The organism is Janthinobacterium leeuwenhoeki, from assembly GCF_051380795.1.
Lineage (GTDB): Bacteria > Pseudomonadota > Gammaproteobacteria > Burkholderiales > Burkholderiaceae_D > Janthinobacterium.
Genome location: NZ_JBNYXT010000008.1, coordinates 115,344 through 197,492 on the forward strand (window position 1 = coordinate 115,344; position 82,149 = coordinate 197,492).

The 82,149-nt window shown below is 59.7% G+C and carries 49 protein-coding genes, 2 tRNA genes and 2 pseudogenes (1 of these 53 cut by a window edge); 34 read left to right on the forward strand and 19 right to left on the reverse strand.

The window, feature by feature from the left end; translation table 11 throughout:
* Positions 1–53, forward strand: partial view of a TonB-dependent receptor gene (locus ACQ4WS_RS09825; RefSeq protein ID WP_436475773.1) — the final stretch only. 2,641 nt of this gene lie to the left of the window's left edge; only the last 53 of its 2,694 coding nucleotides appear in the window; the start codon falls outside the window, past its left edge; the stop codon is at positions 51–53.
* 95 nt (positions 54–148) lie between these two features.
* Here the strand turns inward: ACQ4WS_RS09825 and ACQ4WS_RS09830 are convergent, their stop codons facing one another.
* Positions 149–1,783 carry an NAD(P)/FAD-dependent oxidoreductase gene (locus ACQ4WS_RS09830; RefSeq protein WP_436475775.1) on the reverse strand — a complete coding sequence of 545 codons (1,635 nt, stop codon included), beginning with the start codon at positions 1,781–1,783 and terminating at the stop codon, positions 149–151.
* Positions 1,784–2,923: 1,140 nt separating this feature from the next.
* Between ACQ4WS_RS09830 and ACQ4WS_RS09835 the strand changes: the two genes are divergently transcribed.
* Positions 2,924–5,833, forward strand: coding sequence for a TonB-dependent receptor domain-containing protein (locus tag ACQ4WS_RS09835; protein ID WP_436475777.1), 2,910 nt, complete (start codon positions 2,924–2,926; stop codon positions 5,831–5,833).
* A 137-nt stretch (positions 5,834–5,970) separates the two neighbouring features.
* Positions 5,971–6,996, forward strand: a pseudogene (locus tag ACQ4WS_RS09840) (IS110 family RNA-guided transposase).
* A 395-nt stretch (positions 6,997–7,391) separates the two neighbouring features.
* Here the strand turns inward: ACQ4WS_RS09840 and ACQ4WS_RS09845 are convergent.
* The gene (locus ACQ4WS_RS09845; RefSeq protein ID WP_436475779.1) at positions 7,392–8,129 is read right to left on the reverse strand and encodes a 16S rRNA (uracil(1498)-N(3))-methyltransferase; all 738 of its coding nucleotides are present in this window, start codon (positions 8,127–8,129) and stop codon (positions 7,392–7,394) included.
* Between the two features lie 195 nt (positions 8,130–8,324).
* On the opposite strand from ACQ4WS_RS09845, the gene tkt reads away from it, so the two are divergent.
* Positions 8,325–10,322: a transketolase gene (tkt, locus tag ACQ4WS_RS09850; RefSeq protein ID WP_436475781.1), complete on the forward strand. Its 1,998-nt coding sequence runs from the start codon at positions 8,325–8,327 to the stop codon at positions 10,320–10,322.
* 76 nt (positions 10,323–10,398) lie between these two features.
* Positions 10,399–11,409 carry a type I glyceraldehyde-3-phosphate dehydrogenase gene (gene gap, locus ACQ4WS_RS09855; protein ID WP_436475782.1) on the forward strand — a complete coding sequence of 337 codons (1,011 nt, stop codon included), beginning with the start codon at positions 10,399–10,401 and terminating at the stop codon, positions 11,407–11,409.
* A gap of 55 nt (positions 11,410–11,464) precedes the next feature.
* Here the strand turns inward: gap and ACQ4WS_RS09860 are convergent, their stop codons facing one another.
* The 4 genes from ACQ4WS_RS09860 to glnE form a co-directional block, all read right to left on the reverse strand.
* Positions 11,465–12,229 (reverse strand): YoaK family protein, encoded by a 765-nt coding sequence (locus ACQ4WS_RS09860; protein ID WP_436475784.1) that lies wholly within the window; start codon positions 12,227–12,229, stop codon positions 11,465–11,467.
* A 108-nt stretch (positions 12,230–12,337) separates the two neighbouring features.
* On the reverse strand, positions 12,338–12,793 hold the full coding sequence (locus ACQ4WS_RS09865; RefSeq protein ID WP_436475786.1) for a hypothetical protein: 456 nt from the start codon (positions 12,791–12,793) through the stop codon (positions 12,338–12,340).
* A 104-nt stretch (positions 12,794–12,897) separates the two neighbouring features.
* On the reverse strand, positions 12,898–15,741 hold the full coding sequence (locus ACQ4WS_RS09870) for a TonB-dependent receptor domain-containing protein (RefSeq protein WP_436475788.1): 2,844 nt from the start codon (positions 15,739–15,741) through the stop codon (positions 12,898–12,900).
* 1,010 nt (positions 15,742–16,751) lie between these two features.
* Positions 16,752–19,505 (reverse strand): bifunctional [glutamate--ammonia ligase]-adenylyl-L-tyrosine phosphorylase/[glutamate--ammonia-ligase] adenylyltransferase, encoded by a 2,754-nt coding sequence (gene glnE, locus ACQ4WS_RS09875; RefSeq protein WP_436475790.1) that lies wholly within the window; start codon positions 19,503–19,505, stop codon positions 16,752–16,754.
* A gap of 258 nt (positions 19,506–19,763) precedes the next feature.
* On the opposite strand from glnE, the gene ACQ4WS_RS09880 reads away from it, so the two are divergent.
* From ACQ4WS_RS09880 to aroG, 4 genes and pseudogenes are all read left to right on the forward strand, one after another.
* Positions 19,764–23,924: a YhdP family protein gene (locus tag ACQ4WS_RS09880; protein ID WP_436475792.1), complete on the forward strand. Its 4,161-nt coding sequence runs from the start codon at positions 19,764–19,766 to the stop codon at positions 23,922–23,924.
* Positions 23,925–23,954: 30 nt separating this feature from the next.
* Positions 23,955–24,736, forward strand: a pseudogene (locus tag ACQ4WS_RS09885) (carbon-nitrogen hydrolase family protein).
* Positions 24,737–24,755: 19 nt separating this feature from the next.
* Positions 24,756–26,216 carry a metalloprotease TldD gene (gene tldD / locus ACQ4WS_RS09890; protein ID WP_436475794.1) on the forward strand — a complete coding sequence of 487 codons (1,461 nt, stop codon included), beginning with the start codon at positions 24,756–24,758 and terminating at the stop codon, positions 26,214–26,216.
* Positions 26,217–26,705: 489 nt separating this feature from the next.
* Entirely contained in the window at positions 26,706–27,770 is a 1,065-nt protein-coding gene (gene aroG / locus ACQ4WS_RS09895) for a 3-deoxy-7-phosphoheptulonate synthase AroG (protein WP_086146852.1), read from the forward strand.
* A gap of 136 nt (positions 27,771–27,906) precedes the next feature.
* Here the strand turns inward: aroG and ACQ4WS_RS09900 are convergent, their stop codons facing one another.
* The 3 genes from ACQ4WS_RS09900 to ACQ4WS_RS09910 all read right to left on the reverse strand — a co-directional run bounded on the left by ACQ4WS_RS09900 (position 27,907) and on the right by ACQ4WS_RS09910 (position 36,752).
* A complete protein-coding gene (locus tag ACQ4WS_RS09900) occupies positions 27,907–30,558 on the reverse strand; it encodes a TonB-dependent receptor (RefSeq protein WP_436475796.1) in 2,652 nt (883 codons plus the stop codon).
* Between the two features lie 356 nt (positions 30,559–30,914).
* Entirely contained in the window at positions 30,915–33,584 is a 2,670-nt protein-coding gene (locus tag ACQ4WS_RS09905) for a TonB-dependent receptor (protein ID WP_436475798.1), read from the reverse strand.
* Positions 33,585–33,947: 363 nt separating this feature from the next.
* Entirely contained in the window at positions 33,948–36,752 is a 2,805-nt protein-coding gene (locus ACQ4WS_RS09910; protein WP_436475799.1) for a TonB-dependent receptor, read from the reverse strand.
* A gap of 603 nt (positions 36,753–37,355) precedes the next feature.
* Here ACQ4WS_RS09910 and ACQ4WS_RS09915 point away from each other — a divergent pair.
* The 20 genes from ACQ4WS_RS09915 (at position 37,356) to ACQ4WS_RS10010 (ending at position 62,996) form a co-directional block, all read left to right on the forward strand.
* The gene (locus tag ACQ4WS_RS09915) at positions 37,356–39,188 is read left to right on the forward strand and encodes an ABC transporter substrate-binding protein (RefSeq protein ID WP_436475801.1); all 1,833 of its coding nucleotides are present in this window, start codon (positions 37,356–37,358) and stop codon (positions 39,186–39,188) included.
* A gap of 28 nt (positions 39,189–39,216) precedes the next feature.
* The gene (locus tag ACQ4WS_RS09920; RefSeq protein ID WP_034782513.1) at positions 39,217–40,155 is read left to right on the forward strand and encodes an ABC transporter permease; all 939 of its coding nucleotides are present in this window, start codon (positions 39,217–39,219) and stop codon (positions 40,153–40,155) included.
* Between the two features lie 9 nt (positions 40,156–40,164).
* A complete protein-coding gene (locus ACQ4WS_RS09925; protein WP_436475804.1) occupies positions 40,165–41,274 on the forward strand; it encodes an ABC transporter permease in 1,110 nt (369 codons plus the stop codon).
* 9 nt (positions 41,275–41,283) lie between these two features.
* Positions 41,284–42,975, forward strand: a complete 1,692-nt coding sequence (locus tag ACQ4WS_RS09930) for an ABC transporter ATP-binding protein (RefSeq protein ID WP_436475805.1) — start codon at positions 41,284–41,286, stop codon at positions 42,973–42,975.
* Positions 42,976–43,002: 27 nt separating this feature from the next.
* Positions 43,003–43,965 carry a VTT domain-containing protein gene (locus ACQ4WS_RS09935; protein WP_436475807.1) on the forward strand — a complete coding sequence of 321 codons (963 nt, stop codon included), beginning with the start codon at positions 43,003–43,005 and terminating at the stop codon, positions 43,963–43,965.
* A gap of 389 nt (positions 43,966–44,354) precedes the next feature.
* Entirely contained in the window at positions 44,355–45,374 is a 1,020-nt protein-coding gene (locus tag ACQ4WS_RS09940) for a glucokinase (RefSeq protein ID WP_436475809.1), read from the forward strand.
* A 398-nt stretch (positions 45,375–45,772) separates the two neighbouring features.
* The gene (gene scpB, locus ACQ4WS_RS09945; RefSeq protein ID WP_436475811.1) at positions 45,773–46,561 is read left to right on the forward strand and encodes an SMC-Scp complex subunit ScpB; all 789 of its coding nucleotides are present in this window, start codon (positions 45,773–45,775) and stop codon (positions 46,559–46,561) included.
* Complete coding sequence (gene rluB / locus ACQ4WS_RS09950; protein ID WP_436475813.1) at positions 46,554–48,647, forward strand: 23S rRNA pseudouridine(2605) synthase RluB; 2,094 nt, start codon at positions 46,554–46,556, stop codon at positions 48,645–48,647. Before scpB ends, rluB begins: the two co-directional genes overlap by 8 nt.
* A 341-nt stretch (positions 48,648–48,988) precedes the next feature.
* Positions 48,989–49,477, forward strand: a complete 489-nt coding sequence (rimP, locus tag ACQ4WS_RS09955; RefSeq protein WP_029496192.1) for a ribosome maturation factor RimP — start codon at positions 48,989–48,991, stop codon at positions 49,475–49,477.
* Positions 49,474–51,039 (forward strand): transcription termination factor NusA, encoded by a 1,566-nt coding sequence (gene nusA / locus ACQ4WS_RS09960; protein ID WP_034782529.1) that lies wholly within the window; start codon positions 49,474–49,476, stop codon positions 51,037–51,039. The genes rimP and nusA overlap by 4 nt, the downstream gene beginning before the upstream one ends.
* Before the next feature lie 46 nt (positions 51,040–51,085).
* Positions 51,086–53,944, forward strand: coding sequence for a translation initiation factor IF-2 (gene infB / locus ACQ4WS_RS09965; protein WP_436475816.1), 2,859 nt, complete (start codon positions 51,086–51,088; stop codon positions 53,942–53,944).
* 115 nt (positions 53,945–54,059) lie between these two features.
* Positions 54,060–54,482 (forward strand): 30S ribosome-binding factor RbfA, encoded by a 423-nt coding sequence (gene rbfA / locus ACQ4WS_RS09970; protein WP_034782531.1) that lies wholly within the window; start codon positions 54,060–54,062, stop codon positions 54,480–54,482.
* 2 nt (positions 54,483–54,484) lie between these two features.
* On the forward strand, positions 54,485–55,420 hold the full coding sequence (truB, locus tag ACQ4WS_RS09975; protein ID WP_425252439.1) for a tRNA pseudouridine(55) synthase TruB: 936 nt from the start codon (positions 54,485–54,487) through the stop codon (positions 55,418–55,420).
* Between the two features lie 207 nt (positions 55,421–55,627).
* Positions 55,628–57,460, forward strand: a complete 1,833-nt coding sequence (gene typA / locus ACQ4WS_RS09980) for a translational GTPase TypA (RefSeq protein WP_100875795.1) — start codon at positions 55,628–55,630, stop codon at positions 57,458–57,460.
* Between the two features lie 118 nt (positions 57,461–57,578).
* Positions 57,579–58,574, forward strand: a complete 996-nt coding sequence (gene dusA, locus ACQ4WS_RS09985) for a tRNA dihydrouridine(20/20a) synthase DusA (RefSeq protein WP_436475819.1) — start codon at positions 57,579–57,581, stop codon at positions 58,572–58,574.
* Positions 58,574–59,038 (forward strand): hypothetical protein, encoded by a 465-nt coding sequence (locus tag ACQ4WS_RS09990; protein WP_436475821.1) that lies wholly within the window; start codon positions 58,574–58,576, stop codon positions 59,036–59,038. Before dusA ends, ACQ4WS_RS09990 begins: the two co-directional genes overlap by 1 nt.
* Positions 59,039–59,572: 534 nt before the next feature.
* On the forward strand, positions 59,573–61,312 hold the full coding sequence (locus tag ACQ4WS_RS09995) for a methyl-accepting chemotaxis protein (RefSeq protein ID WP_436475852.1): 1,740 nt from the start codon (positions 59,573–59,575) through the stop codon (positions 61,310–61,312).
* Positions 61,313–61,372: 60 nt separating this feature from the next.
* Positions 61,373–61,720 (forward strand): energy transducer TonB, encoded by a 348-nt coding sequence (locus tag ACQ4WS_RS10000; protein ID WP_436475823.1) that lies wholly within the window; start codon positions 61,373–61,375, stop codon positions 61,718–61,720.
* A gap of 167 nt (positions 61,721–61,887) precedes the next feature.
* Complete coding sequence (locus ACQ4WS_RS10005; RefSeq protein ID WP_436475825.1) at positions 61,888–62,460, forward strand: hypothetical protein; 573 nt, start codon at positions 61,888–61,890, stop codon at positions 62,458–62,460.
* A gap of 149 nt (positions 62,461–62,609) precedes the next feature.
* Positions 62,610–62,996 (forward strand): hypothetical protein, encoded by a 387-nt coding sequence (locus ACQ4WS_RS10010; protein WP_436475827.1) that lies wholly within the window; start codon positions 62,610–62,612, stop codon positions 62,994–62,996.
* A gap of 476 nt (positions 62,997–63,472) precedes the next feature.
* On the opposite strand, the gene ACQ4WS_RS10015 is transcribed toward ACQ4WS_RS10010, so the two are convergent.
* The 3 genes from ACQ4WS_RS10015 to ACQ4WS_RS10025 form a co-directional block, all read right to left on the reverse strand.
* The gene (locus tag ACQ4WS_RS10015; RefSeq protein WP_436475829.1) at positions 63,473–63,922 is read right to left on the reverse strand and encodes a hypothetical protein; all 450 of its coding nucleotides are present in this window, start codon (positions 63,920–63,922) and stop codon (positions 63,473–63,475) included.
* Positions 63,923–64,177: 255 nt separating this feature from the next.
* Positions 64,178–64,837 carry an FxDxF family PEP-CTERM protein gene (locus tag ACQ4WS_RS10020; RefSeq protein ID WP_436475831.1) on the reverse strand — a complete coding sequence of 220 codons (660 nt, stop codon included), beginning with the start codon at positions 64,835–64,837 and terminating at the stop codon, positions 64,178–64,180.
* 330 nt (positions 64,838–65,167) lie between these two features.
* Positions 65,168–67,273, reverse strand: a complete 2,106-nt coding sequence (locus tag ACQ4WS_RS10025) for a TonB-dependent receptor family protein (protein WP_436475833.1) — start codon at positions 67,271–67,273, stop codon at positions 65,168–65,170.
* 288 nt (positions 67,274–67,561) lie between these two features.
* On the opposite strand from ACQ4WS_RS10025, the gene ACQ4WS_RS10030 reads away from it, so the two are divergent.
* Both ACQ4WS_RS10030 and ACQ4WS_RS10035 read left to right on the forward strand, forming a co-directional pair.
* Complete coding sequence (locus ACQ4WS_RS10030; protein ID WP_436475834.1) at positions 67,562–68,008, forward strand: response regulator; 447 nt, start codon at positions 67,562–67,564, stop codon at positions 68,006–68,008.
* A 5-nt stretch (positions 68,009–68,013) separates the two neighbouring features.
* Positions 68,014–68,820 (forward strand): hypothetical protein, encoded by an 807-nt coding sequence (locus tag ACQ4WS_RS10035; protein ID WP_436475836.1) that lies wholly within the window; start codon positions 68,014–68,016, stop codon positions 68,818–68,820.
* A 743-nt stretch (positions 68,821–69,563) separates the two neighbouring features.
* Here the strand turns inward: ACQ4WS_RS10035 and ACQ4WS_RS10040 are convergent.
* From ACQ4WS_RS10040 to ACQ4WS_RS10065, 6 genes are all read right to left on the reverse strand, one after another.
* Positions 69,564–73,679 (reverse strand): HigA family addiction module antitoxin, encoded by a 4,116-nt coding sequence (locus tag ACQ4WS_RS10040; protein WP_436475837.1) that lies wholly within the window; start codon positions 73,677–73,679, stop codon positions 69,564–69,566.
* A 426-nt stretch (positions 73,680–74,105) separates the two neighbouring features.
* Complete coding sequence (locus ACQ4WS_RS10045; RefSeq protein ID WP_436475854.1) at positions 74,106–74,300, reverse strand: hypothetical protein; 195 nt, start codon at positions 74,298–74,300, stop codon at positions 74,106–74,108.
* 229 nt (positions 74,301–74,529) lie between these two features.
* A tRNA-His gene (locus ACQ4WS_RS10050) sits at positions 74,530–74,605 on the reverse strand.
* Positions 74,606–74,747: 142 nt separating this feature from the next.
* The gene (murI, locus tag ACQ4WS_RS10055) at positions 74,748–75,593 is read right to left on the reverse strand and encodes a glutamate racemase (RefSeq protein WP_436475839.1); all 846 of its coding nucleotides are present in this window, start codon (positions 75,591–75,593) and stop codon (positions 74,748–74,750) included.
* 68 nt (positions 75,594–75,661) lie between these two features.
* Positions 75,662–77,203 carry a fumarate hydratase gene (locus tag ACQ4WS_RS10060; protein ID WP_070218188.1) on the reverse strand — a complete coding sequence of 514 codons (1,542 nt, stop codon included), beginning with the start codon at positions 77,201–77,203 and terminating at the stop codon, positions 75,662–75,664.
* A gap of 167 nt (positions 77,204–77,370) precedes the next feature.
* Entirely contained in the window at positions 77,371–77,985 is a 615-nt protein-coding gene (locus ACQ4WS_RS10065; RefSeq protein ID WP_436475841.1) for a YqhA family protein, read from the reverse strand.
* A 306-nt stretch (positions 77,986–78,291) separates the two neighbouring features.
* Here ACQ4WS_RS10065 and acs point away from each other — a divergent pair, with 306 nt between their 5' ends.
* The 3 genes from acs (at position 78,292) to ACQ4WS_RS10080 (ending at position 81,391) form a co-directional block, all read left to right on the forward strand.
* On the forward strand, positions 78,292–80,298 hold the full coding sequence (gene acs / locus ACQ4WS_RS10070; protein ID WP_436475843.1) for an acetate--CoA ligase: 2,007 nt from the start codon (positions 78,292–78,294) through the stop codon (positions 80,296–80,298).
* Between the two features lie 210 nt (positions 80,299–80,508).
* Positions 80,509–80,599: transfer RNA gene (locus tag ACQ4WS_RS10075), tRNA-Ser, on the forward strand.
* 246 nt (positions 80,600–80,845) lie between these two features.
* Positions 80,846–81,391 carry a hypothetical protein gene (locus ACQ4WS_RS10080; RefSeq protein WP_436475845.1) on the forward strand — a complete coding sequence of 182 codons (546 nt, stop codon included), beginning with the start codon at positions 80,846–80,848 and terminating at the stop codon, positions 81,389–81,391.
* Between the two features lie 170 nt (positions 81,392–81,561).
* Here the strand turns inward: ACQ4WS_RS10080 and ACQ4WS_RS10085 are convergent, their stop codons facing one another.
* Complete coding sequence (locus ACQ4WS_RS10085) at positions 81,562–81,837, reverse strand: hypothetical protein (RefSeq protein ID WP_436475847.1); 276 nt, start codon at positions 81,835–81,837, stop codon at positions 81,562–81,564.
* Positions 81,838–82,149 lie beyond the last annotated feature (312 nt).

The window sequence follows — 82,149 nt, forward strand, 5'->3', positions numbered from 1 at the left end:
ACGCCGACGCCATTGGCCGTACCGTGTATCTGCGCGGCAGCTATACGTTCTAAGCTTGTTGCAAGCTGAAAGCTGAAAGCTGAAACGCCCGGGTGAAAACCCGGGCGTTTTTTTTTGGTGGCTGGCCGTGCGGCACGGCCGTCGTTGCTTATTTTCCGCGCGCCGCCATCGACAGTGCCACCGCTTCGGCCACCTTGATGCCGTCGACGGCCGCCGACAGGATGCCGCCCGCATAGCCGGCGCCTTCGCCGGCAGGGAACAGGCCCCGTGTATTCAGGCTTTGCAGGTCATCGTCGCGGCGCTTGATGCGGATCGGCGACGAGGTGCGCGTTTCCACGCCCGTCAGCACGGCGTCGGCCTTGTAATAGCCCTTGATCTGCTTGTTGAACGCTGGAAACGCTTCACGCAGGGCCGTGATGGCGTATTCGGGCAGCGACGGCGCCAGGTCTGTCAAGTGCACGGCCGGCTTGTACGAGGGCACCACGCTGCCAAATTCCGTCGAGGCTCGGCCGGCGACGAAATCGCCCACCAGTTGGCCCGGGGCATCGTAGTTGCCGCCGCCCAGGGCAAACGCGCGCTCTTCCAGGTCGCGCTGCAGGGCGATGCCGGCGAGAGGGTCGCCCGGGTAGTCGGCCGGCGTGATGCCGACGACGATGGCGCTGTTGGCGTTGCGTTCATTGCGCGAGTACTGGCTCATGCCGTTCGTCACCAGGCGGCCCGGTTCCGAGGCGGCCGCCACCACCGTGCCACCCGGGCACATGCAGAAGCTGTAGACGGAACGGCCATTGCTGGCGTGGTGCACCAGCTTGTAGTCGGCCGCACCCAGGATCGGGTGGCCGGCGCTGGGGCCGAAGCGGCAGCTGTCGATCAAGGATTGCGGGTGCTCCACGCGGAAACCAATCGAAAACGGTTTCGCTTCGATGTACACGCCGCGGCGGTGCAGCATTTCGAAGGTGTCGCGCGCGCTGTGGCCGATGGCCAGCACCACGTGGTTGCTGGCGATGGTTTCGCCATTGTCCAGCACCACGCCACGCACCTGGCCGCCGTCGGCACCTGGCACGATGTCGAGATCGACCACTTTGCTGCTGAAGCGGTATTCGCCGCCCAGTTGCTCGATATTGGCGCGCATTTCTTCCACCATCTTGACCAGGCGGAAGGTGCCGATGTGCGGCTTGCTCACATACATGATTTCTTCGGGCGCGCCCGCCTTGACGAATTCCGTCAAGACCTTGCGGCCGTAGTGCTTGGGATCCTTGATCTGGCTGTACAGCTTGCCGTCCGAAAAGGTGCCGGCGCCGCCTTCGCCGAACTGCACGTTCGACTCGGGATTGAGCTCGCGCTTGCGCCAGAAGCCGAAGGTGTCGACCGTGCGTTCGCGCACCTGCTTGCCGCGTTCCAGGATGAGGGGGCGCAAGCCCATCTGCGCCAGGATCAGCGCCACGAACAGGCCGCAGGGGCCCGTGCCGATGACGATGGGACGCGCTTCGTTCGTGTGGCCGGCCAGCTGTTCGCCGCCGGCGACGAATTTGTAGTCGGTATCGGGCGCGGACATCAGGTGGATATCGTGGCCCAGGCGCGCCAGCACGGCCGCTTCATTTTTGACGTCCACATGCAGCGAGTAAATCAACACCACGGCGCTGCGCTTGCGCGCGTCATAGCTGCGCTTGAAGACGGTAAAGCCGAGCAGGTCGGCGGCGGCGATGCCCAGGCGCGCCAGGATGGCGGCGGGCAGGGCCGCTTCGTCGTGTTCGAGGGGGAGTTTTACTTCGTTGAGTCGCAACATGGTGTGTAGTCTTAAAAATTGCTGGGCTCCGTATCTAGCGGAGAGTCTGTGAGGCGGCGCGTGCGGCGGCATCAAGACGCTATTTTACCTGCTGTACGGCTTGTCGTTGGGCGGGAGCAGTTGCTTACGCCACAGTTCGCAGGAAAAGTGGCCGCTGCGGCAAGAGCAGAATGGACGCTGCGTGCTGTTGCCGTACGGTATGCGATGGCGGCACAATCGGGAAGAAATGGCAGTGTAATAAAAACAGGATGTTTTTATCTATTTGGGTGCATGGCGTATTATCGGCCAATTCAAATGAAATTAAATGGCACGAACATGCAATTCTGTAATGGTGGAGCTAAATGAAGTTAGCAACTGGAGCGGGTGGTGACAGGGCATAGGAAAAACTTTTCGCGAATATCCGAAGATGCGTTTGCGGGAAATGAAAATTTTTTATATTTACTAAAAATTAACTTTTGTGTGCATCAATAACTACATCTAATAAATACACATGCTGCATTGCAGCGTCGCTATTTCTTTGAAAGCAGGCTAGTAATGTAGAGCAAAATATGGGCTTTTGATAGTACTAGTTCATTGTTGTTGTGATTTTACAACGACTCGTTTGCTGTTGCTGGCGCCAGCGGATCTGGCCATGCCTGGCCACGCTGGAGACGCACAGGAGCGGCGTTGCTGCAGTGTGCCAGTTTGGTGCGCAAGAGAAGTGGTCGCTGCGCGAGCGCCGGTTTTGCGCCAGCGCCGGAGGTTTTTTTGGTGGGGGCACCCAGCGCTGTGGCGCGCTTTCCGCATGCAATAGCGGCGCACTAGGAAATGGCGGATAAAGCACGGCGAAGGCCAAGGTGCACTACGCTGGCGCACATTTATTTTAAAATTAGTGTAGCAATATATTTTTCGGGGAAGCAAATTAAAACGCTGGCATCGAAAAAGTGTTGTTTCTTGGATGAATTAGTTTTTGAGTATTATTGACAGTGCTGCTTTGAAAATGGTTTGATGGCGAGATGTCAGAGTGACGACGCAAGCTCGCTCATAAAGCGATAAACGGCTGGATACACGGCCGACGGCGCCGGAAGAAAGACATTAAACATAATTTTATGTTTACAAGAGCCTGACTAGATCAGCAGGTATAATTTTATCGGAGAACTTATGCACCAACGTACCAAGATTGCCGTTGCAGTCGCAATGGCATTGAACTCGCTGACGGCTTTTGCCCAAGCGCAAGCTGCAGCTGAGGCGCCAACGCGCGTGGAAATTACCGGATCGCGGATCCGCCAGGTAGACCTGGAAACAGCGCAGCCTGTTCAAAAAATTACCGCTCAGCAAATTCAGGCGACAGGTCTTATCACCGTTGGCGATATTCTGAATCAAATGACTTCGGCGGGTACGCCAGCCTTCAGCAAGGGCGCCGTCCTGACCTCGAACCGCGAACAAGGCGGTCAATACATCGACATGCGCAACTTGGGCGCCAACCGCCTGTTGGTGCTGGTCAATGGCAAGCGCTGGACGCAATCGGTTGACGGCTACACCGACATGTCGACCGTACCGTCCTCCATGATCGAACGCATTGACATTTTGAAAGACGGCGCATCGTCGATCTACGGTTCCGATGCAATCGCCGGCGTGGTCAACATCATTCTGAAAAAACGCCTTGAAGGCGCCCAGATCAGCGTCTACAAGGGCATCAACGAAAAAGGCGACGGCAAGACCGAAGACTACTCGCTGTCGTATGGCGCGAATGCCGAAAAAGCCTCAATGATGTTTGGTATTTCGCATAGCAAGACTGAGCCAGTATGGGCCAAGACGCGCGACATCACCTCGCAAAGCTACGGTACGGGCGACTTCTTCGGTCAGGGCTTTGGCGCCGCGCCATGGGGCCGCATCACGCCAGTTACTGCTGCCGGCACCAGCAATACCGTTGCTGCAAATGGCGGTTTCAATAAGATATTGAACCATACCGGCGGCTTTGATGGTAATGGCGTTGGCGCGGACTCGCGCAACCCGGCGAACTATCATAATTTCGCCAACTCGAACGATGACAAGTACAACTCGTCGCAGCAGATGATGTTCCAGTCGCCGACCAAGCTGACCTCGATCTTTACCAAGGGTACGATCGAACTGCCAGGCGACTTGCGTTTCACGACGACGGCCATGTACGCCGAGCGCAGCTCGACGCGCCAGGTCGCTGGCTATCCGCTGAACAGCCTGTCGCAGCCTAATTATGGCGTGTATATCGACAAAGATAGCTATTTCAACCCATACGGCAACCAAGTCGCCGGTGCTGGCAAGGGCCAGGACCTGTTCTTCGCCCGCCGCACGACCGAGCAGCCGCGTATCACCGAAAATAACAACCAGACCTTGCACATCGATGCAACGCTGGAAGGTCAATTCACGCTGCGCGGCCTGCCATGGAACTGGAGCGCTGGCTACAACCACAATTCGCTCAAAGGCGAAAACCTGAGTACCGGCAACCTGAATCTGTTGAACCTTAAGAAAGCCCTGGGGCCATCGTTCATGAATGGTGCTGGCCAGGTACAGTGCGGTACGGCAGCGAGCCCGATTCCACTTTCGCAATGTACGCCTTTCAACATTCTGGGTGGCCCATCCGTGTCGAACCCGGAAGCCTGGAAATATGTTTCGGCTAACGGCCAAGGCACCTACGGCAGCACAGTCAACAGCATCACGGCGGATGTCTCCGGTGAACTGTTCACCTTGCCAGCTGGCGCGGTTGGCTTCGCTGGCGGTATCGAGAAGCGCGACGTGCGCGGCTACGACCGTCCGGGCCAATTCGATCAGTCTGGTTATTCGACCGATCTGGCTGCAAACACGACCCTGGGTCGCTATTCGGTGAAAGAAGTTTACCTGGAAGCGAACATCCCTCTGCTGAAAGGTCAAAGCTTCGCCAAGCTGCTGTCGCTGGATCTGGCTTCGCGCTACTCCGACTATGATAACTTTGGTTCGACGACCAACAGCAAAGCCAGCGTCATGTGGAAACCAGTTGACGACTTGCTGGTCCGTGGTACTTGGGCTGAAGGCTTCCGCGCACCTGCACTGGGCGATACCTTCGGTGGCGGTGGTCAAAGCTTCGACTCCTACCTCGACCCATGCGACAGCCGTTGGGGCTTGGCCGCACGCAACCCAGCCGTTGCTAAGAATTGCGCCGCCACCGGCGTCCCGGCAGGCTACCGTCAGTTGGCACAATCCGGCGCTGCAGTACCAGCCGGTGGCGCACAATCGACCGTGCCTTTCCAAACCGGCGTGGGTAACGATACGCTGACGCCAGAAACGGCAAAAACCAAGACCTTGGGATTCGTTTACAACCCATCGTTCGTGCCAGGCCTGTCGGCTAGCCTTGACTGGTTCAAGATTAGCGTGAAAGACCAGATCTCCGGTTGGACCGCTGCTGAAGTCATCAACAACTGCGTCGTCGAAGGCCTGCAAAAGTACTGCGGCGATATTGTGCGTAACTCGACTGGTGCCATCACCGGCCTGTCGCGCGGTACGATCAACAAGGGCGAACTGTCGACCGAAGGTTTCGACATTGGCCTGGGCTACCGCCTGCCACGTACCGCATACGGTAACTTCGCTATTCGTACGGAATCGACCGTCCTGCGTTCGTTCAAGCAAAAAGCTAGCGCTACTACCGACTGGCAAGAGTACGCAGGCGAGTTTACCTATGCCCGTCTGAAGTCGAACGTCAGCCTGGATTGGATGATGGGTAACTGGAGCTCGACCCTGACCGCGCGTTACACCAGCGGCGTCAAGGATGTGTGCCTGGACTCCGAACTCCAATGCTCTAATCCTGATGATCAAGGCGTCAGCTATGACGGCGGCGGCTATAACAAGCGTGGTTCGACCACCTACATTGATCTGAACGTGGCGTATAAAACGCCTTGGAAAGGTCAGATCTCGGTCGGCGCGAACAACCTGTTTGACCGTGCTCCACGCCTGATGTACGCAGCAACCAGCGCTGGCGTAAATATTTCGTCCGCGTCGGCCGTCGATCCTAACGCGCCTATCGACCGTTTCGTCTACGTGCGCTACAACCAGTCCTTCTAATTCCGCGCTCCGCAAGGAGCATGGGATGAATGTCTGAAATAACCCACCAGGTTCGCCTGGCGGGTAATGATATGGTCACCCTCCACCCTATAAGTTACTAAACTTATAGGGTGTTTTCATTTCTGAAGGAGGCCATCATGGAAAACGTCATGCTAATTGGCATCGATCTCGGCAAACACAGCTTTCATGTCCACGGACAGGATCGCCAAGGTAAAACACTGCTGCGCAAGAAGTTCAGCCGCCCACAACTGATCGCGTTTCTCGCCACTTTTCATCCCTGCACCATCGTCATGGAGGCCTGCGCTGAAGCGCACTTCATAGCCCGGCAACTGGCCGGCGTTGGTCATGAGGCCAAGCTGATCTCGCCGCAGTTCGTGCGCCCCTTCGTCAAGAGCAATAAGAACGACTTCATCGATGCCGAAGCCATTTGCGAGGCGGCCAGCCGTCCCGCCATGCGTTTTTTTACATACAAGAACGAGGCTCAACAGACGCTTTCGGTGCTGCACCGCGCGCGCGAATCGCTGGTACGCGAGCGTGTCAAGGCGAGCAAGAAAATCCACGGCTTTCTGCTGGAGTTCGGTATCAGCTTGCCTGTCGGCCACGCGGCGATCAAACGCTTGCCTTCCGTGCTGGCAGAACAGCGCCTGCCAGCACGGCTGGTACAAGTGCTGGAGCGACTGCATGCCCATTTCAAGTACCTCGACCAGTAGATCGCCGAGATCGAGAAGGACCTGACCCGACAAGTAACTGAAGATGATCTTGGCCAGCGGCTCATGACGATACCGGGTATCGGACCGATCGCCGTCAGCGTGCTGGTCGCCGAAGTCGGTGACGGCAAGCACTACCGCTGCGGGCGTGACTTAGCCGCTGCCGTCGGGCTAGTGCCACGCCAGTACAGCACCGGTGGTAAAAACAAGTTGCTGGGCATCAGCAGGCGCGGCGACAAGAATCTGCGGCACCTGCTGGTGCCGTGCGCGCGGGCCTACATGCAGAAACTGGAGCGCCAACGCGGACAGCTGGCGCAATGGATCCGCTCCATGCTCACGCGTCGCCACTCAAATGTGGTGGCGTGCGCCCTGGCCAACAAACTGGCGCGCATGGCATGGGGCATCGCGGCCCACCATACCGAATTTGAAATAAAAGAGGCCCCCATGACAACATGAGGGCCTCCCAGACTCACCGTTTTACAGCACACCTGCCTGGTTTTGCGAATGCTGACATTGGATGACGTGAACGGCACACCGGCCTGCCGGATACCCTGGCTAAAAAATCGGCTGTGAAAGCCGAGCGGGTTTTCGGGACCGACAGGCGCGACTCTCATCGGGGCGCGGAGAACTTTTTCCAATCAGACGCCGGATAGATTTAAGCAAGCCTACTCACATCATACAAAATCAGCTTGCAAAAAGGAGGGCGACCATAGATTTTTTTATGTGTGTAAGGGGTATCGACTTACGGAACTGCTGGAAGAGCGCGGCGGCGCAGGGGAATCCAACCTGCGGGTTGAGGGGAATGCGATGCGGGCAGCCTTGCTGCAAGCACGCCGGCATCTGGCTTGTGCCTACATGCCGCCCCACAACGCCGCAAGCGTGGCCAGCGCCGTCAGGCCTGCCGTTTCCGTGCGCAGGATGCGCGGCCCCATAGCCAAGCCGATGGCGCCAGCCGCGATGGCGGCTTTTTCTTCCGCCTCGGTAAACCCGCCTTCCGGCCCCACCATCACGGTGATCGCCTGTGGCGGCTGGTGACGCGCCCAGTCGGTCAGCGACTGTTCCGCGCGCGGCGTCAGGATGATGCGCTTATTGTTGTCATTCGGTAAATCTTGCTGGCTGCTCCAGCTATTAAAATCCTGCAATGGCGCCAGCTGCGCCAGGCGGTTGCGCCCGCATTGTTCCGAAGCGGAAACGATAATGCCTTGCCAATGCGCGAGTTTTTTCTCGGCCCGTTCGGCGGACAGGCGCACGACGCAACGCTGCGCCGACAGCGGCACGATGCCTGCCGCGCCCAGTTCGATGGCTTTTTCGATGATCCAGTCCATTTTCGATGCTTCCGGCAGCGCTTGCGCCAGGGTCACGGCGTAGGGCAGTTCCGCTTCGCGCGCCACGTGGGCTTGTACCTCGGCCGTCACGCTGCGCTTGGCCACCGTCACCAGGCTCGCTTGCACTTCGCCGCCTTCGCCATTGAACAGGGTAATGAGGTCGCCCGGCGCCAGGCGCACGACCTGGATATGGTGTGCGACAGCCTCCGGCAGGGAGACGGTGGCACCGGCGACGAGCGGCTGGGGGCAGAAAAAACGCGGCATGCAAATCCTCAACGGGGGGTAAGTGGGGTGGAAAGACGTCAAAGTATAGCCATTTGGCGGGCCAGTACGCCGCAATTCTAATTTGCAGCCCCCCAGTCTGGTAAAATAGTTGACTACATAAAGCAGCCGGCCTGGGTTCTTTCTTGTCCGTGCTGTTGCAAACGAATCCCAAACTCGCGACTGACCCACACCATCATGACAACTACGCTCCCGACTACCAAAATGGCCAATGCGATCCGCGCACTGGCAATGGACGCTGTACAAAAGGCCAACTCCGGCCATCCAGGCATGCCGATGGGCATGGCCGAGATCGCAGTTGCCCTGTGGAGTGGTCACTATCGCCACAATCCCGCCAATCCAAAATGGCAGAACCGCGACCGTTTCCTGTTGTCGAACGGCCACGGCTCCATGCTGCACTACGCGCTGCTGCACCTGACGGGCTACGACCTGTCGATGGATGACATCAAGGCCTTCCGCCAGATGCATTCGAAAACCCCGGGCCACCCGGAAGTCGATGTCACGCCAGGCGTGGAAACGACCACTGGTCCGCTGGGCCAGGGCATCGCCAACGCCGTCGGCATGGCCCTGTCGGAGCAATTGCTGGCCGCTGAATTCAACAAGCCTGGCCACGATATCGTCGATCACTACACCTATGCTTTCCTAGGCGATGGTTGCCTGATGGAGGGTATTTCGCACGAAGTGTGCGCGCTGGCCGGCACCCTGGGCTTGAACAAACTGATCGCCCTGTACGATGACAACGGCATTTCTATCGATGGCAAAGTCGAAGGCTGGTTCACGGACGACACCCCGGCCCGCTTCGAAGCGTACGGCTGGAATGTCATCCGCGCCGTCGATGGCCACGATGTTGCCGCCGTGGCTGCCGCCATCGCCGCCGCCAAGACCGCATCGAAGCCAACCCTGATCTGCTGCAAGACCATCATCGGCAAGGGTTCGCCGAACCTGCAAGGCGGCGACAAGGTCCACGGCGCTGCGCTGGGCGACAAGGAAATCGCTGCCGTACGCGAATACATCGGCTGGGATGCCGCACCGTTCGAGATGCCAGCCGACGTGTACGCAGCCTGGGATGCCAAGAAACAAGGCGCCCTGCTGGAAGCGGACTGGAACGAGCGCTTCGCCGCCTACACCCGCGAATTCCCGCAGCAAGCCGCTGAGCTGACCCGCCGCATGCAGGGCGAGTTGCCACAGGCATTCGAAGCGGCCCTGAGCGCCGCCATCGCTTCCTGCGTCGAGAAGAAAGAAAACATCGCCACCCGCAAGGCCAGCCAGAACGCCATCCAGGCACTGGCTTCGTCCTTGCCGGAATTCCTGGGCGGCTCGGCCGACCTGACCGGTTCGAACCTGACCAACTGGAAAGAATGCGTGGCCGTGCGTTCGGGCCAGCCTGGCAACCATATCAATTACGGCGTGCGCGAATTCGGCATGAGCGCCATCATGAACGGTATCACCTTGCACGGCGGCTACATCCCGTTCGGTGCCACGTTCCTGACGTTCTCTGACTACAGCCGCAATGCGCTGCGCATGGCTGCCCTGATGAAGCTGCGTTCGATCTTCGTGTTCACCCACGATTCGATCGGCCTGGGCGAAGACGGCCCGACGCACCAATCGGTCGAGCACGTCTCGTCGATGCGTCTGATCCCGAACCTGGACAACTGGCGTCCGTGCGATACCGTCGAGTCGGCTGCTGCCTGGGGCGCCGCCGTGCGCCGCAAGGATGGCCCGTCGACGCTGATCTTCTCGCGCCAGAACCTGCCATATCAGGAGCGCAGTGCCGAACAGATCGACAACATCTATCGCGGCGGCTATGTGCTGAACGACGTGGCGGACGCCAAAGCGATCCTGATCGCTACCGGTTCCGAAGTGGAACTGGCTGTTGCCGCCGCCAGCGCGCTGGCGGCCGAAGGCATCGCTGTGCGCGTGGTGTCGATGCCATCGACCGACGTGTATGACCGCCAGGACGCCGCCTACAAGGCCAGCGTGCTGACCAAAGGCGTGCCGCGCGTGGCCATCGAAGCGGGTGTGACGAGCTTCTGGTACAAATACGTGGGCCTGGAAGGCGCCGTGGTCGGTATCGACACGTTCGGCGAATCGGCGCCGGCCGGCGTGCTGTTCAAGCACTTCGGCTTCACGGTCGACAATGTCGTCGCCAAGGTCAAAGCGGTTATCGCCGGCTAATATTGATTTTTAACGGTCCTGGCGAGGTACTCGCCGGGGGCGTGCATGTACCTTCTTTTTTAATCAGGAGCAGAGTATGACGATCAAAGTTGCAATCAATGGCTACGGCCGCATCGGCCGTAATGTCTTGCGTGCTTTCTATGAAGGCGGCAAGAAACAGGATATCCAGATCGTTGCCATCAACGACCTGGGCGATGCCAAATCGAACGCCCACCTGACCCGCTACGACACCGCGCACGGCAAGTTCCCGGGCACGGTCACTGTCGAAGGCGACAACATGATCGTCAATGGCGATCCGATCCGCGTATTCGCACAGCGCAATCCTGCTGAAATCCCATGGGGCGAGCTGGGCGTGGATGTCGTGCTGGAATGCACGGGCTTCTTCACCACCAAAGAGAAAGCTTCGGCTCACTTGAAGGGCGGCGCGAAAAAAGTCATCATTTCGGCACCAGGCGGCAAGGACGTCGATGCGACCGTCGTGTTCGGCGTGAACCATCAAGTGCTGAAAGCAACGGACACCGTCATCTCCAATGCGTCTTGCACCACCAACTGCCTGGCACCGCTGGTCAAGCCGCTCAACGATGCCATCGGCATCGAAACGGGCCTGATGACCACCGTGCACGCCTACACCAACGACCAGGTGCTGTCCGACGTGATGCATGAAGACCTGCGCCGCGCCCGTTCGGCCACCATGAGCATGATCCCGACCAAGACGGGTGCCGCTGCCGCCGTGGGCCTGGTCCTGCCTGAGCTGAATGGCAAGCTGGACGGTTTCGCCATTCGCGTGCCGACCATCAACGTCTCGCTGGTCGACCTGTCCTTCATCGCCAAGCGCGACACCACCGTGGAAGAAGTCAACGCCCTGATGAAGTCTGCTTCGGAAGGCGCCCTGGAAGGCATCCTGACGTACCAGACCGAACCGCTGGTGTCGATCGACTTCAACCACAACCCGGCCTCGTCGAATTTCGATTCGACCCTGACCAAAGTGTCGGGCCGTTTGGTGAAAGTATCGTCGTGGTACGACAATGAGTGGGGTTTCTCGAACCGCATGCTCGACACCACCGTCGCACTGATGTCGGCCAAGTAATTTTTTGACCGCCTGAGAAAAAACGCCCTTCGGGGCGTTTTTTTCGTCCGTATGATTAAAAACGGCGCCGATAGAAGCGCCATAGCACGCGCAAGTCGCGCAGCACGGGCACGCCGGACAGCAGGGTCAGCACGCCGGCCAGGATGATGGTGGCGGCAGGAAAGCCGATGTGCTTGAAGGCCAGGGCACCGCTGACGCCGCCGATGAAGAAGCAGGCGATCAGCAGGCTGTGCGTTCTCAGCTTGCCGCGGTTGACCTTCACCATCCGGTCCGGCAGGTGGCGCCGGTTGTAATACGCCATCTTGCCCAGTTCGATGCCGATATCGGTGGACAGGCCAGTCACATGCGTGGTGCGGATGACGGCGCCCGAAATCTTGGTGATGATGGCGTTTTGCAAGCCCATGACAAAGCACAGCAGCAAGATGGTGACGGGGCCCAGCACGTCGGGCATGGCAGCCAGGTAATTGCCCGTCAGGCCGAATAGCAATAACAGGGCCGCTTCCAGCAGCAGGCTGGCGGCGAACTGGCTGTGCAGCCGGCGCCGCTTGCCCCAGTTCACCATGATGGCGGTCACGGCCGCGCCGCTGACAAAGGCCAGCCACGCGCCCAGGGCGGCCAGGGCCAGCGTGATATTGCCCAGCGCCAAGTCGTCCGCCATACCCGAAACGATGCCCGTCATGTGCGAGGTATAGCCGCCGATGGCGAGAAAGCCGCCCGCATTCACGGCGCCGGCCACAAGCGCCAGCACGCAGCCCAGCTGCAGATTGGCGCGCTGGTCGCGCCTGGCGCCGCTCAGGCGTGACAGGTAGTGCAAGGGCATGGAAGACTGTTTCGTTTGACGGGGCTGTAGTTGTCACCATCATACGCCCTGCCGCTGTCGTGGGCTATTTCCGTATGACACTTTTCAAAAGGACGCGGCGCACTTCTCCTACTGGATACGCACCACCTTGGGCGAGCGCGAGGCGCCGTCGATATCGAGGTAGATGGCGCCCAGCATGCCGCGCACCAGGGTCGCTTTCAAATCCTTGCCGACCACCACGCCATCGCTGCCGTCAACCACCTTCCAGCGCTGGCCATTGGCCAGGGTAATGGTCTGGCCCGGCTGCCAGCCATCGAACTTGCCCGGGATATGGCTGCTGAGGCTGGCAAGCTGCGGCGTCGGCATGGCATCGACGGCACGCTTTTGCCTGCCTTCGATGCCAAACGCCTGTTTTTGTTGTTCCACGGTGAGAGGCATGGTCGCCACTGCCGGGCCGCCGACGGGCATGGCGTCATAGCAGGCCAGTCGTGCCGCACCGTCGCTCAGCGTGCGGCAGCGCAAGGTCGCCGCATCGTCTGCCAAGACAGGACCACAGACTGCCAGCAAAAGTAATAATTTCTTCATGTCCAATTCCTATATTTTCTTCATCGGAAAAGAAAACGGCGCACCGTAGCGCGCCGTTGTTGCGAGAGGATGGAGAGCGCTGGCGCTCTCCATCCGTAGCAGGATTACAGCGTCACGCGCATGCCGACATAGTAGCGGCGGCCGATCGGGTCATACGTACCTCCATCGGTGTTGGTGCCGGTGGAGTTGTCTGGCAAGCCACTGTAAATCGGAGGTGCCGATGTGTCGAAGGCGTTGTCGATACCCAGGTACAGCTGAACCTGTTTCTTCACGTCGAAGGTGAGCTGGAAGTCCTGGTAAGTGCGCGAACCGACTTTTACCGAGTTCGCTGGCAGGTCGAACTGTGCCAAGAACTGGTCATCCAGCGCCGAACGGCCGATGTAGGTCGTGGTGCTGCTGATGCCGAGGCTGCCCCATTTGTAGGCCAGGTTCAGGTTAGCCTTGTTCTTGGCTGCACCGACTTCACCGGCAAACGGATCCTTGTCTTCGCCTTTCAGCGGGATGACATAACCTTCCTTGACGTGCGTATATTGCACTTTGGCGCTCAGCCGGCCTGGGCCAACCATATCTGCCCACGAAGCGGTCAAGTCGACGCCTTCGGTACCCAGACCACCGCTATTCGATGCTGCCGAATCAATGTAGCTGAGCGTACCGATATTGTTGCCGCCACTGGTCGCCGTACGGCGCGTTATGAAGCTGCAGAATGCTGGATTGCCGCCGCCGTAGCATTGGCTCAGGGCGTACTGGCGCGGGGTATCGACGATGGCGTCCGAGATCTTGATGTCGAAGTAGTCCGCCGTGAAGGTGAACTTGCTCAGCGCTGGGATCGAACGCGGGGTCACGACGACGCCGATGGTGGTCGAGCGGCCTTGTTCGGCTTTCAGATCAGGATTGCCGCGATCATAGCCGCTGATGCCTTGCAGGTCAGACTGCGTTTGCGTGAAGACGCCGTTCGCCTGGATATTGGCCAGCACGGAAGGAGTCGCGCGGCAGCCTGCCGAGAACTCGGTGTTGGACGTCAAGGTGACGCCTTTGCACGGATCGGAGATGCCCGGTGGGAATGTTTGCTTCGCTGGCGAATACAGTTCGTTGATATTCGGTGCGCGCGTCGAAATCGAACGCGTGGCGCGGAATTTTACATCCGACGTTGGCGCCCATTCCAGGCCCGTGTTCCAGCTGTTGGTGTGGCCGACCGTCGAGTAGTCACCCACGCGGTAGGCGGCGCGCAAGTCCAGCTGTTTGGCAAGGAACTTGTCTTTCAGCAACGGCACCAGTGTTTCCAGGTAGGCTTCCTTGACATTGAATTTGCCGTAGGTCGGTGGCGCGGCATTGCCGGCGTTCAGACCTGCCTGCGTCAGCGCATCAGCGACGCTGCTCGATTCTTCCTGACGCCATTCGAAACCGCCGGACAGGCCGACTTTACCCGCTGGCAACTGGAACAATTCGCCACTCAAGTTACCGCCAGCAATTTTTTGCGTGGTCGAGGTGATCAGCGAACCTGGCGCAGCCACATACTTCGCGGCCTCAGGCGAAATCGAGTTGTAGCCAAAGATATTGATCGGTACGCAACCTTGCGCACGTGCAATCGGATCTGCGCACTGTACGCCGCCTTTGCCGTCAGGGATTGCCAGCAGCGCATTGCGGAAGCTCATGACATTGACTTGGCCGGTGGAATTCTGTGCTTCCTTGGTCTTGCCGTACGACACGAAGGCTTCATAGTTCCAGTCCTTGATCGTGCCTTTCAAGCCGGTCGCCAGACGGAAGGTATCGCGTTCCGCCGTGCTGCCACGCGTGCCCACTTCGGACAGGCGGCGCGAGAACGAGTAATCGCGGATGCCATCGCCGTCGGTATCGGTGGCGCGGTCGTACAGGTATTGCGGCACCAGTGGATTACGCTGGAAAGCGCCATTCACCATGGAGCCCGTTGGTACGGAGCCGCCTGGGAAAATGTTGACTGCTTGCAGGCCGAAAGGCTCGGTACGCGATGTTACTTTGGTCGAGGAATACGTACCTTCGAAGAAGGCGCTGTGGTCTTCATTGAAGGCATGATTGCCATTCAAGGCAAGCAGGAAGCGCTCGGTTGGCACGGCGATCGTACGGAATTCATTGCGGTTGAAACCAGTGGCTGCCTGGGTGGCCGAGCCGTTGGTATTCCAAGGAATGACCTTGCCAGCCTTGTCATAGGTAAAGTTGCCGGCCGTGGGGCCCGAGCCGTACAGGAAGCGGCCCTGCGGTGCAATACCCGAATAGAATGGTGTTTGCAAGTTGAAGATGTCGCTTGCCTCGCCGGTGACCAACGCTCTCGACTGGTTGTCGACGGCGGTGCCAGGACGGTTGCGCGAGTAAACGGCGCCTTGCTTCGAGTAACCGAAGTGACCCATGATATTGCTGGCGCCATCGGCGCTGTTGGTGCCGAAGGTCACTGCCAGTTTTTTCTTCGAGTCATCGTGGTAGTCGCTTTGGCCCAGCGATGCGTCTACCAGTACGCCATTGAAGTTACGCTTCAGGATGATGTTGACCACACCGGCAACGGCGTCCGAACCGTAGGCGGCGGAGGCGCCACCGGTCAGCAACTCGACACGTTCGATGAAGTCGGTCGGGATGGTGTTCATGTCGACGGCGGATTCACCTGGCACGCCGGAGACAAAACGGCGACCGTTGACCAGCACCAGGGTGCGCGACGTGCCGAGGTTGCGCAGGTCAACCGTGGCGACGCCGACGCTGGCGGTCTGGAAATTGGAGTTGGTGCGGCTGATGCTCGGCGCGCCCAAGGTTGGGTTTTTCAGCAACAGTTCCTGCAGGTTGGTGGCGCCCGATGCGGCGATATCGGCCGACGTCAGAATTTGCAGAGGGGATGGTGATACGGCATTTGGCGAGGCCAGACGCGAACCGGTGACTTGCACCTTGGTGACGTTTTCCTCTTGTGTCTGAGCAAATGCGGAGTGCATGGTGAGCGCAATACTGCCTGCGCATATGAGCCTGACTGAACGCGCTAGAACTGTTTCATTCAACATTGTCGATTCCCTTGTGCTGTAAGTTAATAGTTATGTTTTGAAAACTTTACGACGATTGACTGTACCTAGGCACAAGTTGCAAGTCAATTTAATACTTGCAATATTTGAAAATAACAACAAGTTGCATTTTAATTATTTTTTTGTGCGGCCGCACATATTTTCATGATGAGCAACATGAATCTTCATGCCGCGGTAACTGCAATGAAAGCGCAGGTAATATTTTCGTTCACTAAAAACTCTGCCGCGCCCAATCCCTGAATTTTTGCCTTGCCTGTCTAGACAATATGCGGTGAAGAGGGTGAAATGCCGTCTTCTTTTTTTCCCGGAAGGATTAAATCGGCCTTGCTTAGGAATATTTTTTTAAATTAACTTTAATTTATTGATATTTTTATTGTGGTGATTAATTTCGGATTAATGGACATTAATTAGTATATTTTATTTTTTATTTAATATATTGCAATTTTGAAACTTTTAATATTCTTTTGTAATCCTCGTATATAGAGAGCATAGGTAGTTTGATGACATTTTTACTCCTTCATGCCAGTGGGCGGTGATGTGGTGGAAGCTGGAAATGGATGGCGCCTTTCGCATGCGGGTATCGCTCGTTCACGGCCGTGATCGCCGATATACAGGAAGGGGCTGATTTGATTATTTTTGGGTATGAATAAAATGTGGGCCGCGTCCAGGGTTTTTATTGAGAAAAACAAGGTGAGACGGGAATCTACGGATTTTTATTGGGTGTGGACGAGGATAATGAGCGCTACCAGAAATGCAGTGGCTTGGCGTGCTTGATTCGTTTTGCGTGGGTGGCCGATGTTGTGTTGATGGCCAGCAGGCGCGGCAAGGGAGGCATGTTGCACCTGACCCAGAGGCAAGCGATTCTTCCGTTCGCTGTGGTAATTTTGCTACAACAGCGAACGGGTGGGCAGCTTACGCCAGGCGTATCAGCGCGCATCCTGGAAGATGGCTTGCCACAGGCGCATGACGTTGTCCGCATGCACGCGCACGCGCTCCGGTTCCACGCGGGCCAGGTCTTGCCCCTGCAGGCGCAACTGGTGCTGCAGCTTGCGCAGCGTGCGGTAGGCGTCGGCGACCTGTGCGGCCAGTTGGGCGTCGATCAGCCCCAGTTCGCCGCACAGGCGCAGCAGGGCGATATTGCCCGAGTTGGCCGTCAGCTGCGGGTACTGCGCCGCATGCTGCAGCACCAGGTATTGCACCATGAATTCGATGTCGATCATGCCGCCCGGATCCTGCTTCAAATCAACACTGCCGGGGCGGGGCGGATGCGCGTCCAGCATCTTCTTGCGCATGGCCACCACTTCGCCCTTGAGCGGGCCGTTTTCCGGGCGCTCCTTGCGCAAGATCGTGTCGCGGATGCGCTCGAAATGCTTGCCGATGGCGACGTCGCCAGCGCAGAAGCGCGCGCGCGTGAGCGCCTGGTGTTCCCACACCCAGGCTGCGCTGCCCTGGTAGCGCTCGAACGCCTGCACGCTGGAGACCAGCATGCCCGAGGCGCCGTCGGGGCGCAGGGCGATGTCGATATCGAACAGGATGCCGGCCGAAGTGTGCGAAGTCATCCAGGTAATGAAGCGCTGCGCCAGCTTGGCGTACAGGCCGGGCGCTTCCTGGTCGTCGTCGTCGAAGAGGAAGATGACGTCGAGGTCCGAGACGTAACCCAGTTCCTTACCGCCCAGCTTGCCGTACGCGATGACGGCGAATTTCGGCACTTCGCGGTGGCGCGCCGGTAACGTTTGCCAGACGGCTTGCACGGTGGCCGCGACGATGATGTCGGCCAGCTGTGACAGGTAATCGGCCAGCTTTTCCACGCTCAGGTCGCCAGCCAGGTCTTGCGCCAGGCATTGGAACAGCTGCGCGTGGTGTGTTTCGCGCAGGATATCCATCTGCCGCTCCGTGTCGCCGGGCGCGTCGTCGAGCTGGCGCTGCAGGTCCAGTGCCAGCGCGGCCGGGTCCGGCACCGTATTGCGGATGCGTTCATCCAATAATTCGTCGAGCAGAATGGGGTGCTGCGTGAGGAAGGTGGCGGCCCAGCCGCTGGCGCACACCATGCGCACGACGCGCTCGAGCGTGTGCGGGTATTCCGTCAGCAGCGACAGATAGGCCGAGCGGCGCGCAATCGCTTCCAGGAAATCGAGCAGGCGGCCCAGGGTGGCCAGCTGGCTGGCGTTACCGTTGGAAACGGAGCAATCGGTGATCAGGGGCAGGGCGGAATTGACGAGGGCCACCAGGCGCGTGCGGCTCGCCTCGGGCAATGACTGCAAACGGGGCGCCTGCCACGTGGCCAGCAAACGGCATGCGCAGGCGGCCGGCTCGTGGAAACCCAGGGCGGCAAAGCGCGCTTCGATGGCTTCCTGCTGGTCGGAGGCGGCGCAGTCGTTCGACGTTTGCGGGTCGATGCCCGTGTCGGCCGGCGGCGTGCCGCTGCTCTTATCGCTGAACATCTCGTCAAATTGCCCCGCGACAAATACGCGGTGCGCTTCCAGCTGGGCCAGCAGGGTGGGCGTGTCGGGCAAACCCATCATCTGCGCCACGGTCAGGCGGTCGGCGTCATTCGCGGGCAGGGTATGGGTTTGCGCATCGTCCAGGTATTGCAGCCGGTGTTCGAGGTTGCGCAGGAAAGTGTAAGAAGCAAGTAATTGTTCCACGATGGCCGGCTCCAGCAAGCCCTTGTCCGCCACCGTGCGCAGGGTGGCGCGCGTGGAACGTTCGCGCAGCTCGGCGTCGCGCCCGCCGCGTATCAATTGAAACACTTGCGCGAGGAATTCGATTTCGCGGATGCCGCCCCGGCCCAGCTTGACGTTGTTGCTGCGGTCCGGGTGCAGCCGCTCCTGGCGGTTGACTTCGGCGCGGATCTGGCCATGCATGGTGCGGATGGCGTCGATGACGCCGAAATCGAGGTAGCGGCGGAAGACGAAGGGGCGCACGATGGCGTCGAGCGAGGCGATGTCTTCCGGTTTGCCCGTCACGGCGCGCGCCTTGACCCAGGCGTAGCGCTCCCATTCGCGACCCTGCACGATCAGGTACTGTTCCACCATGCCCAGGCTGGCGGCCAGCGGACCCGAGTTGCCGTTCGGGCGCAGCGCCATGTCGACGCGGAAAGTAAAACCATCTTGCGTGATCTCGGCGAGGGCGGCGATCAGTTTTTTGCCCATGCGAATGAAAAACTCGTGATTGGACAGGCTGCGCTGGCCTGGCACGGTGACTTGCGTGTCGCCATCTTCCGGGTACACAAAGATCAGGTCGATATCCGACGAGACATTCAGTTCGCCGCCGCCCTGCTTGCCCATCGCCAGCACCATCAAGGCCTGTTCCTCGCCCGACTCCTCGCCGACTGGCATGCCGTGCAGGGCCACCATCTCGGTCATGATGGCGTCCACATGCGTGCGGATGGCGAAATCGGCAAAACCCGTCATGGCTGTGACGACTTCGTTCAAGTCGGCCTGGCCGTCCAGATCGCGCGCGATCAGGCCGCAGACGAGCAGGTTGCGCAGACGGCGCATGGCCCGTTCGGGCGGCAGCGGTGGCGTGGCAGCGCTCGCCTGCTCAAGCAGCGCGGCAGCAAAATCGAGCCCGTCCAGCGGCGCGCGTACCAGTTGCGCTACCTGCGCGGCGCGCTCGGGGGCGGCGTCCAGCCAGCGCTGGTAGAAACGGGAGGCGGAGATCAAAGGCTGTGTGCTCATGGTGTCGGTAAGGGTCTCATGGATGCTGCGTGCATGTTCTTGTTTAACTTGGCTGCGAACGGCGGGGGATGCGGTAAAATTGCGCCGCCGGCCTATACCGTCGGCAGTGCGTGCTCTTCCGGACGATGGTAAGGGAGGCTTTGCTCAGACGCAAGCGCAAGGATGCAGGCGCGCACCACGAATGCAGACGATTTTTGCCATTATTTGACGCCGGGCCAGTTTATTAGCTTATTGATGCAAAAACCGCCAGAAGCAAGCGTGACAGAACATGTGCCATTGGCCCTGCGCTGGCAGCGGCTGCGTGCCGCCTATCGCATGGCCAATCTGGCCACCCACCATGTGTTGGGTTTTACCATCAAACTGGTGCTGCTCGCGTATTTCGCCTTCGCCGTGCTGTTTTTATTCCTGCGCTACGCCATCTTGCCGAATATCGATTACTACAAGGGTGATATCGAGCGGGCGGCCAGCCGCGCGCTGGGCAACCCTGTCAGTATCGCGCGTATTTATGCCTCCTGGCATGGCGTGCGGCCGAATCTCTTCCTTGGTGACGTGACCCTGCGCGACCAGGCAGGCCGCCAGGCGCTGAGCCTGCCGAGCATATCGGCCACCGTGTCGTGGTGGAGCGTGCTCGGTGCCGTGCGCTTCGACACCCTGGAAATCACGCGCCCCGACCTGGACGTGCGGCGCAGCAAGGATGGCAAGCTGTATGTGGCCGGGGTATTGATCGACAGTACGCAAGGCAGCGATGGCAAGGGCGCCGACTGGATGTTGTCGCAGCATGACATCATCATTCGCGACGGCAAGGTACGCTGGACGGACGAGGCGCGCGGCACCCCCGAGCTGGCTTTATCGCAGGTCAACTTGCTGCTGCGCAACCGCTGGCGCAGCCACCGGCTTGGCTTGCAGGCCACGCCGCCAGCCAGCCTGGCCGCACCCATCGATGTACGCGCTCACTTCACGCATCCGCCTTTCAGTACGCGCATCTCGGATGTGTCGATGTGGAAGGGCGAGCTGTATGCCGACCTGAAAAACGCCGACCTGGCCGCCTGGCGCCGCTACCTCGATTACCCGTTTGAACTGAGCCAGGGCAAGGGTGCCCTGCGCGCCTGGTTGAGCCTGGATCACGCGCGCCTGGCCGGCTTCACGGCCGACGTGGGCTTGACGGATGTGCAGGCGCAACTGGGCGAGCATATCGCGCCGCTCGACCTGCTGTCGGTCAGCGGGCGCATTTCGGCAAAAGAAGAGTTGTCGGCGCAGGTGCCGGACGGCAAGCCAACCTTTGGCGCGAACGGGCACCAGGTGGAGCTGACGAATTTCGCTGTGGAAACCCGCGATGGTCTCAGCCTGCCGCCCACGACCCTGTCCGAACGCTTTGTTGCTGCGACGAAGCGCAAGCCGGCGCGTACGGAAATCACGGCCAAGTCGCTCGATTTGCAGACCCTGGCCGCATTGGCCGACAAGCTGCCGCTGGGCGAACAGCAGCGCCAGCGTCTCGACGCCCTGGCGCCGCGCGGGCGTTTGCAGGACTTCTCTGCGCAATGGGAAGGCGACATGGCCACGCCCGCCAGCTACCGTTTGCGCGGCAAGCTCATCGATCTGGGCCTGAATGCGCAGCCGGCGCGCCTGGCCGTGGCGAAGACGGCGACCAACCCTGCGCAAGCGGCCGCACCGGCTATCCCCGGTTTCGATCATTTGACTGGCAGTATCGACGCCAGCGAGAAGGGCGGCAAGATCGATATCGATGCACAGGGATTGGTATTGCAACTGGCCTCTTACTTGCGTGAGCCGGCTTTGCCGTTCGAACAATTCGAAATGCAGGCGCGCTGGGCTTTTCAAGCAGACAATATGCTGCAAGTCGACCTGGACAGGCTTGATTTTGATCAACAAGGCATGCGGGTCGCCTTGCATGGTTCGCAGCGTTTGCCGCTCGACGGCAGCAAATTGGGTCAGGTGGATGTGACGGGTACGATCGACAATGTTCAGATCAACACCATCGGCCGCTATCTGCCGCTGCAAACGCCCGAGCACCTGCGCCACTGGCTGACGGGCGCATTGGAGGGCGGCGTGGCGCGCGATGTCAGCCTGCGCCTGCGTGGCGAACTCGAGCATTTCCCCTTCAAGGCCGATACGCCTGCCCAGCGCAATCGCGGCGACTTCCGCGTGGCCGGCAAGATCGAGAATGGCACCCTGAATTACGCGCCCGGCGAATTTGCGGAAAGCGGCCCCCTGGCGGGCAAGGCGCCCCTGTGGCCGCAGGCGGAAAAGATCAAGGGCAGCTTTGTCTTCGAGCGGGCGCGCATGGAAATTCGCGCCGACACGGCCACCACGGGCGGCGTGGCCTTGACGAATGTCAAAGCCGTGATCCCCGACCTGACCGTCTTCGACACCTTGCTCGATATCGAGGGCAACGCGGCCGGCCCGATGCAGGAATTCCTCAAGTACGTGACGGCCAGCCCCGTGCTGGGCTGGATCGAGCATTTCACGGATGAAACGACGGCGACGGGCAACGCCAAGCTGGCATTGAAGCTGCACTTGCCGATCGAACGCATGCTCGAGTCGACCGTGCAGGGCAGTTTGCAGCTGGCGGGCAACGACGTGGTGCTGTTCCACGACATGCCGCCCGTGCTGGGCACGCAGGGCAAGATCGAATTCAACGAAAAGGGCGTTAACCTGAATGGCTTGAACGGCAGCCTGCTGGGCGGGCCGCTGGCCATCTCGGGCGGCACGCAGCCGGACAGTTCCATCCAGGTGAAACTGGCCGGCAACATGACCATCGATGGCTTGCGCAAGACCTATCCGGCGCCCGTGCTGCAGCGCCTGGCGAAACATTTGCATGGCGGCGCCCGTTACAGCGGCCTGATCACGGCGCGCGACCATCAGGTGGTGGTCAATGTCGAGTCGCCGCTGACGGGCCTGGGCCTGGATTTCCCCGCCCCCCTGAAAAAGCCGGCCGGCGACAGCCTGCCCGTGAAGTTCACCTTGACGGGCAATGCGGCGAACGGGGCCGGTCTGCGCACGGACGATATCCGTATCGCGTTGGGTTCCGGCATCGCCGCCCGCTACCAGCGCCAGAAGCAGGGCAAGGACGCATGGCGCCTGGTGCGCGGCGGCATCGGCGTGAACGTGCCGGCGCCGGAACCGGACAGCGGCATGATGTTCAACGTCAACATGAAAACCCTGGACGTGGACAGCTGGATTGCCGCCGGCAGTGAAATCGCCGGCAGCGGCACGGCCCCCACCGACAGCGGCGCCGCCGACGATGCGCCCGATATTGCGCAATACGTGGTGCCAGACATGATGGCGGCCCGTGCCAGCGAACTGATGCTGGGCGAGCGCAAGCTGGAAAACGTGGTCGTGGGCGCCACGCATCAGAAGGATGTGTGGCAAGCCAATATTGATGCGAAACAAGTCTCCGGCTATGTGACGTGGCTGGAAACGCCGTCCGGCCTGGGCAAGATGACGGCGCGCCTGTCGTCCCTGATCATTCCCGAGTCGGCCGCCAACGACGTGAAAAATTTGTTGGAAGGAAAAAGCGGCGCCCAATCGATTCCTTCGCTAGATATCGTCGCGGAGCAATTTGAACTGTTCAACAAGAAGATCGGCCGGTTGGAATTGCAGGCCTATAACACCATGGCGGCGGGCGGGCGCGAATGGCGCGTGGGTAAGTTGCAACTGTCGAACGCCGACGGCGCCCTAAGCGGCAATGGCAAATGGGTCATCAAGGATGGGCAAAGCACGACCAGCCTGCGTTTCGGCCTCGATATCGTCGATGCGGGCAAGTTGCTCGACCGCTTCGGCTTTGCCGATACGGTGCGCCGCGGCAAGGGCCGCCTGAGCGGCGACATCGCCTGGAATGGCTTGCCGTATTCGCTCGACATCCCCACCCTGTCGGGGCAGATCGAGATGAACGTGGAATCGGGCCAGTTCCTCAAGCAGGACCCGGGCGCTGCCAAGCTGTTGGGCGTGCTCAGCCTGCAAGCCTTGCCCCGCTTGCTGAAACTCGATTTCCACGACGTGTTTTCCGAAGGCCTGGCCTTCGACGGCATCACGGCCAACGCCAGCATCAAGCGCGGCGTGGTGAGCACCGATAACCTCAAGATGCATGGCGTGGCCGCTACCGTACTGATGGATGGCACGGCCGATATCGCCAATGAAACGACGAATTTGCACGTGGTGGTGATACCGGAATTCAACCTGGGCACGGGGCCGCTCGTGTACGCGCTGGCCGTCAATCCCGTCATTGGCCTGGGCAGTTTCCTGGCGCAATTGTTCCTGCGCGCCCCCGTGATGAAGGCCCTCACTTACCACATGCAGATCGCCGGCCCGTGGAAATCGCCCGTCGTGACCAAGCTCGATGGTGGTAAATTGGAACCTGTCGCCGTACCTGCCGCTGCAGCGGTGGAGGCAGTGGCGAAATAGGCGAGGCGTTCGAATGGATAAGAGGTGCTAATGATGCATACAGTGGCAGCAGTACAAATGATTTCCTCGCCTTCCGTGGAAGACAACCTGGCCACGGCGCGCCGGCTGGTGGCGCGCAGCTGGTGGTGCTGCCTGAATACTGGGCCATCATGGGCCAGCAGGAAATGGACAAGCTGGCTCATGCGGAACAGCCCGGCAGCGGCCCCATCCAGGATGGCATGGCGCAGATGGCGCGCCAGTATGGCGTCTGGCTGATCGGCGGCACCTTGCCCCTGATTTCCGGCGAGGAAGGCAAGGTCTTGAACACGACGCTGGTGTACGACCCGCAAGGCGCGCCTGCCGGCCGCTACGACAAGATCCATTTGTTCGGTTTTACGCGCGGCACCGAGTCGTACAATGAATCGCGCACCATCGTGCCGGGCGCGCAGGTGCGCGCGATCGAGACGCCTTTCGGCCGGGTCGGCCTGTCCATCTGCTATGACTTGCGTTTTCCCGAGCTGTACCGCGCCATGGGCGATTGCGCGCTGATCGTCGTGCCGGCCGCGTTTACCCATACGACGGGCAGCGCCCATTGGGAAGTGCTGCTGCGCGCGCGCGCCATCGAAAACCAGTGTTACGTGCTGGCCTCGGCGCAGGGCGGCTTGCATCCGAACGGCCGCCGCACCTGGGGCCACAGCATGCTGATCGACCCGTGGGGCGAAGTGAAAGCCGTGTTGCCCGAAGGCGAGGGCGTGGTGAGCGGCGAGATCGACCTGGCGTTTTTGGCCGGCGTGCGCGAATCCTTGCCCGCTTTAGCCCACCGCACCATGTAAATGTAAAGAATAGATAGCCATGATCCCATTTGAACCCAATCTGTCCAGCCTGGCTGTGGCGCGCGAACTCCTGCTCACGCCGTTCGGCCTGGACGAAGACAAGCTGCTGAAAGCCCTGGGCACGATGTTTACGCACAAGGTCGACTATGCCGACCTGTATTTCCAGTCGACCAGGAGCGAAGGCTGGAGCCTGGAAGAGGGCATCGTCAAGACGGGCAGTTTTTCCATCGACCAGGGCGTGGGCGTGCGCGCCGTGTCTGGCGACAAGACAGCGTTTGCGTACTCCGACGATATTTCTGAGCGGGCCCTGCTGGAAGCGGCGGCGGCCACGCGCACGATTGCGCGCGCAGGCGCCGGCAGAATCAAGATCGCGGGCCAGATGCTTGCGCAGGGCGGGCGTTCCTTGTACCTGCCCAACGATCCGCTCGCCTCGCTGGACGCCACGGCCAAGGTGCAGTTGCTGGAGCGCGTGGAAAAGATGGCGCGCGCGAAAGATCCCCGAGTCGTGCAAGTGATGGCGGGCCTGGCCGGCGAGTACGACGTGGTGCTGGTGCTGCGCAGCGACGGCGTGCTGGCGGCCGACATCCGCCCGCTGGTGCGCGTCTCGCTCACCGTGATCGCGGAACAGCATGGCCGCCGCGAAACGGGCTCGGCCGGTGGCGGTGGGCGTTTCAGCTATGACTATTTCAGCGATGCCGTGCTGGAACAATACGCAACGGAAGCCGTCAATTCGGCCCTGGTGAATCTGGAAGCGCGCCCGGCGCCCGCCGGCCCCATGAGCATAGTGCTGGGACCGGGCTGGCCCGGCATTTTGCTGCACGAAGCCATCGGCCATGGCCTGGAAGGCGATTTCAACCGCAAGGGTTCGTCCGCGTTTTCGGGCCGCATCGGCGAACGTGTGGCTGCCAAGGGCGTCACGGTAGTCGATGACGGCACCCTGGCGGGCCGGCGCGGCTCCCTGAATATCGATGACGAGGGCAATCCGACGCAGTGCACGACCCTGATCGAGGATGGCATCCTGAAGGGTTACATCCAGGACACCATGAATGCGCGCCTGATGAAAATGCCCGTGACGGGCAATGCGCGCCGCGAATCGTTCGCTCACCTGCCCATGCCGCGCATGACGAACACGTATATGCTGGGTGGCGACAAGGATCCGGGCGAGATCCTCGCGTCCGTCAAGAACGGTTTATATGCCGTCAACTTCGGCGGCGGCCAGGTCGACATCACGAACGGCAAGTTCGTCTTCTCGGCCAGCGAAGCGTACATGATCGAAAACGGCAAGCTCAGCTACCCGGTGAAGGGCGCGACCCTGATCGGCAACGGCCCTGACGTGCTCAACCGCGTTTCCATGATCGGCAACGACATGCGCCTCGATTCGGGCGTGGGCGTGTGCGGCAAGGAGGGGCAAAGCGTGCCCGTGGGCGTGGGGCAGCCGACCTTGCGCCTCGATGGCATCACGGTAGGCGGCACGGCTTGATTTTGGGATGCTGCGCGGCCAACACGGTTGTCGGATTACGCGTGGCTGCACCCCGCTAATCCGACCTACCTGCTACATCAGTAATGCGTCGTTTCCCACTGTCAAAAATGGGTTGGCGTGGCGAGCGCGCCACTGCGGCCACAGCGTTGGTAGCCAGCCGACGCGTATCGACAGCGCGCAACTTTTTATGCTTTTTTATGTATTTTGCAGTGTAAAAGGGCGGCGACATGCGGCTTTGCCGACAAATAGGCTTGCCAACCCTTGCAATTTAGGTTTATAGTCGTTCATCACTTACGGATGACTCGCATGTTCGCTCGCCACTTTTTTACCGCTTATTTTTACTTTAGCAATTCCAACCCAAAGGCGGTGGAGTAGCGGTCGGTTCACGTAGCAGCAAAACGAGATCCCAGCAAATTCTAAAAAACCGCCACTGATGGCGGTTTTTTTTTACCCAGATGTTTTACCCTTCCTTAAATTTTGGAGAAAATGATGCCCCGCACCGATGATTTGCGTATTCGCGAAATGAAGGAATTGACCCCGCCGTCCCACCTGATCCGCGAATTCGCCTGCTCGGAGCAAGCCGAACAGACCGCTGCCAGCGCCCGCATTGCCCTGCACCGTATCTTGCACGGCCAGGACGACCGCCTGATGGTGGTGATCGGGCCTTGCTCCATCCACGATACCAAGGCGGCGATGGAGTATGCGCGCCTGCTGGTCAAGGAGCGCGCGCGTTTCGCCGGCGAACTGGAAATCGTCATGCGCGTCTACTTCGAGAAGCCGCGCACCACGGTGGGCTGGAAGGGGCTGATCAACGATCCGTACATGGACAACAGCTTCCGCATCAACGATGGCTTGCGCATGGCGCGCGAACTGTTGCGCGATATCAATGAGCTGGGCTTGCCGGCCGGTACCGAGTTCCTCGACGTCATCAGCCCGCAATACATCGCCGACCTGATCAGCTGGGGCGCCATCGGCGCGCGCACCACGGAGTCGCAGGTGCACCGCGAACTGGCGTCGGGACTGTCCTGTCCGGTCGGCTTCAAGAATGGCACGGATGGGAATGTGAAAATCGCCGTGGAAGCCATCAAGGCCGCCTCGCAGCCGCACCATTTCCTTTCTGTCACAAAAGGCGGCCACTCGGCCATCGTCTCGACCAACGGCAACGAGGATTGCCACATCATCTTGCGCGGCGGCAAGACGCCCAACTATGACGCGGCCAGCGTGGACGAGGCGTGCAAGGCGATTGCCGCGCAAGGCCTGGCGGCGCGCCTGATGATCGACGCCTCGCATGCGAACAGCTCGAAAAAACCGGAAAACCAGATCCCCGTGTGTGCCGACATCGCCAGCCAGGTGGCCGGCGGCGACGGCCGCATCGTGGGCGTGATGGTGGAATCGCACCTGGTGGCGGGGCGCCAGGATTTGATCCCGGGCAAGGAATTGATCTATGGCCAGTCCGTCACGGACGGCTGCATCGACTGGAGCGCCAGCGTGGCCGTGCTGGAAAACCTGGCGGCGGCCGTCAAGCAGCGCCGCTTGCAGGGCGACGCGGAATGAAATGACATGGCGCGCAGCATGAAAAAAAGCCCGGAAAGCTAAGCTTTTCGGGCTTTTTTAATGAATTCAAGACGCCTGACAGAAGCGTAGCGAGCGGCAGCAAATCGCGACGCGCAGTAGCTTATGTCAGGTGTACTTAGAACTTGTAGGTAGCGCGCACGTAGAAAGTACGGCCCAGCGGATCAGTGTAACGCGGATCGTAGCCGGACTGGAAGGTGCCGATCTGGTTACTGAACGGTGGATCTTCGTTCAGCAGATTTTTTACGCCCACGGTGACTTCGGTATTCTTGAAGCCGGAGTACGCGCCCGACAGCGACCATACCGAGTAAGCCTTGACGCTTTGCTCGAATTGCGGATCGACATAGTTCTGGTCGCGGTAGCCGCTCATGTACTTGTTCGACAGCGTGGCATTCCACTTGTCCATATTCCATTGCAGGGAGGCATTGTGTCTCCAGCGGAATACCGGTGCATTGTCGCCATACACGCCTACGTTTTGCACGAATTCGCCGCCGCGTTCGTTCTGGTACTCATACTTCTGTACCCAGGTGCCGTCAAAGGCGAACGTGAAGTTGCCATACTGGCTACGCGGCAATTTCCAGTTCAGGCCTAAGTCGATGCCCGAGGTGTGCATTTCGCCCAGGTTGCCCAGGGTGGCCAGCACGTAATCGAGTTTGCCGTCAGCCGTGTAGATGAAGTTGCTTTGATATTTGGCGTAGTTGTCGAACAGGGTCTGTTCGGCCACGGTGCCGATCTTGTCGCGCAGCTTGATCTGGAAGTAATCGAGCGAGACGGTCAGCGACTTGGTAGGTTCGATGACGATACCGGCGCTGAAGGTTTTCGATTTTTCCGGGCCGACGTCTGGATTGCCACCTGAACGGATGTATTGCTGTGCGCCGCAGGCGACGTTGCTATTGGCGCCAGGAATCGGTACGCCGCCTGGGCACAGGCGTGGATCGTTGTACTTGTTGGCCGTGAAGGTCTTGGTTTGCGGACCATGCAGGTCATACAGCGTTGGCGCGCGGAAGCCTGTGTTGTAAGAGCTGCGCAGCAGCACCTGGCTAGTTGGCTGCCAGCGCACGCCGACTTTCGGGTTGAAGCTGCCGCCGACGTCGTTGTAGTGGTCATAACGGGCTGCCAGAGACAGTTCCAGGTCTTTCACGACAGGAATGCTCAGTTCCGAGAAGATGGCGGCGATGTTGCGGCTGCCCGACTGGTTTTGCGCTTCGGCGTAGCCGGAGCTCGATGCCTGGCCGGCCAGGTCACGATTCACGTTGTATTCCGCCTTGTCGTTGCGGAATTCCGTACCGACGGCGAAACCGACTGCGCCAGCCGGCAGGTTGAACAGCTCGCGGCTGACCTTTGCGTCGACCGCGGTGCTGGTCATCTTCGCGCTCAGGTATTCGCCTTTCAGGACGGAATCTTTCAGGTATGCCGCACCGGCGGCGCTCTGCTCGCCGAATGGGTTCAGGATGCCATTGCCAATGCCGTCGATGATGCGCTGGTCATTCAGATAGCCACCCGTGAAGGCGCTGGTGGCCTTGCTGACGGAATAGCTGAGGCCGACGTTGTAGTCCCACGCGCCCAGGACGCCTTCGGAAGCCAGTACCAGGCGGTCCGAGGTGCTGGTGTCGAAGCCGCTGCGCTGGCCCGATGCCACTGGACGCCAGCTGATGTCCAGCGGCTTACCCGACAGGCCCGCCACGGCTGGCACACCGCCGCTGCCGCCTGGGTAGTACGGCGAGCTCGAGGACATGAGGATGCCAATGTTCGACATTGGTGGCGGCGAGATGCGCGCTTCGTTGGTGCTGCGCGAGTGCAGGTATTCGATGGTGGCCAGGTGATCCTGGTTCAGCTTGAAGCTGGCTTTGCCCAGGAAAGATTCCTGCTGGGTTTTCGGAATGGCCTGGATGAATGGCGTGACATCCATGGCGCAGGTGCTCTTGCCCGAGGTATTCTTGTACAGGTTCTCACCCACGCAGCCGCCGGCGAAGGCCGGGTTGCCGATCAGGCCATTGCCGGTATCGTAGAAGTTGGCCGGGAAGGTGGTGCCACTCAGGTTATCCACGCCCTTGCTCGGGATGTAGCCGCTCTTCGAGAAGGAACGGTCGGCTGTGCTCAGCGCCGACTGGCGATGCACGTCGACAACGCCGAAGACGTTGAAGCCATCTTTGTTCAGATCGCCATAGCCACCGGACAGGTTCAGGCGCGACTCGTCGCCGCCGCCCGATTTCTGTGGCTCGTAATGTTCGACCGTGACGGAGCCGCCTTTGACGGAACGCTTGGTGATGAAGTTGATCACGCCGCCGATGGCGTCCGTGCCGTAGATGGCGGAAGCGCCGTCGCGCAGTACTTCAACTCTTTCCAGAGCCGAGATCGGAATGATATTCAGGTCGACGGACGAACCGTTGAATGGGTGGCTGGCGATACGGCGGCCGTTCAGCAGGACCAGGGTCTTGTCGCCGCCGATGCCGCGCAGGTCGGCGACGGACTGGCCGCCCGTGCCGGAACCGACGGATTGCGAGCTGCTTTGCGAGCTCTGATTCATGGAAATGGTGGACAGCACTTCCTGTGCCGTCGTCAAGCCTTGCTTGGCGAAATCATCGGCCTTGATCGAGGTGATCGGCAGCGCTGTCTCCGATGCCAGGCGCTTGATGCTCGAACCCGTGACTTCCACGCGTTGCATGGTGCCATCTGTTGTTTCTTGCGCATACGCGGCGTGCATGCTCAGGGCCATGCCGCCTGCAAACATCAGGCGCAGCGACCGCGATATTACATTTTCTATCATCATCTGAAATTCCTTGTTATTGTGATAAAGGCGGCAATTATTTTGAAATAACTTATTGCTTACCAACAATTTATTTGCCTTTTTGAAAATCCACCAATGAAAATTCTGTAAATTTTCAGGGCCCTCATCAAAACATTCACGATTCAGATTGTCAATTTCGCGCAGACTTTTTGGAAAAAATGCAACATTTTCCTGTTTTTTTTATAATCCTTCAGCAATAAAGTATCGTGAACCCTTGTCAGACTTGCTCAGATGCGTAAAATAAAACGGCGCACATCATCGCTGATGGCGCCGCTTTTCTGTTGCTGGCAAGCTGTTGCCAGCGCTGCCTGTTTTATCTGTTGACCTGAAATTTCTCCTTAAAACGTATAGCTGCCGCGCAGGTAATATGCGCGCCCGATCGGATCCGTGTAGCGCGGGTCATAGCCTTTCTGGAACAGCGTGCCCTGGTTCGAGAACGGTGGTTCCTTGTCGAACAGGTTCTTCACGCCGGCCGTCAGCAGCAAACCTTTCCATACGTAGCTGCCCGACACGTTCAGCAGGCTGTAGGAGGGCACATCGTGGCGGTACTGCGGATCGACCTGGTTCTGGTCCGTGTAGCTGGACTTGAACGATTGCGACACGGTGGCGCCCCAGTTGCCCATGCGCCAGTTCAGGGCCGCCGTGTGTTTCCAGCGGAACACGGGATTGTTGTCCGCATAGCGGCCCACGTTGGCGATGAAGGCGCCGTCGCGCTCGTTCTGGTAGTCGTACTTGTGGGTCCAGGTGCCGTCCACCGACACGCTGAAATCGCCATAGGTGCCGCGTCCCAGGCGCGCATTCAGGCTCACGTCGATGCCGTCGGTTTTCACTTCACCCAGGTTGTCGTTCAGGTCCAGGATGGCGAATGGCGAACCGTCGGGATTGCGCAGGAACAAGGCCTTGTATTTTTCGTAGTTGCCGTAGATGGATTGTTCGGGCAAGGATGAAATCTTGTCCTTCAGATGAATGTTCCAGTAGTCGATGGCGACGGTGACTTCCTTGATTGGTTCGAGCACCAGGCCGAAGGCGAAGGTGGTGGATTTTTCCGGTTTCAGATTTTCATTGCCGCCTTGTAGCTTGAACTGCTGCAAGTCGCAATCGCGCAGGGGATTGGCGCCCGGCTGTGGCACGCCGCCCGGGCAGAGGATGGGGTCGTCGTAGGAATCGTTGGTATCGTTCTTCGACGGCGGCGCATTCTTTTCAAACAGGGTGGGAGCGCGGAAACCCGTGCTGGCCGAACCGCGCAGCACCAGCGCGCTGCTGGCCTGGTAGCGCAGGGCCAGCTTGGGATTGGCGGTACTGCCCACGTCGCTGTAATGGTCGAAACGGGCGGCCAGCTGCACTTCCAGATCCTTGATCAGCGGCAAGTTGACTTCGCCGAAGACGGCCTGGATCGTGCGCGAGCCGCTCTTCGACAGCGAACCGGACAGGCCGGAACTGGTGGCCTGGCTGGCGATATCGCGGTTGACATTGAAGTCGGCTTTTTCACGCCGCAGTTCGCCGCCGAGAGCGATGGCTAGCGGCCCGCCGGCCAGTTGCATCAGTTCGCGGCTGCCCTTGATATCGAAGCCCGTGGTGGTGACCTTGGCATTTTGTACCTCGCCGCGCAGGGCGGTGCTGTCCAGGTAAGCCTTGCCGGCCGCATCCTGCATGCCAAAGGGATTCAGGATACCGTTCAGCACGCCGGCAGCAAACGAGGCATCCTGCACATAGCCGCCTGTAAATTTCTCGGACGACTTGCTGATGGCGTGGCTCAGGCCCGTCTTGTAGTCCCAGCCTGCCAGCTCGCCTTCGAGCGCCAGCACCAGGCGGTCCGCCTTGCCGGTGGAATCGATCTGCCGCTGACCCGCTTCCACGGGGCGCCAGTTGACGCTCAGGGGCTGTCCCGACAAGCCGGGCTGGGCTGGCACGCCACCCGCATTGCCCGGATAATATTTGCTGCTAATGGGCAAGATCAAGCCCGTTTGCGGCGGCGGCGCCGTGCGTGCTTTTACCTTGTTTTCCGAATGCAGATATTCCACGGTGGCAAGGTGGCCGCCGCCCAGCTTGAAGGCGCCCTTGCCGAAGAAGGCCACTTGCTCTTGTGCCGGCAGGTCATCGATCTGCCGCGTGTAGTCCTGGCGGCAGGTGCCGTTGGCCGCCGCCACCGACAGCGGCGGCAAACAGCCGCTGGCCGCATACGGATTGCCGGCCAGGCCGTCACCGCCCTTGGCCGCCGCATCGAAGTAGTTGCCGGGGAAAGTGGTGCCGCTGGTGAGCGACAGGCCGCGCGAGGGGATGATGCCGGTGGCCGAGAAGGCGCGGTCTTGCGAGGTCAGCACATTTTGCTTGTGGTAATCGACCACGCCAAAAATATTGTAGCCGTCCGTATCGAGCTTGCCGAAGCCCGTCGACAGGTTGAGGCGGTGTTCGCCAGCGCCCTTGTGTTCGGGCGCGACGACCTCGGCGGTGATGTTCGTGACGTTGACGGAGCGCTTGGTGATGAAGTTGATGACGCCGCCGATGGCGTCCGTGCCGTAGATGGCCGAGGCGCCGTCGCGCAGCACTTCGACCCGTTCCAGGGCGGCGATGGGAATGATGTTCAGGTCGACGCTGGCGCCGTCATACGGATGGTTGGCGATGCGCCGACCATTGAGCAGCACCAGGGTCTTGTCGCCGCCCAGGCCGCGCAAGTCGGCGCTGGCCTGGCCGCCCGTGGGCAAGCCGCTGGTGTTGCCGCCGACGGCATTGCCGCTGCCCATGCTGGAGGCATTCGAGGGTATCTTGCTGAGCACTTCCTGTGCCGTGGTCAGGCCCTGCTTGGCAAAATCTTCGGCCTTGAAGATGGAGAGGGGGGTGGCTGTTTCCGAGACCAGCCGCTTGATGGAGGAGCCGGTGACTTCAACGCGCTGCATGGTGCTTGTATCGCTGACTTCTTGCGCCAGCGCCTGCTGACTGAGCAGGCCGGCGGCAAGGCCACTGGCGCAGATCATACGGATGGAACGGGACAAGCGTGTTTCTCTGATCATGTTCAAGACTCCTGGAAAAGCGGTTGGCTAGAAGGGCAAGAACGGCCGCGCTGGTTGGCGCACCGAAAACATCGAAAAGTATTTATATCTTTTCAAGCGATCCACTGTAATGAGCTGCAAAAGTCCTTGTCAACATGGCAAACGGCTTTGTGTGCTGAAACAACGCAGTGCACCATAGGTACTGATTTAGAACAAAGAAGGTGCATTTTGTGCCACATTTTTGACGAGCTTGCCATCCCCTCCCCTCGTGCGCAAAATAAAAAACGCCCTCTGCAGTGCAAGGGGTGTTGGCGTGGCTGGCATGGCGATAGTGACTGGCGCCTGCCCCATGCTCAGGCTGCGCTTGGCAGCCTGAGCGGACGCTTAGAAAAACTTGTAGCTGGCGCCCAGTTTGAAGTAGCGGCCGATGGCGCCGCTGGCATCCATCGGGTTGTAGCTCATGCCGCCGTAGGTCAGCGGGTCGAGCGGGGCGATCTTGTCGGTCACGTTGCTGATCGATGCAAACAGTTGCAGCTGCTTGCTGACATTCCAACGGCTCGACAGGTCGAGCGTGGTGAACGAGGCCAGCTTGCAACCGTTCGGGGCCGGTGTGCCGTTCGCCAGTTTGGAGGCGCAAGGATCACCTTCAAACTTGATATTCTTCATGTCCGAACGGTAGTTCAGCACGCCGCTGACGTTCCAGTTGCCCAGGTCCCACGAACCGGTGAGATTGATCTTGTCCTTCGGCGTGCCGGCGCAGTTGGAGGTATCGCAATTGCCATGCGTGCCGGCAAACTGGTAGCGCACGGTGGACGACTCGGCCCGTACCCACGAGGCGATGTGGGTCCAGGTCAGGCCGAACGTGGCGCGGCCGTAGTCGCCCAGGCGCACGCGCTGCTTGACGTCCAGGTCGATACCCTTGATCTCCGTGAAGCTGGAGTTGCGGTACGGCGCCTTGGTGATCAGCAAGGTGCCCGTATTCGGCACCACCACGCCATTGATGGTCAGGTTGTTGTCGGCGCGGATCGCGGTCGGCAGGGCGGCCGCTTCGTTGTACGGCAGCGGATTGATCTCGTTTTCACGCTTGATCTTCCAGCCGTCCAGCGACAGGCTGGTATCGTTGAATGGATCCCATACCATGCCCAGGGTGTAGCCCTTGGATTTTTCCGGCTTCAGGCTAGGGTCGCCAATCTTGACGGCCGCCACTTGCAGTTCACAGTCGCTGGCATTCGCGCCCGGCAAGCGGGTGCCGCCCGGGCAGCGTACGGGATCGGTCACGGTCGAGGTGCCGGTCGATTGCGAATCGGCATTGCTTTCGGCCGGGCCCGGAGCGCGGAAGCCTTCCGAATACGTGCCGCGCACGGCGAAGGTTTTCAGCGGCGTCCACTTGGCGCCCAGTTTCGGCGTGGTCGACGAGAAACGGTCGTATTTGTCGTAACGCAAGGCACCCGATAATTCCACCGTCTTGAAGACGGGGGCCAGCACTTCCAGGAAGACGGCCGAGACCTTGCTGTCGCCCTTGGCGGCAACATAGCTGGAGTTGATGGAGCCGTTTTCCGTGCCAGACAACGATGGATTGTCGAGTTTGTCGCGGCGGTGTTCCGCACCGACGGCCAGGCCCATGGCGCCACCGGGCAGCTGCATCAGTTCGCGCGAAGCCTTGAAGTCGATGATGTCGAGCTTGGTCGTGGAGTCGGAGGTAGCGTTGGTCACCATGGCCGCGTACAGCGAGGCGGGGTTCTTGCCCGCCTGCGCACCGATGTAGTAGGGGAAATGCGTGCTGGCCGGACTGGAATCGCCCAAGGCCGCCTTGACGACGGCCATGTTCAGCATGTTGCTGTAATCGAGGTGCAGCTTCGATTCCGAATGCGTATAGCCGGCATCGTAGTCCCAGCCCATGGCGTTGCCCTTGACGCCGAGCACGATGCGGTTGAACTCATTGTTGGCCTGGCGCGTGCTGGCGCCCACGTCGAAAGCCTGGTAGCGCACGCGCACCGGCACGCCATACGGATTTTGCGGGTGATTGGCGGCCAGAACGATGGTGGTGCCGGCGCCGGAGCCGTAGTTGATGACGCCAGTCGGGCTGCCGGCGTTCGGTGGGAAGGCGACGGTGGGCGTGATCGACGGTGGTATCAGGGTAAAGGCCGTGTCGCGCTTCGAGTAGCCCGCTTCCGCATACACCTGGGTGTCGGCATTGACTTGCCACGTGCCGCGCGTGTACAGGTTGATCGATTCGATCTTCGGCTGCATCGAACGGAACTGGTCGTGATGCCACAGGCAGCCGCCCTTCGGATCTTGCGGCGAAGATACGGACAAGGTGGAGCAGCCGGGCAGCGAAACATAGTTGTTGCTGACGGGATCGCGGATCAGGCCCGCTGGTGAGGCATTCGCATCGTTGTTGCCATTAATGTAGCCGCCGGCGAACTGGGTGTTGATCGCATAGCCGTACGGGCGCAGGTCGGCCTTGCCTATCCATTTGCGGCCGGCGCGGTCGCTGTTCATCAGCATGTCCGATTTGCTGTACTCGGCGTTGACGACGACGTTGAATTTATCCGTGTCCAGGTTGCCCTTGCCGAAGGTCAGCGAGGCGCGGTGCTGCCTGGCGTCGCTGTCGCCGGAGATGCCCGTGTCACCCTTCAGGGTCAGGCCTTCGAAATCCTTGCGCAGGATGATGTTGACGACGCCGGCGATGGCGTCCGCGCCATACGTGGAGGAGGCGCCGTCTTTCAGGATTTCGATGCGCTCGACGATCTGCATCGGCACGGTGGAGAGATCGGTGAAGCTTTTCTGGCCGTCGTCGGCGCGCGCGAACGGCGCCATGCGGCGGCCATTGAGCAAGACCAGGGTCGAGGTGGCGCCCAGGCCGCGCAGCGAGATGGCCGTGGAACCGGCGGCAAAGCCGTTGCCGAAGCCTGTCGGCAGCGAGCCGGCGCCATCGGCGGTCAGGGTTTGCAGGTATTCGGCGACGGTTGCCTTGCCCGATTTCATCAAGTCGTCGCGGGTGATGAGCTGTACCGGCGATGCCGTTTCGGCCGTGGCTCGTTTGATGCTCGAGCCTGTAATTTCCACACGTTGGACATTGGCGTCTTGCGCCATTGCCGGCGCAGCCATCATGCCAAGGCTGAGCGCCGCTACGCTACCCGAAAAGATCAGGCGTACGGAGCGGGATATCACTGTTTCCATCATCATTCTCAGAACTCCGAAAGTAAGCTCGGCTGGCCTTCGTACGGCACAGCTTTGCCAGGGTAATAAAGATTGCTGCGTCGGCAATCGCTGTGGATAAGGCGGCATTTTTAAAGCTGCCGTTATTGATAAGACCATTTGCCGGGAAACCTTGTCAACGCGCACACATGCTCTTTCAGCATGGAAACAACAGTGTTTTTTGCAATATTGATTTGTTTCAATATTTGTAATTGTTTTAATGTTGCACTGCGCCGCATATTTTCCGTACTGCCATAAAAACTGTTGTCATTCGGGGCCGTAAGGGTTACTGCCAAGTTAGTTTTTCCTGGCGGCGACCTGTCTTTGTTGCACTGCGGAAGATTTCATCCATGTGGCAGGTGGTCGTGGCTGTGCGCCACGCCTTTGCTGCGGCTTTTCGCCCGGCGAACAAAATATGCGTTATCGTTACGCCTTTTTCCAGCTCGTCTGCGTGCGGGCAGGCTGGCGACAAACAAGGCATAGATCTTGCGAGGATAAACTGGTTTTGGCGGTGGAATCCTGTATCCCAGGGGGAAACCAGTACAAGCGCACCAATGCGGTGCGACAGATAATCGAGATGAAGGGTATTACATGAAGTCACCATGGATGCGGCGCGTGGCGCTGCTCGCCTGCCTGGCCACTCTGCCGCTGGCCGCTGTTGCCGCCGATGCCGCCCCCGCGGCTGCGCCGGTGAAAACCTTGCGCTATATCCTGCCGGCCGCCGAGACGGGCTTCGATCCGGCTACCGCGCGCGACCTGTATTCGAACCACATCACGCAGGCCGTTTTCGACACCCTGTACACCTATGATTACCTGGCGCGCCCCGTGAAGGTGGTGCCCGGCGCGGCGGCCGCCATGCCGGAAGTGTCGGCCGATGGCAAGACCTACACGATACGCCTGAAAAAAGGCATTCTGTTTACGCCCGATGCCGCGTTCGGCGGCAAGCGCCGCGAACTGACGATGGCCGACTATGTGTATTCGTGGAAGCGCTTGTTCGACCCGCGCCTGGCCTCGCCACACAGCTGGCTGTTCGAGGGCAAGGTGGTGGGCCTGGACGATCTGGCCAAGGAAGCGGCCAAGTCGAACAAACTCGATTTCAATAAAAAGGTGGCCGGCCTGGAAATCCTCGACCCGTACACCTTGCGCATCACGCTGACCAAGACCGATTTCAACTTCCCCATGATTCTCGCCTACGTGCCGACGGCCGCCGTGGCGCGCGAAGTGGTGGACAAATACGGCGACGTGAAGGGCGAAGTGGGCTCGAATCCCGTCGGCACCGGTTATTACACCCTGGGTGAATGGACGCGCGGCAACCGCATCGTCCTGAACCGCAACCCGCAGCATTTGCCGGAAACGTGGAATTTCATGGCCGGCGACGACCCGGACGACCAGCGCATCGTGCGCCAGATGCAGGGCAAGCGCATTCCCGCCATCGACCGCATCGAAATTTCCGTGATGATCGAAGACCAGTCGCGCTGGCTGTCTTTCCAGAGCGGCGGCACGGACGTGTTCTGGCTCGATGGCCCGCTGGCGCCGAAGGCATTGCTGAACGGTAAGCTGCGTCCCGAGCTGGCAGAGAAGGGCGTGCAATTGTCGCGCCTGTTGGATCCGGAAATCAGCTATTACTACTGGAACATGCAAGACCCGACTCTCGGTGGCTTCAGCAAGGAAAAGATCGCCCTGCGCCGCGCTATTGCCATGGCGCACAATATCGATGAAGAAATCCGCATCATCTGGAATGGCCAGGCCAAGCGCCTCGACTATCCGATCCCGCCGGGCGTCGTCGGCTACGATCCTCACTACAAATCCCTGCTGCAATACGATCCCGTGCTGGCCAACAAATTGCTCGACAAATTCGGTTACAAGAAGGGCGCCGATGGCTGGCGTACCTTGCCGGACGGCAAGCCGCTGCTGATCCGCTACGCTTCGCGCAATGAAGCCAATGGCGTGCTGCAGGCGGAAATGTGGCGCAAGACGTACAACTCGCTGGGCATCCGCATGGAAAACGACCGCATGATCTTTTCCGACATTCTGAAGACGGAGAAGCAGTGCAAGATGCAGACGCGCACGGCGCCGTGGCTGGCCGATTATCCGGACGGCGACAACTTCATGCAGCTGTTCTATGGCCCCAACACGCACCAGAACAACAATGGCTGCTACCAGGATCCCGAGTACGATAAATGGTATGCGGCCAGCCAGGCCATGCCGGCCAGTCCCGAGCGCGACGAGCTGTTCCACAAGATGGCGCGCCGCCTGGAAGTGAACGCGGGCGCCCTGATCGGCTATGCGCGCTACCGCAACATGCTGGCGCAAAAGTCGGTGCTCGGCTACAAGAAGCACCCGATCCTGTTCCAGGAATGGGCGTACATGGATATCGACAGCACGGGTGCGCCGGTGGCTACGCCGGCCCCTGCTGCCAAATAAGCGCAACTTATAACAACAAGGAATCATTATGTTTGCTTATATCCTGCGCCGCCTGTGGCAGATGCTGCCCACCATGCTGGGCGTCGTCCTGCTGGTGTTTATCCTGTTCAACTGGGTGGGGGGCGACCCCGCCTACATCCTGGCCGGCAAGATGTCGAGTGCGGAAAGCATTGCCAACATCCGCCGCCAGCTGGGTGTCGACCAGCCGTATTACGTGCAGCTGTGGATCTTCATCAAGCAGATCGTCACCTTTGACTTCGGCCAGAGCTGGGCCACGGGGGAATCCGTGTCGCACATCATCACCTCGCGCCTGGGGCCGTCGATGATGGTGCTGATCCCGCTGACCGTGCTGGAAACGTTTTTTGGCGTGGCGCTGGCGCTGGCCATCGCTTTCGTGCGCGGTTCGCTGACGGACCGCGCCGTCATGATCGCCTGTACGGTGGGCATGTCGATTTCCATCCTCGTCTACATCATCGTCTTCCAGTACGGATTTGCCTACAAGCTGGGCCTGTTCCCCGTGCAGGGCTGGGGCGACAGCTTCTGGGAAAACCTGCTGCGCTATTCGACCTTGCCGATTTTGATCGGCCTGGCCGTCTCCATCGCGCCGACCCTGCGCCTGTTCCGCACCTTCGTACTGGACGAGGCCAACCAGGATTACGTACGCACGGCGCGCGCCAAGGGCCTCAAGGAAGGCCGCATCATGTGGGTCCACGTGCTGCGCAACGCCGGCATTCCCATCATTACCTATGTGATGTCGAACTTGCCGGCCCTGCTGATCGGCGCTTTCCTGCTGGAACGCTTTTTCGGCATCCCCGGCATCGGGCGTGAAGTGATTTTGGCCGTCGAGCGCAGCGACTTTCCGGTGATCAAGGCGATCACCGTGTATGTTGCCGCCGCCACCATGCTCTTCAACCTGCTCACCGACCTGCTGTACCAGGCGGTCGATCCTCGCGTACAACTGAAGTAGAAAGAGACGATGTCGAAACCTCATACATCGCCCGGCCTGTGGGCCCTGGCGTGGCGCCGTTTGCGCGGCGACAAGATTGCAATGGTATCGCTGGCCGTGGTCGGCGCCTTTTCCCTGCTGGTGCTGGCGTCCGCCAGCGGCCTGGTGGCGGCGAACTGGGAAGACGAAGTGGCCGTCAGCTATGCGCCGCCGACCTTCGTTGGCGCCGACAAGGACGTCGCCGCCGATGGCGCGATGCCCCTGCCGGACGAGCGCAGCGCGCCGACGCCCGTCAACGTGCTCGATCCGCTGGCCGACGACATCGCCGAACTGCGCGCCGGCTTGAAAAGCGATCCGTCCGCTGGCGTCGACATGTACGGCATCACCGACCCGCTGGCCGACGACTTGACGGCCTTGCGCGCCGGCATGGGCAAGGCCAAGAAACTCGTCACGCACAAGGCGGCAACGTTACCGTTCGGCGCCGACAAGTGGGGCCACGACATCCTGCAGAAAACCATCAAGGGCGGCGAAACGTCGATCGTCGTGGGCCTGGTGGCAGCCTTGCTGGCCGTGGTGCTGGGCACCTTGTTTGGCGCCGTGTCCGGCTACTTCGGCGGCATCGTCGATGACTTCTTCAACTGGTTCTACAGCATTTTCACGTCGATACCATCGATCCTGATGATCTTGACGGTGGCGGCCGTGCTGCAGCAAAAGGGCGTGCTGACCATCGTGCTGATCCTCGGCTTGACGGGCTGGACGGGGCCGTACCGGCTGATCCGCGCCGAATACATCAAGCACAAGGCGCGCGAATACGTGATGGCGGCCGACGCGATTGGCGCCTCGCACTGGCGCAAGATGTTTTCGCATATCTTCCCCAACGTCAGCCACGTGGCGCTGGTGCAAATGTCGATTCTGGTGGTGGGCTTCATCAAGGCCGAAGTGATTTTGAGCTTCCTCGGCTTTGGCGTGCCGGTGGGCACCGTTTCGTGGGGCAGCATGCTCAACGAGGCACAAAATGAACTGATCCTGGGCAAATGGTGGCAGCTGACAGCCGCCGCCACGGCGATGGCCGTGCTGGTGACGGCGTTCTCGCTGTTTACCGATGCCTTGCGCGATGCGCTCGACCCCAAAGTGAAATAGGAGTTGCTCATGGACCAGAATAACCTGTTGGAAGTGCGCGACCTGCGCGTCACCTTCCGCCTGGACAAGAAGACCACGTTCGAAGCCGTCAAGGGCATTTCGTTCAACGTGCCGCGCAACAGCACCGTGGCGCTGGTGGGCGAATCGGGCAGCGGCAAGTCCGTCAGTTCCTTGGCCGTCATGGGCTTGTTGCCACCGGATAACACCATCATCGCCCCCGGATCGAGCATCCATTTTGGCGGGCGCGACTTGCTCAAATTGTCGATCGCCGAGCGCCGCACCATGTGCGGCAAGGATATTTCGATGATCTTCCAGGAGCCGATGTCGTCGCTGAACCCCGTGTTTACCGTCGGTTTCCAGATCGCCGAAGTGTTGCGCCAGCACATGGGCATGAACCGCAAGCAGGCGCGCGCGCGTACCCTGGAGTTGCTCGACGAAGTGGGCATACCCGATCCCGCCACCAAGATCGACGCTTATCCGAGCCAGATGTCGGGCGGCCAGCAGCAGCGCGTGATGATCGCCATGGCGATTGCCTGCGAACCGAAGCTGCTGATCGCGGACGAGCCGACGACGGCGCTGGACGTGACGATCCAGAAGCAGATCATGGACTTGATCGCGGCGCTACAAAAGAAACATCAAATGTCCGTGCTCTTCATTACCCACGACCTGGGCCTGGTGGGAGAAATCGCCGACCAGGTGATCGTCATGCGCCATGGCGAAGTGCGCGAGACGGGCGAGGTGCGCCAGGTATTTGACACCCCCAAAGACCCGTACACCAAAGCATTACTGCATTGCCGGCCTTCGCTGGACGAGCGCCCATGGCGCCTGCCCGTCATCGCCGACTATATGGACGGCAAAGCCGGTCCCGGCATTGAAATGAAACAGCGCACGCGCGGTTACACGCCCGGCGATGAACCGGTGCTGGTAGTCAATAATTTAAGTAAAAGCTTTTATACGCGTGTTGGCCTGTTCGGCAAGCGCGAATTCCAGGCAGTCAAGGACGTGTCGTTCACTTTGCCACGCGGAAAAACACTGGGCGTGGTGGGCGAGTCCGGTTCCGGCAAGACGACGGTAGGCTTGACCCTGCTGCGCTTGCACCAGGCGACAGGCGGCACGGCCATGTTCCACGGCAAGGATTTGATTGCCATGCCGAACAAAGAGTATTTGCCGTATAAACGCCGCATCCAGATCATTTTCCAGAATCCGTATGCCTCCCTGAATCCCCGCTTTACGGTGGGGCAGATCCTGCTGGAACCGATGCGCATTCACAAGATCGGCGCGAATGACCAGGAACGCATCGCCAAGGCCTACTGGCTGCTCGATAAAGTGGGCCTGCCGGAGCAGGCTTTCCACCGCTATCCGCACGAGTTTTCCGGCGGCCAACGCCAGCGCATCGCCATTGCCCGCTGCCTGACCATGCAGCCGGAAATTTTAGTCTGCGACGAATCCGTGTCGGCGCTGGACGTGTCGGTGCAGGCGCAGGTATTGAACTTGCTGCAGGACTTGCAGGATGAGTTCGGCTTGTCGTACATCTTCATTTCGCATGATTTGTCTGTGGTCAAATACATCGCCGACCAGGTGATGGTGATGCACAAGGGACAAGTGGTGGAACTGGCCGATTCGGATGAGCTGTACCGCAATCCCGTGCATCCGTACACGCGCACCCTGCTCAGCGCCATACCCAAGGGCGTGCAGTTGTAAGGGGCTTTTTACGGTAAGATAGCGGCCATGCCCAACCTCATTTACCTGCTCGAACATTACGGTGTCCTGATTGTCTTTGGCATCGTGCTGGTGGAGCAGCTCGGCCTGCCGATACCCGCCTTTCCCATCCTCGTGGTGGCGGGGGCGCTGGCCGTCGATGGCGACATGCATGGGGGGCTGGTGCTGGCCGCCGCGCTGGGCGCTTGCCTGATCAGCGACTTCACGTGGTTCCGCGCGGGCCGGCATTTCGGCAAGCGCATCCTGCGGCTGCTCTGCCGCATCTCGCTGTCGCCCGATTACTGCGTCAGCCAGACGGAAGATAAATTCAAGCGCTGGGGCCCGAAAGCCCTGATCGTTTCCAAGTTCGTGCCGGGATTCAATACCGTGGCCGCACCCATGTCGGGCGCGCTGGGCACGCCGCCGGGCCTGTTCTTCCTGTATGCGGGCCTGGGCGCCTTGCTGTGGAGCGGCACCGGCATCGTCGTCGGCGTGATTTTTCACGCCAGCGTGCAGCAGGTGCTCGACTTGCTCAGCACCATGGGCAGCACGGCCTTGCTGATGCTGGCCACCTTGCTGGGACTGTTCCTGCTGTACAAATTCCTCGAACGCCGGCGCTTCCGCCAGGCCTTGCAGATCGAACGCATCGGCATCGATGAATTGCTCGAACTCATAGAGCAGGGTGAGGAACCGCTGATGGTCGACGCCCGCAGCGCCACGGCGCAGGCGCTGGAGCCGGCCGTGCCGGGTGCCCTGTTCTTCAACGGCAAGGAACCGGTGCCCGCCATGATCTCCATGGACAAGGATCGCCACATCATCGTGTATTGCAGCTGTCCCAACGACGTGACGGCCGCGCAAGTGGCCAAGCTGCTGCACCAGCACGGCTTTCACCGCGCCAAGCCCCTGCATGGCGGCCTCGATGCGTGGAATGCCGCCTACCGCTCGGACCAGCCGGCGCCCGCCAGCTTGCTGGGCGAAGGCTTGCCGTCCTGATCCCCGCAGCGTCCTGCTTGCCAGCGTGGGAGTAAAGATACGCAGAAAAAACCGGTAGTAATAATACGAAAACACCTTCGCGTGACTGCCGGACGGAAGTCCCGCACCGCCGCCGCCGCGTACCAGACGGCTTTGCGCAAACTCCGGCATACTCTGCTTTCAAGGCGGTTTCTGCTGCTGTGCAGCATGCTTTTCGCGTGCCTATCGAGTGCAAGTACTTACTATAATTCATTGCCTGTGAGGAACTTTGGCCCTGCCTGTTGCATTTGGAGTGGAACTACCAACAAAGGACTGTTTTGATGTACTTAAACTACAAACTTCGCTTGCCTCCGGGCGCATTCATCCTTTAAGCTGGTCGTCCCATGCGTCCCACTTCATCATTTAAAATCATGAGCGCTTCGTCTTCTCCCGTACTGCCGACTTCCGCCTTCGCCGATGGACCGCGCCTGCTGGCCGACGTGGGCGGCACCAATGCCCGTTTCGCCCTGGAAGTGGCCGCTGGCCACATCACCCTGGTGGAAGTGCTGCCCTGTGCCGATTACCCGAGCCTGTCCGCCGCCCTGCAAGCTTACCTGGCCCTGCCGCACATCGCCGCCGCCGGCGGGCAAGCCGTGCGCCATGCCGTGATCGCCATCGCCAACCCGGTCGACGGCGATTTCCTCAGCATGACGAACCACCACTGGTCGTTCTCGATCCGCGCCATGCGCGAAGAGTGCGGTTTCACGACCCTGGACGTGGTCAACGATTTCACGGCCCTGGCGCGCGCCTTGCCGCAGCTGTCGAGCGAGCAAAAGCACCAGGTGGGCGCGGGCACGGCCCGTCCCAACACGGCTATCGGCCTGATCGGCGCCGGCACGGGCCTGGGCGTATCGGGCCTGATTCCTTCGCACGGCGGCTGGATCGCCCTGCAAAGCGAAGGCGGCCACGTCAGCTTTGCGCCGTTCAATGAAGTGGAAGTGAGCATTCTGCAATTCGCCTGGCGCGAATACGAGCACGTCTCGGCCGAACGCCTGATTTCCGGCGATGGCCTGGAACTGATTTACCGCGCCCTGGCCGACCGCGCGGGCGTGCCGGCGGAAGACTTGCCGGCGGCGGAAATCACGCGCCGCGCGCTGGCTGGCGAGTCCCAGCTGTGCGACGACGTCATCGAAGCGTTCTGCTGCATGCTCGGCACCGTGGCGGGCAACGTCGCCGTCACCTTGGGCGCGCTCGGTGGTATTTATATCGGCGGCGGCATCGTGCCACGCCTGGGGGCGCGTTTCGACCGCTCCGGCTTCCGTGCCCGCTTCGAGCGCAAGGGCCGCTTCGCCAATTACGTCTCGCAAGTGCCGACCTTTGTCATCACGGCGCAGTACCCAGCTTTCCTGGGTGCATCGGCCATTCTCTCGGAGAAACTCGCCTCCCTGTGACGCGGGTAAGGGGCGATGTGTCGCGCCAGGGCCGGGTAAAACGCGTGTTTTACCCGGTTTTGCGCTTTTCCGCTTTTTATCAGGTACAATTGGCATCGTTGGATGAAACGACGACTGTCGCTCTCCTGTCTGGCTGGTTTGTCGCCACGGGAAAAGCAGCTGCTCCGGAGTGCGTTTCATTGCTGGTTATTTAAGGCCAGCACCATGGATGGCAGGACTTTCACTGCATCCGCTTTAGTCCCGCTTTGCGCGCATAGGCCAAGGCGTCGGAAAAACAGCCTCAACTAGTAACCCAGCACGGCGTCATCATCGATGTCTGCCCTCTGTCACGTTGAAATGAACGTTTTTGATTTCTTTCTCTGCATACGAATTGCAACACACATCCGCACAGAATTGCTATGAATACAATTGAGGCTAAAAAAGTCCTCGAAACCGCGTTGCTGTGCGCTCGTGAATCGCTGACGATCCACAGCTTGAAGAAGCTGTTCGTCGATGCGGACGAGAATGGTCGCGTGCGTGGTGTCGGCGTTGGTGCCGACACGATCAAGCAATTGCTGGAAGAGTTGCGGCAAGAGTGGGAAGGGCGCGGCATCGAGATCGTCAGTCTGGCTTCGGGCTGGCGCTTTCAAAGCCGCCCGGAAATGAAGATGTATCTCGATCGCATGACGCCCGAGCGGCCGCCCAAGTATTCGCGGGCGACCCTGGAAACCCTCGCCATCATCGCCTACCGCCAGCCGGTGACGCGCGGCGATATCGAGGAAATTCGCGGCGTTGCCGTCAATTCGCAGACGATCAAGATGCTGGAAGACCGTGGCTGGGTTGATGCCATCGGCTACCGCGACGTGGTGGGACGGCCGGCCTTGCTGGCCACCACCAAGCAGTTTTTGGATGACCTGGGTTTGCATTCGCTGTCCCAGCTGCCGCCTTTGCAGCAAATCAGTGAAATGCAGGGCAATGGGCTCGAAGCCCTGGAAGCGGCCCTGCAAGAGAATTTTGACAAGGCAAGCAATGAGCTTGTCCCCCAGCTTGGTGCAGGTAGCAATACGGCTGTGACAGATGTGACAGCAAGCCTTGATGCCGGCCCCGATGCTTCGCCCACGGACGAAGCCTACACTCACGACCCTGCGCCAGAACTAACGGTTGACGCTGCGCCAGGTCAGCACAGCCAAGAAACGAAGAATGAATAATCCGAACATACCCGAGACAGTAACCGCCAGCGACGAAGCCATCGTTGCCAAGCCCAAGCGCCGCACCAAGGCCCAGATCGAAGCCGACGCAGTGGCTGCAACTGCGGCTGCCGCTGTCGGCGATACCGCCGCTGCCAAGCCGAAGCGCCGCACGAAAGCCGATGTGGCCGCCGATGCGCCCGTCGTCGCTGCCGCTGAAACTGAAGCTGTGCCAGCCGCCAAGAAAACCCGTGCCAAGCCAGTCCTGAAGGCTGTGGCCGACGCCGCGGAAGCGGCTGCCGAAGCGGTTGCCGAAGTCGCCGCACCTGCGCCACGTCCGCCGCGCGCCCGTGCCGCCGCCAAGGCCGCTGCCGCCGTCGCTGAAACGGCGCCGGAAGCCGCCGCTGACAAGCCGGCCGAAGCCCGCCCTACCCGTGGCCCACGCCAGATGCGTGGCGTGCAAGCGGAACGCGCGCTGCGCCAGCCGCCGCGCGCCGAAGCGCCGCAGGCAGCCGAAGCCGTTGCAGCAGCGCCTGCCGCAGAGCAAGCTGCCGCGCCTGTCGCCGATGTGTTCGATGCCGAAGGCAACCTCGTGTCCGGCCCGCGCCTGCCGCGCGGTCCGCGCAACGACGTGCCGGGCGCTGGCAAGAATGCCGGCAAGAGCCGCAAGAAGGGCAAGGGCCGTCAGGCTGCGCCCGGCAAGCTCAGCGACGCTGACGCCGTCTTCTCGTTTGTCACCTCCGACGCTTTCGACAGCGAAGAAGGCGGCACGGGCCGCGTGCAAAAAGTGGCCGTGCGCCGCGACCTGACGTCCGACGACGACGCGCCGAAGCTGCACAAGGTGCTGGCCGAAGCCGGTCTCGGTTCGCGCCGCGACATGGAAGACCTGATCATCTCGGGCCGCGTGTCCGTGAATGGCGAGCCGGCCCACATCGGCCAGCGCATCTTGCCGAGCGACCACGTGCGCATCAACGGTAAATTGATCCAGCGCCGCGTCAGCAAGAAGCCGCCACGCGTATTGGTCTACCACAAGCCGGCTGGCGAAATCGTCAGCCATAATGACCCGGACGGCCGTCCCTCCGTGTTCGACCGCCTGCCGACCATGAAAGCTGGCAAGTGGCTGGCCGTGGGCCGTCTCGACTTCAACACGGAAGGCTTGCTGCTGTTTACCACCTCCGGTGACCTGGCCAACCGCCTGATGCACCCGCGCTACGGCATCGACCGCGAGTACGCCGTGCGTACTCTGGGTGAGCTGGAAGAGGGCATGCGCCAGAAGCTGCTGGCTGGCGTCGAGCTGGAAGACGGCCTGGCGCAGTTCTCGAAGATCGCCGATGGCGGCGGCGAAGGCATCAACAAGTGGTATCGCGTGGTGATCGGTGAAGGCCGTAACCGCGAAGTGCGCCGCATGTTCGAAGCCATCGGCCTGACCGTCTCGCGCCTGATCCGTACCCGCTACGGCGCCATGACCCTGCCGAGCGGCCTGAAACGCGGCCGTTGGGAAGAGATGGATGAAAACACCGTGCGCGATCTGTTGACCGCTTACGGCATCGAAAAGAAAATGCCGGCATCGGGCGATCCCCGTGCCGCTGGCGCCGCCAAGGGCCGCGAAGCGCGCAAGGCCAGCCGTGATGACGAGCCGAATGGCAACCGCATCGATGTGAGCAACCGCAACGCCGATCCGTTCCCGGTCGCGCCGCGCCGTGGCCAGCCTGCCGGTCAGTTTGCCCGTCCGCAAGGCCAGGGTCGCCCAGGCGGCGCCGGCCGTCCAGGCGACGCGCGTGGTCCGGGCCGTGGTCAGCCGCAAGGTCCATTCCAGGGCGGTCAGCCCCGTTCGTCGGCATCGTTCGACGGTGCGCCGCAAGGCCAGGGTCGTCCGCCACGTGCGGCAGGCCAGGGCCGTCCGGCCGGTGGTGGTGAGGGCCGCGCGCCGCAGCGCGCTCCGCGCCAGCCTGATCCGCTGCAAACGACCTTCGGCTTCGCCAACACGGGTCCGCGCCGCAATACGGGCGGTGGTGCCGGTGGGCAAGCCCGTTCCGCTGGCCAGTCGCGTGGCGGCATGGATCGTGGCGGCATGGATGGCATGCCGCGCCGCCGCAGCAAAGGTTAATCGGGAAGCGTTTCTTCTTGCGCGCCCGCTGATCTGCTGCGGGTGCGCGCTCTTGTAACTGTTGTAAGCCGGGCCGCTCCTTGCGTGCGGCATTGCGGTGAAGTTAATAAGAGGTTATAATCTGCAGCCTAATAAAAGTTCTCCGCAGGGTTGTTTGGTGGGGGTGCTTATCTGGTTGGGGAAATACAAGAAGATGGGCAGATGCCCATTTTTTTTTTGTTGAACCGTTTGTCATGGCTCCGCAAGGGGCCATATATGACTTGAATGCGTGTTTTTGCATGTTGTCGGCGCTTAATACGGCGCCGTCATGCCGAAAACGGGCCTTATTTCTGGAGAATTTCTTGCAGCAGTTGGGATTAATTGAAAAGACAGTTATTGGTCTGGGCTATGAGCTCGTTGATGTCGAACGTGCCGAGCGCGGACTGCTGCGCGTCTTTATTGATTTCAGCGCCGCCGATGCCGCTGAAAAAGGTCCGATCACGGTCGAAGACTGTGCCACGGTGAGTCACCAGTTATCGCATGTGTTGACGGTAGAGAACGTTCCTTACGAGCGTCTCGAGATTTCTTCCCCGGGTCTGGATCGTCCGGTGCGCAAGCTGGAAGACTTTGTCCGTTTCGCAGGCCAGGAAATCATCGTCAAGCTGACTGTGGCGATGCCGGGTACGAACAACCGGAAATCGTTCCAGGGGATCTTGCAAGAACCCGTGGGCGATAAATTGTCGTTGGAATTTGAAGGTAAGGATGGTCCGGCGATGTTGGAGTTTACGCTCGCGGATGTGGATAAGGCACGCTTGGTGCCGCAGGTGGTTTTTAAGGGACGCAAAGCATGAGCCGCGAAGTTTTATTATTGGTTGACGCGCTGGCGCGCGAAAAAAACGTCGATAAAGATGTCGTCTTCGGCGCCCTCGAATTCGCGTTGGCGCAAGCCACGAAGAAACGGTATGAGGGTGAGGTAGACATCCGCGTTTCGATCGACCGCGAAACGGGCGAATTCGAATCGTTCCGCCGCTGGCACGTGGTGCCCGATGAAGCGGGCCTGCAATTGCCGGATCAGGAGATCCTGCATTTCGAGGCAAAAGAACAGATTTCCGATATCGAAGTCGATGACCACATCGAAGAGCCGATCGAATCCGTTGAATTTGGCCGCCGTTTCGCCCAGGATACCAAACAGGTCGTCCTGCAGCGCGTACGTGATGCCGAACGCGAACAGATCCTGGTCGACTTCCTGGAACGTGGCGATTCGCTCGTTACCGGCACCATCAAGCGCATGGAACGCGGCGACGCCATCGTCGAATCGGGCAAGATCGAAGCGCGTCTGCCACGCGACCAGATGATCCCGAAAGAGAATCTGCGTATCGGCGACCGTGTGCGTGCTTTCATCTTGCGCATCGACCGCAATATGCGCGGCCCGCAAGTGATTCTGTCGCGTACCGCGCCGGAATTCATCATGAAGCTGTTCGAACTGGAAGTGCCGGAAATCGAGCAAGGCATGCTGGAAATTAAATCCGCAGCCCGCGATGCCGGCGTACGCGCCAAGATCGCCGTCTACACGGCCGACAAGCGCATCGACCCGATCGGTACTTGCGTCGGCATGCGCGGTTCGCGCGTGCAGGCCGTTACCGGCGAACTCGGTGGCGAACGTGTCGACATCGTGCTGTGGTCGGAAGATCCGGCGCAGTTCGTCATCGGCGCCCTGGCGCCGGCGAACGTCTCGTCGATCATGGTCGATGAAGAAAAACACGCGATGGATGTCGTCGTGGACGAAGAAAACCTGGCAATCGCGATCGGCCGTTCCGGCCAGAACGTGCGCCTGGCCTCGGACCTGACCGGCTGGAAGATCAACATCATGACGGCCGAAGAATCGGCTGACAAAGCTGCCCAGGAAACGGCTGCCGTGCGCATCCTGTTCATGGAAAAGCTCGATGTCGACCAGGAAGTGGCCGATATTCTGGTAGAAGAAGGTTTCGCCAGTCTGGAAGAAATCGCTTACGTGCCAATTTCCGAAATGCTGGAAATCGAATCGTTTGACGAAGATACCGTCAATGAACTCCGTACCCGTGCGCGTGATGCGCTGGTTACCGAAGCGATTGCTTCGGAAGAGGGTCTGGAAGGCATGGACGAGGCGTTGGTGGGTCTGGAAGGCATGGACCGCATTACCGCCGGCAAGCTGGGTCTGGCTGGTATCAAGACCGTTGAAGCATTTGCAGCACTGGCATACGACGAATTTGGCGCAATCCTGGCCTTGTCTGCGGACCGTGCGCGTGAACTGATTACAAGTGAATTTAAAGATGTGACCGACGATGAGATGAAGTTGGTTGACTCGAAATATGACGATCGTGCCAAGGCGTTGCAAGCCAAGGCATGGAGTCTGGCCGAATCCGCAAAGGCTTAATTTGAGTATCTTTATCATCTCCGCGACACATAGAAAAGAGGACTGAATGGCGAGTAACAACGTAGCCCAATTTGCCACCGAACTGAAGATGCCTGCAGATTTGCTGCTGACGCAGCTGCGTTCTGCCGGCGTCGAGAAAAGTTCGACGTCAGATCCATTGTCGAAAGATGATAAGGACAAGCTTTTGGATCATCTGCGCCGCACACACGGCGCAGCGGCTGACACAGAAAAGAAAAAAATCACCGTGACCCGCAAGGAAACGACTGAGATCAAGCAAGCTGACGCAACCGGCAAATCGCGCACCATCCAGGTGGAAGTGCGCAAGAAACGCACTTTCGTCCAGCGTGACGAAGCTGCGCCGGTCGCAGCAGAACCGGTCGCGCCTGCCGCACCGGTGATCGATCCCGCCGACGTGGCGCGCCGTGAAGAAGAAGCCCGTAAACAGGCTGAACTGATCGCCCGCCAGGAAGCCGATCTGCGCGAAAAGCAAGAACGTCTGGCCAAGCTCGACGCGGAAAAAGAAGCTCAGGCGAAAGCCACGCAACAAGCTGAATTGGCTGCCAAGAAAGAAGCTGAAGCGGAAGCGAAGAAAGCCGCCGCCAAGGCTGCTGCCGCGCCTGCCGCCAGCGCCGCTGCGCCTGTCGTTGACGACGCCGCCGCCGAAGCGAAAAAAGCTGCTGCCGCTGAAGAAGCGAAGAAGAAGGCCGCTGCCGCCGCTGTTGCCGCCAAGGAAGCCGCTGACAAAGCGGAAGCCACCGAGCGTGCACGCAAGGCTGTTGCCGACGAAGTTGCCCAGATCAAGGCCATGATGAACGCGCCACGCCGCGCCATCAAGGCACCTGAACCCGTACCGGTTCCGGTCAAGCCGAAGGCGCCGGAAGGCACCCTGCACAAGCCTGCTGACAAGAAACCTGGTGACAAGCCGGGCGACAAGAAGCCTGCTGTTGCAGACAAGAAATCCATCAAGTCGGCCAATGTGTCGTCCACCTGGTCCGATGACGCGAAAAAACGCGGCACCACCGGTGGTCCCAAGCCACGCGGCAATAGCGGCCCAGGCGGCCGTGACAGCTGGCGCGGTGGCGCGAAGGGCCGTCGCCCGACGCACCATGACGACCGTGAATCGAACTTCCAGGCTCCTACGGAAGCCGTCGTCAAAGACGTGCACGTGCCGGAAACGATCACCGTGGCCGAATTGGCGCACAAAATGTCCGTCAAGGCATCCGAAGTCATCAAGCATTTGATGAAATTGGGCCAGATGTGCACGATCAACCAGGTGCTGGACCAGGAAACCGCCATGATTCTGGTGGAAGAAATGGGCCACAAGGCGTTCGCCGCCGAACTGGACGATCCGGAAGCGCTGCTGGCCGATGTGGGCGAACACGCGCACTTCGAAACCAAGCCACGCGCACCGGTGGTCACCGTCATGGGTCACGTCGACCACGGCAAGACCTCGTTGCTCGATTACATCCGTCGCGCCAAGGTTGCTTCCGGCGAAGCGGGCGGCATTACGCAGCATATCGGTGCTTACCACGTCGATACGCCACGCGGCATGATCACCTTCCTCGACACCCCGGGCCACGAAGCGTTTACCGCAATGCGTGCCCGTGGCGCCAAGGCAACCGACATCGTTATTCTGGTGGTTGCCGCCGACGATGGCGTGATGCCGCAAACGAAAGAAGCGATTGCCCATGCGAAAGCAGCCGGCGTGCCGCTGGTGGTGGCGATCAACAAGGTCGACAAACCGGGTGGTAACGTCGACCGCGTGACGCAGGAACTGGTTGCCGAACAAGTCGTGCCGGAAGAATACGGTGGCGAATCGCCATTCGTACCGGTCTCGGCCAAAACGGGCCAGGGTATCGATGATCTGCTGGAACAAGTGCTGTTGCAAGCCGAAGTGCTGGAACTGACGGCACCGGTCGATGCGCCTGCGCGCGGCCTGGTCGTCGAGGCACGTCTGGACAAGGGCCGTGGTCCTGTCGCGACGATCCTGGTGCAGTCCGGTACCCTGAAACGCGGCGACGTGATTCTGGCTGGCTCTTCGTATGGCCGTGTTCGCGCCATGCTGGACGAGAACGGCAAGTCCATCGCTGAAGCGGGTCCTTCGATTCCGGTCGAAATCCAGGGCTTGACGGAAGTGCCGGTTGCCGGTGAAGAAGTCGTCGTCATGGCTGACGAGCGCAAAGCGCGTGAAATCGGTCTGTTCCGTCAAGGTAAGTTCCGCGACGTGAAACTGGCGAAACAGCAAGCTGCGAAACTGGAAAACATGTTCGACCAGATGGCCGAAGGCGAAGTGAAAAACTTGCCGCTGATCATCAAAACCGACGTGCAAGGTTCGCAAGAAGCGTTGGTCGGTTCGCTGCAGAAACTGTCGACCTCCGAAGTGCGCGTACAAGTTGTTCACGCGGCCGTCGGCGGCATCACGGAATCGGACGTCAACCTGGCAGTCGCCTCGAAAGCGGTCATCATCGGCTTTAACGCCCGTGCTGATGCCCAGGCACGCAAGCTGGCCGAGTCGAATGGCGTGGACATTCGCTACTACAACATCATTTACGATGCGATCGACGAGATCCGATCGGCGTTGTCGGGCATGTTGGCACCAGAGAAACGCGAAACGGTCATCGGCCAGGTCGAGATCCGCCAGGTTATCCTGGTCTCGAAAGTGGGCGCGATTGCCGGTTGCCTGGTCACCGATGGCGTGGTCAAGCGTGCTTCTTCCGTCCGCCTGTTGCGCAACAACATCGTGGTGTGGAGCGGCGAGATCGACTCCCTGAAACGCTTCAAGGACGATGCGAAAGAAGTTCGCGCCGGTCTGGAGTGCGGCCTGTCGCTGAAGAACTACAACGACATTCAGGTTGGCGACACGCTGGAAGTGTTCGAAGTCCAGGAAATCGCTCGTACCCTGTAATCTCAGCAAGAACAATGGCGCGGACATAGTTGTCCGCGCAAACACGTGGGGCGCATTGGTCAACGGGCAACCGTTTGACTCATGCGCCCTGCGGCACTTAGGACAGCATAAAATCATGGCTAAACATAGCAAAACCATGCCAGCGCGCGGCTTGCGCGTGGCCGACCAGATCCAGCGCGATCTGGCTGAAATCGTCGCCTACGAATTGAAGGATCCCCGCGTCGGCACGATGATCACCATCACCGAAGTGCAGATCACGCCCGATTACGCGCACGCCAAGGTGTTTTTCACGATGTTGAAAGACAGCAAGGAAGCCATCAAGAACACCACCGAAGGCTTGATGGCCGCGTCTGGCTTCATTCGTGGCTTGCTGGGCAAGCGCCTGCACATCCACACCCTGCCGATGCTGCATTTCGTGCACGACAGCTCGACCTCGCGCGGCATGGAAATGTCCTTGCTGATCGACAAGGCCAACGCCACGCGCGCGGCGGATGCCGAGCCGGACGAAAAGCCGGCAGACAAAGCGGACGAGCAATAACAGTGGCGGGTCCGAAGAAACCGCCCGGCATCAAGCGGGTGCGCGACCTGGTCGACGGCGTCTTGCTGCTCGACAAGCCCGTGGGCTGGTCCAGCAACGACGCCCTGATCAAGGCCAAGCGCGTGCTGAATGCGAAAAAAGCGGGCCATACGGGCACGCTGGATCCGTTCGCCACGGGCTTGCTGCCGCTGTGCTTTGGCGAGGCCACGAAGTTCTCGCAGGACTTGCTGGAAGCCGATAAAACCTACGAAACCCTGGTGCACCTGGGGCAGACGACGGATACGGGCGATACCGAGGGCGAAGTGCTGGAAACGCGCGACGTCAACGTCACCGAAGAGCAGATCGAAGCCGTGCTGGCGCAGTTCCGCGGGCCCATCCTGCAGACGCCGCCCATGTATTCGGCCTTGAAACGGGACGGCAAGCCCTTATATGAGTATGCAAGGGCAGGCATCACCCTGGAGCGCGAAGCGCGCCCGGTGACCATCCACAAGCTCGAGTTCCTCGGCTACGACGCCCCGTTCCTGAAATTATCCGTGATGTGCAGCAAGGGCACGTATATCCGCGTGCTGGGCGAAGACATCGGCCATGCCTTGGGTTGTGGCGGCCATTTGAACGCCTTGCGCCGCACGCAGGTGGGCAGCCTGACTTTGGACGGCGTCGTCACCCTGGATGAGCTGACGGCGCATGCCGCGCCGTTGAGCCTGCTGGCGCCCGTCGATGCATTATTGTCGAGTTTCCCCGCCGTCCAGCTGACGGAAGAATTGGCCAAGCGTTTCCTGCATGGCCAGCGCATCGCGCTGGGCAAGGAAGACGTCGCCGTACCGGCCGAACCGGGCCGTGTGCGCGTATATCACGACAGCAAGCTGCTGGGCACGGGTCAGTTGCAGGAATACAGCATCCTGGCGCCGGAGCGCTTGATCGCCACGGCGCACCAATAAGTCACAGCAACGTCACATTACCCAGCGACACTCGTCAAACAGTGTCGCTTTTTTAAACAAACCGTCCCCGACTGCGGGAGCCGCCAGCATTTTTAGATAGCGTTGCAACGCAACATGCTATACTACGCGGTTCCGGAAATAGATTAGCATTCGGGTATCTCGTACACCTTGTACGCACTCCGCAGTTTTTCAGTAACTACTACGACCATGTCAAATACAAAACGCGCAATTCGTAATATCGCCATTATCGCCCACGTTGACCACGGCAAAACCACGCTGGTGGATCAGCTGCTGCGCCAGTCCGGCACCTTCCGTGAAAACCAAGCGGTCGACACCCGAGTCATGGACTCGAACGACCTGGAAAAGGAGCGCGGCATTACGATTCTGTCGAAGAACTGCGCTGTTGAGTACGAAGGCACCCACATCAACATCGTCGACACCCCAGGCCACGCCGACTTCGGCGGCGAAGTGGAACGTGTTCTGTCGATGGTTGACTCGGTTCTGTTGCTGGTCGATGCACAAGAAGGCCCGATGCCGCAAACCCGTTTCGTCACGCGCAAAGCGCTGGCACTGGGTCTGAAGCCTATCGTCATCGTCAACAAGGTCGACCGTCCAGGCGCGCGCCCGGACTGGGCCATCAACCAGACGTTCGAACTGTTCGACAAGCTGGGCGCTACCGACGAACAACTGGATTTCCCTATCATTTACGCTTCGGGCCTGAACGGCTATGCCGGCCTGACCGAAGACGTGCGCAGCGGCGACATGAAGCCGATGTTTGACGCCATCCTGGAACACGTTCCAGTGCGTGACGACAATCCGGAAGGCCCGCTGCAGATGCAGATCACCTCGCTGGATTACTCGTCGTACGTTGGCAAGATCGGCATTGGCCGCGTCAACCGCGGTACCGTCAAGGTCGGTCAGGACGTGCTGGTCATCAATGGCCCAGGCGCCACGCCTATCAAAGGCCGCATCAATCAGGTGCTGAACTTCAAGGGCCTGGAGCGCGTGCTGGTGGACGAAGCCGTTGCCGGCGACATTTGCCTGATCAACGGTATCGACGAAATCGGCATCGGTTCGACCCTGTGCGCAGTCGATACCCCGGACGCGCTGCCGATGCTGACCGTCGACGAGCCGACCCTGACCATGAATTTCATGGTCAACAACTCGCCACTGGCTGGCCGCGAAGGCAAGTTCGTTACCTCGCGCCAACTGCGTGACCGTCTGGACCGCGAACTGAAAGCCAACGTTGCTCTGCGCGTATCGCCGACCGACGACGACACGATCTTTGAAGTATCGGGCCGCGGCGAGCTGCACCTGACGATTCTGATCGAAAACATGCGTCGCGAAGGCTTCGAGCTGGCCGTATCGCGTCCACGCGTGGTCTTCAAAATGGTCGATGGCGTGCGCCACGAGCCGTTTGAAAACCTGTCGGTTGACGTAGAAGAGGTCAACCAGGGCGGCGTCATGGAAGAACTGGGCCGTCGTCGTGGCGACCTGCAAAACATGGAATCGGATGGCAAGGGCCGCGTGCGTCTCGAGTACCTGATCCCGGCGCGTGGCCTGATCGGCTTCCAGGGCGAATTCATGACCCTGACCCGCGGTACCGGCTTGATGAGCCACGTATTCCATGAATACGCGCCAGTCGACAACACCCGTGGCGAAATGGCTGGCCGTCGTAACGGCGTGCTGATTTCGCAAGATGACGGCGCCGCTGTTGCCTACGCCATCTGGAAACTGCAAGACCGCGGCCGCATGTTCGTGTCGCACAATGACCCAGTCTACGAAGGCATGGTCATCGGTATCCACTCGCGCGACAACGACCTGGTCGTCAATCCGATCAAGGGCAAGCAGCTGACCAACGTGCGTTCGTCGGGTACCGACGAAGCGGTGCGCCTGGTACCACCAATTCAGATGTCGCTGGAATACGCCGTCGAATTCATCGAGGACGACGAACTGGTGGAAATCACGCCTAAATCGATCCGTCTGCGCAAGCGCTTCCTGAAAGAGCACGAGCGTAAAAAAGCGTCGCGTGATTCGTAATCTGTTGTAGAGCATGGCCTGCGGGCCATGCCGCTCCGGCCCGCTGCGCCGCGTCACCGTCACTGGTGAGGCACGCAGCGGGTTTGTCATTTGCAGCTCCTGTTTTTTTGTAGACACCATGACTTCCACCTCTTTGCCTTCCCGCCGCCTGTCCGTTGCCCCCATGATGGACTGGAGCGACCGCCATTGCCGCAAGTTCCACCGCGAAATCACGCGCCACACCTGGCTCTACACCGAGATGGTGACGACGGGCGCGCTGGTGTACGGCGACGTGGAGCGCCATTTGCGCTTCAACGAGGAAGAGCATCCTGTGGCGCTGCAGCTGGGCGGCAGCGACCCAAAGGACCTGGCCACCAGCGCGAAACTGGGCCAGCAGTGGGGCTATGACGAAATCAACCTCAATTGCGGCTGCCCGTCCGAGCGCGTGCAAAAGGGCGCGTTTGGCGCCTGCCTGATGGCCGAGCCGCAACTGGTGGCCGACTGCGTGAAAGCCATGCGCGACGTGGTCGATATCGACGTTACCGTGAAACACCGCATCGGCATCGACGACAGCGAGTCGTATGACTTCGTGCGCGATTTCGTCGGCACCGTGGCCGATGCCGGCTGCAAGACCTTTATTGTGCATGCGCGCAATGCCATCCTGAAAGGCTTGAGTCCGAAGGAAAACCGCGAAGTGCCGCCACTCAAGTATGACTATGCCTACCGTTTGAAGCGTGATTTTCCCCAGTTCGAGTTCATTATCAACGGCGGCATCAAGACCCTGGACGAGATCGACCTGCACCTGCAGCACCTGGACGGCGTGATGCTGGGGCGCGAGGCGTACCACAACCCGTATCTGATGGCGCAGTTCGACCAGCGCTACTATGGCGACGACACGCCCGTCAAAACGCGAGAACAGGTGCTCGAGGCGATGATTCCCTATATCAGCGCGCAGCTGGAGAAAGAGGCGGGACGCTTGAAACTGAACAGCGTCACGCGCCACATGCTGGGCCTGATGCAAAACCTGCCCGGTGCGCGCGGCTACCGCCAGACCTTGTCCGATTCGAAGAAGCTGGCGTCGGGCGACCCCCGTTTGCTGCTGGAAGCAGCGGCGCGCTTGTCCTTGCCTGCCTGATGAGCGGCGATTGCCACGCTCATGCACAGCAGTTGCATGGCTATCTGCAAGCCGTCAGCGCGCTGAAGGATGATGGCAGCTTGTTTCTTTGCGCGTATCTGGGGCCCATCGCGCCGCAGGCGTCCTGCGACGCGCTGTGCCGCGCGCTGAGGCTGATGCCGGACGGCTTGCGCCTGCAGCTGGTAGAGACGGTCGCGTGCAGCGGCGTCTTGTGCACGCCGCGCCAATGGCTGCTCGAGCGCTTGGGCCCGATGCGCGAAGCGGACCGCCAGCCGCTCGACGCGCGTTTGTTTGACGGTTTCGAGCGCGAACTGGCCGAACTGCTGGGCGGCGAGCCCCGCTGGTATCAACTGGTATCGTCTGGCCAGCACAGCCTGGCCGGTCAATTGGGCGCCATCTGGAGCGTCTTTGTCTTTGGCGCAGACGGTCACGCCTATATGCTGCATTGCAGCTGGGATCGCTGATCCAACTTGTCTATACCGCTGCCCCGGCGCAGTGGTATTGTCCGTACTCCCCCTTCCTCTGAGCACCTGCCCCCAAAACAATGCAAGCGGCTATGCCATGTGTTGTAAATGCGCTGTTTCGGAGCACGCCCGCACTGTCGTGGGGCATTTCTATGGGGCAAGAAACGGCGTTGTTGCCATTTCCCCGAAGAAAGTTAATCAGGCATTTATTCAGGTACTTATTGCTTGCTTTGAGGCAAAATTTACACCTATAATTGATTATAGACAAATATTTCTCATATGAATTTTTGATGTTAATCTCGCATCAACGGTGTCAAAAATTCAGCGTGTGGAACAAGTTTGCATTCGCAGTCACTGGCGTTTTCAGGGCTGTTGTAGAGCAGGAAGTACCCCAGGCTGCGTGCGGCCGGAGACCGCCAGCATACCAATGGGTAAGGGCGGATTCCGGTGTTACGCAGCCTTCGTCTTGTCGTGCCGGGCAAAAATCCTTATCAATAGTTTCATTTACGAAGAGCCGAAATGAATTTAGCAAAAATGAAGGTTGGTACCCGCCTGGGCCTGGGTTTCGCCCTGGTACTGGTTCTGCTGGTGGCCGTGACCGTCCTCGGCATCGCGCGCATGGCGCAAATCCAGGAACGTCTCGATCACGTGATCAATGTCAACAACGTCGTCACCCGCCTGGTGATCGACATGCGTGGCAACGTCAGCGACCGCGTCACCTCGCTGCGCATCTTGACCCTGATGACCGACTCGGGCGATATGGAACCTGAAATGGCGCGTATCAAGACGCAAACGACCACCTATCAGGAAACGCAGAAGAAACTCGAAGAGAAATTTGCCGTCGAGTCGACTCCTGAAGAAAAAGCTTTGCTGGCTTCGATCAAGGAATACGAAGCGGCTGCCATGCCGGCCATCGCCAAGGCCTCCGCCCTGTGGATGGCCAACGATGCGGAAGGCGCCACGCGCGTGATGATCAAGGAAATCCGTCCGGTACAGAAAAAATGGATGGAAGCGCTGGAGCAACTGGCCGTGCTGGAAGACAAGCTCAATGAGCAGATGCAATCGGATGCCCGCAAGGCCTTCGACAGCGCGCGCCTGTTCATGATCATCCTCGGCGTACTGGCCGTGGCGATGGGCGTGGCGGCGGCACTGGTGATTACCCGCGGCCTGCTGAAACAGCTGGGCGGCGAGCCTGACTACACGGCATCGATCGCCGGCAGCATCGCCAATGGCGACCTGTCGATCGGCATCCACACCCAGCCTTCCGATACGTCCAGCCTGCTGGCGGAAATGAAGGAAATGCGCAACAGCCTGGTGGGCATCGTCGGCCAGGTACGCGTGGGGACGGAAACCATCGGCACGGCGTCGCGCGAAATTGCCGACGGCAATATCGACCTGTCGTCGCGTACGGAAATGCAAGCGAGTGCGCTGGAAAAAACGGCGTCGGCCATGGAAGAGCTGACTTCGACCGTGAAACAGAATGCGGACAATGCGCGGGAAGCCAACAAGCTGGCCGCCACCGCATCGGACGTCGCCATCAAGGGCGGCTCCGTGGTGTCGCAAGTGGTTGACACCATGAGCTCGATCAATGAATCAGCGAAGAAAATTGTCGACATCATCGGCGTGATCGACGGCATCGCCTTCCAGACCAACATCCTGGCGCTGAACGCGGCGGTGGAAGCGGCACGTGCTGGCGAGCAAGGCCGCGGCTTTGCAGTGGTGGCGTCGGAAGTGCGCAACCTGGCCCAGCGTTCCGCTGGCGCGGCGAAAGAAATCAAGATACTCATCGACGATTCGGCCGAGAAGACGGAACGCGGCACGCGCCTGGTCGGTCAGGCTGGCGTGACGATGGGCGAAGTGGTCGACAGCGTGCGCCGCGTCACCGACATCATGAGCGAGATCGCCAGTGCCAGCCAGGAACAAAGCGCCGGCATCGAACAGGTCAACCTGTCGATCATCGAGATGGATGGCATGACGCAGCAAAATGCGGCCCTGGTGGAACAGGCAGCCGCTGCGGCGCAAAGCTTGCAAGACCAGGCGGCCGAACTGGCCCACGTGGTGAGCATCTTCAAACTGGTCGACGGCGAAGAGAAACCGGCAGCGTATGTGCCGGCACCCGTGGCCGTCGCACCGGTGGCCGTGCGCAAGCCGGCGCAGGCATTGCGCCCGGTCAAGTCGCTGACCCGCAAGGCGGAAGCGGCCGCTCCCGTGGCTGCTCCTGCGCCACGCAAGGCGGCAGGCGCCGGCAGCAATGACGAGTGGGAAGAGTTTTAAGCGCGGTCAACAGCGCACAGGAAATACTAATTACCGTATCTGATAATCATGGGGAAGCACATGTTTGAGAATAAGCGTTTGATGATTGTTGCAGCAGCCTTGCTGGTGTCCGTTTCTTCCGCCGCCTTTGCGGCCGAGGTGCCGGCGTCGTTCGATGCCAAGAACTGCAAGGCCGACTATCCGAAGGCCTCGCTGATGAACGAAGAGCAGGGTACCGTGTCGATGTCCTTCCTGGTGAATGCCGATGGCAGCGTTGCCGATTCGAAAGTCGAGAAGAGCAGCGGCTTCAAGAACTTGGACAAGGCCGCCATCAAGGCCCTGTCCGCGTGCAAGTTCAAGCCGGGCACCAAGGATGGCGCAGCAGCGCAAACCTGGACCAAGGTCGACTACGCCTGGAAGCTGGACTGATCCACGTATCGCCGGGAGCCAGGCTCCCGGCATGGCCGACTCCGCTACGGGCGGCGCCTGCAAGGGTGCCGCCCGTTTGTTATGTGCGCCAGCCAACGGCGCTGTCACCGCCGATTCTGTTACCCTCGAAACATACCTTCGGGATATCCCACCACAAGAGGCCTACCATGCAGCGCATCCTGACACTTTCTTTCCTGGCCGCCAGCGGCTTGCTGCTTTCCGCCTGCGCATCGCTGGGCACGCCCGTGGGCTTGCAGGCGGGGCAGACCGTGGCCGTCGTGAATAGCCTGAGCTGGGACAACCCCCTGACGGGCAAGCGCGACGGCGTGCGCACCAGCTGGCCCATCAAGGATGGCAAAGTTGCCCCTGAATATTTTCCACTGGCGCAGCTGAAGCAATGCGAGGCCGGCGGCAAGCCTTGCGCCTGGGGCGTGATGCGGGCGCAGCGCGGCGCGCCCACTTTGAACTATGTGGACGGCGGCGTCGACCTGGCTGTGAGCGTGGCCATCGATGTGGCGCGGCGCCAGGATGCGCGCCAGGGCGAGACGCAAACGGCGATGGCGATTCCGCAGGATGTGGCCGCGCTGGCTGGCCGGCAACAGGTGCAGCCCAGCTGGAAGTTGAAGTATGGCAAGGTCGAGCAGGTCGAGCTCGATTATGGCGTACGCTACCAGGTGTGCGTGCAGCGCTACGATGCGGCCGGCAAGGTCATCGATACCTGCGCGATTCCATTTATTTGAGGAAACATGCCACGCGGGCCGCCTGTGGCGGCTTTGCCACATTTCATGTTGCGGCGTGCTTCGTGGTGTAACAATCGGTAAAAGCGCAGCAAAGCACCGCATAATTTCTTATAGTACTTAATTAAGTAGTACATATCAGGAGAATTGCGATGAAAACCCTGTTGGCAGTAATTTCGCTGGCCGCCCTGGGTGGCTGCGCCGTGGCGCCCCCCGGTCCCGCGTATTACGGTTCGCGCGCGCCACAGGGGGCCTACAATCCCTATGAATGGCATACGGTCTCGTCCGAGCCGGTGCAGTCGGGCCGCGTGATGAGCGCGCCACGCGTGGAATACACGAATGAACCAGTGTACGTGCAGCGTCAGCCGGTGTACGTGCAGCAGCCCGTGTATGTGCCAGCGCCCGTGTACGCACCGCAACCGTATTATTACAACCCGCCCGTGACGATCGGGCTGGACTTCATGTTCGGCTTTGGGCGCCACGGTGGACACCGCGGTGGCTGGGGCGGCGGGCATGGCCGTTACCACGGTCGCCGCTAATCTCTGCGCTTGCATGCAGGACCAAGCCGGACAAGCCTTGCTTGCCCGGTTTTGACATTTTGCTAGTGGAAATAAACCGAACCCTGGTGCAGCACGTCCGCCGAGCACAGGATATACATCGCCGCCGCTGCCAGACCTATTTGCAAGGCGCCAAAGCTGATCGGGATGAGGCGGGACATGTCGTACTCCTGAGTAGTGTGAGGTGTGGTCAGGCTTTCATCTTAGGATGAGTTGATGCCTTTGGGCATCGGATGAATGTCCGCCACCGTGTAGGACAAGAGCTCGTGCCTGGCGGCCAGCCTCGCTCTCCGGACGTCTGAGTAACCCCCAATAAATTATTGCGATTTCTGACTTCTATAACCGGCGCTCTGCGGCGTTGCCCACTGCTAGCAGTGCTTGCACTGCGTCGCAGCGGGCGCCTTGCATAGCATCCGGTTCTGTTCGTCATAACTTCACAATAATTTCCTGAGGATTACTTAGCGGTTTTTCCAGCGCACGACAGGTTCTTCCGGCGCCGTGTCCGGCACGTTCGAGATCGCCAGCCAGTGCGTCAGGCGTTCCGGGTGCTTGAGGTTGATGCCCATGCCATCGATGATGCCGACCTGTTCCAGCATGCGCGCATCGATTTTTGCCTTCGACACAGTTGGCGCGCCCATGACCATGCGGTCATACGCCTTGCGCGCCTTGTGTTCCCACTTGTGCAGATTGCTTTCGTCGAAGCGGTTCGCTTCGAAGTACACGGTCAGGGTGCCATCGAGGTTGCCGAAGCCGACAATGCCTGCGCCCTTGCGGATGGTGGTGTTGTTGTCGATGTCAAATTCCGCCGTGGGCACGAAGATGCCGGCGCGGCCATCGATATCGGGACGTCCCACGGGCGTTTCCTTGCCGTAGGAACTCGTTTCGGTGATATTTTTTTCTGCAGACATGGTGCGTGTGTGGTGGCCGTACCGGGAGCACAATCGGGCCCGGCAGCGCCAGTCATCCTGTTCAAAAAATGCGTGCTGATGATCAGGGCGGGGTAGGGGCCCTGGCGGAGCGATGCTTGGCATTGCTTGATACCCCGCTATTGTAGCGTCAATTTAATTCTTCTTGGCAACATTTCCTGAGGTGATGCTCCCGTTTCCCATGAAAAAAGCCGCCCGGCCAGGTGGCGGGGCGGCTGTTGCGCGACGACTTCAGATTCAGGCGGCAGTCTTGCGGCGTGCCATGAAACCCAGCAAGCCCAGGCCCAGCAGCATCATGGCGTAGGTTTCCGGTTCCGGCACGGCGGCCATCACCGAGACATTATCCAGGTAGGAACCATAGGTTGGCGCGGAGACAGGGCCGATCGATTCGAAGCGCAGCAGGCTCGACGAGTCGAGCGCCGTCACGTTCTGGCTGTAGCTTTGCCATACGCCGCTCGTGTTGCCCACCAGAGCCGTTGGCGTGAGCAGGGTCGAACCCCAGTAGACATTCATCAGGCTGTTCGCGCCGCCTGGCGTATCAGGGCGGCCGGAATAGGCAAACGACAGCGCATATGTGCCGCCCGCCGTGGTGGCGATGGCTTGCGAAACGGAGGTCAGGCGCGCGGCATTGAGTTCCAGATACTGCTTGCCATCGGCGGCGACGGGGTTGAAACCGCCCTGGCCGCCTTGCGTGGCGCCTTTCTGGATTTCAAAGGCCGAGTTGCCGCTGGCTGACGAGGTCCAGCCTGTGACGCTGCTGAGCGGAGCCCAGGCCGAGGCGATGACATTGTTTTCAAAACTGCCGTTGACCACCAGTTCGGTCGCGGCGTTGGCGGTGCCAGCGGTGGCCAGAGCGGCCAATGCGGCAATCTTCAGCAGGGTGGTTGGCATATTCATGTGGACTCTCGCATAGTTGGTTAAAAGATATTTTCATTTCTTAAATGACATTTATAGAATATCACCAAAACTCACATAAAGAACAGGCGCTCGTAAAAAATATTTGCAATTGTGAAATCATTTGTGTCCGTACTGCAATTAGTTTCCAGAGTGAATCAATAGCGACAGGGTTGTAAGGCAAGTGTGGTGTCGAACCTTCTTGCTTGAGAGTATTTTTGTAACATCAGGGCGTAAAAAAACCTGCATCGTAACAACAACGATGCAGGTTTTTCTGAGGATAGCGCGGGTACGGCGGCATATCGATTCGATAGGAACTGCCGCATGCAACGCTCAGAACGCCATGCGACCCTGCAGGTAGACCATGCGCGGCGCACCCACCATCTTGCCCAGGTTGCCATCCGAGGTACGCGTGAAGTAGCGCTTGTCGGCGAGGTTGTTGACGCCGGCGACCAGCTCCAGGCCGGCCTGGCCCGGTACTTTCCATTTCACTTGCGTGTTCCAGGTACGGAAGCCCGGGATCACGCCCAGGTTGCCGGCCGGGTTTTCCGCCACGGTGTTGGCCTCGTCGGCGAACTGGCGGCTCTGGTGGCTGCTCGACAGGTCGAAGCCCCACGCGCCCAGCTGGTAGTGGGCGCCGACGGTATCCGTGTTGCGCGAATAGAACGGCACATCATTCCCGGCGTTCATGCCATCCTGCAAGGTCGCCTTGGTGTAGGTGTAGGTGGCGTAGGCGTTCAAGCCGGCCAGCGGGCCGGATTGATCGAAATGGTAATCGATGGCCGATTCCAGGCCCCGGTGATGCGTGGCGCCCACGTTGTAGAAGACGGCGTTCTCGCCGCTGCCCACGGACTGGATCTGGTTGTCGAACTTGATGTTGAACAAGGTCGCCTCGGCCGCCAGCTGGCCGCTCTTCCAGCGCGCGCCCAGTTCAGCCGTTTTCGCCAGTTCTGGCTGCAGCGGGTTCTTGCTTGATTGCGAGTTCAGCTGTGTATTTTGCACGGCGCCAAACGAGCTGTTGTAGTTGCCGAACAGGGTCACGTTGTTGTTGAGCAAGTAGGTCACGTTCAGCGAGGGCAGGGCCTTGTTGTTGAGCAATTCGATCTTCTGGTCGGTCGGCAAGTGGTTGTAGCGCACCGTCTTGATGTGTTCGTAGCGCACGCCGGGCGTGATGCGCCAGGCATCGATAGCGATCTTGTCGTCGATATACACGGCTTGCGCATCGGTCGAGTTGTTGGCAAAGCGCGTCGGCTTTTGTTGCACGCCGCTGGCGATGACGACGTTGTAGATGGTCTCGTCGGCCCGCTCGGCCAGATAGCGGTAGCCGACGGTGACGTCCTGTGTGACCTTGCCGGAAATGAAACGCTGCGTGTAGCGCGGTTCGATGGCCGTCGTTTCATAGTTGCGCGGCTGGTGCCCCAGGTTTTTTCCGCTGATCAAGGTGCTTTCGCGCGAGCTCTTGTTGTAATAGGCGCGCACCTCGAATTCCTGCGTGCCGGAAATCGCATTCAGGTAGCCGATGTCGACAGCCTTGCGCTCGCCGCTCCAGTAGTCGGTCGGGCGCGTGTTCTGGAATGGGTCCTGCTTGTATTGCGCCGTGGTCAGGCCACCCGGCGTGCGCGATGTCACGTCGTAGTAGGACAGCTTGCCGTACACCTCGGCCGTCGGACTCAGGTCGTAGCGGAACTTGAGGGCGAAATCGTTGACTTTTTCATCGCTGCCGACGCGCCAGTCGCTGCCGCGGATGCCGGAATACAGCACCGCCAGGCCCAGGCCGCTGTCGAGCTGGGTGCCGGCAAAGACGCTGGCTTGCGTGTTATGGCCCACTTCGCTGTATGCGTTGTAGCGCACGCTGGCGTCGCCCGTGACGCCTGGCGTGGTGGGCACGCGGCGCGTCTTGAAGTTGATGATGCCGCCCACGTTTTGCGGGCCGAAGCGCACGGCGCCGCCGCCGCGCACCACGTCGACCGTCTCGACATTGGCCAGGCTGACGGGCGCGAACGACAGTTGCGGCTGGCCATAAGGCGCCACCGACATCGGGATGCCATCGAGCAAGACCGTGCTGCGCGGCGAATAGCGCCCGGCCAGGCCGCGCACGCCGATATTCAGGGAAATGGCGCTGCCGGCGCTGCCCGAGTTGTCGCTGATCTGTACACCGGGAATGCGGCGCATCACGTCGCTGAGGCTGGTCGCGCCCGAGTTCTCGATGTCGTCCTTCTGCACCACCGTGCGCGCGCCAGCGAAGTTCTTCGTGCTGGCGGCCATGCTGGTGCCCAGCAGGTTGCCACTGACCTGGATGGATTCCAGGATGGGCCCGGTGCTATCGGCTGTGTTGGCTTCCTGCGCTTGCACGGCAAGCGGAGTGCCCAGGCAGGCGAGGGCGATGGCCAGCGCGCACGGGCGCAGCGAAAAGGGCAGTGTGGAAGGTGTGGCAGCCATGCATGGATCTCCGTAATGACAATGTTTGCGCGGGCAATCGGGCGGCGCGACAACATCGTGGCGTGGACCTCCGGCGCAAGGGGATGATAATGATAATGATTCTCATTTTATCCGTCAATTGCGCATACTGCGTAGGGCTGGCTTTCTCCGCGCGAGGGCGGGGAAGTGTTGCTGGCGCGGTACAGCGGGCCGCTTCGATTGCCGCTTGGTACTATTGCTCGCGTGCGGCGGCATTCTGCGTGCTTCTTGTATACTCCCGTTTTTGCAGCCCTCAGACGTGAACGTACAATGAGCCAGACAACTGAAACGACACCAGCCACTTCCTCCGTGGAACGCCGCCAGGGGGACCAGCCCACCACCGCGGCGCGCAAGCTCAATCTGCTGGTGGTCGACGACAACCAGGAAGTGGGCGAATCGCTGGCCATGCTGCTCGAAGCGCTGGGCCACCACGTGGTGGTGGTGCGCAACTGGCAGATGGCCGTCGAGCAAGTCAAGCTGTGCGTGCCCGACGCCGTCTACCTAGACATCGAAATGCCCGGCATCAGCGGCATCGAAATCGGCCGCCGCCTGCACCACCATCCCGAGACGGCGAACGCCGTGCTGATCGCCGTCACGGGCCACAGCCTGCCCATGTACATGGACGACGCGCTGGCAGTAGGCTTCCGCCACTTCCTCGTGAAACCCGTGCGCCTGGAAGACCTGGCGACGACGGTGCAGTCGGTGCTGGCGGGCTAAAATGTGTGCTATGGTTTGCGGCCCATCCCCGGGCATCCGGACACAGGCACGCAATGACCATGCATTCCTCGCAGCAAGCTGCAAGCACCGACCTGGCCAGCCGCTATCTGGGCGTACTGGCCGATTTTGATACGGCCTTGCTGGATCGCCATGCGCCGCATGCCGATGCGGAAAAGCTTTCTGGCCTCTTCCTTCCCAGCGTGCCGCCCAACTGGCTTGGCGCCCGGCAGCGCATCATGATCGTGGGCTGCGAAACGCGGCAATGGAATGTGCTGCAGGCAGGCGAGCGTTTTAGTTCGCTCGAACACTATGTCGGGCGATCCATGGCCGTGCACCAAGCTTATTTTGCGCAGCAATTGTCACAGTCGGATATCAGGGGCCTTGCCTTTCATAATTTTACGCGCGCCGTGGCGCAGCGCTGCAGCAGCGACGGCTTGATCTACGCCAACCTGTTGTGCATGGCATGGAAGCGTGGCAGCCCCGTCCGGTGCGATCACTTCGATCTGATCAAACGCTATTCCAAGCTATTGCTGGAGGTGCAAATCGATTTCTTCCAGCCCGAGATCATCATCTTTGCCAACGGCAGTGCCACCGCCGGGCATAGGCGCGACTTCTTTCCATTGGCCCGCGATGAGCAGGGCAAGGCGCTGGGCAGCGATTATGTCCGGGATGGCATACCGAATGCGCAATTGTGGCAGTTCCCGCTGGAGCACAGGGATTGCTACCGCATCCAGCATCCGTCGTCACGCTCGCCTGATGCCGCCAGCGCCCGCCAGTTCTTGTTGGGATTGTTACCACGGAAGCCGGAGTGAAACGGCCGATGACACCGTTTTTATTTATGAGCGGCGGAAATGAATAAAGGGTTACAAGTCAAAGCATGTAACCCTTTGATTTTGCTGATTATTCTGTGGGGTGGCTGATGGGGGACCATTTGCCACAAAAAACTTGCATCTCGTGGGCGCTTTTTACGCTGCTACACGTGTCTGGGTAACAGATTGTGCCACAGCCTGCTGAGCCTATCAGCCCCTAGCTGTCTTGCCTTTACCTAGTTGGTATTGATTTTTGAGATGCCATGCAGATATGAGGGGGGGACGGCAGCGTCGCCGTCAGTATCTGATTGGGAAAGTGCGACTTATCGTCGGTGCTCGGCCAGGGAGCTCGGCAACGATAGGGTGGTTTGACGTACAGGAAGTGCACGCGCATCGCGCTCACAGGCTCCCGTCGACACTGAGCTACTTTGAGTGGATGATGGTCGCGAAGGGAATGAGCCTGCGTGCAGTCGCGGATCAACTTGAAGTCGGCAAGTCGACTCTGGCGCGGTGGGTCTCCTGCGAAGCTATATCAGGTAACAGTGCCTGACGCGAGCTGAACGAAACGCGGATGCGAAGGCTCTGCTGGCGGCGGGTGCAAACGCGGTGCGCTGATTATCGCCCCAGCCGCCCGTGGCGGCCTTCGTCCGTTTTGATCGTGTGACTCGAAGGTTAGCTTCTGCCGTTCGTGTCGAGGCTCCGCGCCCTCAGGTAATCAGGCCAGTGCTTCAGAGTTAACGACCAGTCTATCGGAGGCGTCGATTGATTTGCTCCTCGGTGTCTTCTCGTGTGGCCTCCCTCTCGTAGGTGTCGGCCAGCTTCAGTAGAAGCTCAGAGGCCACGTATGGAGACGATGCGCGGATTTGCTTGGCTAACGTCCTGTACTTGTCGGCCAGTTGGCGCTCCTGGTCTCCACCGGGGCCCCGAGTGTGTACACCGCGAGAGTTGTAGACACCGGTGTGCGCTCCGCGCATCATATCTTCGGATTGGATGTCTTCCATGACCCGTCTTACTGCCTCGCAAGGCCAGGTGCCGTCCTTTCCGGCCGGTGCCGAAGCAAGGAGCTCTCCAAGCATAAGGTCGGCGATACCGCCTCTGGAGAGCTCAGCGCAGGATTTTCGGACTATGCCAACCCATTTCGCTAGCCGGTCAAAGTGTACGTCACCGTGCTCGTCGCTTCCTGGGATTCGCTTCAACGCCTGAATGAGCTTGTAGCCACGCTCTGCCGTCGCTTTGGCCTTGTCGGCATCTACTTTGAATTCGGGAGGGTCTTCGGCGCGATCCTTGCGTTTGTAGGCCCAGACGATGGCCTGGATCAGCACTTCCGGGTGGTCTTCAACGTAGTGCTCCAGGTTGGGGATCGCAGACTTTGCGCGCCGATCCCATGCCCGGTCCAGTACGTCGATGTACGCGAATTCAAGCCCAGCTTTCTGTTCAAGCGACAGGTCAGAAGACTTATCGATACACTCGAATGCCTTTTCTACGTGGTAGTGCTCAAGCAGGTATTCGTCCGGCTTGTCGTCCCCACCCTGTGACATGGCCGTGAGCAGCTGGACTAGCGTGCGGATCGGCAGCTTCTCGGGGGAGTGCTTTGCGAGCGCAAACGCTGCCCGTGGTCGCTTGGCGTTCATTAGCATATTGACTGCCTTCGCCAATTCCGAGGGGGATTCATGCAGCCAGCCAGGAATGATTTCCTTCCAATACTGAGTCTCAGCCGCCTGGCCATGTGAGCAGACCAGCGCCCAAGTGGCCTCACCAAATGGTGCAAGCAGCAAAAGACGGGTCGCGTTCTCTGGACCTACTGCGGCAATGACTGAGCGGAGGAAAGTGCCTCGGTCCGTGTAGTTAGGTATTGCCCCAAGAATGCCTTGGATCAGCCACTCCGATGCGCGGGCAGCTGGGGTGGCTTCGTTCATTTCCTGGAAAGCGAGAGCTACGAGCGCAAGCAGTTCCTCATCATGGAGCACTCGCTCTGCAGAAAGGGCACCGATAATTCCAGGCGCTCCGCTGTGTCTTGCCAGGTCGAGCAAGCCGCTGATACCTTGCTTCTCGTTGATTTCCTTCAGAGCATCGGCTCGTTGGTCACGGATGCGCCTGTCGCGTTCTGCGAAGTTCGTATTCTCGATGTCTTCGAGCTCATCAGCGGACTCCTCGATCCACGAATTTTTGAAAAGCCACGCGTGCTTGTCAGTCAGGTTGATCGGCTCAAGCGCGGCATATACACCCTTCGCGATGGTCGCATTGTGGGAAGGCTTGCCGTTCTTCTTGGTGCGCAATGCCGCACGGCGAGACAGCGTGGAGGTGCGGATTTTTTCGCGTAAGAATACCTTGTCGCGATCATCGGCGGCCTTTGCCCAGGTCTCGACAATTTCCCAAACGCGGGATTGGTCGACTTCCGAAAGGTCGTGGGGCCGGTCGATAAGATCGCAAAGCATCGAGATCGTGTAACTGGCCTGCGTGAGCGCCAGTTTGATCATCTCAGCCTTGAACTCCAAAATTGGCTCCCAAGTCGGGAACGGCTCACCATGACCGTAGCCATCCGGTCTCCACGTCGGCTTGTGGCTGTGATGCCCGATTTGATGATTATTGCCGAACTGCGCGACGCAAATCTTCCAGGCGACACTGGGGAACTTTGCGAAAAGCGTTCTCATCAACGCTAGCCGTTCTTCGTTGCTGGCCGCAGTTTGGGGCATCCAGGCTCGGAATATGGCTTCCAGAGAGTTCTCAGGCTTATTGACCCAATTGTCATTGATCTCAATCTGAGCCAGCCTCGCAAGAATCAGTGCGGTGCGAGGGAGTGTCTCCACGTTCCATGCCAGTCCTTCCAGCGCCCAGAGTAGACCTGTGCGGCTAGGGCTGCCGAACATACCCGAGCCTGCAGGGCGCAGCAGGCCAAAGACAGCGGGGCTCGCCGCCTTAAGGTCGCGTTCAATGATTGAGAGGAACTCGGTCGGTGCCGCTTCGGCGTAGAGCGGAAGGTCTCGGTCATTAGACTCGAGGATGCGCGTGGTTAGTGGGGTCAGTAGTTCATGCACTACCATGGTCGCCTCGACCTCCGTATCTATGCCGAGACGTCTCTTGAAAAGGCTCACCCCGTGGACGGCTAGGAGCACGAGCGTTTCTGAAATCCCCTGACGGAAGGCCGGAGAGAACTCTCTGGTCTTGCCGTGGATAGAGGCGGCCCAGCGCTGGTCCTCAGCGAGATCAAGGGATGGGTCGTCCTCACCTAGCACCATTCTGGCGACGTTGAAGTAGCGCTTTAGTTCCTCTCGCGTTACGTTACGGGCAATGGTGTAGAGTAGGTCGATCTTCGAGACCACGCCGCGATATGTGCCGATGGACCAGACAGGCGCGTCGTTCAGCTGGACTAAGCGCTGGCAGTCCTTTTCCAGGTCTTCGAAGTTGCGGTCGCCGGCCACCAGTGATAGCCCGATCTTGTCGGTCTCGTTGAGCATGTGCCACGCACCTACCAGCATAAACGCGATGAGGTTCTCAGATGCGTGCTGCTGCGTAGCCCAGAGCGGCATCCGCACCGCCTCGACGGCCGCAAGTCGACGACGCAGTACGGTCAAAGAACGCCCGGATTCGTTTGCTAGATTCTTAATCTCGTCGCGGTTTTTACCGACACTCTTCAGGGCAGATTCGAACGTTTCGAAACCGACCGGCTCGAGAACGATGTCGGGCTCAGCATTGACCGAATTTCTTGGGTACACGACGATGGCCAGCATCTGGTCGGCGTAAGGGGCGAATTCCACCTCGACGTCCCGTGAATGGATGACCGGGATGAAGGACTTTGTTCCTTCGGCCAGTCGCGGCAAGACACCCACTTTGTCGAATACGAGGACCCGGTACCGGAAGGAATCCAATTCAGCGCCACCATTCGGGCCTAAACACTGGGCGACGAAAGCCAGCGCTTCCCCTGTAGAATCTGCCGCAATCACAATCGGCCCTAAGGAAGGTTTAGTGAGGCGGGAGACGAGCTCACGCTTTGCTTCTTCGATGGCTGAATTGAAAAGCGAACCTGGCAATGGAGGTGTCGCCACGTTCGCCCAGTCCGCCCAGCACTTGTCAAGGGAGCGCACCTCATGGGATGGTATCTTCGTTTCGTTCGCGAACCATGCCTGGCCAGGAAGTGACTGTTCTAACCACTGCTCAAGGTCACTGGAGTCATAGGCTCGGACGTCCTTCCAGGCGCATTCGGCTGTCTTCTCATTAACCCAGTTGTCTTTGCCGGGCCACCTGCGTGGGGTCACGAAGACGAATACCCGCTCGGATCGATCTTCTGCTGAAGCTGCTTTCAGACTTTTTTTGTAGTCTTTCTCGGCCTTGGTTTTTGGGTCTTCATTGGTTCCGAACTCCCATCCAGAGCGATTAACAGGAATCCAGGGAGTTCCCTCGCTGGCTTGTACCTTGCCATCCCAGCCAGCGCGCTCGGCATCATCGTTTCCGGGGAAGTCCACTTCCGTGAGGCCAATTCCAGTCGACTGGATCAGAGTCCTCAGGAAGACTGCGAATCGGCTGCGTGCCAAAATGTTATGGTTAGCCCAGTTCTCAATATCGTTGGCCTTGAATGAGAGGAACGGTGGAACGTACATCTTCGCGTTCACCGGGGCACTTTTCTGCTTGGCCTTGAAAGCGTCGTACTGGGCCTGCATATCGAGTAAATCCTTTCGCGGGACGCCGAAAGCCTTCTCGATGCGCGTTGCCATATCGGCCGAAAGGGCCGCATTCCCGTTGAGCAGGTTGGAAAGAGCCGGGCGACCGACTCCGATCAGTTCGGCGGCTTTCGTGACAGACATCTTCGCTGGAAAAACTTCCGCTTTGATGCGCGCTCCTGGGTGAATGGGTCCGTTACTGCTCATGTTTTGCCTCTGGTTGATGTCGGCCGGTCAGGTCAATGAAAGCATAAAATTGTATTGTGTAGCGTTACACAATACAATTTTATTTTACCGGAAAGAAAGGCCGCAGAATTGGCTGCTCTGGTGGTGAATTGAGTATGGCGATAAGTGAGTAGCTGTGGACGTGGCTATGGTTTTCATATCCGTGCCAGTGTTTCGATAATTGTCCGGAGGAAAGTATAGGGAGCACGCTTAGCCTCAGTTTCATTTGTGTCAAAGTCCAGTCCGCAGAGGTGCAGAAATCCTTGCAAAGCAGGGAAAATGTGGGGGGGGGGGCTGGGCAGGCATGCGACCGAACTCCTTGTGCTGGGAGGTCAACTTTTCCCCGAACTCGTCGAACTCGTCGTCGTTCAGGCTATCTTGCCTATACTGGTTGTCGGACAAAAGCGCCTAGCGGACCCAGAACTCGGTGGCAACCTGACGCTGCTCGTCACCCATTGTGCTGATGCGCTTTGCTGTCAGAGAGGCGCGGTTCAGGTCTAAGCGCACCCGGGCCTGGGCGGACACCCTGTCAATTTGGGTCAGTTCGGCATGGGCTCTGGCTTTGGCTTCATAGAGGTCCGACGTTCCAAGGCTGCGGGTGATGTGGGTCTTTTTTTTTTGGGGGGGGGGGGCTGCCGCAAGGCGGCCGGAATACGGCGGCGTACGTACTCGATGCGTTTTTTGCCGCGTTCATAAGGGTTTTCTGCGACTGCTTTCATGTCTGTCACTCCTGATGGGGATGCGGATCGTATAGCAAGTAAATCGCGCCATAATGAAAAAAAGCGCTTGTTTTCCTTAGAAAACAAGCGCTTTTTTCGAAATACAAATTATGTGGGGTGGCTGATGGGGCTCGAACCCACGACAACAGGAATCACAATCCTGGACTCTACCAACTGAGCTACAGCCACCACTGTCTTACTTGCCTGTTTAGCTGTTTTGCTGAACAGGTGCCGAATTATACAAAGAACTCGGCGAAGTGGCAAATCTAAATGCAGTCTTTTTTAAAGAATCGAAAGATTGCATGAAAACGGTCGCTTTTGCTCACGCTGCTCACACGGACAGGTGTTCGACGGGCGGCTGCAAGTCCAGCAAGCCGGCGAAGGCTTGTGCCAGGGACTCGACCTTGGCCGTCGTGTAGCCCTGCAGCTGCGGTGCGTCGTTGTTGATGCGGCGCAGGCTTGCCGCGTCGAGCAAGCGGGCCAGCTGGCGCGCCACGGCGTCGCCCGTGTCGACCAGGGTGATTGGTTCCTGCGTATGCGCGCGCACCGTGCGGACGATGGCGTCCTGCACGAAGGGGTAGTGGGTGCAGCCGAGCACCAGGGTGTCGACGCCTTGTTCCAGCATGGGCGCGATGTAGCGTTCCAGCATGGCGCTGGTGGCGTCCAGCGGGTCGTGGCCCAGCTCGCACTGCTCGATGCGGTCGGCCAGGCCGATGCAGGGCTGCAAGATGAACGTGGCGCCCGTGGCGGCGCTCACCTGTTCGCGCAGGGCCAGCAGCTTGTCGCCGCGCAAGGCGCGTTCCGTGGCCAGCACGGCGATCTTGCCGTTGCGGCTGATGGCCGCCGCCGGTTTCAGGCCCGGTTCGACGCCGACGATGGGCAGGTCCGGGTAGCGCGCGCGCAGCGCCTTGATGGCGGCGATGGTGGCCGTGTTGCACGCCACCACCAGCGCTTTCGCGCCTTGCTGCAATAAAAAGGCGGTGATCGCCAGCGAACGGTCGACCACTTGTTGCTCCGTCTTGTCGCCATACGGCGCATGGGCGGAATCGGCAAAGTACATCAAATCTTCCTGCGGCAGCTGCGCGCGGATATGGCGCAGCACCGACAGGCCGCCCACGCCGGAATCAAAAATGCCGATGGGCGCGTCTGGGTGGGCATTGCTTGCAATAGAAGTCATGGGGAAACCGGAATAGATAAAAAAACGCCGCGCTGATGTTGCCGCGCGGCGTCTATGGTAGAGCTTGTTTAAGCGACCGTCACGGGGATCTTGCTGACGCTATTGAGTTGCTCGATCTTCGCCTGCCACTCTTTCGGACCCGTGTTGTGCACCGAGGTGCCTTTCGCATCCACGGCCACCGTCACCGGCATGTCGACGACGTCGAATTCGTAGATCGCTTCCATGCCCATGTCGGCAAAGCCCAGCACCTTGGCGTGCTTGATGGCTTTCGACACCAGGTAGGCGGCGCCGCCCACGGCCATCAGGTAAGCCGACTGGTGCTTCTGGATCGATTCGATGGCGACCGGGCCACGCTCGGCCTTGCCGATCATGGCGATCAAGCCCGTTTTTTCCAGCATCATGTCGGTGAACTTGTCCATGCGCGTGGCGGTGGTCGGGCCGGCCGGGCCGACGGCTTCGTCGCGCACCGGGTCGACCGGACCGACGTAGTAAATGACGCGGTTCTTGAAGTCGACTGGCAATTCTTCGCCACGGGCCAGCATGTCCTGGATGCGTTTGTGCGCGGCGTCGCGGCCCGTCAGCATCTTGCCGTTCAACAGCAAGGTCTGGCCCGGCGTCCACGAAGCGACTTCTTCTTTCGTCAGGGTATTGAGGTCGACGCGCTTGGATTTTTCCGTGTCCGGCGTCCAGTGCACTTCCGGCCACGACGACAGCGATGGCGGCGTCATGTAGGCAGGGCCCGAGCCATCCAGCACGAAGTGGCCGTGGCGCGTGGCGGCGCAGTTCGGGATCATGGCGACCGGCTTCGACGCGGCGTGCGTCGGGTGCATCATGATTTTCACGTCGAGCACGGTCGTCAGGCCGCCCAGGCCTTGCGCGCCGATGCCCAGCGAGTTGATCTTGTCGCACAGCTCGATACGCAGTTCTTCCAGTTTATTCTGTGGGCCGCGTTGTTTCAGCTCAAACATGTCGATGTCTTCCATCAACACTTCTTTTGCCATCAGCATGGCTTTTTCGGCCGTGCCGCCGATGCCGATGCCCAGCATGCCCGGCGGGCACCAGCCGGCGCCCATGGTTGGCACCGTCTTCATGACCCAGTCCACCAGCGAATCGGATGGATTCATCATGATCATCTTGGATTTGTTTTCCGAACCGCCGCCCTTGGCAGCGACTTTGACGTCGACGGTATTGCCTTCGACCAGTTCCATGTGCACCACGGCTGGCGTGTTGTCCTTGGTGTTCTTGCGGTCAAAATGCGGGTCGGCCACGATGGAAGCGCGCAGCTTGTTGTCATCGAAGTTGTACGCGCGGCGCACGCCTTCGTTGACGGCGTCGGTGACCGTGCCGCTGAAACCTTCGAAGCGCACGCCCATGCCGATTTTCAGGAAGACGTTGACGATACCCGTGTCCTGGCAGATAGGACGCTTGCCTTCCGCGCACATGCGCGAGTTGGTCAGGATTTGCGCGATCGCATCTTTTGCCGCCGGGCTTTGCTCGGCCGCGTAGGCGCGTGCCAGGTGCTCGATGTAATCAGCAGGGTGGTAGTAGCTAATGTACTGCAACGCTGCGGCGACGGATTCGATCAGGTCTTCTTGCTTTATGACAGTCATGGTGTTCTCGCGGTGGATAAGAAGGGTAAGGCTTTGATGCTGTTTGCTGTTTGTCAATCAGTATAGGAGCGCCAGAAAAATGTTCAGGGCTAGGCGCCTTGCCGAAGGCAGTACGAATGTACGACTAGGCAAGGCAACAACGCCATGGACTTTTTTATGGATGCTCCTTAGTGGGGTGCTCGGGCCTGGTTCTGCGTCACCGTCATGATGCGGTCCGTGTACGCAATCGCCATGGCCGACAGGATGAAGACCATATGGATCACCGTTTGCGCGATGATCACTTCGATCTTGTAGGAATTGGCGTTGATGAAGGTCTTCAGCAGGTGGATGGACGAAATGCCGATGATGGCCATCGCCAATTTTGTCTTCAGCACGGACGCATTCACATGCGACAGCCATTCCGGCTGGTCTGGGTGGTCATCGAGGTGCATGCGCGAAACGAAGGTTTCGTAGCCGCCAATAATGACCATGATCAGCAGGTTCGAAATCATGACGACGTCGATCAGGCCTAATACCACCAGCATGATGGTCGCTTCATTGAGTTTGGTCGGCAGGGCGCCGCCCGGCACGGCCACGGCCGTCAGCACGTGCTGCAGGGCGGCATCATTGCCGAACACGGCGCCGATCAGGTCGGATAATTCCACCCAGAAATGGAAGACATACACACATTGTGCGAGGATCAGTCCCAGGTATAGCGGCAACTGCAGCCAGCGCGACATGAAGATGAAGGAGGACAGCGGGTGCAGTTTGCTATGTTTGGGTTTTTGTGAATGGTCGATCATCTGGAGTTTCCTGGGGGTAAATACCAATTTTTGGTATGCCCGACATTTTACACTTGCTGCTGATGACTGCGCATGGCCTTGCTCCTGATTATTAAGTTTGATGAAACACGAAGTGGTATTGAACCTTCGGCGCACCACGCATTTTCCCAGCGAAAATACTGTACGGCGTCCCCTTGACTCCTATTGCCGAAGGCGCTTATGGTTAGCCTTGATAGGGGTAAAACGCTGCATAAACGCGACATGTAAGGCGTCCGTAAGACACGGGGGCTATCGTGTTAGCAAACAATTACTACACTGGAGACAAGCATGAGCGCTACAGAAAACCAAGGGCAGGGCACGCAGCAGCAGGGACCGGAAGAGTCGCGCGTATTTCAACCGTCGGCAGCGTTTGCCGCGCAGGCAACGATTTCCGGCATGGATGCCTACCGCGCCATGGTGGCCGACGCCGAACGCGACTACGAAGGCTTCTGGGCCAAGCTGGCGCGCGAAAACCTGAGCTGGAAAAAGCCGTTCACCCGCACCCTGAACGAAGACAACGCCCCGTTCTACAAATGGTTCGAAGACGGCCAGCTGAACGTGTCGTATAACTGCCTGGACCGCAATATCGAAAATGGCCTGGGCGACAAGACGGCCATCATCTTCGAAGCGGACGACGGCACGGTCACCAAGGCAACATATACAGAGCTGCACGAAAAAGTCTGCAAGTTCGCCAACGGCCTGAAAGCCAAGGGCATCGCCAAGGGCGACCGCGTGATCATCTATATGTCGATGTCCGTCGAAGGCGTTGCCGCAATGCAAGCCTGCGCGCGCATCGGCGCCACGCATTCCGTGGTGTTCGGCGGCTTCTCGGCGAAATCCTTGCAGGAACGCATCATCGACGCAGGCGCCGTGGCCGTCATCACGGGTGACGAGCAATTGCGCGGCGGCAAGAAGTTGCCATTGAAATCCATCGTCGACGAAGCGCTGGCGCTGGGCGGCTGCGATTGCGTGAAAAACGTCATCGTCTACAAACGCACGGGCAGCGACTTGCCGATGGTGGCCGGCCGCGACACCTGGCTGCACGACCTGGTCGAAGGCCAGAGCGCGCAATGCGAGCCGGAATGGGTCGATGCCGAGCATCCACTGTTCATCTTGTACACCTCCGGTTCGACGGGCACGCCGAAGGGCGTGCAGCACTCGAGCGGCGGCTACCTGCTGTGGGCCGCACTGACGATGAAGTGGAGTTTCGACATCAAGCCGGACGACGTGTTCTGGTGCACGGCCGACATCGGCTGGGTGACGGGCCACAGCTACATCGCGTATGGCCCGATGGCCGTGGGCGCCACGCAAGTGGTGTTCGAAGGCATCCCGACCTACCCGAACGCGGGCCGTTTCTGGGAAACCATCAAGAAGCACAACGTCAGCATCTTCTACACGGCGCCGACGGCCATCCGTTCGCTGATCAAGGCGGCCGACGTGGACCCGAAAGTCCATCCGAGCAACTACGACCTGACCAGCCTGCGCCTGCTGGGCACGGTTGGCGAACCGATCAATCCGGAAGCGTGGATGTGGTACTACAAGCATATCGGCGGCGAGAAATGCCCGATTGTCGATACTTTCTGGCAAACGGAAACGGGCGGTCACATGATCACCCCGTTGCCAGGCGCCACGCCGATGGTCCCCGGTTCCTGCACCCTGCCATTGCCCGGCATCATGGCCGCCATCGTCGACGAAGCGGGCCAGGACGTGCCGAACGGCCAGGGAGGTATTTTGGTGGTGAAGCGCCCATGGCCATCGATGATCCGCACGATCTGGAACAACCCCGAGCGTTTCAAGTCCAGCTACTTCCCGGAAGAGCTGGGCGGCAAGATGTACCTGGCAGGCGACGGCGCCATCCGCAACAAGGAAACGGGCTACTTCACCATCACGGGCCGCATCGATGACGTCTTGAACGTGTCGGGCCACCGCATGGGCACGATGGAAATCGAATCGGCCCTGGTGGCCAACCCGCTGGTGGCCGAAGCGGCCGTGGTGGGCCGCCCGGACGACACGACAGGCGAATCGATCTGCGCCTTCGTGGTGCTCAAGCAAGCGCGTCCGACCGGCGAGGAAGCGAAACGACTGGCGCTGGAGCTGCGCAACTGGGTCGGCAAGGAAATCGGCCCGATTGCGAAACCGAAGGAAATCCGTTTCGGCGACAACCTGCCAAAAACCCGCTCCGGCAAAATCATGCGCCGCCTGCTGCGCGTGCTGGCCAAGGGCGAGACGATCACGCAAGACGTCTCAACCCTGGAAAACCCGGCGATTCTGGATCAGCTGAAGGAAACGTCCTGATGTTGCTTGGGTAGCCGAAACCCAAACAAACATCCGGGGTCGGACCCTCAGGGTCCGACCCCGGCCCTTGCCGGGTTACTGTATGGCGCTACTTTTACTGCAGGGTAAATAACTTTGGCAGTCTGTAGAATCTTTGCTATAATCTGCGGCTTCGCGACAAGCGATATGCAGTACACAATGTGAGCAAGCAAGACGCGCGCATTGCCTTCAGGAGAGATGGCTGAGCGGCTGAAGGCGCACGCCTGGAAAGCGTGTATAGGGTAATACTCTATCGGGGGTTCGAATCCCCCTCTCTCCGCCAAAGACGAAAAAGAAAAAGCTACCCCCGGGTAGCTTTTTTTTCGTCTGTAGGCGGAGAGAAGCACGCCCCCTGCGGGGCGTGCGCGGGGGATTCGAAGGGTCGGGCCTACCGGCCCGGCCCTCTCCGAATCTACTGGCTGCTGCCGCTGCGCGGCAGCTTCGCGCGCCGCAGGCGCGCGTTCGTGGTTCTAATTAGGTTTCGACTGAGCAAGCTTTTACGGCGCCCAATGCATCAGTCCGTGTACGAATGGCGGACCTGACCCCGGCACTTAGTATTTGTTACCGCCTCAAGCGTTCGACCGACCATCGTTACACAAGCAATCTACGACTTCGCTCCCTCGCATTTAACAGCCTCTTCGTACGAGGTACGCACGACTGGTGGAAGCAGAAAGCCTATATGACGGTCATGTGGTGGATACAACCGATAGTAAAAATCACTCTCGAAGCCATCGCCTACGTCTTCACGGAGAAATATCGCAGGCTTATTGCAGGCATCACACTTTGCGAACGTGTGCTCCTCAGGCGGGGCTTCATCAGGAAGGAGGTGTACCTGCAATGGATGGAAATTGGTGTGCTTTTCACACTGGTCGCAGTAGTAGATCAAGGCTTCTCCAATTGGAACGGTTGCTTCTGCCGAACTCGGCAGAGGATATTCAGAACAGCAGCTTGGTCGTCAGCAAAGCTCACAAATTTTCATTCAAGACAAAAACGTGTCATTGCTGGTATTTGCGATTGCCTGTATCTTCTTTTGAGTTTTACTCACGTTCAACGGCGGCTTTCGCCCCAAAGCTGACGCTACCGCAGCCGCCGGTTGACGTGAGCAATTGGTACTGAATCTTTCAGACGATGGTCCGCGTCTGATGCAGCCCGTCGTACTTTGTGGTGGGCCATTATGATTGATCGAACAGACTGCTGTTGATCGGGCAGTGATAGGCAAACGCCCTGGTCGCGCGGCCCGGTCAATTACTCGGCATCGAAGAAACGCTGTCCCCCAGCATGCTCCGCAGCGACATACTTAAACCTGCTTTCGTGGAGCATCACGTCTCGGGTATTCACGACCTTATTCGGATATATGGCTAGATAACTTTGGTACAGCGCATTTGAAGTCTCGGAATTGTGGTCGGCCAACTCCTTCACTTTCTCCGGTGAGTACCCTTTCACAGCCTGTGCGATAAATTCCTCTGCGACGTCAAGATTGGCACCTAAGCACCGTTTCGGTTTGCTACTATGGTCTTCCATGAACTTCCTCTCATCGTAGGTGAAAAGCAATCAAAATGCCGCCTTAGGTTGAACCACCGCTCTTGGCCGATTGCCGCACTAGGGAAGCGCTGATCAATGCGCTTTTTCGCCAGCGCGCCGCGTGAATTGGCGGCCGAGCAAGATCATCAGCAAATAGTTGCATTTTTGAGAGCCGATACAAGCTCTTTTGGAACAAATTGGTGCTGCGTTCTTCGCCTTTCGTCGATCAAGACGGTTTTCGGGTTTCGGTGACGGTAAAGCGCCTGCCGGCCAGCACCAGATTGGCGAACGCAAACAACGTAAACAGCTGCG

Bases quoted from the DNA above. Each gene is read 5' to 3' on its own strand.
- gap (WP_436475782.1), top strand. From the start codon at position 10,399: ATGACGATCAAAGTTGCAATCAATGGCTACGGCCGCATCGGCCGTAAT.
- ACQ4WS_RS09940 (WP_436475809.1), top strand. From the start codon at position 44,355: ATGAGCGCTTCGTCTTCTCCCGTACTGCCGACTTCCGCCTTCGCCGAT.
- glnE (WP_436475790.1), bottom strand. From the start codon at position 19,505: ATGAGCACACAGCCTTTGATCTCCGCCTCCCGTTTCTACCAGCGCTGG.
- typA (WP_100875795.1), top strand. From the start codon at position 55,628: ATGTCAAATACAAAACGCGCAATTCGTAATATCGCCATTATCGCCCAC.
- ACQ4WS_RS10005 (WP_436475825.1), top strand. From the start codon at position 61,888: ATGCAGCGCATCCTGACACTTTCTTTCCTGGCCGCCAGCGGCTTGCTG.
- ACQ4WS_RS10015 (WP_436475829.1), bottom strand. From the start codon at position 63,922: ATGTCTGCAGAAAAAAATATCACCGAAACGAGTTCCTACGGCAAGGAA.
- ACQ4WS_RS09930 (WP_436475805.1), top strand. From the start codon at position 41,284: ATGGACCAGAATAACCTGTTGGAAGTGCGCGACCTGCGCGTCACCTTC.
- infB (WP_436475816.1), top strand. From the start codon at position 51,086: ATGGCGAGTAACAACGTAGCCCAATTTGCCACCGAACTGAAGATGCCT.
- ACQ4WS_RS09835 (WP_436475777.1), top strand. From the start codon at position 2,924: ATGCACCAACGTACCAAGATTGCCGTTGCAGTCGCAATGGCATTGAAC.
- ACQ4WS_RS09845 (WP_436475779.1), bottom strand. From the start codon at position 8,129: ATGCCGCGTTTTTTCTGCCCCCAGCCGCTCGTCGCCGGTGCCACCGTC.
- aroG (WP_086146852.1), top strand. From the start codon at position 26,706: ATGCCCCGCACCGATGATTTGCGTATTCGCGAAATGAAGGAATTGACC.
- nusA (WP_034782529.1), top strand. From the start codon at position 49,474: ATGAGCCGCGAAGTTTTATTATTGGTTGACGCGCTGGCGCGCGAAAAA.
- ACQ4WS_RS09910 (WP_436475799.1), bottom strand. From the start codon at position 36,752: ATGATGATGGAAACAGTGATATCCCGCTCCGTACGCCTGATCTTTTCG.
- ACQ4WS_RS09920 (WP_034782513.1), top strand. From the start codon at position 39,217: ATGTTTGCTTATATCCTGCGCCGCCTGTGGCAGATGCTGCCCACCATG.
- ACQ4WS_RS10040 (WP_436475837.1), bottom strand. From the start codon at position 73,679: ATGAGCAGTAACGGACCCATTCACCCAGGAGCGCGCATCAAAGCGGAA.
- ACQ4WS_RS09830 (WP_436475775.1), bottom strand. From the start codon at position 1,783: ATGTTGCGACTCAACGAAGTAAAACTCCCCCTCGAACACGACGAAGCG.
- ACQ4WS_RS10020 (WP_436475831.1), bottom strand. From the start codon at position 64,837: ATGAATATGCCAACCACCCTGCTGAAGATTGCCGCATTGGCCGCTCTG.
- ACQ4WS_RS10080 (WP_436475845.1), top strand. From the start codon at position 80,846: ATGGCGGACCTGACCCCGGCACTTAGTATTTGTTACCGCCTCAAGCGT.
- ACQ4WS_RS09865 (WP_436475786.1), bottom strand. From the start codon at position 12,793: ATGAAGAAATTATTACTTTTGCTGGCAGTCTGTGGTCCTGTCTTGGCA.
- tldD (WP_436475794.1), top strand. From the start codon at position 24,756: ATGATCCCATTTGAACCCAATCTGTCCAGCCTGGCTGTGGCGCGCGAA.
- ACQ4WS_RS09900 (WP_436475796.1), bottom strand. From the start codon at position 30,558: ATGATGATAGAAAATGTAATATCGCGGTCGCTGCGCCTGATGTTTGCA.
- ACQ4WS_RS10030 (WP_436475834.1), top strand. From the start codon at position 67,562: ATGAGCCAGACAACTGAAACGACACCAGCCACTTCCTCCGTGGAACGC.
- ACQ4WS_RS09935 (WP_436475807.1), top strand. From the start codon at position 43,003: ATGCCCAACCTCATTTACCTGCTCGAACATTACGGTGTCCTGATTGTC.
- ACQ4WS_RS09925 (WP_436475804.1), top strand. From the start codon at position 40,165: ATGTCGAAACCTCATACATCGCCCGGCCTGTGGGCCCTGGCGTGGCGC.
- ACQ4WS_RS10000 (WP_436475823.1), top strand. From the start codon at position 61,373: ATGTTTGAGAATAAGCGTTTGATGATTGTTGCAGCAGCCTTGCTGGTG.
- ACQ4WS_RS09995 (WP_436475852.1), top strand. From the start codon at position 59,573: ATGAAGGTTGGTACCCGCCTGGGCCTGGGTTTCGCCCTGGTACTGGTT.
- ACQ4WS_RS10025 (WP_436475833.1), bottom strand. From the start codon at position 67,273: ATGGCTGCCACACCTTCCACACTGCCCTTTTCGCTGCGCCCGTGCGCG.
- ACQ4WS_RS09870 (WP_436475788.1), bottom strand. From the start codon at position 15,741: ATGCACTCCGCATTTGCTCAGACACAAGAGGAAAACGTCACCAAGGTG.
- scpB (WP_436475811.1), top strand. From the start codon at position 45,773: ATGAATACAATTGAGGCTAAAAAAGTCCTCGAAACCGCGTTGCTGTGC.
- ACQ4WS_RS09915 (WP_436475801.1), top strand. From the start codon at position 37,356: ATGAAGTCACCATGGATGCGGCGCGTGGCGCTGCTCGCCTGCCTGGCC.
- dusA (WP_436475819.1), top strand. From the start codon at position 57,579: ATGACTTCCACCTCTTTGCCTTCCCGCCGCCTGTCCGTTGCCCCCATG.
- rluB (WP_436475813.1), top strand. From the start codon at position 46,554: ATGAATAATCCGAACATACCCGAGACAGTAACCGCCAGCGACGAAGCC.
- ACQ4WS_RS10065 (WP_436475841.1), bottom strand. From the start codon at position 77,985: ATGATCGACCATTCACAAAAACCCAAACATAGCAAACTGCACCCGCTG.
- ACQ4WS_RS09860 (WP_436475784.1), bottom strand. From the start codon at position 12,229: ATGCCCTTGCACTACCTGTCACGCCTGAGCGGCGCCAGGCGCGACCAG.
- ACQ4WS_RS09990 (WP_436475821.1), top strand. From the start codon at position 58,574: ATGAGCGGCGATTGCCACGCTCATGCACAGCAGTTGCATGGCTATCTG.
- ACQ4WS_RS10060 (WP_070218188.1), bottom strand. From the start codon at position 77,203: ATGACTGTCATAAAGCAAGAAGACCTGATCGAATCCGTCGCCGCAGCG.
- acs (WP_436475843.1), top strand. From the start codon at position 78,292: ATGAGCGCTACAGAAAACCAAGGGCAGGGCACGCAGCAGCAGGGACCG.
- ACQ4WS_RS10010 (WP_436475827.1), top strand. From the start codon at position 62,610: ATGAAAACCCTGTTGGCAGTAATTTCGCTGGCCGCCCTGGGTGGCTGC.
- rbfA (WP_034782531.1), top strand. From the start codon at position 54,060: ATGGCTAAACATAGCAAAACCATGCCAGCGCGCGGCTTGCGCGTGGCC.
- ACQ4WS_RS10085 (WP_436475847.1), bottom strand. From the start codon at position 81,837: ATGGAAGACCATAGTAGCAAACCGAAACGGTGCTTAGGTGCCAATCTT.
- murI (WP_436475839.1), bottom strand. From the start codon at position 75,593: ATGACTTCTATTGCAAGCAATGCCCACCCAGACGCGCCCATCGGCATT.
- tkt (WP_436475781.1), top strand. From the start codon at position 8,325: ATGACAACTACGCTCCCGACTACCAAAATGGCCAATGCGATCCGCGCA.
- ACQ4WS_RS09905 (WP_436475798.1), bottom strand. From the start codon at position 33,584: ATGATCAGAGAAACACGCTTGTCCCGTTCCATCCGTATGATCTGCGCC.